100 protein-coding genes, 2 tRNA genes, 1 other RNA gene, 2 pseudogenes and 1 riboswitch (2 of these 106 cut by a window edge) are annotated in these 115,343 nt (G+C 46.3%); of the genes and pseudogenes, 50 read left to right on the top strand and 55 right to left on the bottom strand.

The window, feature by feature from the left end; translation table 11 throughout:
- The 3 genes in view from serS to FD967_RS03110 are tightly spaced (at most 31 nt apart) and all read right to left on the bottom strand, a layout consistent with a single transcriptional unit that may run on beyond the window.
- Positions 1 to 505, bottom strand: the 5' portion of a protein-coding gene (gene serS / locus FD967_RS03120) for a serine--tRNA ligase (protein ID WP_215326678.1). It extends 806 nt beyond the left edge of the window; only the first 505 of its 1,311 coding nucleotides appear in the window; it begins with the start codon at positions 503 to 505; its stop codon lies off the left edge, out of view.
- 31 nt (positions 506 to 536) lie between these two features.
- Complete coding sequence (locus tag FD967_RS03115) at positions 537 to 1,280, bottom strand: outer membrane lipoprotein carrier protein LolA (protein ID WP_215326677.1); 744 nt, start codon at positions 1,278 to 1,280, stop codon at positions 537 to 539.
- Entirely contained in the window at positions 1,240 to 3,552 is a 2,313-nt protein-coding gene (locus FD967_RS03110; RefSeq protein ID WP_215326675.1) for a DNA translocase FtsK, read from the bottom strand. The genes FD967_RS03115 and FD967_RS03110 overlap by 41 nt, the downstream gene beginning before the upstream one ends.
- A gap of 39 nt (positions 3,553 to 3,591) precedes the next feature.
- Here FD967_RS03110 and trxB point away from each other — a divergent pair, with 39 nt between their 5' ends.
- From trxB to glnK, 4 genes are all read left to right on the top strand, one after another.
- On the top strand, positions 3,592 to 4,548 hold the full coding sequence (trxB, locus tag FD967_RS03105; protein ID WP_215326674.1) for a thioredoxin-disulfide reductase: 957 nt from the start codon (positions 3,592 to 3,594) through the stop codon (positions 4,546 to 4,548).
- Between the two features lie 191 nt (positions 4,549 to 4,739).
- Positions 4,740 to 5,276 (top strand): inorganic diphosphatase, encoded by a 537-nt coding sequence (ppa, locus tag FD967_RS03100; RefSeq protein ID WP_046329807.1) that lies wholly within the window; start codon positions 4,740 to 4,742, stop codon positions 5,274 to 5,276.
- A 16-nt stretch (positions 5,277 to 5,292) separates the two neighbouring features.
- Entirely contained in the window at positions 5,293 to 6,912 is a 1,620-nt protein-coding gene (locus tag FD967_RS03095; RefSeq protein WP_215326673.1) for an NAD+ synthase, read from the top strand.
- A gap of 51 nt (positions 6,913 to 6,963) precedes the next feature.
- Positions 6,964 to 7,302: a P-II family nitrogen regulator gene (gene glnK, locus FD967_RS03090; protein WP_015420723.1), complete on the top strand. Its 339-nt coding sequence runs from the start codon at positions 6,964 to 6,966 to the stop codon at positions 7,300 to 7,302.
- A gap of 41 nt (positions 7,303 to 7,343) precedes the next feature.
- Here the strand turns inward: glnK and FD967_RS03085 are convergent, their stop codons facing one another.
- On the bottom strand, positions 7,344 to 8,381 hold the full coding sequence (locus FD967_RS03085; RefSeq protein ID WP_215326672.1) for a hypothetical protein: 1,038 nt from the start codon (positions 8,379 to 8,381) through the stop codon (positions 7,344 to 7,346).
- 74 nt (positions 8,382 to 8,455) lie between these two features.
- Positions 8,456 to 9,088 (bottom strand): response regulator transcription factor, encoded by a 633-nt coding sequence (locus tag FD967_RS03080; protein ID WP_215326671.1) that lies wholly within the window; start codon positions 9,086 to 9,088, stop codon positions 8,456 to 8,458.
- Between the two features lie 229 nt (positions 9,089 to 9,317).
- Between FD967_RS03080 and ilvD the strand changes: the two genes are divergently transcribed.
- A complete protein-coding gene (ilvD, locus tag FD967_RS03075; protein ID WP_215326670.1) occupies positions 9,318 to 11,006 on the top strand; it encodes a dihydroxy-acid dehydratase in 1,689 nt (562 codons plus the stop codon).
- A gap of 94 nt (positions 11,007 to 11,100) precedes the next feature.
- On the opposite strand, the gene FD967_RS03070 is transcribed toward ilvD, so the two are convergent.
- From FD967_RS03070 to FD967_RS03025, 10 genes are all read right to left on the bottom strand, one after another.
- Positions 11,101 to 11,565, bottom strand: coding sequence for a copper chaperone PCu(A)C (locus tag FD967_RS03070; protein WP_215326669.1), 465 nt, complete (start codon positions 11,563 to 11,565; stop codon positions 11,101 to 11,103).
- Positions 11,566 to 11,580: 15 nt separating this feature from the next.
- Positions 11,581 to 12,060, bottom strand: coding sequence for a TlpA disulfide reductase family protein (locus FD967_RS03065; protein ID WP_215326668.1), 480 nt, complete (start codon positions 12,058 to 12,060; stop codon positions 11,581 to 11,583).
- On the bottom strand, positions 12,060 to 13,316 hold the full coding sequence (locus tag FD967_RS03060; protein WP_215326667.1) for a sialidase family protein: 1,257 nt from the start codon (positions 13,314 to 13,316) through the stop codon (positions 12,060 to 12,062). Before FD967_RS03060 ends, FD967_RS03065 begins: the two co-directional genes overlap by 1 nt.
- Positions 13,316 to 15,553: a TonB-dependent receptor gene (locus tag FD967_RS03055; RefSeq protein WP_215326665.1), complete on the bottom strand. Its 2,238-nt coding sequence runs from the start codon at positions 15,551 to 15,553 to the stop codon at positions 13,316 to 13,318. Before FD967_RS03055 ends, FD967_RS03060 begins: the two co-directional genes overlap by 1 nt.
- 76 nt (positions 15,554 to 15,629) lie before the next feature.
- Entirely contained in the window at positions 15,630 to 16,004 is a 375-nt protein-coding gene (locus tag FD967_RS03050) for a DUF2946 family protein (RefSeq protein WP_215326663.1), read from the bottom strand.
- Positions 16,005 to 16,101: 97 nt separating this feature from the next.
- Complete coding sequence (locus FD967_RS03045) at positions 16,102 to 17,601, bottom strand: tripartite tricarboxylate transporter permease (RefSeq protein WP_215326661.1); 1,500 nt, start codon at positions 17,599 to 17,601, stop codon at positions 16,102 to 16,104.
- A 44-nt stretch (positions 17,602 to 17,645) separates the two neighbouring features.
- Positions 17,646 to 18,173 (bottom strand): tripartite tricarboxylate transporter TctB family protein, encoded by a 528-nt coding sequence (locus FD967_RS03040; RefSeq protein WP_215326660.1) that lies wholly within the window; start codon positions 18,171 to 18,173, stop codon positions 17,646 to 17,648.
- Positions 18,174 to 18,260: 87 nt separating this feature from the next.
- Positions 18,261 to 19,259 (bottom strand): tripartite tricarboxylate transporter substrate binding protein, encoded by a 999-nt coding sequence (locus tag FD967_RS03035; RefSeq protein WP_215327148.1) that lies wholly within the window; start codon positions 19,257 to 19,259, stop codon positions 18,261 to 18,263.
- A gap of 186 nt (positions 19,260 to 19,445) precedes the next feature.
- Positions 19,446 to 19,922, bottom strand: coding sequence for a DUF1854 domain-containing protein (locus tag FD967_RS03030; protein WP_215326659.1), 477 nt, complete (start codon positions 19,920 to 19,922; stop codon positions 19,446 to 19,448).
- Entirely contained in the window at positions 19,919 to 22,261 is a 2,343-nt protein-coding gene (locus tag FD967_RS03025; protein WP_215326658.1) for an ABC transporter ATP-binding protein, read from the bottom strand. Before FD967_RS03025 ends, FD967_RS03030 begins: the two co-directional genes overlap by 4 nt.
- A gap of 210 nt (positions 22,262 to 22,471) precedes the next feature.
- Here FD967_RS03025 and cphA (FD967_RS03020) point away from each other — a divergent pair, with 210 nt between their 5' ends.
- Positions 22,472 to 24,664, top strand: coding sequence for a cyanophycin synthetase (gene cphA, locus FD967_RS03020; RefSeq protein ID WP_215326657.1), 2,193 nt, complete (start codon positions 22,472 to 22,474; stop codon positions 24,662 to 24,664).
- Entirely contained in the window at positions 24,665 to 27,235 is a 2,571-nt protein-coding gene (gene cphA / locus FD967_RS03015) for a cyanophycin synthetase (protein WP_215326656.1), read from the top strand.
- Between the two features lie 100 nt (positions 27,236 to 27,335).
- On the opposite strand, the gene FD967_RS03010 is transcribed toward cphA (FD967_RS03015), so the two are convergent.
- The 6 genes from FD967_RS03010 to FD967_RS02985 all read right to left on the bottom strand — a co-directional run bounded on the left by FD967_RS03010 (position 27,336) and on the right by FD967_RS02985 (position 35,212).
- On the bottom strand, positions 27,336 to 28,346 hold the full coding sequence (locus tag FD967_RS03010; protein WP_215326655.1) for a class 1 fructose-bisphosphatase: 1,011 nt from the start codon (positions 28,344 to 28,346) through the stop codon (positions 27,336 to 27,338).
- 63 nt (positions 28,347 to 28,409) lie between these two features.
- Positions 28,410 to 31,019, bottom strand: coding sequence for an aminopeptidase N (pepN, locus tag FD967_RS03005; protein WP_215326653.1), 2,610 nt, complete (start codon positions 31,017 to 31,019; stop codon positions 28,410 to 28,412).
- A gap of 33 nt (positions 31,020 to 31,052) precedes the next feature.
- Positions 31,053 to 31,628 carry a TMEM165/GDT1 family protein gene (locus FD967_RS03000; protein WP_215326652.1) on the bottom strand — a complete coding sequence of 192 codons (576 nt, stop codon included), beginning with the start codon at positions 31,626 to 31,628 and terminating at the stop codon, positions 31,053 to 31,055.
- Positions 31,629 to 31,701: 73 nt separating this feature from the next.
- On the bottom strand, positions 31,702 to 32,820 hold the full coding sequence (ald, locus tag FD967_RS02995; protein WP_215326651.1) for an alanine dehydrogenase: 1,119 nt from the start codon (positions 32,818 to 32,820) through the stop codon (positions 31,702 to 31,704).
- A 10-nt stretch (positions 32,821 to 32,830) separates the two neighbouring features.
- Positions 32,831 to 34,156: an amino acid permease gene (locus FD967_RS02990; protein WP_305848867.1), complete on the bottom strand. Its 1,326-nt coding sequence runs from the start codon at positions 34,154 to 34,156 to the stop codon at positions 32,831 to 32,833.
- A gap of 306 nt (positions 34,157 to 34,462) precedes the next feature.
- Positions 34,463 to 35,212 (bottom strand): ThiF family adenylyltransferase, encoded by a 750-nt coding sequence (locus tag FD967_RS02985; protein ID WP_215326649.1) that lies wholly within the window; start codon positions 35,210 to 35,212, stop codon positions 34,463 to 34,465.
- A gap of 22 nt (positions 35,213 to 35,234) precedes the next feature.
- Between FD967_RS02985 and pdxH the strand changes: the two genes are divergently transcribed.
- Positions 35,235 to 35,870, top strand: a complete 636-nt coding sequence (gene pdxH / locus FD967_RS02980; RefSeq protein ID WP_215326648.1) for a pyridoxamine 5'-phosphate oxidase — start codon at positions 35,235 to 35,237, stop codon at positions 35,868 to 35,870.
- Between the two features lie 29 nt (positions 35,871 to 35,899).
- Here the strand turns inward: pdxH and msrA are convergent, their stop codons facing one another.
- Positions 35,900 to 36,472, bottom strand: a complete 573-nt coding sequence (gene msrA, locus FD967_RS02975) for a peptide-methionine (S)-S-oxide reductase MsrA (RefSeq protein WP_215326647.1) — start codon at positions 36,470 to 36,472, stop codon at positions 35,900 to 35,902.
- A 51-nt stretch (positions 36,473 to 36,523) separates the two neighbouring features.
- On the opposite strand from msrA, the gene FD967_RS02970 reads away from it, so the two are divergent.
- From FD967_RS02970 to FD967_RS02960, 3 genes are all read left to right on the top strand, one after another.
- Complete coding sequence (locus tag FD967_RS02970; protein ID WP_251369081.1) at positions 36,524 to 37,927, top strand: coniferyl aldehyde dehydrogenase; 1,404 nt, start codon at positions 36,524 to 36,526, stop codon at positions 37,925 to 37,927.
- A 497-nt stretch (positions 37,928 to 38,424) separates the two neighbouring features.
- Positions 38,425 to 40,002 carry a DEAD/DEAH box helicase gene (locus FD967_RS02965; RefSeq protein WP_215326646.1) on the top strand — a complete coding sequence of 526 codons (1,578 nt, stop codon included), beginning with the start codon at positions 38,425 to 38,427 and terminating at the stop codon, positions 40,000 to 40,002.
- 2 nt (positions 40,003 to 40,004) lie between these two features.
- Positions 40,005 to 40,577 (top strand): chorismate lyase, encoded by a 573-nt coding sequence (locus tag FD967_RS02960; protein WP_215326644.1) that lies wholly within the window; start codon positions 40,005 to 40,007, stop codon positions 40,575 to 40,577.
- On the opposite strand, the gene FD967_RS02955 is transcribed toward FD967_RS02960, so the two are convergent.
- The gene (locus FD967_RS02955; RefSeq protein WP_215326642.1) at positions 40,574 to 41,383 is read right to left on the bottom strand and encodes a uroporphyrinogen-III synthase; all 810 of its coding nucleotides are present in this window, start codon (positions 41,381 to 41,383) and stop codon (positions 40,574 to 40,576) included. The genes FD967_RS02960 and FD967_RS02955 overlap by 4 nt on opposite strands.
- A gap of 35 nt (positions 41,384 to 41,418) precedes the next feature.
- Positions 41,419 to 42,399, bottom strand: a complete 981-nt coding sequence (hemC, locus tag FD967_RS02950) for a hydroxymethylbilane synthase (protein WP_215326640.1) — start codon at positions 42,397 to 42,399, stop codon at positions 41,419 to 41,421.
- Positions 42,400 to 42,442: 43 nt separating this feature from the next.
- On the opposite strand from hemC, the gene argH reads away from it, so the two are divergent.
- Genes argH through FD967_RS02935 form a run of 3 tightly spaced genes read left to right on the top strand, consistent with a single transcriptional unit; the run spans position 42,443 to position 45,947 of the window.
- Positions 42,443 to 43,861, top strand: coding sequence for an argininosuccinate lyase (gene argH / locus FD967_RS02945; RefSeq protein ID WP_215326639.1), 1,419 nt, complete (start codon positions 42,443 to 42,445; stop codon positions 43,859 to 43,861).
- Positions 43,862 to 43,866: 5 nt separating this feature from the next.
- On the top strand, positions 43,867 to 44,418 hold the full coding sequence (locus FD967_RS02940) for a TRAP transporter small permease subunit (RefSeq protein WP_215326638.1): 552 nt from the start codon (positions 43,867 to 43,869) through the stop codon (positions 44,416 to 44,418).
- On the top strand, positions 44,415 to 45,947 hold the full coding sequence (locus tag FD967_RS02935) for a TRAP transporter large permease subunit (RefSeq protein ID WP_215326637.1): 1,533 nt from the start codon (positions 44,415 to 44,417) through the stop codon (positions 45,945 to 45,947). Before FD967_RS02940 ends, FD967_RS02935 begins: the two co-directional genes overlap by 4 nt.
- Positions 45,948 to 45,989: 42 nt before the next feature.
- Here FD967_RS02935 and FD967_RS02930 read toward each other — a convergent pair whose 3' ends face one another.
- The 3 genes from FD967_RS02930 to FD967_RS02920 are packed head-to-tail and all read right to left on the bottom strand — an operon-like array spanning position 45,990 to position 49,756.
- The gene (locus FD967_RS02930) at positions 45,990 to 48,257 is read right to left on the bottom strand and encodes an arginine/lysine/ornithine decarboxylase (protein WP_215326636.1); all 2,268 of its coding nucleotides are present in this window, start codon (positions 48,255 to 48,257) and stop codon (positions 45,990 to 45,992) included.
- Positions 48,258 to 48,305: 48 nt separating this feature from the next.
- Positions 48,306 to 48,872 carry a dCTP deaminase gene (dcd, locus tag FD967_RS02925; protein ID WP_173959774.1) on the bottom strand — a complete coding sequence of 189 codons (567 nt, stop codon included), beginning with the start codon at positions 48,870 to 48,872 and terminating at the stop codon, positions 48,306 to 48,308.
- A 41-nt stretch (positions 48,873 to 48,913) separates the two neighbouring features.
- On the bottom strand, positions 48,914 to 49,756 hold the full coding sequence (locus tag FD967_RS02920; RefSeq protein WP_215327145.1) for a formate dehydrogenase accessory sulfurtransferase FdhD: 843 nt from the start codon (positions 49,754 to 49,756) through the stop codon (positions 48,914 to 48,916).
- Positions 49,757 to 49,890: 134 nt separating this feature from the next.
- On the opposite strand from FD967_RS02920, the gene metG reads away from it, so the two are divergent.
- The 4 genes from metG (at position 49,891) to panC (ending at position 53,623) form a co-directional block, all read left to right on the top strand.
- Positions 49,891 to 51,561 (top strand): methionine--tRNA ligase, encoded by a 1,671-nt coding sequence (gene metG / locus FD967_RS02915; RefSeq protein ID WP_215326635.1) that lies wholly within the window; start codon positions 49,891 to 49,893, stop codon positions 51,559 to 51,561.
- Positions 51,562 to 51,712: 151 nt separating this feature from the next.
- Entirely contained in the window at positions 51,713 to 51,901 is a 189-nt protein-coding gene (locus FD967_RS02910) for a DUF3460 family protein (protein WP_215326634.1), read from the top strand.
- Positions 51,902 to 51,977: 76 nt separating this feature from the next.
- Entirely contained in the window at positions 51,978 to 52,775 is a 798-nt protein-coding gene (locus FD967_RS02905; protein ID WP_371819317.1) for a ScpA family protein, read from the top strand.
- Entirely contained in the window at positions 52,772 to 53,623 is an 852-nt protein-coding gene (gene panC / locus FD967_RS02900; protein ID WP_215326630.1) for a pantoate--beta-alanine ligase, read from the top strand. Before FD967_RS02905 ends, panC begins: the two co-directional genes overlap by 4 nt.
- Before the next feature lie 180 nt (positions 53,624 to 53,803).
- On the opposite strand, the gene FD967_RS02895 is transcribed toward panC, so the two are convergent.
- The 7 genes from FD967_RS02895 to FD967_RS02865 form a co-directional block, all read right to left on the bottom strand.
- Positions 53,804 to 54,049 carry a hypothetical protein gene (locus FD967_RS02895; RefSeq protein ID WP_215326628.1) on the bottom strand — a complete coding sequence of 82 codons (246 nt, stop codon included), beginning with the start codon at positions 54,047 to 54,049 and terminating at the stop codon, positions 53,804 to 53,806.
- A gap of 387 nt (positions 54,050 to 54,436) precedes the next feature.
- Complete coding sequence (locus FD967_RS02890; protein WP_215326626.1) at positions 54,437 to 54,925, bottom strand: pyridoxamine 5'-phosphate oxidase family protein; 489 nt, start codon at positions 54,923 to 54,925, stop codon at positions 54,437 to 54,439.
- 360 nt (positions 54,926 to 55,285) lie between these two features.
- Complete coding sequence (locus FD967_RS02885) at positions 55,286 to 56,218, bottom strand: methionyl-tRNA formyltransferase (RefSeq protein ID WP_215326625.1); 933 nt, start codon at positions 56,216 to 56,218, stop codon at positions 55,286 to 55,288.
- 1 nt (position 56,219) lies between these two features.
- Positions 56,220 to 57,467 carry a formyl-CoA transferase gene (gene frc, locus FD967_RS02880; RefSeq protein WP_215326624.1) on the bottom strand — a complete coding sequence of 416 codons (1,248 nt, stop codon included), beginning with the start codon at positions 57,465 to 57,467 and terminating at the stop codon, positions 56,220 to 56,222.
- Between the two features lie 242 nt (positions 57,468 to 57,709).
- Positions 57,710 to 58,960 (bottom strand): formyl-CoA transferase, encoded by a 1,251-nt coding sequence (gene frc / locus FD967_RS02875; protein ID WP_215326623.1) that lies wholly within the window; start codon positions 58,958 to 58,960, stop codon positions 57,710 to 57,712.
- A gap of 56 nt (positions 58,961 to 59,016) precedes the next feature.
- On the bottom strand, positions 59,017 to 60,726 hold the full coding sequence (gene oxc / locus FD967_RS02870) for an oxalyl-CoA decarboxylase (RefSeq protein ID WP_215326622.1): 1,710 nt from the start codon (positions 60,724 to 60,726) through the stop codon (positions 59,017 to 59,019).
- A gap of 210 nt (positions 60,727 to 60,936) precedes the next feature.
- A complete protein-coding gene (locus FD967_RS02865; RefSeq protein WP_215326620.1) occupies positions 60,937 to 61,554 on the bottom strand; it encodes a Crp/Fnr family transcriptional regulator in 618 nt (205 codons plus the stop codon).
- A gap of 71 nt (positions 61,555 to 61,625) precedes the next feature.
- Positions 61,626 to 61,841: riboswitch (cobalamin riboswitch) on the top strand.
- Between the two features lie 147 nt (positions 61,842 to 61,988).
- Here FD967_RS02865 and FD967_RS02860 point away from each other — a divergent pair.
- The 8 genes and pseudogenes from FD967_RS02860 to FD967_RS02825 all read left to right on the top strand — a co-directional run bounded on the left by FD967_RS02860 (position 61,989) and on the right by FD967_RS02825 (position 68,299).
- A complete protein-coding gene (locus FD967_RS02860) occupies positions 61,989 to 63,977 on the top strand; it encodes a TonB-dependent receptor domain-containing protein (RefSeq protein ID WP_215326618.1) in 1,989 nt (662 codons plus the stop codon).
- Positions 63,978 to 63,980: 3 nt separating this feature from the next.
- On the top strand, positions 63,981 to 64,886 hold the full coding sequence (locus FD967_RS02855; RefSeq protein WP_251369080.1) for an ABC transporter substrate-binding protein: 906 nt from the start codon (positions 63,981 to 63,983) through the stop codon (positions 64,884 to 64,886).
- Complete coding sequence (locus tag FD967_RS02850; protein WP_215326617.1) at positions 64,886 to 65,863, top strand: iron ABC transporter permease; 978 nt, start codon at positions 64,886 to 64,888, stop codon at positions 65,861 to 65,863. The genes FD967_RS02855 and FD967_RS02850 overlap by 1 nt, the downstream gene beginning before the upstream one ends.
- Entirely contained in the window at positions 65,860 to 66,621 is a 762-nt protein-coding gene (locus FD967_RS02845) for an ABC transporter ATP-binding protein (protein ID WP_215326616.1), read from the top strand. Before FD967_RS02850 ends, FD967_RS02845 begins: the two co-directional genes overlap by 4 nt.
- A 51-nt stretch (positions 66,622 to 66,672) precedes the next feature.
- Positions 66,673 to 66,957 (top strand): hypothetical protein, encoded by a 285-nt coding sequence (locus FD967_RS02840; RefSeq protein ID WP_215326615.1) that lies wholly within the window; start codon positions 66,673 to 66,675, stop codon positions 66,955 to 66,957.
- A pseudogene (locus FD967_RS10820) lies at positions 66,932 to 67,162 on the top strand (cell division protein ZapA); the annotation flags it as partial. The gene FD967_RS02840 and the pseudogene FD967_RS10820, both read left to right, overlap by 26 nt.
- A 99-nt stretch (positions 67,163 to 67,261) precedes the next feature.
- Positions 67,262 to 67,480: non-coding RNA, 6S RNA (ssrS, locus tag FD967_RS02830), on the top strand.
- Positions 67,481 to 68,299 carry a sulfite exporter TauE/SafE family protein gene (locus tag FD967_RS02825; RefSeq protein WP_215326613.1) on the top strand — a complete coding sequence of 273 codons (819 nt, stop codon included), beginning with the start codon at positions 67,481 to 67,483 and terminating at the stop codon, positions 68,297 to 68,299.
- Between the two features lie 18 nt (positions 68,300 to 68,317).
- Here FD967_RS02825 and FD967_RS02820 read toward each other — a convergent pair whose 3' ends face one another.
- The 6 genes from FD967_RS02820 to FD967_RS02795 form a co-directional block, all read right to left on the bottom strand.
- Positions 68,318 to 69,841 (bottom strand): malonyl-CoA synthase, encoded by a 1,524-nt coding sequence (locus FD967_RS02820; RefSeq protein ID WP_215326612.1) that lies wholly within the window; start codon positions 69,839 to 69,841, stop codon positions 68,318 to 68,320.
- 39 nt (positions 69,842 to 69,880) lie between these two features.
- Positions 69,881 to 70,876 carry a tripartite tricarboxylate transporter substrate binding protein gene (locus FD967_RS02815; protein WP_215326611.1) on the bottom strand — a complete coding sequence of 332 codons (996 nt, stop codon included), beginning with the start codon at positions 70,874 to 70,876 and terminating at the stop codon, positions 69,881 to 69,883.
- A 107-nt stretch (positions 70,877 to 70,983) separates the two neighbouring features.
- Complete coding sequence (locus FD967_RS02810; RefSeq protein ID WP_251369079.1) at positions 70,984 to 72,258, bottom strand: malonyl-CoA decarboxylase; 1,275 nt, start codon at positions 72,256 to 72,258, stop codon at positions 70,984 to 70,986.
- Positions 72,259 to 72,416: 158 nt separating this feature from the next.
- On the bottom strand, positions 72,417 to 73,214 hold the full coding sequence (gene lgt / locus FD967_RS02805; RefSeq protein WP_215326609.1) for a prolipoprotein diacylglyceryl transferase: 798 nt from the start codon (positions 73,212 to 73,214) through the stop codon (positions 72,417 to 72,419).
- A gap of 19 nt (positions 73,215 to 73,233) precedes the next feature.
- Positions 73,234 to 73,698, bottom strand: coding sequence for a DNA polymerase III subunit chi (locus FD967_RS02800; RefSeq protein ID WP_215326608.1), 465 nt, complete (start codon positions 73,696 to 73,698; stop codon positions 73,234 to 73,236).
- A 3-nt stretch (positions 73,699 to 73,701) separates the two neighbouring features.
- Positions 73,702 to 75,297, bottom strand: coding sequence for a leucyl aminopeptidase (locus tag FD967_RS02795; protein ID WP_371819316.1), 1,596 nt, complete (start codon positions 75,295 to 75,297; stop codon positions 73,702 to 73,704).
- Between the two features lie 124 nt (positions 75,298 to 75,421).
- Here FD967_RS02795 and lptF point away from each other — a divergent pair, with 124 nt between their 5' ends.
- From lptF to FD967_RS02775, 4 genes are all read left to right on the top strand, one after another.
- Entirely contained in the window at positions 75,422 to 76,537 is a 1,116-nt protein-coding gene (gene lptF, locus FD967_RS02790; RefSeq protein ID WP_215326604.1) for an LPS export ABC transporter permease LptF, read from the top strand.
- Positions 76,534 to 77,688: an LPS export ABC transporter permease LptG gene (gene lptG, locus FD967_RS02785; RefSeq protein WP_215326603.1), complete on the top strand. Its 1,155-nt coding sequence runs from the start codon at positions 76,534 to 76,536 to the stop codon at positions 77,686 to 77,688. The genes lptF and lptG overlap by 4 nt, the downstream gene beginning before the upstream one ends.
- 62 nt (positions 77,689 to 77,750) lie before the next feature.
- Positions 77,751 to 78,692, top strand: a complete 942-nt coding sequence (locus FD967_RS02780) for a CysB family HTH-type transcriptional regulator (protein WP_215309494.1) — start codon at positions 77,751 to 77,753, stop codon at positions 78,690 to 78,692.
- A gap of 30 nt (positions 78,693 to 78,722) precedes the next feature.
- Positions 78,723 to 80,132 (top strand): tetratricopeptide repeat protein, encoded by a 1,410-nt coding sequence (locus tag FD967_RS02775; RefSeq protein ID WP_215326602.1) that lies wholly within the window; start codon positions 78,723 to 78,725, stop codon positions 80,130 to 80,132.
- A 14-nt stretch (positions 80,133 to 80,146) separates the two neighbouring features.
- Here FD967_RS02775 and FD967_RS02770 read toward each other — a convergent pair.
- A tRNA-Leu gene (locus tag FD967_RS02770) sits at positions 80,147 to 80,231 on the bottom strand.
- A gap of 141 nt (positions 80,232 to 80,372) precedes the next feature.
- On the opposite strand from FD967_RS02770, the gene FD967_RS02765 reads away from it, so the two are divergent.
- The 9 genes and pseudogenes from FD967_RS02765 to galE all read left to right on the top strand — a co-directional run bounded on the left by FD967_RS02765 (position 80,373) and on the right by galE (position 88,099).
- On the top strand, positions 80,373 to 81,092 hold the full coding sequence (locus tag FD967_RS02765) for a YebC/PmpR family DNA-binding transcriptional regulator (protein WP_215326601.1): 720 nt from the start codon (positions 80,373 to 80,375) through the stop codon (positions 81,090 to 81,092).
- Positions 81,093 to 81,139: 47 nt separating this feature from the next.
- Positions 81,140 to 82,417 (top strand): phosphoribosylamine--glycine ligase, encoded by a 1,278-nt coding sequence (purD, locus tag FD967_RS02760; protein WP_215326600.1) that lies wholly within the window; start codon positions 81,140 to 81,142, stop codon positions 82,415 to 82,417.
- A gap of 50 nt (positions 82,418 to 82,467) precedes the next feature.
- A complete protein-coding gene (gene hemF, locus FD967_RS02755) occupies positions 82,468 to 83,379 on the top strand; it encodes an oxygen-dependent coproporphyrinogen oxidase (protein ID WP_215327143.1) in 912 nt (303 codons plus the stop codon).
- A gap of 1 nt (position 83,380) precedes the next feature.
- Positions 83,381 to 84,085, top strand: coding sequence for a nicotinate-nicotinamide nucleotide adenylyltransferase (locus FD967_RS02750; protein ID WP_215326599.1), 705 nt, complete (start codon positions 83,381 to 83,383; stop codon positions 84,083 to 84,085).
- Between the two features lie 55 nt (positions 84,086 to 84,140).
- Positions 84,141 to 84,527: pseudogene (gene rsfS, locus FD967_RS02745) on the top strand (ribosome silencing factor); the annotation flags it as partial.
- Between the two features lie 13 nt (positions 84,528 to 84,540).
- On the top strand, positions 84,541 to 84,984 hold the full coding sequence (gene rlmH / locus FD967_RS02740; RefSeq protein ID WP_215326598.1) for a 23S rRNA (pseudouridine(1915)-N(3))-methyltransferase RlmH: 444 nt from the start codon (positions 84,541 to 84,543) through the stop codon (positions 84,982 to 84,984).
- Between the two features lie 7 nt (positions 84,985 to 84,991).
- Entirely contained in the window at positions 84,992 to 85,615 is a 624-nt protein-coding gene (locus FD967_RS02735) for a nucleoside triphosphate pyrophosphatase (RefSeq protein WP_215326597.1), read from the top strand.
- Complete coding sequence (rng, locus tag FD967_RS02730) at positions 85,612 to 87,075, top strand: ribonuclease G (RefSeq protein ID WP_215326596.1); 1,464 nt, start codon at positions 85,612 to 85,614, stop codon at positions 87,073 to 87,075. Before FD967_RS02735 ends, rng begins: the two co-directional genes overlap by 4 nt.
- A 19-nt stretch (positions 87,076 to 87,094) precedes the next feature.
- Positions 87,095 to 88,099 (top strand): UDP-glucose 4-epimerase GalE, encoded by a 1,005-nt coding sequence (galE, locus tag FD967_RS02725; RefSeq protein WP_215326595.1) that lies wholly within the window; start codon positions 87,095 to 87,097, stop codon positions 88,097 to 88,099.
- On the opposite strand, the gene msbA is transcribed toward galE, so the two are convergent.
- Positions 88,096 to 89,859: a lipid A export permease/ATP-binding protein MsbA gene (gene msbA / locus FD967_RS02720; RefSeq protein WP_215326594.1), complete on the bottom strand. Its 1,764-nt coding sequence runs from the start codon at positions 89,857 to 89,859 to the stop codon at positions 88,096 to 88,098. The genes galE and msbA overlap by 4 nt on opposite strands.
- A 10-nt stretch (positions 89,860 to 89,869) precedes the next feature.
- Between msbA and FD967_RS02715 the strand changes: the two genes are divergently transcribed.
- Genes FD967_RS02715 through FD967_RS02705 form a run of 3 tightly spaced genes read left to right on the top strand, consistent with a single transcriptional unit; the run spans position 89,870 to position 92,588 of the window.
- Positions 89,870 to 90,631 carry a glycosyltransferase family 2 protein gene (locus FD967_RS02715; RefSeq protein ID WP_215326593.1) on the top strand — a complete coding sequence of 254 codons (762 nt, stop codon included), beginning with the start codon at positions 89,870 to 89,872 and terminating at the stop codon, positions 90,629 to 90,631.
- Positions 90,628 to 91,410: a glycosyltransferase family 2 protein gene (locus tag FD967_RS02710; protein WP_215326592.1), complete on the top strand. Its 783-nt coding sequence runs from the start codon at positions 90,628 to 90,630 to the stop codon at positions 91,408 to 91,410. Before FD967_RS02715 ends, FD967_RS02710 begins: the two co-directional genes overlap by 4 nt.
- A 20-nt stretch (positions 91,411 to 91,430) precedes the next feature.
- A complete protein-coding gene (locus FD967_RS02705) occupies positions 91,431 to 92,588 on the top strand; it encodes a glycosyltransferase family 9 protein (protein WP_215326591.1) in 1,158 nt (385 codons plus the stop codon).
- A 13-nt stretch (positions 92,589 to 92,601) separates the two neighbouring features.
- Here FD967_RS02705 and dnaE read toward each other — a convergent pair whose 3' ends face one another.
- Positions 92,602 to 96,228: a DNA polymerase III subunit alpha gene (gene dnaE, locus FD967_RS02700; protein WP_215326590.1), complete on the bottom strand. Its 3,627-nt coding sequence runs from the start codon at positions 96,226 to 96,228 to the stop codon at positions 92,602 to 92,604.
- 15 nt (positions 96,229 to 96,243) lie between these two features.
- On the opposite strand from dnaE, the gene gluQRS reads away from it, so the two are divergent.
- Positions 96,244 to 97,197, top strand: a complete 954-nt coding sequence (gene gluQRS / locus FD967_RS02695; protein ID WP_251369078.1) for a tRNA glutamyl-Q(34) synthetase GluQRS — start codon at positions 96,244 to 96,246, stop codon at positions 97,195 to 97,197.
- On the opposite strand, the gene FD967_RS02690 is transcribed toward gluQRS, so the two are convergent.
- The 3 genes from FD967_RS02690 to FD967_RS02680 all read right to left on the bottom strand — a co-directional run bounded on the left by FD967_RS02690 (position 97,184) and on the right by FD967_RS02680 (position 100,327).
- Positions 97,184 to 98,602, bottom strand: coding sequence for a DEAD/DEAH box helicase (locus tag FD967_RS02690; protein WP_215326588.1), 1,419 nt, complete (start codon positions 98,600 to 98,602; stop codon positions 97,184 to 97,186). The two genes, gluQRS and FD967_RS02690, sit on opposite strands and share 14 nt — an antisense overlap.
- Positions 98,603 to 98,608: 6 nt before the next feature.
- A complete protein-coding gene (locus FD967_RS02685) occupies positions 98,609 to 99,013 on the bottom strand; it encodes a heme-binding protein (protein ID WP_205621327.1) in 405 nt (134 codons plus the stop codon).
- A gap of 129 nt (positions 99,014 to 99,142) precedes the next feature.
- Complete coding sequence (locus tag FD967_RS02680) at positions 99,143 to 100,327, bottom strand: alanine--glyoxylate aminotransferase family protein (protein WP_215326586.1); 1,185 nt, start codon at positions 100,325 to 100,327, stop codon at positions 99,143 to 99,145.
- A gap of 180 nt (positions 100,328 to 100,507) precedes the next feature.
- Between FD967_RS02680 and FD967_RS02675 the strand changes: the two genes are divergently transcribed.
- Entirely contained in the window at positions 100,508 to 101,191 is a 684-nt protein-coding gene (locus FD967_RS02675) for a GntR family transcriptional regulator (protein WP_215326585.1), read from the top strand.
- Positions 101,188 to 104,265 (top strand): FAD-binding and (Fe-S)-binding domain-containing protein, encoded by a 3,078-nt coding sequence (locus FD967_RS02670; protein ID WP_215326584.1) that lies wholly within the window; start codon positions 101,188 to 101,190, stop codon positions 104,263 to 104,265. Before FD967_RS02675 ends, FD967_RS02670 begins: the two co-directional genes overlap by 4 nt.
- A gap of 19 nt (positions 104,266 to 104,284) precedes the next feature.
- On the opposite strand, the gene FD967_RS02665 is transcribed toward FD967_RS02670, so the two are convergent.
- The 3 genes from FD967_RS02665 to queG are packed head-to-tail and all read right to left on the bottom strand — an operon-like array spanning position 104,285 to position 106,563.
- Positions 104,285 to 104,626: an AzlD domain-containing protein gene (locus FD967_RS02665; protein ID WP_215326583.1), complete on the bottom strand. Its 342-nt coding sequence runs from the start codon at positions 104,624 to 104,626 to the stop codon at positions 104,285 to 104,287.
- Positions 104,626 to 105,411: an AzlC family ABC transporter permease gene (locus FD967_RS02660; RefSeq protein WP_215326582.1), complete on the bottom strand. Its 786-nt coding sequence runs from the start codon at positions 105,409 to 105,411 to the stop codon at positions 104,626 to 104,628. Before FD967_RS02660 ends, FD967_RS02665 begins: the two co-directional genes overlap by 1 nt.
- Before the next feature lie 42 nt (positions 105,412 to 105,453).
- A complete protein-coding gene (gene queG, locus FD967_RS02655; RefSeq protein WP_215326581.1) occupies positions 105,454 to 106,563 on the bottom strand; it encodes a tRNA epoxyqueuosine(34) reductase QueG in 1,110 nt (369 codons plus the stop codon).
- Between the two features lie 43 nt (positions 106,564 to 106,606).
- Between queG and tsaE the strand changes: the two genes are divergently transcribed.
- The 3 genes from tsaE (at position 106,607) to FD967_RS02640 (ending at position 108,621) form a co-directional block, all read left to right on the top strand.
- Entirely contained in the window at positions 106,607 to 107,119 is a 513-nt protein-coding gene (gene tsaE / locus FD967_RS02650; protein ID WP_215326580.1) for a tRNA (adenosine(37)-N6)-threonylcarbamoyltransferase complex ATPase subunit type 1 TsaE, read from the top strand.
- 2 nt (positions 107,120 to 107,121) lie between these two features.
- A complete protein-coding gene (locus tag FD967_RS02645; protein WP_215326579.1) occupies positions 107,122 to 108,459 on the top strand; it encodes an N-acetylmuramoyl-L-alanine amidase in 1,338 nt (445 codons plus the stop codon).
- An 86-nt stretch (positions 108,460 to 108,545) separates the two neighbouring features.
- A tRNA-Lys gene (locus FD967_RS02640) sits at positions 108,546 to 108,621 on the top strand.
- Positions 108,622 to 108,675: 54 nt separating this feature from the next.
- On the opposite strand, the gene FD967_RS02635 is transcribed toward FD967_RS02640, so the two are convergent.
- From FD967_RS02635 to FD967_RS02620, 4 genes are read right to left on the bottom strand one after another with little or no spacing between them, the layout of a single operon-like run.
- On the bottom strand, positions 108,676 to 109,635 hold the full coding sequence (locus tag FD967_RS02635; RefSeq protein WP_215326577.1) for a tripartite tricarboxylate transporter substrate binding protein: 960 nt from the start codon (positions 109,633 to 109,635) through the stop codon (positions 108,676 to 108,678).
- A 10-nt stretch (positions 109,636 to 109,645) separates the two neighbouring features.
- Positions 109,646 to 110,083 (bottom strand): PaaI family thioesterase, encoded by a 438-nt coding sequence (locus FD967_RS02630; protein ID WP_215326575.1) that lies wholly within the window; start codon positions 110,081 to 110,083, stop codon positions 109,646 to 109,648.
- Entirely contained in the window at positions 110,080 to 111,282 is a 1,203-nt protein-coding gene (locus FD967_RS02625) for a CaiB/BaiF CoA-transferase family protein (protein ID WP_215326573.1), read from the bottom strand. The genes FD967_RS02630 and FD967_RS02625 overlap by 4 nt, the downstream gene beginning before the upstream one ends.
- Before the next feature lies 1 nt (position 111,283).
- The gene (locus tag FD967_RS02620; protein WP_215326572.1) at positions 111,284 to 111,988 is read right to left on the bottom strand and encodes a haloacid dehalogenase type II; all 705 of its coding nucleotides are present in this window, start codon (positions 111,986 to 111,988) and stop codon (positions 111,284 to 111,286) included.
- Positions 111,989 to 112,097: 109 nt separating this feature from the next.
- Between FD967_RS02620 and FD967_RS02615 the strand changes: the two genes are divergently transcribed.
- Positions 112,098 to 113,027 carry a LysR family transcriptional regulator gene (locus tag FD967_RS02615; RefSeq protein ID WP_256441868.1) on the top strand — a complete coding sequence of 310 codons (930 nt, stop codon included), beginning with the start codon at positions 112,098 to 112,100 and terminating at the stop codon, positions 113,025 to 113,027.
- Between the two features lie 16 nt (positions 113,028 to 113,043).
- Here FD967_RS02615 and FD967_RS02610 read toward each other — a convergent pair whose 3' ends face one another.
- Entirely contained in the window at positions 113,044 to 113,904 is an 861-nt protein-coding gene (locus FD967_RS02610; RefSeq protein WP_215326571.1) for an alpha/beta fold hydrolase, read from the bottom strand.
- Between the two features lie 159 nt (positions 113,905 to 114,063).
- A complete protein-coding gene (locus FD967_RS02605) occupies positions 114,064 to 114,489 on the bottom strand; it encodes a PAS domain-containing protein (protein ID WP_215326570.1) in 426 nt (141 codons plus the stop codon).
- Positions 114,490 to 114,767: 278 nt separating this feature from the next.
- Between FD967_RS02605 and FD967_RS02600 the strand changes: the two genes are divergently transcribed.
- Positions 114,768 to 115,343, top strand: the 5' portion of a protein-coding gene (locus FD967_RS02600; RefSeq protein WP_251369076.1) for a glycine betaine ABC transporter substrate-binding protein. The gene runs 852 nt beyond the window's last position; only the first 576 of its 1,428 coding nucleotides appear in the window; the start codon lies at positions 114,768 to 114,770; its stop codon lies beyond the right edge, outside the window.

Below are 115,343 nucleotides of genomic sequence, written 5' to 3'. Positions count from 1 at the left end.
CGACAGGTCCCTTTAGAACAACAAAGCGTGAACCACTAATCTTTGCAGCAGATTCAAAATCCAGCCCTAGTGGCGCGCCTAAATCCACATGATCCTTCACAGGAAATGAAAACTCTGGAATCGCACCCCAACGCTTCACTTCTGTATTTTCGGCCTCGTCCTTACCTACCGGAACTGCTTCATCTGGCAAATTAGGAATACCCATTAAGAAATCCGCAATCTCCGCCTGCAAAACTGCTAAGCGCGCTGCACCTGATTCCATATCGACATTAATCTTCGTTGCTTCAGTCATCTCAGCAGCAGCGTCTTCCCCTTTGCTTTTTTTCATACCAATAGCTTTAGCCAACTGGTTACGCTTAGCTTGCAATTCTTCAGTGCGAGTTTGCAAGGATTTACGCTCGGACTCTAATGTATTGAATCTATCAACATCGAGTTGGAATTTACGAGTAGCTAAACGGGCAGCAACGGCTGCGATATCTTTACGGAGTAATTGCGGATCAATCATGTAATGCTCTATTAGTTAATGGGTATGTACGTTAGTTTAAGCGTAAGACTTCTGCGCCAGCAGGTGGCACAAAGGTAAAGCGATTAGCAGGGAGATCGACGTTGAGCTGGATCTTATCCAGCGTGACCAAAACCACACTGCCTAAGCCATCAATCAGCTCTAGCGCTTTGGGTAGGCCATTAGCCATCCCGACTGAGATCTTGGTGTACGGCAAGTCATTGCCATTTTTTGCATTGGGGATTTTCTTGGGCGCCAAAGCAACCCATTTCATACCCAGACGATCTTCAGCCTCAACCAAATCAAAATGCTGGTCTAAAGAAGTCTCCCCAAATAGGATTGCAGCAGGAGTGGTTGCTAAAGCCTGACCTGCAGGCCTGAAAGTAGCTTGATTTAAATCTTTGTCCCACATGATGAGTTGCTTGCCATCGGCAATCAATTTTTGCTCATACGGCTTTTGGGTATCCCAAATAAATCGACCTGGGCGCTGAAATACAAAACGTCCCTGGGTTTGGCGAACCACTTTTAAACCTTTGTCTTGGGGCTCATTAGCTTTGGGTGCGCGCAACTGCTGCTGTACAAACTCACCATCCGCAGTTTTTGAATTACGCACAAACTGACGCAATTGCTCCGCACCACTTTCGCCTTCAGCAAGTACGGGACTTGAAAGTGAAGAGGATGCAATGCTAATAAAGATTGCTGTTGCTACTGAGAAAAATCTGCGCAAGGGGATGGCCTTATTCGGAAGGACGATGGAGGATTTCGCGATTACCGCCATTACCCATCTTGGAAACTAAACCAGCTTTTTCCATATCCTCAAGTAAGCGAGCTGCGCGGTTATAACCAATGCGCAAGTGACGCTGTACTAAAGAGATCGATGGACGCTTGTTTTCCAAAACAATAGCTACTGCTTGGTCATACAAAGGATCAGCTTCGCCACCGCCTTCACCAGTCAGTGCATCGATAGTCGATTCGTCAGCACCCTCTAGAACACCGTCAATGTAATTAGCCTCACCCTTCTCCTTGAGCCACTCGACCACACGATGAACCTCGTCATCAGAAACAAAGGCGCCATGGACGCGAACCGGTAAGCCGGTACCTGGCGCCATATAGAGCATGTCACCCATACCCAGCAGAGCCTCAGCACCCTGTTGATCCAAAATCGTACGACTATCGATCTTGCTGCTCACCTGGAATGAAATACGAGTTGGTACGTTAGCCTTGATCAGGCCGGTAATCACATCCACACTAGGGCGTTGAGTTGCCAGGACCAAATGAATACCTGCGGCACGCGCTTTTTGAGCAATGCGAGCAATTAACTCCTCGATCTTCTTGCCAGAGACCATCATCAAGTCAGCCAACTCATCAATCACGATAACAATCACTGGTGCTTTATAAATTGGCTCCGGATCATCGGGAGTCAAACTAAATGGATTGGTGAGCTTCTCACCTTTTTCTTCAGCCTCTAAGATTTTTTTATTGAAGCCAGCAAGGTTACGTACGCCAAACTTACTCATCAGCTTGTAGCGACGCTCCATCTCATTTACAGCCCAATTGAGAGCGTTATACGCTTGCTTCATGTCAGTCACTACTGGACATAAGAGATGTGGAATCTTGTCGTACATTGCCATCTCGAGCATCTTCGGATCAATCATGATCAGACGCACTTCATCAGGCTTCGCCTTGAAGAGAATGGAGAGAATCATGGCGTTGATACCAACGGACTTACCGGCACCAGTGGTACCAGCAACTAAGCAATGCGGCATCTTCGCCAAGTCAGCAACGATTGGACTACCGGAAATGTCTTTACCTAAAGATAAAGTCAAGTTGGAGTGACTATCGTTATAAACCTGTGAACTCAAAATCTCAGAGAGGTAAACCGATTGACGCGTTGGATTCGGCAACTCCAAAGCCATGCATGTCTTGCCTGGGATCGTTTCCACTACTCGCATACTCACCACGCCTAGCGAGCGCGCTAAGTCACGTGAGAGATTGACAATCTGACTACCCTTTACACCAACAGCAGGATCAATTTCGTAACGAGTTACCACCGGACCTGGATAGGCTGCAATGACCTTCACTTCTACGTTGAACTCGGCCAACTTGCGCTCAATTAAGCGAGAAGTAAATTCCAAGACATCTGCTGAAATTGTTTCTTTTACTTCTGGTACGGGATCTAGTAGAGCCAAAGGCGGCAATTCTGAATCCGGAATATCCACAAATAGTGGCTGCTGTTTTTCACGCTCAACGCGGGCGCTCTTCGGAATTTCTATAGGGGCACGAACAATCTGTACCGGCTTAGCAATTTCCACCCGCCCACGAAACTCTTCAACAAACTCTTCGCGCTCTTCAGCAGCCACTTCGCCTAATTTACGATCTTCTTCGCTATCGCGACGCTCACGTAAACGGTTGTATGCAAGCTCAAGCGAGCGCCCTACTCTTTCAGCAACATCTAACCAAGAAAAGTGAAGAAATAAAGACAAGCCAGCACACAGAGTAAATAGCAACACTAGGGTGGATCCCGTAAAACCCAGAGTCATCTGCAAGGGATCACCCATTAGCTCACCCAAAATACCGCCAGGAGGCCTAGGAAGCTCCCAGGTAAGCGAATGCATGCGAATAGACTCAAGACCCATACTGCTCAATAAAGTCAGCCCAAAGCCCAACCAACGCACCAATAGGGAATCTGGCTTGGCATCTGGATCCGAAGGAAGAGGAATGCTCCAAAGTTCACGCCAACCAGTCAGAACACGGCGGCCAAAGAGTACGACCCACCAAAATGCAGAAATGCCGAAGATATAGAGCATTAAGTCGGCCAAATAGGCTCCAAAACGCCCACCCAGGTTCTTAGGAGCCTCAAAGCTGGCATGCGACCAAGCTGGATCCGCCTTGGAATAAGTCACCAAAATAGCTAATAAACCCAAACAAAGGCCAAGGGAGATAAACCAACGGACTTCTGAAAGGAGGCGGGGCATCCTACCCTGCCCTTGATTCTCAGGGGGCTGGAGGTTTAAAGGAGTTTTGGACTTCGGGTATGCGGTTCTAGCCATGTTCTACCGATTGTAATCAAGCAATCCTATAATTTGAATATGACTACAAATACCCTAAAACACTCCAAAGTCCTCATCCTCGGTTCAGGCCCTGCTGGCTACACAGCCGCAGTATATGCAGCTCGAGCCAATTTGAGCCCCACCCTCGTCACCGGCCTGGCACAAGGAGGCCAGTTAATGACCACTACGGATGTAGAAAACTGGCCGGCTGACCCAGATGGCGTCCAAGGCCCAGAGCTCATGGATCGCTTTTTAAAGCATGCTGAACGGTTTAACACCAACATCATCTTTGATCATATTCACACTGCCGCTCTGACTGAAAAGCCGATCCGCTTGGTTGGTGACTCGGGAACTTACACCTGTGATGCCTTGATTATTTCCACAGGCGCTTCTGCTCAATACATTGGCCTTCCAAGTGAGGAAGCATTTATGGGTCGTGGCGTTTCTGGATGCGCGACTTGTGATGGATTCTTTTATCGCAATCAAGATGTGTGCGTAGTCGGTGGTGGTAATACTGCTGTTGAAGAGGCGCTCTACCTTACAGGGATCGCTAAAAAAGTTACCGTGATTCATCGTCGCGATAAATTCCGCGCAGAGCCAATTCTCAATGACCGCCTTATGGCCAAAGTCGCTGAAGGCAAAGTTGAGCTCAAATTGAACTCCACACTCGACGAAGTCTTGGGCGATGAAAAAGGTGTCACTGGTGTACGCATTAAGAAAGCTGATGGCAGCACAGAAGATATCGCCGTAACTGGCGCCTTTATTGCAATTGGCCATAAACCCAATACCGAGTTATTTATTGGTCAGCTCGATATGAATAATGGCTACATCAAGACACACTCTGGGTTGGAAGGCAATGCTACTGCTACCAACATCCCTGGCGTATTTGCAGCAGGCGATGTGCAGGACCACATTTACCGTCAAGCGATTACTAGTGCAGGTACTGGATGCATGGCTGCATTAGATGCCCAGCGTTACTTGGAGACTTTGGATTAATGGCGACTTAACTAAGGCAAGATAGCGCCCGGCCTTGCTGGGCGTTTTCATTCCAACGCACTCCGCAGTGGTTTAACTCACTCAATTGAGTAATTACAGGTCTTTAGAGGGCCCCGGAAAGCTTTAAAATATGCGCAATGACACCTCTTTGCTAATATCTAGGTATCCATTAATCACCAACCGGAGTATTTATGAGTTACGACAAGGTCAGCCCAGGTAAGAAAATTCCAGAATCATTCAACGTCATTATTGAGATCCCAATGAATGCGGATCCGGTGAAGTATGAAGTAGATAAAGAAACTGGCTGCCTCTTCGTAGATCGCTTCATGGGTACCGCAATGCACTACCCATGTAACTACGGCTACATCCCTAAAACGGTTGCAGGTGACGGCGATCCGGTAGACGTCCTCGTCATTACTCCATTTGCATTGGTTCCAGGCTCAGTGGTGAGCTGCCGTGCTATCGGCATGCTAGAGATGGAGGATGAAGGCGGGCAAGACGCTAAGCTGTTAGCCGTCCCAGAAGACAAGATTTTGCCGATCTACAAGCATTTACAAAAACCTGAAGATGTAAACGAATTACTTCTCGCCCAAATCCAACACTTCTTCGAGCACTATAAGGATCTCGAAAAAGGTAAGTGGGTAAAAGTTAAAGGTTGGACTGGTGTTGCTGGTGCCCATAAAGAAATTTTGGACGGCATCGAAGGTTACGCCAAGTCACAGAAGTAATTAAGTAGTCATTGGAGTGAGCTCGCAAAAAATCGCCCTAGCGCAAATCAACCCTCTTTTGGGTGATTTGCCTGGCAACGCGCAGCTCATCTCTCAAGCCGCCGCAGATGCTTATGCACAAGGCGCCACAGTAGTTCTCACGCCAGAGCTCTCGCTCACTGGCTACCCTCCAGAAGATTTGCTATTACGCCCAGCCTTTATTGAGGCAGCAGATCGAGAGCTCAGTTGTTTAATGCTGGAGCTCCAGAAATTTCCGGGGCTGACTGTCATCGTTGGCCACCCTAAGAAAACTGCCGCTGGTTTACAAAACTATGCCTCCGTTATCCGTGATGGGGAGATCATCGCCGGCTATGCCAAACAAGAGCTGCCTAATCATGAAGTGTTTGATGAGGTACGTTATTTCACGCCAGGTCAAGACGCCTGCGTCTTTGAAAATGCAGGCATTCAGTACGGGGTTATTCTTTGTGAAGATGCATGGCATGCAGGTCCAGCAAAACAGGCTCATGCAGCTGGCGCCCAAGTGCTCCTAGTTTTAAACGCCTCGCCTTATCACCTTCAAAAAGAAGCTTTACGCATTGAGGTGCTGCGTCAACAAATCGCCCTAAGCAAGATGCCATTGGTTTATGTAAACGCAGTCGGCGGCCAAGATGAGCTGGTTTTTGATGGTGGTTCATTTGCCTTAAATAGTGCAGGCAAAGTAGTGATGACCATGCCGCAGTTTGAGACTGCTCTTGGCTATGTATATGTCAGTGCATCTGCTGATTTAGAGCCAGGAACAATGGTTACTCCATCCAGTGTGGAAGCTCAGGCTTACCAGGCACTTGTTCTAGGTGTGCGTGACTATGTTCAAAAGAATCGTTTTCCGGGAGTCATTATTGGCCTCTCGGGTGGAGTTGATTCTGCATTGGTGTTGGCAATAGCAGTAGATGCATTGGGTGCAGATAAAGTGCGCACCGTCATGATGGCTTCACGCTATACCGCCGACATCTCCTGGATTGATGCCAGAAAAATGGCCCAGAATCTAGGCGTTCAATATGATGAGATCCCAATTAGTGAACCTGTTGATGCTTTGGAGCATGCCTTGGCTGAACAATTTAAAGGTCTCAAACTCGATGCTACTGAAGAAAATATTCAGGCGCGAGTGCGAGGCACTCTCTTAATGGCGCTCTCCAATAAAACAGGTCGACTAGTTTTAACAACCGGTAACAAGAGTGAAATGGCTGTTGGTTATTGCACCCTATACGGAGATATGGCTGGTGGCTTTGCGGTCATTAAAGATATTGCTAAAACTTTGGTCTATCGCTTGTGCGCTTATCGCAATAGTATTACCCTAATTATTCCAGAGCGGATCTTGACTCGCGCCCCTTCTGCAGAATTGCGCCCCGATCAGACCGATCAAGACAGCCTGCCATCATATGAAGTATTGGATGGCATCGTCGAGCGCTACATGGAGCAAAACCAATCCATCGCCCAAATCATTGCTGCCGGGTTTGATCCTGAAAGCGTAGAAAAAGTAACCCGCCTCATTAAGCTCAATGAGTACAAACGTCGCCAAGCACCTCCTGGCGTGCGAGTCACCACTCGAGCCTTTGGGCGTGATTGGCGCTACCCCATTACTTCCCAATTTAGGGCGTAACCGGGCATTGGTTTTCAGTTCTAGGTATGATTACTGTATTAAGGGGAATATATGAAGCTAATCACATCCATTATTAAGCCGTTCAAACTTGACGAAGTTCGTGAAGCCTTAGCTGAAGTAGGTGTTACTGGACTGACTGTTACCGAAGTTAAAGGCTTTGGTCGCCAAAAAGGTCACACTGAGCTCTATCGTGGCGCAGAGTATGTAGTCGACTTTTTGCCCAAAGTAAAAGTAGAAGTGGTTGTTGCCGATGACCGCGTAGATTCAGCAATCGAAGCCATTACTAAAGCGGCACGTACAGGCAAGATTGGTGATGGCAAGATTTTTGTTAGCCCAATCGAACAGGCCATTCGTATTCGCACTGGCGAAACTAACGATTCAGCTGTTTAAGCACCAAATTTGATGCGCTAACTCGCTAACTCTTCCGAGAGTTAGCGCAGCTGAGGATCTATCCGATCTACAGACGGAACGGCTACTTCAGAGGCTTCTAATATTAAAGTTTTGTAATTCAGGTTTGTCAGGCGCACTTTTGCGCCCTGAAAAAACACGTCAGCCTGAGCAAGACCATTAGTGAGAATTTTGAACGGAGGTTTGCCATAAAAAGATGCCCCCGTGCTAGGCTCAATAATCTTGTTTTGCATCTTCCCAGAAGCATCGCTCACACAAACCACTTGCTTTGATTTCACCTGTACATAAACCATATCGGCTGCTTTGCGTGGTGTATCTGTTTTGTAGCTAATAATCCCCTCTTCAGCAGGGCAGGCTACCGCGGCTTCAGTACTGGCAATGGAAGTTGGCGGCACCACTACTGCTACAGAGGATGCTTGAGCTGCTGGTACTGGCTCTGCTGGCGCCGCCGCTGGAACAGGCTCAACGATTTCTTCTTTTACAAGGACGATTTCTGCTGGTTTTTCTGAGAAAAATAAAGGCTTTAAATTGACCACTGCAAATGCTGCAGCAGCAGCCACGCTCAACCAAAGAAAAAGCTTCTTTTGTGAAGTCGATTTTGGCTTTGAGATGACTTGATTCAAGGGCACTTCTTTTGCCTGATCGTTTTCCTCTTCTACAGGCAGCTGTCTCTCTTGCAGCTGCTCTTGAGTTTGGACGGCATCTATTTTTGCTTCCACCTTTTTAGAAGACTCTTTTTGGGCCCCCTCAATCTTTGGAGCATCTGCTAATTTAACTTCTGCAATTGGTAACTGGACTGCGCTTGATGTCTCAGGTGCAGTTGCGCCGAAATCAAACGCCTCTTCATCACTTAACTGAAGCAACTTGGCTACCTTCTTGGCAGCAGTTGCTTTAATTTGGGCGCTGTAGAAGGAGCTGGTTCCACCGTTTTCAATCTGCTCAATTTGGCGAGTAGATAGACATGCCATTCCACCGAGATCTTTAGTAGTTAAGCTCAGCTTTTCGCGAGCCTTGATAAAAGCCTCTTGTCGAATGTCAGGAAGGTTAGAGTTGGTATTCACAAAAATGATTTAAGTGTTTTATATATCAAAATATTGCCCCATTTTAGTGCTAATTTAGCTACAGGGAAATTAGCTCAAGAGCTAGCATTCTGGAGGTTTTCTAAATCGGATTCAAGGTACTTTGCAACTAATAATTGCACTGAATCCACGCTCATCTTGTCCATTACTCTAGCCTTATGAACCTTGATTGTGGCATCAGTTGTACCCAACTTAACAGCAATATCCTTATTGAGCAACCCTTTCACCAACCAAAAGCAGACTTCCTTCTCTCTAGGAGTAAGGGTTGCGAAGTCCTTCTTAGTTTCCACCTCCTTAGAAACCCGCTTGAGCTGACGTCTATCAAACTCAAGGGCATCTGCAACTGCCTTTAATAAATCCTCCAAATTAAAGGGCTTAAAGAGGAAATCTACAGCGCCACGTTTGAGACTTGTAACAATTTGATGGGGATGACTCTGACCGCTGACAAACACAATGGGGGTTTTACGACCTAGTTGGACTAATTTTTCCTGTAAATCTAACCCAGTCAAATCTGGCATTTGCATATCGAGCAAGATGACAGCAGGCGCTACTGGCACTGAATGCTCTAAAAATGAGACTGCGGAGGAGAACTCTTCCACGATATAACCGACATCCTTGAGCATTCTGCCTAAGGAGGTACGTATCGACTCATCATCGTCAATTAGGTAGATATGGCCAACTTTAGTCATTGAATTTATAAGAAAAAGTAATTGATGAAGCAATGTACCGCAGCTTTTTTACCAAGGATATTAGCTTTTAAGCTAATAATAAGACTGGATCAAGAAATACAATAGACCAATCTCTTTGTTGCAATGCAGAACAAGGGCATGGGAATGACTGCATAAACCCCTGCGTTCCGCCTTGTATCACGGCACAATAGAGCTTTTCGACAAATTCTTTTCTGGAGTCAATATCAGTATGAAACGCCTCAATGAACGCTCGCGCAATGTCACCGAAGGGGTTGCTCGCGCACCCAATCGCTCAATGTATTACGCGATGGGCTATGAAGAGAAGGATTTTGTTAAGCCAATGGTTGGCGTGGCTAATGGCCATTCCACCATTACCCCATGTAATAGTGGTTTACAGAAACTAGCCGATGCAGCAGTAAGCGCACTAGAGGAAGCAGGTGCGAAGGCGCAAATGTTTGGTACTCCGACCGTCTCAGATGGCATCGGCATGGGCACTGAGGGTATGAAATATTCTCTCGTCTCTCGTGAAGTGATTGCCGATAGCATTGAAGTTTGTGTAAATGGTTTATGGCAGGATGGCGTTCTAGTCATTGGTGGCTGCGATAAAAACATGCCAGGCGGAATGATGGCGATTGCACGCACCAACGTACCAGCAATTTACGTTTATGGCGGGACAATTAAGCCTGGTCATTACAAAGGCAAAGAGCTCAATATTGTTTCTGCATTTGAAGCGGTTGGTGAATTTACCTCAGGGCGCCTTAACGAAGAAGATCTGAAGGGTGTTGAGCAAAATGCTTGCCCAGGTAGCGGCTCCTGCGGAGGTATGTATACCGCCAACACTATGAGCTCCTCATTCGAAGCTTTGGGTATGAGCCTGCCTTACTCATCTACGATGGCAAACGTCGATGCTGAGAAAGTCACTAGCGCTCATGAATCAGCCATTGTGTTGGTCGAAGCAATTAAAAATAATTTACGTCCACGCGACATCATTACCAAGAAATCCATTGAGAACGCAGTGAGTGTCATCATGGCAGTTGGTGGCTCGACTAATGCAGTTCTACATTTTCTAGCGATCACTAGTGCCGCTGAAATTGATTGGACGATTGATGACTTTGAGCGCATTCGTAAGCGCGTTCCCGTTATCGTGGATATGAAACCATCTGGCCAGTATTTAGCAACTGACCTGCACCAAGCCGGCGGCATTCCGCAAGTGATGAAGATCTTGTTAGATGGCGGACTCTTGCATGGCGACTGCATGACCATCACTGGTAAAACGATTACAGAAACATTAAAAGATGTTCCATCCGTACCGCGTGCCGATCAAAAAGTGATTCGCACTCTAGACACTCCGCTTTATAAACAGGGTCACTTGGCAATCCTCAAGGGCAATATCTCTCCTGAAGGTTGCGTTGCCAAAATTACTGGCCTGAAGAATCCATCTATTACTGGCCCTGCTCGTGTATTTGATTCTGAAGATGATGCAATGGCCGCCATCATGGCGCAGAAAATCAAGGATGGCGATGTTGTGATTATTCGTTATGAAGGCCCTAAAGGAGGTCCCGGCATGCGTGAGATGCTTGCTCCTACCTCTGCCCTCGTTGGTCAGGGCTTAGGCGAGACAGTCGGCCTCATCACCGATGGCCGCTTCTCTGGCGGCACTTGGGGCATGGTTGTAGGTCATGTGGCTCCTGAAGCTTTTGTGGGTGGCGTGATTGCACTGATTCATGAAGGTGACTCTGTAACGATCGATGCCCACAAGTTACTCATTCAACTCAATGTGAGCGATGAAGAGATTGCGAAGCGCCGTGCTACTTGGGTACAGCCCAAGCCACGCTACACCCGTGGCTTACTTGCTAAGTATGCTCACCTTGCGAGCACTGCAAGTAAAGGCGCAGTAACCGATCTCAATTTGGATTAACTATAAGCAATAAATCCAAAGCATCAAAACAAAAGCCCCTAAGTAAAACTAGGGGCTTTTTTAATGCCGAAGCTGAATGCAAAAAACTATGTACTTAGTGCTTCATAGCTCCAGAATTACCCATAGCATTCACAGGCATCTTCACTTCCACCTCACCCGCTTTAGCAAACTTGAGCTTAACTGGAACAGTTTCGCCTGCAGTCAATGGCGCCTTGATGTTCATGAACATCAAATGCATACCACCCGGCTTTAATTCAACGGCACCACCTGCTGGCACAGGGATATCTTTTACCTGACGCATTTTCATGACATTGCCTTCCATCGCCATTTCATGCAATTGGACCTCGCCAGCTACTGGAGAGCTAGCTGATACCAATAAATCCACGCCGCCTTTGTTTTCGATCTTCATAAAACCACCAGCAGCCATTTGGCCCGGCACAGTTGAACGTGTATAAGCATTCTCAATTTGCAGAGAGCCCACTTTTGCGTTTTGAGCATAGGCTCCAGCAGTAAATGCTGCCGCAGACAAAGAAATTAAACCAATCACAATATTTTTCAAATTACTCTCCTTAAATTAATAAACACCTTTAGCGAACCACTTCTTTAACTCAACAAAATTTATCGGCCCTGTTTTCCGGACTATCCTTCCATTTTTATCAATCAACAAAGTCATTGGAGTTTCACCACGCCACTGCGGATCAATTTCATGGCGAAAATAATCATCGAAGGGAGTATTTATGTAATAGCTGGAAGCCTTATCTAAGCCGGCCTTAGCTAACATTTTTTTAGTCGCTTCGAGGGGTACTTCATCAACCTGAATGAATATCACCTTAGCACTTTTATCAGCGGAGAGAAACTTACCCCATTGAGGCATTTCCTTTGCGCAAGGCCCACAAGTGACGCCCCAAAAATGAACGGCCACTGCTTGGCCAGCATTTTTCTTTAACAAAGAGCTCCACTCACCCTTTTGATACGCCTGAATATTTGCTACATCTGCAAAGACATAATTCATCGTCAGCAACAATAGAGAAAGGGTCAGAAGTAGTTTTTTCATTATTTGCCGTTTAGTTTAATGACTTGATAGCCATCGGCTCGGGTTAGCCAAGATAAAAAGACATCGCCCCCGTTGCTGATTAACAAAGGATGATCTGAATAAGCACTTGTCTGCGCAATCAAGGTTGCCTGAGACCATGTAACACCATCATCCGGTGATTGCTTAAGGTACACAGATGTCTTTACCCCATCAAACCCCTTCCAAACCAACCAAATGGACTTATCCTGAGCGAGGAGATAAGGGCGCGAAACATTCTCATACTCACCTCCAATTCTAATTGGAGGTGAGTAGGTTTCGCTCTGATTACTAGAGTTGGCATAGAACACTCCAGATCGAGCAGCTCCCTGGGTAAACCAAGCCACATGCATTTTTCCAGCACTAGAAACTGCAATCGCAGGGCCATGGTGAGGGCAAGCATCAGTCTTCCATTCGTCTTTAGAGACTCTGCGAATTTTTCCGAACGAGGATTCATTAATTAACTGCGTTGCGTGATCACGTATACCGCCAGGGAAAATAGCTCGATAAACAATGGCTACCCCACCCTTTGGATCAATACTAGAACCTATACGACAGCATTCACAACTCTGTTCATTAGCTATTTTCTCAGGCTGAAACGTTTTCCCAGCATCATTTGAAAATGAGTAAGCGATGGATCCACCAAGACGCGGATTACCCGTCTTCTTCGCATGAGCAACCAAACGTTTATCAATCCAAGCCAAGAATATGGAGTCATCTTTACCAATCACCATCGAAGGAAAGCGCTCGCTAGAACCATTTTTGATCAGCGGCATGGGGGTCGTAAAACTGAGACCGCCGTCAGAAGAGCGGGTCGTATTGATCTGTGCATTCCAATTACCATCTTTGAAAAATGCATAAGCCAGAAATATATTACCTTTGGAATCAGAAACGATTTGTGGGCGAGCATCGCTACCAGCGTCCAGAGATTTTCCATGCTCCGCAATAACTATAGGGGATGTAAACGTCTTTCCTAAATCATCAGATTTAGCAACTGAAACAAATCCGCCACCAGTCCATGCCAGAAGCAACTTACCATCCTTACCTAAAAATGGCGTTGCAGAATTCGCGCAATCTAAACCCGACCCCTTGCATGATGAAGAAGGCTTAGCAGGCGCACTCATCCCAGAGTGGGAAGAGTGATCCATTTGAGCCCATGCATATCCACAATACATCGAGACACCCGCAAAAAAAATCTTGGCGAGAGTTGTATGCAATAAAATTTTATGTGCAGATCTCATTAGAAGATGATACGCGCGCCAACGGTAATAGCCTGTGGCATCCCCATCGTATAACTGGTCTGAGAAGTACCGGAGCCGAATGTAATGTATTGTCGATTGAGTAAATTGACTACGGAGGCATTGATTGATACTTGCGGGGTTATCTCATAGTTTGCTCGCATACCAATAATTGCATAGGCTGGCACGGGCAGGGAGTGCGCCGGATCCATCCAAGAATTTCCAATATATCGAACATTGGCCGTTAGACTCGCTCTTGGAACTGGGTAGTAAGTCAAGGCAGCATTACCCATATTCTGAGGAACACCACCGAGCTGTGTATTCAATGGATTAAGGGCGGCTGCAACACTTGCTGCATTCCAAATAACATAGGCCCGAGTATAGGTATACCCAGCATCAGCAGACCATTTCTCATTGATATCATGATGAGCCTGAAATTCCAGACCTTGGCTTTGGGTATTTTGGTTATTGGAATACGAGGACGCGGATGTTCCATTACATGCAGAACCTACTGGGCAAAATGCCAAATAAGCAGCTGAATTTTGATCAAGCGTTGCTGCATAAACGGCATTTTTAATGGTGTTGTTAAATCCAGTCACTTGAATAAATCCAGAATTCCACCTGTAGTCGCTACCAACTTCATATCCTGTCATGTTTTCAGGGGTCAAATTAGGGTTTGCAAAACTATAAGACTTACCAGGAGAGCCGTAGCTACGCAACATATTGTTCATGCCAGGGGCATGAAAAGCTTGGTATGCGGAAGCGCGGAAGTTTAAATTATTCGTAGCTTTATAGAGCAGGCCTAAGTTTGGGCTAAATTTAGTTACTGCAATATTTGGTGTATTCACAAAACTTGGGTTGGAACCATTTGCCCCTGCAGTATAGTAAGTCGGCACGCTACTTTGATACTGATCAACACGCGCTGATAGGGTAGCTTGAACTGGAATGTCTGATGTTGTCTTGACCTGCCCCATTAAGCCATAAAAATTTTGAGTTCCTTTGGCAAAACTAACACCAATATTCGACTGTCCGATTTGTGTGGTGCTGGTATTCGAGGTTGCCAATGTATTGGCTAAATTTGATGCGGAAATAGTTCTGGCATCCACCGCCAAAATATATTGCTCCACTAAAGCCTGCTTAATATCATGGGTAAACTGAACCGAACCACCTCCAGTTGTCGAGGGATCCTGATAATTAGAGGATATATAAGGGGTGCCAATTGCCGGATTGGATCCACTTGAGGTAGTGGCGCCGTTATTTTTATTAAATACTTCGTTTTGATAAAAACCAGTAACTGTAATTTTTTTGTCAATGTCCAGTCTTGTAGTTGTTCCTGCTGCCAAATTGGTTTGTTGAATTAAATTTGTTGCAAACGCATAGTTTGAACTTAAGTCAGCCATAGTGCTATAGCCAGCCCTAAAAAAACCATCTGTATTTTGGCTGAACTTCATCTCACCCTGCATTCGCACATTGGAATTTTGTGCACTTGCATTTGACATGCCGGGCTGCAGAGGAGCCTGCTGCGCACTTGCCACGTTGGGCAACCTTTTTGTATTTGGCCAAAGGGTAGCTGGTGAAATAGTGGCTGGATTTCTATATCCATCAGTACTGAAATAGTCAGCAGAAAATCTAAGCTTAAATGAGTCAGAAAGTGCAACATCTTTTGAAACTGCTACATTACCTGTCCCATACGATCCATAACTAACCGAAGCCTCATTTCTACTGTTCGATATTTTCTTTGTATTAACGTTGATCACGCCACCCATACCATAATTACCCCAAAGACTCGAGACCCCGCCACGAACTAATTCAATACTTTCAACCGAAGACATAGGGATTTGATTCCACTGCACGGTTCCATAGAATGGATCTAATGCGGGAGCACCATCAATCAAAACCAATGTTCTGGCATTTCCTAAGCCACGAACATTAATACTTTGACCTGTTGGATCTTTCTCATAGTAAGGCTGATCATTTAAAAATACACTTGGTACATTCTTTAGAATCTGATCTGGCGTCTGATCAGGAGAGAGTTCTAACGCCTCTGGAGTTAGAACTGTTGTATTCAAAGTCATGCGATCTAAGGGGGTATCCGATCTACTTGCATTCACAACCAAATCCTTCAATTTCTGATCGTAATCAGGTGGTGGTGCAATTTGAGCCTGAGCACCACTAGATATCAATACCGATCCACATAGCATGTAAATGCATGCGCTAATTTTCTTTTGTTTGAACAACATTTATCACTCCATACAATACGACGACAACACAATATTTGGTTGCCAACTACATAGCTAGGCTATGCCCTAAAAAGATTTAGGCTTTTGTTGGAGGTGCTGCTGAAGGGGGTGTTATCCAAACAGCGAGAGGCTTGGGTGATTGATAGAAAAGCTGTGGCAGCAAAGCAAGTGTTTGCGGCGCTCGAAACGTGAGGTTCGTATTGAACGATGGAGTAATGCTTGTGTGGGCTACGCAGTATGGGCAAGGCTGCATAGATTCAGATTCATTCGCCTGATCATCGCCCTGCACCTGAATTTGCATCTTAGCGCCATCAGCAGAACAGATTTCCATTGCAAAACTCTGACCATGCTTCGCTAGCGATACCGCTTGAGAAACTGCTGGCGCAAGTGCACTCATTGCAATGGCTGCGGCAGCAATCCAGTGAATGAGGCGGTTTTTGCGGAAATTCATGATTTCAGAATTTTATCGGACTTTTAGGTTTTCCATGAAAAAAGGGGCTGACGCCCCTTTTTCCTATGAATTCGCTATTTCTAGCGTGTTTCATTACTTATGCTGCAGCCACCTTTTTCTTGCCAATGAACTTACCAATCAATGGCCAGAACAACAATACCAAAGCCAATGTAGTGATCGCACCTACCAAGTAGTTAGAGAAGAAAATATCTAAGCTACCTTGTGAGAACAACATGGATTGACGGAATGAGTCTTCTGCACGATCACCCAACACCAAAGCCAACACCATTGGCGCCATTGGATAATCAAGTTTTTTGAATACATAACCAATAACACCAAAGCCCAACATCAACCAAACATCAAACATGGCATTGTGAACGGTGTAGGCACCTACCGCGCAAATCACAATAATGACTGGCGCAATAATTGAGAATGGAATTCTCAAAATAGAGGCAAACAATGGCACGCAGGTTAATACAACAAACAAGCCTGCCAAGTTACCCAAATACATACTGGCAATCAAGCCCCAAACAAAGTCTGGCTTCTCAACGAAAAGCAATGGACCAGGTTGCAGACCCCAAATCAACAGGCCACCTAGCAATACGGCCGCAGTTGGCGATCCAGGGATACCCAAAGACAGCATTGGGAGAAGTGCCGCTGTACCTGCAGCGTGAGCTGCTGTCTCTGGAGCAACGATACCTTCCATCTTGCCGGTACCAAACTTGTCGCCATCCTTAGATACGCGCTTCGCTACACCGTAAGCCATGAAAGACGCAGGAGTTGCACCACCTGGGGTGATACCCATCCAGCAACCGATTAGGCAACTACGCAATGAAGTAGCCCAATATTTTGGCAACTGCTTCCAAGTTTCCCAAACAACCTTACCGCGAATCTTTGCTGCGGCACCTTGGAAAGCCAAGCCCTCTTCCATCGAAAGCAGAATCTCACCGATACCAAACAAACCGATCACAGCGATCAAGAAGTCAAATCCACGCATTAACTCTGGATTTCCAAAAGTTAAGCGCAACTGACCTGTCACGGTATCCATACCAACGGTAGCCAAGGCAAAGCCCAACATCATGGCGGAGATGGTTTTGAATGGCGAACCTTTATTCATACCCACAAAACTACAGAAGGTGAGAAGGTAAACCGAGAAAAACTCTGGCGGACCGAATTGGAGTGCAAATTTCGCAACCAATGGTGCCAAGAAGGTAATCATCACAATTGCGAAGAAAGCGCCGACAAATGAAGATGTGAACGCTGCAGTTAATGCCTCGCCAGCTTTTCCATTACGTGCCATTGGATAACCATCAAAGGTTGTCGCAACAGACCAAGGCTCGCCCGGGATATTGAAGAGTACAGATGTAATTGCACCACCAAACAATGCGCCCCAGTAAATACAGGAGAGCATGATGATCGCGGAGGTTGGCGGCATTGTGAAAGTCAATGGCAACAGAATCGCAATTCCGTTAGCACCACCCAAACCAGGCAATACACCAATAATCACACCGAGTGTTACGCCAACAAGCATCAGCAATAAGTTAAAGGGCGTCATTGCAACGGCAAAGCCGCTGAATAGAGCGTTAATTTCTTCCAACTTGGACTCCTTCTTTTCTAATCTCTTTTAATAGTTATTGTTTTTTATTGCACGCCAATGAACTCGAGCGGATTGAACCATGAGCCATGTGGCAATGGAACCTGAAACCAGAATTCAAACATGAGGTAGAGGGCAGCACTCACTCCAACAGACACAGCGACTGCTTTCCAGATTGGATATTTTCCCAACCAAACCATGAATATCGCGATGTAAACGGCTGAAGCAACGTAAATACCAATTAATTGCACGCCCAACACAAAAACAATTGCTGGTAAAAGCACAGCCATAACTTGCTTTAGGGGCTCAATGTCTACAAATGACTCTGTTTTCTTTTTCTTATTGACGATTGCAGCTTGATAGAGGGTTACCGTGCTTGAAAGCAAAATAATCAAACTAATATAGAAAGGAAAATATCCGGCTTCGGGACCATCAGCACCCCAACTGGCGCCTAACTTCAGGCTGCCAACCATCACCACTAGACCTACCGCGATAAACAGGAGGGCAGTAATCACATCCATCGCTCTTACGCTAATTGCTGATTCTTGATTTGAGTTATTAACTTGTTCAGACATTTTTTTATTCACTAATTAAAGTTGATTCATACGGGTACTTAAAAAATAGGACCCCCAATCGGAGGTTCTACTCTATAGGCCTTTAAATTATTTAGCCAAAAAGCCAGCTTCAGTCATTAACTGCTTATGTAAAGCTTCGTTTAATGTGAGCCAATTTCTAAACTCTTTACCAGTCATAAATGTCTGGTTGAATGCGCCATCAGCCATAAACTTTTTCCACTCTGGTGTAGCACGCACTTTTTTGAACAAGTCGATATAAAAATCAACCTGCTCTTGAGTTACGCCTGGAGCCATGAAAATACCGCGCAACATCACGTAGTCAGTTTTTACGCCTGCCTCTTTACAAGTTGGAACGTCATACCAAGATTGTGTAGCAGTGATTTTCTCTTTATAAGGCATACGAGTGTCATCAAATACACACAAGGCACGTAATTTGTTAGCACGCCATTGAGCAACCGCTTCAATTGGGTTATTCACAGAAGAATCAATATGATTACCTACAAGCTGAACAGCAACGTCGCCACCCCCTTTGAATGGGATGTAAGTGAACTTAGCACCAGTTGCTTTTTCAAGGGCAACGGTAATAATTTGGTCTTCTTGCTTAGAGCCAGTACCACCCATTTTGAATTTACCTGGGCCAGCTGCTTTAGCGGCATCAATATATTCTTTGGCTGTTTTGTAAGGCTTGTCAGCGTTATCCCACAAAACGAATTGGTCAAGAGCCAACATCGCTACAGGAGTGATGTCCTGCCAATTAAATGGAACACCAGTTGCTAATGGAGTTGTAAACAAATTCGAGAGAGTAATCACGATCTTGTTTGGATCGCCTTTAGCCTCTTTCATTGCTAAGAATCCTTCAGCTCCTGCACCTGCACCCTTGTTCACGGGAATTACTGCCTGCTTCATCAAATTATTTTTGGTAATGATGCCTTGGATCATGCGGGCCATTTGGTCAGCACCACCGCCAGGACCGGCAGGAATGATGAACTCAACTGGCTTGGTTGGTTCCCAGGCAGCGAAAGCAGGTGAAACACTAGTAGCACCGAGGGCTAATGCGGTGGAAATCAATGCCCCTTTTAACTTCATTTTCATGAACGCTCCTCCAAAAAATTTGAATACCAATATTACTTTGGCTTCTATTTGTTATGTGAGGATTTTTACTTAAACCAAGGGGCGAGTACTTGACACCTATCAACAATTATTAAATGAATAGCTAGGGATAACACTAACTCCTAAGTAATAACCCTAGTAAGGCCTTTGCGGGATCAATACCTAGCGGAATCGATCTAAAAGCTTCTTACTGACCTTGTCTAGCTGGGTGGAATCTTTAATCAAAAATTGCAGACCATTGGAATCAGCAATGAGGAGCGTATTACCAGCAATGCGACGAATATCTTCCTCGCCCTTGAGGCGAATTCTGGTGGGGCCGCGATCAGTTTCGATATCCCAAATACTGGGGGTAGCAAAAGTAGATACCTTGGTGATTTTTTCAATTACAGGCATGAACTCACGAGCAGCCAGCTCTTCCTTAATCAGATCTAACTCGGCTTCAGGTATGTTGGTGACATTATCAAACCAACACAACTCTTTGCCCGACTGATCCATGATCGAGATTCCGGCACCTGGTGCAGTAATCGGAAATGCTCTTACCGGATAGACGCCAATATGATGATTTCCAGCAGCATCAATCAATACCAAACGACCTAGTGCATCACGCTCTAGCGTGTATGTCTTTTGATGCTGACTCATACCCCGCCCCCAGTTGCTTTAGCAATGACTTGCAGGTCTACTTCTTTGCGCTCATTTTCGTCAATACTTTCGCCAATGGCACCACCCTCAACCAACTCTACAGCATGGCGCAATTGAGCTTGGTACAAGGTGTAGTACGCGCCCTGTGCATCCATCAAGTCATCATGCGAACCAATCTCCACGATCTCACCCTTATCAAGCACGACCAAGCGATCTGCTTTTCTTAAAGTAGAGAGGCGATGGGCAATCGCAATCGTAGTGCGGCCTTTGACCAGATTGTCTAAAGCACGCTGAATTTCTTTTTCAGTGGTGGTGTCTACCGATGAGGTAGCTTCATCCAAAATCAGAATGCTTGGGTTAATCAACAGTGCACGTGCAATTGAAATACGTTGACGCTCCCCGCCTGAGAGGGATTGACCGCGCTCACCTACTAATGAGTCATAACCGAGTGGTAAGCGAAGAATAAATTCATGTGCATGTGCAGCGCGCGCTGCCTCAATAATTTCTTCTCGAGTAGCCTCTGGCTTTCCATACGCAATATTTTCTGCAATCGTGCCAAAGAATAGAAATGGCTCTTGCAAAACCAAACCAATACGCTTGCGATAGTCAGCAATTCTGATGCTACGAATATCGCGCCCATCTAAGGTAATCGAACCAGTACTTACATCATAGAAGCGGCAAATCAAGTTCACTAGAGTGCTCTTACCGGAGCCGCTATGACCGACTAAGCCAATCATTTCTCCAGGAGCAATATCGAGATCAATCCCTTTAGAAACCGCACGGTTGCCATAGCGGAAACCCACGCCCCGTAAGGAGATTCGGCCCTTCACTTCACCCAAAGGTGCTGGATTAATTGGCTCAGGAACACTCGAGACATGATCCAAAATATCAAAAATACGCTTTGCTCCAGCCGCTGCTTTTTGCGTATGCGAAACGATGCGACTCATTGAATCGAGTCGAATGTAGAATCGTCCAATATAAGCAAGGAATGCAATCAACACGCCAACAGTGACCTTTTGGTGCGCAACCTGCCAAATACCAAAACCCCACACTACTAATAGACCCGTTTCAGTTAATAGCGTTACTGTTGGGGAAAACAAGCCCCATACGCGATTGACGCGATCATTGATTTGCAAATTGTGTTTGTTGGAATCAACAAAACGTTTGAGTTCACGATCTTCTTGAGCGAAGGCTTTGACTACCCGAATTCCTGGAATCGTATCAGCCAAGATGTTGGTTACTTCAGACCAAACGCGATCAATCTTTTCAAAACCAAATCGCAACTTATCTCGCACCACATGAATCATCCACACGATAAATGGCAATGGCGCCAAAGTGACCAATGCTAGCAAAGGATCAATTGATACCAAAATTGCTGCCGTCATCGTAATCATGATGACATCGGTTGCAAAATCTAAAGCGTATAAGGATAAGAATACGCAGATGCGATCTGTCTCAGCGCCAATACGTGCAATCAAGTCGCCGGTTCTTTTGCCACCGAAGTACTCCAAAGACAGTTTGAGCAAATGCTCAAAAGTTGTATTACGTAGATCTGCGCCGATACGCTCACTCACCAATGCAAGTAAGTAGGTTTTCCACCAACCAAGACCCCAAGCAACAATTGCTGCAGCAAATAAAGCGAAGAGGTACTTACTAGCTAAATCAAAATCGATCGGATTACCTTTCTCATATGGAATCAATACATGGTCCATCAATGGCATCGTCAAATAGGGCGGAATCAGTGTGGCGCCGGTTGATAGTAAGGTCAGGACAAAGCCTAGTAAGAGCTCTTTTTTATAGGGACGAGCAAAGCGCCACAATTTAAATAAAGTCCAAGTCGATGGAGGGGCATCCTCCTCTGGATCGCAAGTTGGGCAAGTATCTGAGTTGGCAGGCTTAGGGCTTAAGCACACTGGACAAACCTGCTTATCGTATTCAGAAGCCTCGGGCTCGCTACTAGGCTGATCACCCCTGATCAACTGCCTAAAACTGCTCTGTAGGCGCAATACTTGCGGATTGACAGCCAGAGTGAAGTACCACAGTCGCAGCAGACTAGCCTCAGACTCCAGCTTGAGATGCCCTACTCCGGCATGATCACCATGCAAAAGATGGGCTCCAGAGCTAATCGGCCAAAATTCCGTGCGAATACCGTCACTCCAAAATAGACCCGTAGGAACCAAGCAAAGCAGGCTTTTCTCAAAGCGCATTTCACCATCGAGATCAAGCTCGACCCATGCCAGTATGGAGTTGAGGTCTTTTACTGGGGATTGAGGAGCCTCTAAAACACTAGCCCAATGACTTGGTGAAGGGGGGGCGGATGGAGAAATTTCTGGCTTCATTAGTCTTAAAAGTATAGTGGAGCTAGATTTTTTAGATTTAGTAATACTGTCAACTTTAGTGGGTAGAAATCCGTTAAATTGACGAAGCAGGCTTTTTTACGCATTTTTGCTAATTTTGTGGATTTTGAATAATTATTAGAACTAGAGAGACAGTCTGAGACATCTCCGCCCTCATTTTCTATTTTGGCGCTGAGATCCCCCACTCCACATATGCCCCAATTACTAGATAAAACCATTGAGATCTTGAGTGTCAAGCATCTTCGCGGCCCTAATATGTGGACTTACCATCCCGTTATTGAAGTTTGGCTCGACATTGGTGAATTAGAAGATTTTCCATCTAACCTCATTCCCGGGTTTTATGACCGCCTTGTTCGAGCGCTCCCCAGTCTTCAAGAACACCGCTGCAGTTATGGTGAGGCTGGTGGATTTCTCAAAAGAGTCGAGGAAGGCACTTGGCCAGCTCACATCCTTGAGCACCTCACCCTAGAATTACAAAATTTAGCCGGCATCCCCGGCGGCTTTGGTAAAGCGCGTGATGGTGATCGTCGCGGTGTTTACAAAGTCATGGTGAGTGCGATTAATGAAGAAGTAACACTCACTGCACTCAAATATGCGCGCGATTTATATCTTGCTCTAGCGCAAGACACCAAAGATCCAGTCGCACTAGTTGCCAGTATTCTTCAGGAACTGCGTGAGCTCGGCGATGATCTATTGCTCGGTCCCAGCACCGCCTGCATCGTTAATGCGGCTGAGGAGCGAGGCATCCCCTCCATCCGACTATCTGAGGGTAACTTAGTACAACTGGGTTATGGCGCTAAGCAGCGTCGTATCTGGACAGCAGAAACCGATCAAACTAGCGCCATCGCTGAAACAATTTCTCGAGACAAAGATCTCACGAAGAGTCTTCTGTCTAGCGCAGGGGTTCCAACCCCCGAGGGTCGCACCGTTACTAGTCCTGACGATGCATGGGAAGCGGCTCAAGATATCGGCCTACCAGTTGTTGTCAAACCGATCGACGGCAACCACGGCCGCGGTGTCTTTATCAATTTGTATACCCAACAAGAAATTGAAGCGGCCTATGCTGTCGCAATCGATGAAGGCAGCGAAGTTTTAGTAGAGCGGCACATCCTTGGTGATGAACATCGCCTACTCGTAGTTGGCAATAAAGTAGTCGCAGCGGCCAAAGGTGAGACTGTTTGGGTTACTGGTGATAACCAACATACCGTTCTTGAGTTGATTCAAATTCAAATTAACTCTGATCCACGTCGCGGCAAAAGTGAAGAATGTCCACTCAACCCAGTTCGTATTGACTCTGCGGTCGAATTAGAGCTTGCACGCCAAAAGTTAACCGGCAGCAGCATTCCAAGCTTAGATCAAAAAGTACTGATTCAAAGCAATGGTAATGTCGCCTTTGATGTCACCGACTTAGTTCATCCAGATGTAGCTAGTCAAGTTGCTCTTGCTGCCCGCGTAGTGGGATTAGAAATTGCTGGGGTTGACCTGGTTGCGCAAGATATTAGTAAGCCACTAGATGAGCAGAATGGGGCTATTGTTGAAGTGAATGCTGGCCCCGGTTTATTGATGCACTTAAAACCTGCCAGTGGTAAACCTCAACCGGTCGGCAAAGAGATCGCGAACCACCTCTTCCCACCAGGAGCTGATTTCCGCATTCCCGTGGTCGGAGTCTGTGGTGCTCGCGGCAAAACCCCTGTAGCTGAAATGATTGCCCACTTTTTGCGACTTACGAATTTGTATGTCGGCCTGTCTTGTAGCAAGGGTTTATTTTTTGGTCATCGCTCAATTCAAAAGAGCAATGCTGCTAACTGGGAAAATGCCCGCCGTACTTTATTGAATCGTGCAGTGGAAGCAGCCGTGATCGAGAATAATAATCTGTCTATGCTGATAGAAGGATTGGCCTACGACCGCTGCCAAGTTGGTGTTGTATTAAACGTAGATCCGAAAGCCAATTTTCCTCAATACGCTATTTATGATGAAGACCAGGTTTTTAGCATCGTTAGGACCCAAGTAGATGTGGTGCTACCCACGGGAGTTGCCGTTCTCAATGCTGATGATCCAATGGTTGCCAGCATGGCGGAACTCTGTGACGGCGAAGTTATTTTCTTTACTCAAGATTCCTCATCCCCGATTGCGCAAGAGCACCTTAAGAATGGTGGTCGCGTCGTGATGATCGGCAATCAACAGATTACTTTGAAGTCCGCTAAGCATGATCAAAAGAGTATTCCAGTACCACCTAACTCTGAGCCTAACGCCAGCGAGCCATGGAAACCATTAAATCTTGGCGCCGCGATTGCTGCAGCCTGGGCCTTAGACATTCCGTTCAACGTTATCGAAGCTGGTGCTGAAACTTTTGTTTCTGACGCTAGTATTCCAGTAGGGGCTTAATTGGAAATCACCCGTATTCGCATGTTGCGTGGCCCAAATTTATGGAGCCGTCATACCGCTTTAGAGGCGATTGTGTCTTGCGAGGAATCAGAGCGTTCAATTGATCTGATTCCCGAATTTGAAATCAAGATTCGCGAGCGCTTTCCGCAATTAGGTAGTATGCGTCGCGGTGGACAAAATGAAACTCTCTCCTTAGCACACGCGCTAGAACATGCTGCTTTAGGTCTTCAATCTCAAGCAGGTTGCCCTGTCACTTTTAGTCGTACTGTACAAACCATTGACTTAGGCGTGTATCAAGTTGTAGTGGAGTACACCGAAGAAGTTGTTGGGCGCATGGCTTTTGACTTTGCCTTTGCTTTAATTCAGGCAACACTCAATGATGTGCCATTTGATTTAGCAGCCGCCCTATCCGAGCTAGAGGCCCTCTATGAAGATGTGCGCCTAGGGCCGAGCACTGGTTCTATTGTTGATGCTGCAGTTCAGAGAAACATCCCTTATCGCCGCATGACCGAGGGCAGCATGGTGCAGTTTGGCTGGGGTAGCAAACAAAAACGTATCCAGGCTGCTGAGACCAGTGACACTAGTGCGATTGCCGAGGCGATTGCGCAAGACAAGGAGCTCACTAAAAACCTTCTAGCAGCTGCAGGAGTATCAGTTCCAACTGGTGAAGTAGTCACTACCGCAGACGATGCATGGCGTGCTGCCCAAAATATTGGCGGCCCTATTGTTCTCAAGCCCAAGGATGGCAATCAAGGCAAGGGTGTTGTTGCCAATATTCAAACGGAAGCAGAAGTGCGCGCTGGCTTTGTGGTAACCCAAGCTTTTGGTCGTGAAACCATAGTCGAACGCTATTTACCTGGCGCTGACTATCGCCTGCTGGTAGTGGGTAACCGCCTATCCGCTGCAGCGCGGCGTGAGCCTGCGCAAGTAGTAGGTGATGGTAAGCATAGTGTTGCTGAACTGGTTGAGTTGGAAAATAAAAATCCATTACGTGGCGATGGTCATGCAACTGCATTAACAAAGATTCGTTTTGATGACATTGCGCTTGCACATTTAGCTAGCAACGGTCTGAGCCCCCAACATATCCCCAATACAGGCGAACGCGTTCTCTTGCGCAATAATGCCAATCTGAGTACTGGTGGCACTGCTACCGATGTGACTGATGATGTCCATCCCGATGTTGCAGCCAGCGCTATCGCTGCTGCACAAATGATTGGGTTAGACATCGCTGGCGTCGACATTCTGTGCGAAGCAATTTACAAACCTTTAGAGAGTCAAGGTGGTGGCATCGTTGAAGTCAATGCCGCTCCAGGCTTGCGCATGCATCTCAAGCCTTCCTATGGCAAGAGCCGCCCTGTAGGCGAAGACATCATCAATACGATGTACCCGCTTGGCGAGGATGGCAGAATTCCAGTTGTAGCAGTCACAGGAACCAATGGTAAAACTACTACCGTGCGCCTGATTTCTCATTTACTGAATGAGACTGGCTTACGTGTTGGCATGACAACCACTGATGGCGTGTATGTCAACCATCGCTTAATTGATTCCGGAGACTGTAGTGGGCCTAAGAGTGCTCGTAACGTCCTCATGCATCCCGATGTGGATGCCGCTGTTTTAGAAACAGCACGTGGTGGAATGCTGCGCGAAGGCTTAGGTTTTGACCGCTGTGAAGTTGCAGTAGTTACCAATATTGGTGAAGGAGATCATCTTGGTCTCAACTACATCACCAGCGTTGAAGACTTAGCGATTCTGAAACGGGTGGTTGTTCAAAATGTGGCGCCATCTGGCGCTGCAGTCCTCAACGCCACTGACCCCATAGTTGTAAAAATGGGGGATGTTTGCACAGGTCGAGTGATTTTCTTTGCACAAAATCAACACCACCCCGTGATTGCCGCACATCGAGCCAAAAACAAAAAAGTGATTTACTTTGATGGCGCCTTTATCGTCTGCTCAAAAGGATCTCGTGTACTCTTCCGCTTCCCAGTTAGCGAAATTCCGTTAACTCAGAATGGTGTTTTAGGATTCCAAATTGAAAATGCTATGGCCTCTATTGGCGCGGCCTGGGCATTAGGTTTGGATGCTGAAAAGATTGCGCGTGGCCTCCACTCCTTTGAAAGCTCTGCCAATGCAGTGCCGGGACGCTTTAATCAATTCCAGCACAAAGGCGCTACTGTTATTGCTGACTATGGCCACAATCCAGATGCCATGCGTGCTTTAGCTAGCGCAATTGAGGCTATGAAACCTCAGAAGAGTCATGTAGTAATTAGCGGCGCTGGCGATCGTCGTGATGAAGATATTCGTGATCTGACCCGTATTCTTGGCAATAGCTTTGACAATGTCATCCTTTATCAAGATCAATGTCAGCGTGGCCGAAAAGATGGTGAAGTGCTCAAGCTTCTTCAAGAGGGTCTAGTGGGCACTAAGAAAGCCAAACACGTCAAAGAGATTACTGGTGAATTTCTGGCTATTGACACCGCCCTCAATGATTTATCTGCTGGCGATATCTGCCTGATACTCATTGACCAAGTCGAAGAATCTCTTGCCTATCTCAAAAAGCAGGTTCGGCCATAATGATTGAATTCATTTTCCATGTGAACGCCTGAAGTTAAAACGCCCAATCAGTGATTGGGCGTTTTTCTTGGATCTTGGTGACTCAGGTAGCGGCAAATAATTACGCCTGCGAATGGTAATGCTGCAAGCGCTCAATCTCTTCTTTGGACCCTAACATCACAGAGACGCGCTCATGCAATTCCGTAGGAATCATATCCATGATTAATTGATCACCATTGGTTGAAGCGCCACCAGCCTGCTCTACTAAAAAGCTCATGGGATTAGCTTCATACATCAGGCGCAGCTTGCCTGGCTTATGTGGTTCTCGCTGGTCCCATGGATACATAAAGATGCCACCACGCGATAAAACACGATGAACATCAGCAACCATGGATGCAATCCAGCGCATATTGAAATCTTTATCACGTTCGCCACTCACACCTGCTAAGCACTCATCTACATAGCGACGGACAGGTTCAGCCCAATGACGCATATTAGACATATTGATGGCAAATTCTTTGGTTGAGTGAGCAATCTCCACTGCATGCTTAATTAAGATGAATTCGCCGGTGACTTTATTCAAGGTAAACATCACTACGCCATCGCCTAGTGTTAATGCCATGGTTGTTTGCGGGCCGTAAACAACATAACCTGCAGCTACTTGGTGACGGCCAGATAGTAAAAAATCAGCAGTTTGTAATGGCGCTAAAGGATCTTGCTTCTTGAGTACAGAGAAAATGGTACCGATAGATACATTCACATCGATATTAGATGAGCCATCCAATGGATCAAACAGTAGCAAGTAGTCGCCAGTGCCCTGAACTGGGAGCGGTAACTCCATCTCCTCAGAGGCTAGACCAGCCAATGATTTACATCCCTGTACGCCGTCAATTAATAAGTCATTGGCAATCACATCTAGTTTTTGCTGGACCTCGCCTTGGACATTACCAGTGCCAGCAGAGCCTAATAAGCCAATCAAGGCTCCTTGCGCAACCTCATGACTCAAGCTTGAGCACGTACCTGCAACTGCCAATAACAGCTCTTGTAGACCTGCGGGAATATCTGCACCCTTCACCCTAGCGGATGTCAGGTACTGCTTGAAATTGGTATTAAAAGTACTTGAGGCGCTCAAAAGGAATTTCTCCGTAATGGGGTTAGTTCTGCTGTGGCTCTATTTTGCCTTGTTCTGAATCTATTAATTACCCAAAGCCTTAGAAATCACCTCTTTCACATCTGGAGAGAGGGTTTCGCAAGCCGCAACCTGCTTTAGGGCCGCCAGCATATGGTCTTGGTAAGGCTTGGCAAATTGACGCCAGCGATCTAATCCCCTAGCTAAACGAGCGGCAACTTGTGGATTAATTGGGTTTAAAGTCAGAACGGATTCTGCCCAAAATGCATAACCACTGCCATCCACTTGATGAAAGCTAGCGGGGTTATTCATACAAAAAGCATGAATGACGCTGCGAACTCGGTTGGGGTTATTCATTTTGAAGGCCTCGTGCTCACGCAAGCGCTTGACTTCATTCAAGGTGGGTTCAGCGTTTCCAACTGGCGGTCTACTCGATTGCAATGCAAACCATTTATCAATGACTAAAGCATCATCAGCAAACCGAGTATAAAAATCATCCAAACAGGCTACTGCTGATTTTGATCCCTGAATTACTAAGCCGGCTAAAGCAGCATATCGGTCGGTCATATTGTCGGCATTCTGATATTGATTGACCGCCATTGGCGCCCAGATCAGCGGATCCGCTTCGAGCAACATACTTAATGCAAGATTCTTTAATCCGCGTTTACCAGCACTAACTGCATCAGGATTAAATGGTCCTGGCGTTTGCATCTGCTGATAAAGAGCAGCCCACTCGATGCGCAACTCACTGGCGATGACGTGGCGGAAAGTGCGACGTGCGTTATAAATCTGTTGAGGGTCAACACTTGCGCACTGTTCATACAGATAAGTATCAGCAGGTAAAGTCAGCGCCAACTCTTTGAATGCAGGATCTAAGTCCGGATCAGTTAACAAAGTGCGGTAAGCCTCAATCAGAGCTTTATCAGGCAAGCGATTATCCAGAATCATTTGCATTGCCAGTTTCTGAGCAGCTTCCCAACGATTAAAGGCGTCATCATCACTCGAGAACATGGTGAGCAGATCAGCCTCACTTTGATCAAAATCTAAATTAATCGGGGCCGAGAAATGACGATTAATTGATAGTACTGGGCGGCTTGTCACCTGATCAAAAGTCCAAGTTTGCTGATCTTGAGTTAACTCCAACAAAGTCTCAACTTGATCATCCGCAGGGGTTAGTAAGCGCATCTTCAGTGGAATATGAAAGAGCTTGCTATCTTTGCGCACTGTATCTACTGAAGGATTTTGTGTCAAAGTCACTTGATATTGCTTTTTATCCGCATCATAGAACTCCTCTACCTTAACCTGAGGAGTGCCAGCCTGGCTATACCAGCTCTTAAACTGGGAAAGATCACGGCCATTAGCATCAGCCATAGCAGTCAAGAAGTCATCGCAAGTAACCGCTTGGCCATCATGACGCTGGAAGTACAGATCCATACCTTTACGGAAGCCCTCAACACCCAATAGCGTTTGATACATCCGCACAACTTCAGCACCCTTCTCATATACCGTCACGGTGTAGAAATTATTAATCTCTTGATATTCGTCTGGACGAATTGGATGCGCCATTGGACCCGCATCTTCAGGAAACTGTAGTTGACGCAATAAACGGACATCCTCAATGCGCTTTACCGCCCTGCCGGACTCGCTACCCATTTGATCAGCAGAGAATTCTTGATCGCGAAATACAGTCAAACCTTCTTTCAGGGAAAGCTGAAACCAATCACGACAAGTAACGCGATTACCAGTCCAGTTGTGGAAGTACTCATGGGCCACTACACTTTCGATATTAGCAAAGTCAGCATCGGTTGCAGTCTCGGGTTGAGCCAGGACATACTTGGTATTGAAAATATTTAGACCTTTGTTCTCCATCGCGCCCATATTGAAATCACCCACTGCCACAATCATGAAGCGCTCGAGATCCAACTCCAGGCCATAGCGTTTCTCATCCCAATGAATTGAGGCAATCAAAGAATCCATCGCATGACGGGTCTTTTTTAAATCATGAGGTTCAACCCAAATCTGTAGTAACTTTTTTGCACCACTGCCTGTAGTAATTGTTTCTTCCGTACATTCCAGTTTTCCAGCAACCAAGGCAAATAAGTAAGACGGTTTTGGAAACGGATCTTCCCAGATGGCGCTATGCCAACCATTCGGTAGTTTTTCAGTGCTAATAAGGTTGCCGTTCGATAACAGTACTGGGCACTCCGCCTCACGAGCACGAAGAGTCACGCGATAACGCGCCATCACATCCGGCCTATCGAGGAAGTATGTAATCTTTCTGAACCCCTCAGCCTCGCACTGCGTAAAGAAATTCCCATTGGAAACATATAAGCCCATGAGCGAGGTATTTTTCTCAGGCACACAGACGCAGATAATCTCAATAATGAAAGTCTGCTTCCCTTCATTCGGTAAAGCATGAATAGTTAGCGTTTCTGGGCTCAGTTCAAACTGACGATGAGCTACACCATTAACGCGTAAGCTCACAAACTCCAGTTCATGACCCTGCAGTACTAAAGGTGCGCCAAGCTCATGACCAGCACCAGGCAGAACCTCTAGGCGACTCTTCACAATTGTTCTAGCCGGATCTAAGGCAATATCCAACTCAACCTGTGAGAATGTGTAATTAGGAGCGCGGTATTCGAGCCTACGAAAGCTCTGTGGCAGATCAGTTTTCATAGGGTAATTTTAAGCCCCATAGGAAAATTCGACCTAACTCCAAATCAGGGTAGCAATACCAATAGCGATGAAGGTGACGGCGGCTACTGCATGCACCCACTTAATGGGCATGCGTTTAGTGAATTTCTGACCAATCCAAACAGCCGGGGCATTAGCCAACATCATTCCCAAAGTGGTGCCAACTGTCACAGAAAAGACATCGGAATATTTTGCGCCTAAGGCGATCGTGGCAATCTGGGTCTTATCCCCCATCTCAGCCAAGAAAAAGAGCCCAACCGTCAGCATCAATACCTGAAAGGCTCTATCTGCCACCTTTGATTCGGCTGCATCATCAATATGATCAGGCACCAAAAGCCAGAGGCCTATCCCTAAAAAGCTTAAGCCCAAGATCCACTTGAGAAGATCTGGACTCATAAAAGTAGTGAGCCAATGTCCTAGTAAAGCTGCACAAGCATGATTAGCAATCGTCGCAATGAATATCCCGCCAATAATGGCCAGCGCCTGTTTTGGATAACGCGCAGCCAACATCAAAGAGAGTAATTGGGTTTTATCACCCATCTCAGCTAGAGCGACTACACCGGTAGAAATTGCTAATGCAGATAAGTCCATTCTTACAATGATAGAGGAAAGCTTGGGAGCCTAGACTCCCAAGACATTCAAACGTAGAGCTACGGGCAAACTGTTAGGCAGCTAACAACTCTTCCGCTAATACAAAATCTACTTTCTGCGCTTTAGCAACTGGTTCGGATGTGAGCTTACCCCGATGAACACTCAAACCATTCCGTAGATGATGGTCATGTAACAGCGCCTTCACCATGCCACGATTTGCCAAGGCTTCAATGAATGGATAAGTTGCATTCGTTAAAGCAAAGGTAGATGTTCTGGCGACTGCACCAGGCATATTTGCAACGCAGTAGTGCAACACTCCATCTACGATAAAGGTGGGATCAGTATGTGTAGTGGCTTTAGATGTCTCAAAACAACCACCTTGGTCAATTGCCACATCCACCACTACTGCACCCACCTTCATTTTGCGCACCATCTCGCGTGTCACTAGCTTTGGTGCTGCGGCACCAGGCAACAATACGGCACCAATGACTACGTCTGCTTCACAAACCTCGAGCTCCACCAAAAGTGGATCGGCATAAAAGGTTCTCACTCGATTGCCGTAAAGTATGTCAATCTGCCTTAAGCAGTCGATATTACGATCGAAGATACAGACATCTGCACCCATACCAACGGCTATCTGAAGCGCATTACGACCTACTACCCCCGCACCCAATATGACGACCTTTGCCGGCGCTACGCCAGGGACACCTGCCATCAAAATTCCCAACCCTCCATGTGTTTTTTCTAGATGCGTAGCAGCCGCTTGTATAGACATCCGGCCTGCAACTTCACTCATCGGAGCCAGAAGCGGTAAAGCGCCATTAAACGAAGTTACTGTTTCATAGGCGATACAACTTGCACCTGATGCGAGTAATGCTTTGGTCTGCTGTGGATCAGGTGCTAGATGTAAGTAGGTAAAGAGCAGTTGGTCTTCACGTAACATCGCACATTCTTGAGGCTGAGGCTCCTTCACTTTCACGACCATCTCCGCCTTAGCAAAAACTTCAGCAGCGTTATTAATTAATCTAGCACCAGCGAGGCGATAGGATTCATCGCTCAAGCCAATTTGCTCTCCCGCTCCACGTTGCACCAAGACAGAATGGCCCTGCTTACATAAACCCCTGACATTACCCGGGGTCAAGCCAACACGAAATTCATTATTTTTTACTTCTTGAGGTACGCCAACAATCATTTATGTCTCCTTATTTGAATTCACGACTCAGTTTTGTTTTGTGATGCAATCCAACGATGTAGAACATGGCGAGATACACACCTAATAAGCACGGACCTAAGACCAAGGCAATCCGCGCATCCTCATGAAAGCCCATCAACACCACTACCAAGGCGATAAATGCCAATGCGAACCACGAGGAATAGGGCCACCAAGGCGTGCGATATGCCAACTCGGCAACCTGAACTTTTGTCAGTGAGCGACGAAACTGAATTTGTGTGATCAAAATAGCAATCCACACCATTAAACCGACAAAGGTCACTGCGGCCATGATGTATTGAAATGCCTTGTCTGGAACAAAGTAGTTCAGTACCACGCCAGTCATACAAACCGCCACAGTAGCCATCACCGCACGATGTGGAACGCCATACTTCGATAACTTGGCAAATGGCGAAGGTGCATAGCCATTGACTGAGAGTGCATATAGGAGTCGCCCACCACTAAAGATGCCAGCATTGCAAGATGACAAGGCAGCAGTAATCACTACGAAGTTGATGATTCCAGCAGCTTCACGTAAACCAATGCGCTCAAACATCACCACGAATGGACTGCCTTGTTGGCCAATCTCATTCCAAGGAAAGATCGCTAGGATGACAAAAATTGCGCCCATATAAAAAATGAGGATGCGCCATGCCAATGAATCGATCGCCATCGGAATAGTTTTGCGTGGATTTTCCGCTTCGCCAGCAGATAAGCCAATCATCTCAATGCCAACATACGCAAACAGGACCATCTGCAAAGAGAGCAGCATCCCGCTAATACCATTAGGGAAGAAACCGCCGTGTTGCCATAAGTTAGCAAGGCCAACGGGATTCCAGTCATTAGTAAAGCCAAAGAAAATAACTGAGCCGCCCAAGGCAATCATGGCAACAATGGCAACCACTTTAATGAGAGCAAACCAAAATTCAAACTCACCAAATACTTTGACAGCAATAAGATTAATCAGACCCATCATCAAAATGGAAGATAAGGCCCAGATCCACTGCGGCGTCTCAGGAAACCAAATCCCCATATAAATACCGACCGCAGTGACTTCAGCTATTCCAACGACGATCCAGTAAGTCCAGTAACCCCACCCGACCATATAACCAGCAAGCGGTCCTACGTAGGTATTGGCATAAGCCGCAAATGAACCTGCGACTGGTTCAAGAACTGCCATCTCACCCAAGGTGCGAAGCACGATGAAGGCGACGATGCCAGCCAGAAGATATCCCAATAAGATTGAAGGTCCTGCGATTTGAATCGCGCTTGCCGAGCCTAGAAATAATCCAACGCCAATAGTGGATCCCAAAGCCATAAGGCGAATATGCCGCACTTTGAGGTGGCGCTGTAAACCAGTTTGTTCAGTCTGCAAAAGAGACCTCCTTTCGATTTGTTGTTGGTAAATCACCAACGGGGCAAAGTCTAGGGAGGACTGCGCATCTACACTAGGGGATAAAAATGCGCAAAGTACTTAAACGAATAAATGTGATTTGTAATAAATGAGTTCTCCCTCGTGAGAGCGGGCTCAATGGGAAATTAATAAATTTGGGATGACAGCAGAATCCGTAATTTCCTACAGGGATTCCCCTTAAGGATTTATGGATGGATTTGAAAGAATTGCTTACTGAGCAGCAATAAGATTTAAAACTTCAGCGGCGGCGGCTAAACCAGAAGCTGCCGTGACCATCACGGTAGAACCATAACCAGAGCAGGCAAGACCACCACTAGCAGTCCCCGCGCGTGGCTCATGAGAATAAATTGCGCGAATACCCATTTTTCTTTTCAAATTTCTAGAAAAGCCATGATCCTGTCTGAGACCTTGGCGCACCTTCGCTAGCAAAGCATCTTGCTCAGTTCGCGAAAGATCATCGCAGCGTACAGAAGTGGGATCTGACTTTCCACCAGCTGCACCACACATGACTAAAGCACGCTCATTTTTGTTTGCCCACACTGCTAAAGCGATTTTGGTTTGCACTGAATCGGTCGCATCTAAAACAATCGCATTTTCCGGAATCAAGGTATCCAGATTTTCTGGCTCCAAAAACGCATCATGGGTGGTGAGCATAATCTCCGGATTAATTTGGCGAATGCGATCAGTCATCGCTCGCACTTTTGCCTTGCCGTACTCACCCTCTAAGGCATGTAGCTGTCGATTAGTATTGCTTTCAGCGATGTGATCAAAATCGATGAGGACGAGGTGTCCGATAGCAGTACGAGCCAATGCTTCCGCCGCCCACGAGCCTACCCCACCCAGTCCAGCCACCACCACTATCGCATGGCGAAAACGCTCACGCAGCTCTGGGCCATATAGACGAGCTACACCCCCAAAACGACGATCCCCCAAACTGTCTTCCATCTTGTCTTCTGCCATAGACTCTCTTTATACTGAAAAAATGGACTCCATTGCTCAACTCCGCAAAAACTACACCTTCGGCCAGCTTTCAGAGACTGAGGTTTCACCAAACCCACTGGACTTATTTCAGGTTTGGTTTGATCAGGCTGTAAAAGCCGAGTGTCCTGAACCCAACTCTATGACTTTGGCAACTGCAGATTTAGCGGGTAATCCATCAGCCCGTATTGTCTTACTAAAAGGTGCGGATAGCACTGGCTTCACCTTCTTTACCAATTACGCAAGCCAAAAAGGTAAAGAGCTGGCTGCTCGCCCACACGCTGCCTTGTTATTTCATTGGCACGAATTGGAGCGCCAGGTTCGGATCAAAGGGGTCGTTGAGCGTGTTAGCCCTGCCGAGAGTGATGAATACTTTCACTCCCGCCCAGCAGCATCTCGAATTGGCGCGTGGGCTTCACCACAAAGCTCCGAGATTCCCAATCGCGAATTTCTTGAGGATGCTGAAAAACGTTTCGCAGCAGACTTTGGAGATAAGCCACCGCGCCCAGAACATTGGGGCGGGTATCGTCTACTCCCCACTGAGATTGAGTTCTGGCAAGGCCGTCCTTCACGCTTGCATGACCGCATTCACTATCAACTTAATGGCGCTCAATGGCGTATTACTCGATTGGCTCCATAAAAGACTGGGCTACGCTTGACCCAGTTGCTTTAGCGAAACTCTGGCGCAATCAGCGATTGAAACTTTGCTCTGAATTTCGCTAATTTAGGAGCAACGACTGCCATGCAGTAGCCCTGTCCTGGATGCTGACGAAAATAATTCTGGTGATATTCCTCAGCTGGATAAATAACGGGTGCTGCATCAATTTGAGTCACTATTGGATTGGAGTAAATTTTCGCATCTTCTAACTCTTTGACTACTTCATGGGCAGTTGTGGCTTGACTATCGCCATGAGTAAAAATCACTGAACGGTATTGGGTTCCACGGTCATGACCTTGGTAATTCAAGGTGGTTGGGTCATGAATAACAAAAAAGATTTCCAATAAATCACGATAAGACACTACCGCCGGATCAAAGTAAATATCAACGATTTCAGCATGTCCTGTTTGGCCGGAGCAAATAGATTCATAATCTGGGTTTGGCAACACCCCTCCTGCATAGCCTGAAACCACGGCGCTTACGCCGGAGATTTGCTGGTAAACCGCTTCCAGACACCAGAAGCAGCCGCCGCCCAAAGTGGCGCGTTCAAGGGATAGGTAGTTTTTTGGGGTAGTTTCGTTCATGGCTTTATCCTAATACCTTATTCAATCGTTTGCTTGCCCCCAGATAACCCTATGTCGATCAATCGCTTCACACTCCAATTAGATGAAATCAAGGCAGCTTATGCCTCAGAACCCAACCCCACGCTACAGGTTCGCCTTGAGCGGATTGGACGTATTGAGCGGATGATTGCCGCCAATGAAGAAAAAATCTGCAAAGTATTGGCTGCGGATTTCGGCAATCGCCACCCCATTGAGAGCCGTCTACTGGAGTTTCAGATGGTTTATCAGGCTTGCAAACATGTTCGCAAGCACCTCAAGGAATGGATGAAACCGCAGTTAGTAGCAACACCAGGATTTTTAGGCTCCTCTCAAGCCTGGACTCAAATGCAATCTATGGGTGTTGTGGGCATCATGAGTCCTTGGAATTACCCAGTACAACTAGCACTTGTTCCAGCCATCGCTGCTTTCGCAGCAGGTAACCGCGTTTGGCTCAAGCCGTCAGAAAGAAGTTCTCGCACCTCTGGATTCTTGGCTACTTTAATTCAAGAATATTTTCACCCTATTGAATTTTGCGTAACTGTTGGCGGTAATGAAGTTGCAGAATCTTTTGCAGCGCTACCTTTTGATCACCTATTTTTTACGGGCTCAGGAGACGTTGGTAAAAAGGTCATGCGTGCGGCAGCGGATCACCTAACTCCAATTACTTTAGAGTTGGGTGGCAAATCTCCAGCGATTGTCGACTCCTCAGCCAAGCTCAAAGAGGCGGCCGCTAGCATTATTTATGGCAAGCTGGTGAATGGCGGACAAACTTGCATTGCTCCTGATTACGCCGTAATTCACGCAAGTGATTGCAATGTATTTATTCAAGAGCTGCAGAATGCAGCGCAAAACCAATTCTCCAATCCAGAAGAATGTACTGGCGCGATTGATGAGCATCAGCTAGCACGCTGGCAAAAACTAGTTCAAGACGCAGTAGATCATGGTGCGCAAGCAATTCCACTGATTTCACCTACCGACAATACTAGGCTGCCATTTATTCCGGTAGCGCTCTTGAACGTTTCTGAAGATGCGCTGATCATGCAAGAAGAAGTATTCGGCCCCATTCTGCCAATCGTGACAATCAACGATATAGATTCAATCATCCGCTATATCAATGAGCGCCCAATGCCATTAGCCATGTACTGGTTTGGTAAAAATAAGGATGTAATGAAGCGCATTCTGAATGAAACCCGCTCTGGTGGCGTAACAATTAATGACACCCTTCTGCATGCAGCTGTGGAAGATTTACCTTTTGGGGGTATCGGCGCAAGCGGTATGGGCGCTTATCACGGCAAAGCAGGTTTTGAGGCATTTAGTCATCGCAAATCTGTTTTAGAGGTTCGAGGTTTATTTGGTCTCAATTTCTTGCGTGGCACTCAATTAGCGCGACCACCCTACAGTAAAGGTGTTGAGCGTCTATTGCGTTGGCTCAAATAATGACCAATCGAAATTGATTAATAGAGTAGTAGCTTGCCAGCAAAGCCAATTAGTAGAGTCCCCACTAGAAACCAAAGAGCTGCAGCGTAATGTCGGTGCTTATTTAAAGAAGCTAAGAAAAAATTGCCCAGCACAGATTAGGTTGATTAAGTAGGTCATGCTCACTACTTGCAATAAATGACGCCCACAAAGTATGTGGGGAAATCAACAATGCCCACGTTTGAGGGCCAAATAAACCAATTCATCACCTGATCATAATTAAATTCGGGAAAACCCTTGTAATAAGCTTCTTGAAATGCCATAATGGGAAGCTTTTTAAAGCAATTTGATTCATCGCCCCCCAGCTATATTTCAGCGCATCGTTTAGAAGTCATAAACACCGAATTTACAAAAACGCGCTGCCGCCTGTCTGATGGTCGATGCCTTTGACCATCACACTCAATAAAAAACAGAGAGTGTATACACGGAGACATCCCATTAATGGGATGTGCAATAGCATGACTTTTTCTAAAGAAACCAATCCCGCTGGAACTGAATTCCAGAATTTCGCCCTCGCGGCGCCACTCCTTAAAAACGTTGCTGAACTGGGTTATACCCAAGCCACTGAAGTGCAAGCTCAGGTTATTCCTGCCGCTCTTGCTGGCGGTGACTTATTAGTCAGCAGCCAAACTGGTAGCGGCAAAACTGCAGCCTTCTTATTGCCTTTGATTAATCAACTCATCGAAGACAATCCAAATGGTTCACCTGTACCAGGCCGTGCACAGCCTAAGGTCTTAGTACTCTGCCCTACTCGTGAATTAGCTCAACAAGTTGCCGCTGATGCAGTGAACTTGGTTCGCGGCATGAAAGGCATTCGCATTGCAACCGTCATGGGTGGTATGCCTTACGGCAAGCAAATCCAAGCGCTTAAAGGTGCATTGTTAGTTGTTGCAACTCCTGGTCGTTTACTCGACCTGACCGACAGTAAAGCAATTCGCTTAGATGATGTAAAGCAACTCGTTATTGATGAAGCAGACCGTATGCTCGACATGGGATTTGCCGATGATCTCGAGGCAATTGACAAGCGTTGCGCTAGTCGTACCCAAACTTTGATGTTCTCTGCAACTTTTGCGCCAAAGATTATGTCTTTAGCCAATGAGTTGACTACTAATGCCAAGCGCATTGAGCTTGCTCATGCTGGCGAGAAGCACGCGAACATTGAACAGAAGCTGCACTGGGCTGACAGTATGTCACACAAGCACAAATTGCTAGAGCATATTTTGGCTGATGCCTCTTTGGATCAAGCGGTGGTGTTTGCAAGCACTCAAATTGAAAGTGAAAAAATTGCTGACACCTTACGTGCTAACGGCTACGAAGCTAGCGCCCTTCATGGTGCCATGCCTCAGGCTGTACGCATGCGTCGTCTTGAGTCACTACGTAAAGGTCATACTAAGATTTTGGTTGCGACTGACGTAGCAGCCCGCGGTATCGATGTGCCACGTATTAGCCACGTGATTAACTTTGGCTTGCCAATGAAACCTGAAGACTATACGCACCGCATCGGTCGTACAGGTCGCGCAGGTCGCAATGGTGTTGCTATCACTTTAGTTGAACATCGTGATCGCGCCAAAATTCGTAATATCGAACGCTTTACACAGCAAGACATCGTTGCCTCAGTTATTGCTGGCCTTGAGCCACAAGCCAAGCCTAGCTTTGGCGGTGGCGGTGGTGGCAATCGCTCAGGTGGCGGCCGTTCTGGTGGTGGCTTTGGCGGCGGTAATCGCTCTGGTGGCGGTGGCGGTCGCTATGGCTCTGGCGCCCGCTCAGAGTCTCGTTCTGGCGGCGGAGGCGGTGGTAATCGCTCAGGCAATCATTTCGAATCTCGCTCTAGCGATTCACGTCCAGCTAGTGACTCCCGTCCATCCGGTGACTCACGCCCTGCTGGTGCTAATCGATTTGCTGATTCACGCCCTGCGCGTTCTGGCGACTCACGTCCTGCTGGTGGTAATCGCTCTGGTGACTCACGTCCGTCCGCTGGTCCGCGTTTTGGTAAACCCAAAACTGGCGGTCAACGCAGAAGCTTTAGCGGCAACTAAAAATGGTTCACCGTCGTCGCCTCCGTTCTGCATGGAATCGAGTCGGTTCCGGTGAATTACATCAAGCACCACGCCAGTGGCAGCCTTGGCTTAGCGATACCGGTTCTTTAACCCAAAAAATTGAGCGTGCAATCGGACAAAAACTAGAGGTAGTAGTTTTGCGTGATTGCCGCCAAAACCTGAATAGCGACGAGAGTCGCTATTTTCATTTCAAGCTCAAGCGTTGTCGCATCAGAGAGGTACTGCTTTGCGCTAATGATATTCCGCTGGTGATGGCACACAGCATCATCCCCAGTACCAGCTCAAACGGCAGTAATCATCAGGTTCTGCGTTTAGGAAAGAAACCATTGGGTGCAGTGCTATTTGCCAAAACGCGGATGCGCTCCCAAAAGAAACCAACCCGAGAGATTGCTCGCCTTGATAAACAAAGTGCCCTATGGAAAAAATGTTTTCAGCAATATTCAGGGTTGCCACAGGTCAGCTGGGCAAGACGTACGCTATATCAACTGAAAGGACGCCCACTTTTAGTGAGCGAAGTTTTTCTGCCGGCTCTTCTCAATTATCCTGCTAATTAAATTGATAGCCAAGCTTGCGATGCAGCAATCAAAGCCTCATCTCCAGGTTCACAATTCAACACCTCACCAAAGCCAATTTGCTCAGCTGCACCGGCAATATTGTGATGCGGGCAAACCGCTGTAGCGAGATCAAGCGGTAGTTTCGCTTGACCTAAATACCTTACCGCCTCTGATGAAGTGAGAAGCCAAAGTGATTTAGCAAAATCCATCTCATGAATTTCGTTCCAGGCCGAACTATTCAAATCTAAAGGAACGCGAGCATAGACTGAAAATGCTTCAACTTGCGCACCAGCATTTTTTAGAGTGTCAGCGAGCCAATCGCGCCCGCCCTCACCTTTAAAGATGATCACTTTTTTAGTAGGCCAATTCCAGTGCAGATTCTGTAATTCGGTCCATAAGCCCTCAGAATCCCACCGCGTATTACTCAGAGGAAGAATGACTTGCGCGGGGTCACCCTCAAGACCAATGCCATGATTTTTGAGGGCTGCCATGCTGCTACCACCCATAACCCCAATTGGCACAGGATTGTTAGATAGCTCTTGCCAGGAACACTCCAATAAACGCATTGTGCATTCAATGGCATTTGGACTAACAAAGATGGCTAAGTCTGCAGTCTTTAGCGCTTTAGTAATCAGTCCCACCAAAACACCATCGCCCTTTGGGGCAATAGTCAGCAAGGGTAGAGAAATGATCTTGGGGGTAGATTCGGGGGTAAAGCCACTATTGCGTAAGCTCACCTGAAGCGCTTCTGACAACTGACGCGCCTGTCCACTGGGGCGGGTAATGACAATGGTCTTATTGCTCATCCGCAGCTTACCCAATAAATCTTACTTATAAATTCTTATTTAGGTAAACCGTTGGGCAATAAACGCTCAGCACCTTGAGCAATGAGATCTTGTGCTACTAATAACCCTAGAGCCTCTGCATCATCAAGACTCTTTACGGTGCCTTGAGCGCTGGCCAAGCAACTTGCAGTGCCATCCACGCTAGCAACAAAAGAGCGGATATTCATATGATCTTGATCCCAAGTAGCATATGCAGCCAAAGGTACTTCACAAGATCCGCCTAATTGGCGCGACACCATACGTTCAGCAGTCACTGCATAGAGTGTTGGCAAATCGTTGAGAGGCGCAAGCCACTCTTTAATTCTGGGATGCTTAATCAGGGTTTCGATACCAAGAGCACCTTGCCCAGCAGCCGGCGTGTAGGGATCAATAGGTAGCAAAGCCCGAATACGGCTTCCTAGACCCAATCGCTTGAGACCTGCAGCAGCCAAAATAATGGCTTGATATTCACCGCGATCTAATTTAGCCATACGGGTATCTAAATTGCCCCTCAAGGGCTGGATCACCAAATGCGGAAATCTGGATCTGAGAACAGACTCTCTTCGCAAACTAGAAGTGCCCACTACTGCACCCTTTGGCAAATCCTCTAGGCTGGCATAGTCATTAGAGACAAATGCATCATGAGCATCTTCCCGCACCATCACACATGACAAATCAAAGCCCTCAGGCATGACCATAGGAACATCTTTCAGGGAGTGCACCGCCAAATCTGCCCGACCATCTTCTAGGGCAGTTTCTAGCTCTTTTACAAATAAACCCTTTCCACCCACTTTAGAGAGGGCTTTATCCAGTATTTGATCTCCTCTGGTAGTCATACCCAGGATCTGTACATCGCATGCTGGATAGAGCTTTTTAAGACAATCCCGGAGGTATTCAGCCTGCCACATAGCGAGCCGACTCTCACGGGAGGCGATTACTAGGCGCTCAGGAGTGCCAGAGTTAGAGGATGTAGGGCTAGAAATAGGGGTTTGGGACATAGCATTTAAAATAATTAAAGATTTACATCAATATACTGCGTTTATGAGCTCATCCAAAAATTCCCTTTCCAACAAAGCCCAAGCTTGGTCGGCCCGATTTAACGAACCTGTCGACGAACTAGTTCAACGTTATACCGCCTCCATTGGTTTTGATCAACGATTTGCCTTAGTGGATATCGCAGGATCTTTAGCTCACGCAGAAATGCTAGCCACTCAAAAGATAATCGGCGCCCAAGATTTGGCGGATATTCAAAAGGGTATGGCTCAGATCAAACGCGAAATCGAAGCCGGTGAATTTAATTGGCAACTCGCATTGGAGGATGTACATCTGAATATCGAGGCTCGCCTGACTGAGTTAGTTGGCGATGCTGGAAAGCGTCTTCATACTGGTCGTTCGCGCAATGACCAGGTAGCGACTGATTTGCGCCTGTGGTTGCGTGGCAGCGTTGATGAAATCGCAGCCACCCTCAAAACCCTACGCATTGCCTTGCTCAATCTTGCTGAGAATCACGCTGCGACGATCATGCCTGGTCATACTCATTTACAAGTAGCTCAGCCAATTACTTTTGGTCATCACTTGATGGCCTATTACGAAATGTTTAGTCGTGATGCGAGCCGCTTGGCTGATCTGCGCGCCCGCTTTAATCGTTTACCGCTCGGTGCAGCTGCTTTAGCCGGAACAACTTACCCCATCGATCGTGAGCAGGTTGCCAAGATTTTGGGGTTTGATGGCATCTGCAACAACTCTCTTGATGCGGTGTCTGATCGTGACTTTGCGATTGAGTTCTGTGCCTTTGCATCCATCTTGATGATGCATGTGTCCCGCTTATCTGAAGAGCTGGTACTGTGGCTAAGTCCACGCTTTGGCTTTATTGATTTGCCAGATCGCTTCTGTACTGGCAGCTCGATCATGCCGCAGAAAAAGAACCCGGATGTACCGGAATTAGCACGTGGCAAAACTGGTCGCGTCTACGGTGATTTGATTTCTTTATTAACCTTAATGAAGAGCCAGCCATTAGCGTACAACAAAGATAACCAAGAAGACAAAGAGCCTTTGTTTGATGCGGTAGATACCGTACAAGATACCTTGCGCATCTTCGCTGATATGGTTCCCCATATTCAGGTTAAAGCCGATGTGATGAGGGCCGCTGCCGAAGAAGGCTTCGCAACTGCCACCGACCTGGCTGATTACTTAGTTAAAAAAGGTTTGGCTTTCCGTGATGCTCACGAAGCAGTAGCTCATGCAGTGAAAGCCTGTGTAGGCCGCAACTGTATGCTCACCGATTTATCACTCTCTGAATTGCGTTTTGCTTGTGGCTTAGATAACCGTCCTGAGCTGATGGGTGATGATGTCTTTGCTTTACTGACTGTGGATGGCTCTGTAAATTCTCGTCAACATGCTGGTGGTACCGCCCCAGCGCAAGTACTGGCCGCAATTAAACGGGGTCGTGCAGATCTCTAAACTGCATGGGCTTTTGGGGAACATTCTCAACAGGAATTGACCGCCTAAATCAATTCCTGGGCAAGGCAGCCAGCATCATGATTTTGCTATCTTGCGTAGTGTCAGCTGCTAACGCGCTGGTTCGCTACAGTCTAGACATCAGCAATAACTGGCCACTGGAATTACAGTGGTATCTCTTTGCCGGTGCCGTCATGCTAGGTGCTTCGTACACCCTGAAACGCAATGAACATGTTCGGGTAGATTTAATTTACTCGCAGCTTTCTGATCGCGGACGTCTTTATGTAGACCTCTTTGGTTTGATTGTTTTTTTATTGCCCGCTTGCTTATTGTTTGCCTGGCTGTCTTGGACTACTTTGTTTTATCCCTCATGGCTAGTCTTAGAACATTCGCTCAACGCTGGCGGTTTGTCACGCTACCCTATTAAGTTTGTTGTGCCTTTTGGTTTCTTCATGCTGAGTCTTCAGGGGCTATCAGAAATTATTAAACGCATTGGCGCACTGAAAGGTAAAGCAACATTACCCGCTGCCGATCTCCATTATGAAAAGCCCATGCAATGATTCCACTTGAATGGATGCCACCGCTGATGTTTGGCGGGCTCATTGTGTTCATGGTGATCGGCTTTCCGGTAGCCTTTTCTTTAATGGCTGCAGGACTATTCTTTGCTGGCATTGCCATTAGTGAAAACTTCTTTGGTATGCCGTTTTTACAGGCCATACCCCAGCGCATCTTTGGTGGTGTTCTTGCTAACGACCTACTTCTAGCAATCCCCTTCTTCACATTCATGGGCGCCATCTTGGAGCGCTGCGGTCTTGCAGAAGAAATGTTGGACTCTATGGGTCAGCTTTTTGGACGTATTCGGGGTGGACTTGGCTACTCAGTGATTATTGTGGGATTTATTCTGGGGGCTATTACCGGTACCGTAGCCGCTCAGGTGATCGCCATGGCGATGATTTCCCTCCCAGTGATGATGCGTTATGGCTACAACATGCGCTACGCTACAGGCGTTTTAGCGGCTTCTGGGACTATTACCCAGCTTGTACCACCCTCTCTAGTGCTGATTGTTTTGGCCGATCAGCTAAAAACCCAAAGTGGCAGCGCCGATGTTGGCAGCATGTACCTTGGCGCTTGGGGGCCTTCCCTGCTGCAAATCGGCCTATTTGCTCTCTACACCTTTTTCCTATCCCGCTTCAGACCTGATTACCTTCCCGCGGCCCCAGAAAATGAACTCACCCTCAAAGGCTGGGAACTGTGGAAAAAATGTCTACTAGGAATTATTCCCTCGGCGGCGCTGATTTTCTTGGTACTGGGAACCATCATGACTGGAATCGCAACCCCAACCGAATCTGGCGCCATGGGAGCGATGGGTGCTTTACTTTTGGCATGGATTCGTAGAGCAAGCATTCCGAATCTCAAGGGCTTGATACAGCAGGCCTATCAAAACACCATGCGGATTACGGCGATGGTGGTATTCATCTTAATTGGTTCGACTTGCTTCTCAGTTGTCTTCCAAGGTGTTGATGGCGGTCACTGGGTAGAAACATTGTTTTCCAATCTGCCAGGAGGCTGGATTGGATTCTTAGTGGTTGTGAATCTGTTTGTTTTCTTCTTAGCATTCTTCTTGGACTTCTTTGAAATCGCTTTCATCGTTGTGCCTCTGCTTGCACCAGTCGCAGTCAAACTACTGGCACCAGTATTACTTGCCTCCATGAATGGCAACTCCCAAGCAGCAGCCAGCGCAGCTCTAGTGTGGTTCGGCGTCATGCTGTGCGTCAATATGCAAACCTCATTTATGCATCCCCCATTTGGGTTTGCACTGTTCTATCTGCGTGGCGTTGCACCTAAAGAAGTCAAGAGTAGCGATATCTACTGGGGTGCATTACCTTGGGTTGTTCTGCAACTCATCATGGTTGTGGTAGTTGCAGCATTCCCAGCGTTAGTCACCACATTGCTAGATAAGCCTGCTGCAGTGATTCAGAGCCAAGACTTTAATTTCACCGGGGGTGATGAAGTCAAGCCAGATGACCCATCAAGCAAGACTAATGAAGATGCTCCGGTAGTCTTTCAGCTAGATAAGCCAGGTAAATAAAAAAACCACCCGTAGGTGGTTTTTTTATTAAGTAGATCTCAATTACAAAGTGATATCTGGCTCCTGCCTTACGCAATCAACGTAGTACTCACTACTTCCATTGACATCACCCTTTACCAGTCCATGAATATCAGTCTCAAAGCCCGGGAATTGCGCATTGAAGTCACGGGCAAAGTAGAGGTAGTCAATGATGCGTTTATTGAAACGCTCGCCCGGAATCAGCAATGGAATACCTGGAGGATATGGAGTGACTAGCATTGCAGTAATGCGATCTTCAAGTTGATCCAAGGGAACGCGATCCACTTTTTTGTGTGCCATCTTTGCCCAAGCTTCTGAAGGCATCATCGCTGGCACCATATCCGAGGTGTACATCTCCGTAGTCATACGAGCTACATTACGACCCTTATAGAACTCATGGATCTGCTGACAGATATCTTTGAGGCCGACGCGCTCATAGCGAGGGTGTTTAGCAACGAACTCTGGCAATACTTTCCACAAGGGAGCATTCTTATCAAAGTGGTCTTTAAATTGCTGTAGCTCAGTTACCAACGTATTCCAACGACCCTTAGTGATACCGATGGTGAACATGATGAAGAAAGAGTACAAACCGCACTTCTCTACGATCACGCCGTGCTCAGCCAAGTACTTGGTCACAATGCTCGCCGGTATACCCATAGAACCGAAGTTACCCTCAACATCTAAACCAGGCGTAACTACTGTCGCCTTGATGGGGTCGAGCATGTTGAAGTCTTGTGCAATATTGCCAAAGTCATGCCAGCTATCATTGGGCGCCAGTATCCAATCTGAACGCTCACCAATACCCTCTTCAGTTAGGTGATCTGGACCCCAAACCTTAAACCACCAGTCTGCGCCAAACTTATCATCCACTTCACGCATTGCGCGGCGGAAGTCCATTGCCTCAGCGATAGATTCTTCAACGAGCGTAGTGCCGCCAGGAGACTCCATCATGGCAGCAGACACATCGCAAGAAGCGATGATGGCGTACTGGGGGCTAGTAGAGGTGTGCATCAAATAGGCTTCATTGAAACAGTCGCGATCAAGCTTATGTTCTTCTGCGTCCTGCACCAATACCTGCGAAGCTTGTGAGAGACCAGCCAATAACTTATGGGTTGATTGAGTAGCAAACATCAAACTCTTTTTAGTGCGCTTGCGATCCGATCCGATGGCATGCATATCTTTATAGAAAGGATGGAATGCAGCATGTGGCAACCAAGCTTCATCGAAATGTAATGAATCGACTTTGCCATCGAGCATGTCTTTAATCATCTCGACGTTGTAGACGATACCGTCATAAGTACTTTGCGTGAGCGTCATGACGCGTGGCACCACGTTCTTATCTTTAATGAAGGGGTTAGCATCAATTTTCTTCTTGATGTTTTTCCACTCAAACTCTTCTTTAGGAATCGGGCCAATAATGCCGAGGTGATTACGCGTTGGCATCAAGAAGATCGGAATCGCGCCCATCATCGTGATCGAATGAATTACGGACTTATGGCAGTTGCGGTCTACCAGCACTACATCACCAGGGGCAACGGTAGAGTGCCAAACAATCTTGTTGGAAGTTGATGTACCGTTTGTCACAAAGAACAAATGATCAGCGTTAAAGATACGTGCAGCATTGCGCTCGCTTTGCAATACAGGCCCAGTGTGATCTAACAGCTGACCTAATTCTTCCACTGCATTACAGACGTCAGCACGCAGCATATTCTCACCAAAGAATTGATGAAACATACGCCCTACCGGGCTCTTCAAGAAAGCCACGCCACCAGAGTGCCCAGGACAATGCCAAGAGTAAGAACCTTCAGAGGCGTAATTTGTTAAGGCGCGAAAGAATGGGGGCGCCAATGAATCGAGGTACACCTTGGCCTCACGAATGATGTGGCGCGCTACAAACTCTGGCGTATCTTCATTCATATGAATAAAGCCATGCAACTCGCGCAAGATGTCATTCGGCATATGGCGTGAAGTACGGGTCTCGCCATACAAGAAGATTGGAATATCTTCGTTGCGTTTACGTACTTCAGTAATAAAAGCACGTAAATTATTTAATGCAGGTAAGTCATGGTCTTCAGAATCAGAGACGAACTCCTCATCATCGATCGACACAATAAAACTAGAAGCACGGGAGGCCTGCTGGGCAAAGGATGTGAGATCTCCATAACTAGTTAAGCCAATCACCTCCATGCCCTCGTTTTCAATCGCCTCCGCTAAATCGCGAATACCCGAACCTGAAATATTTTCAGAGCGAAAGTCCTCATCAATAATGATGATTGGAAAACGAAATTTCATGTGTACCCTTTAAAGTCGCCAATACGGCGATTAAGCAGATTAAGCAGATTAAGTCTTTGGCAGAGTAACGCCGACTTGGCCTTGATACTTACCGCCACGATCTTTGTACGATGTGCCACACACTTCATCGCTTTCAAAGAACAGAACTTGTGCACATCCTTCGCCAGCATAAATCTTTGCGGGCAATGGGGTCGTATTAGAAAACTCGAGTGTGACGTAACCCTCCCATTCAGGCTCGAATGGAGTGACGTTCACAATAATTCCGCAACGTGCATACGTACTTTTACCGACGCACACCGTTAAGACACTGCGTGGTATCTTGAAGTACTCAACTGTTCTTGCCAAAGCGAAAGAGTTTGGCGGAATAATACAAACCGGACCCTTGAAATCAACAAACGATTGTTCATCGAAATTCTTGGGATCAACGATAGTGCTGTTGATATTCGTGAAAATCTTGAATTCATCAGCACAACGAATGTCATAGCCATAGCTTGAAGTGCCATAGCTCACAATTTTTTGCCCGGCAGCATCATGGCGGACCTGCCCAGGTTCAAATGGGCTGATCATGCCTTGCTCGCCCATACGGCGGATCCAGTGGTCAGATTTAATAGTCATGGCCGAATTGTAAAACCATCACGGGCCATATGCCCACGAATTTACGAGGCAACAGGCGGAGAGCTAAAAATCACCCTCTCTGGGGCGTTAAAGATCTCAAAATGCTTCCCAGAACAACGGGATAGCAGGGTGAGATTGGTTTTGCGGGCAAGCTCCAAGCCCATTAAGGTCATGCCAGAGCGAGTCATTAGGAAGGGGATGCCCATCTGAGCGCCTTTAATGACCATCTCGGAGGTGAGGCGTCCGGTAGTAAAGAAGATCAGGTCTTTGCCTGGCTTGTCTGCGAGCCACATCAGCCCAGAGATTGAGTCAACGGCATTGTGACGCCCAACATCCTCAATAAAATGCAAGAGGCGGACGTTGTTGTTGCCGTCCCGCTCAAACACGGCGCAAGCGTGAACTGAGCCAGATTTTTTATAGATGGTGTCATGAACTCGAATGCTATCAATCAGATCAACGATGGCCTCTTGGGTTAACTGAGGGCCATCCGGTAATCTGATCCCTGCCATCTCCTCAATCAAGCCACCAAACATGGTGCCTTGGCCACAGCCCGTCGTTACAACGCGCTTGCTGGTGAGGGCATCGATATCGACCGTGCTGCGATGAGTCTTGACTGCCGCTGAATCCGTTTCCCAATCCACCTGAATACTCGCAATATCATCTGGCGACTCTACTAGGCGTTGATTACGCAAATAGCCCAGAACGAGAGCTTCAGGAGCACTCCCCAAGGTCATCAGTGTGACCACCTCCCGCTTATCTAAGTAAATGGTTAAAGGGCGCTCACCGGGGATATGGGTGGTCTTGATGCGCCCTGCCTCATCCATGACCTGCACCTCGTGCACCAAGGGCACGGAGGCGTGAGACATCTGAATGTTGTGGGGCAAAGCCATAAAACGCCTCTTTAATAGGTTCAAATCGGTGTTAACTTTAACCGCAGACTAAAATTGGTGCTTAAGCGGGGCTCCAAGCCCCATAATCTTGTATTCCCATTTGTTGAAACTTTTATATTTAAGTCCGCATGAGTAGCCCCAAACGTCGTCTGCTAGTTACCTCCGCCTTACCTTATGCCAATGGCCAGATTCATATTGGGCATTTAGTGGAGTATGTCCAGACAGATATTTGGGTTCGCTTTCAGAGGATGCGTGGTCACGAAGTGCACTATGTTGGCGCTGATGATACCCACGGCACTCCGATTATGTTGCGTGCCGAAAAAGAGGGGCTCACTCCTAAAGAACTCATCGCGAATGTTTGGAAAGAGCACAAGCGCGACTTTGATGATTTCTTAATCTCGTTTGATAACTATTACACCACTGATAGCCCTGAGAATGAAAAGCTGTCTCACAGCATCTACCTCAAATTACGTGATGCCGGCTTAATTGAAATGCGCTCCATTGAACAAGCATACGATCCCGTTAAAGAAATGTTCTTGCCAGATCGCTTTATCAAAGGCGAGTGCCCTAAGTGTGGCGCCAAAGATCAGTACGGTGACTCTTGCGAAAAGTGTGGGGCAACCTATTCCCCAACCGATTTGAAAAACCCGTTCTCAGTAGTGAGCGGTGCAACACCCATTAAAAAAGTTTCCGATCATTATTTCTTTAAGTTATCCGATCCCCGCTGCGAAACCTTCTTACGTGACTGGACTCAGGTAAGAACCCCACTGCAACCTGAAGCTCGCAACAAAATGAAGGAATGGGTTGGACAACCTGGAGACAGTAAGTTAGGTGACTGGGATATCTCCCGTGATGCGCCCTACTTCGGCTTCGAAATTCCGGATGCACCAGGCAAATATTTCTATGTTTGGCTTGATGCTCCGATCGGCTACTATGCGAGCTTCCTCAATTACTGCCAAGCTAAAGGCATGAACTTTGAGGAATGGGTCAGGCCCGATACGACTACAGAGCAGTACCATTTCATCGGTAAAGATATTCTGTATTTCCACACACTCTTTTGGCCAGCAACTCTGCACTTTGCAGGTTACCGCACGCCAACCAATGTGTTTGCTCATGGCTTCCTCACGGTCGATGGTGAGAAGATGAGTAAATCACGTGGCACTTTAATTTCCGCACATAGCGTGATTGAGTCCGGCTTTAATCCAGAGTGGTTCCGTTATTACTTTGCAACTAAACTCAATGACAGTATGGAAGATTTAGATTTGAATCTCCAAGACTTTGTTGCTCGAGTAAACAGCGATCTTTTGGGTAAGTACATCAACATTGCGAGTCGTAGTGCCGGTTTCTTGGTTAAGCGTTTTGGTGGAGTGGTTTCTGATGCAGCGATGACTAATCCACTGCTGACTGACCTTGCATCTGCTGGTGAAAAAATTGCTGACCTGTATGAAGCTCGTGAATATGCCAAGGCATTGCGGACCATCATGGAATTGGCCGACAAGGTTAATGCTTTTGTGGATGAAAATAAACCTTGGGAAATCGCCAAAGATCCTCAGCGCGAGTCTGACTTACAACGAGTCTGCAGCGTCACCTTAGAGGCATTCCGTTTATTGAGTCTTTATCTAAAGCCAGTACTGCCACAAGTCACGGCTGGGGTTGAGGACTTCCTCTCTGTGCCAGCTATGTCTTGGAATGACGTTAAAACACCGCTCTCCAGCCAAAATCTGATCAAACCCTATAAACATCTCATGACGCGTGTTGAAGCGCCTCAAATCGAGGCTTTATTGGCTGCAAATCTCTAAAAATAGGGTCAAAAGAGCAAATTTCTAGGAATTAGCCAAAAAGTCGGCGGGTTTGTAGGAAAAATCGTTAATAATGATGGCCTAGGCAATACATTGCTTCGCAGTAATTTTTTGTAAGTTATTGAATTTAATAAGAATTTTAGGAAATATGATGGCTAGGTATACATCCGAATTCACCCAGTTCTTAAATGAGCTCAAATCCGAGAAACCAGATCTCGAAGCAGGTCAGCAAGCTGGTCGTGCACTCCTCTGGGATAGAGAGCCCTTGACTACCGAAGATCAACATCGCGCAAAGGCAGCTAAATTAAAACAACGCGCTTACGTGTATTCGAATGACTAACTCAGGCAATACCTTGGGATCTGAGCCAAGCGTTCAAACAGAGTTGCTTGACAGCACGCCATCGGTTACTGATGGGATGTCATCGGCATTCGCCAAACTATATGGTGAGCCGCTATTTAAGCTTCCCACAGATCTCTATATTCCGCCTGATGCTCTAGAAGTTTTTCTAGAGGCATTTGAAGGTCCGCTTGATCTTTTGCTTTACCTGATTCGTAAACAGAATTTCAATGTACTTGATATTCCAATGGCACAGGTGACTCAGCAGTATCTAAGTTACATCGATCAAATCCGCCATCACAACTTAGAGCTTGCCGCCGAGTATCTTTTAATGGCGGCCATGTTGATTGAGATTAAATCTCGCATGCTGTTGCCAATGAAGAAGGCTGATAGCGATGAAGATGTTGAAGATCCACGTGCAGAACTGGTTCGCCGCCTCTTAGAGTACGAGCGCATGAAGTTGGCTGCACAAGAGCTTGACCAAATTCCGCAACATGGGCGTGATTTCCAAATAGCTCATGGTTATGTTGATACCACCGTTGCAGTGACTTGGCCTGAGGTCAATCAAGATGATCTGCAAATGGCTTGGCGTGATGTGCTGCACCGTGCAAAACTGAACCAACACCATACGATTACCCGTGAGGAATTATCTGTTCGCGATTTCATGACACGCATCTTGCGTCGCCTACAAAACACACGCTTTGTCGAGTTTGGTGAGTTATTTGAAGAGGCCATCAAATCCGGCAAAGGTATTCCGATAGTCATCGTGAACTTCATTGCAATGCTAGAGCTCTCACGTGAGGCTTTAGTTGAAATTACTCAAGCAGAGCCATACGCTCCAATCTACGTTCGCCTTGCCTATACCCCTGTTGCATGAAAATTATTAGCGATATACAAGAGTTGCGCGACCACTTGCGCGGACAAAATCGCGCCTCCTTTGTGCCAACTATGGGCAATCTCCATGAAGGTCATTTATCACTGATGCGTCTTGCTAGGCAACATGGTGATCCGGTCGTCGCGAGCATCTTTGTTAACCGCCTACAATTTGGACCAAACGAAGATTTTGATAGCTACCCGCGTACCATGCAGGCGGATATCGATAAGCTCGAAAAAGAAGGCGTGTACATTTTGTTTGCACCAACCGAGCGCGACTTGTATCCACAGCCCCAAGAGTACCGAGTCGACCCACCACAGCAACTAGGTGACATCCTTGAGGGCGAATTCCGCCCCGGCTTCTTTAAAGGTGTTTGCACTGTTGTACTCAAGCTGCTGTCCTGCGTACAACCCAAAGTAGCAGTCTTCGGCAAAAAAGATTACCAGCAACTGATGATTATTCGCCAGATGGCAAAACAGTTTGCCCTCCCAGTTGATATCATCCCAGGGGAAACGATTCGCGCTGAAGATGGTCTTGCCCTCTCCTCTCGTAATTGCTATCTCTCCGTTGAAGAGCGTCTAGAGGCGCCTGAACTTCAAAAAGTCTTGAAGGAGGTACGGGAGCAAGTATTGCAATTAAATGTCCGTAACATCGATGTATTGTCGGAAATTGAAAAAGCCGCAGCTACGCAATTAGCTGGTCGTGGTTGGAATCCAGACTACATCGCCATACGCCAACAAAGCGATTTAGCACCTTCCTCAAATGACAGACTACAGGCTGGCGAACCATTAGTCATTCTGACGGCCGCCAAGCTGGGCAAAACACGTCTGATTGATAATTTAGAAATTTAATTTACAAATTTCAATTTTCAGATGTTGTTAAGAACATCTCAGTCAGCAAGAATAAGCCTAACTTCTTACCCTCTCAACTGATAATGCACTCTTATCAATGATAAGGACTTGTTCACTGGGCAAGGGCTAATGCGGATATCGATAGCAGTCCCAATAAGATCCATGCTCTATATAAAAAAATCATTTTTTATGGGCTGAAGTCAGCGCTTCTGAGCATTCATTGAGCCAAGAGATCCCCAACTTAGTTGGTGACACGTATTTGCGCCGTGCATCTTCCTTACATATATCAGTCTTAATCAGTTTTGAGTCAATTAATAGCTTTGCGATTGAATGCAGGGTTGCTTGGGAGGCGATTTCCTTCATCAGTATGAGATCCAAGACTGAGAGGGTCACACCTTCCATATAGGCAGTAAGAACAGCCTCCAAGACTATGACCCGCTTATATTCAGTTAACTTATAACGCTTATTTATTCTCCTAATGGAGTCGGAGAAATGCAGGTACTTAAAACAGGGTTTGGACATACTCGAATCGTATTCCCCTAAGGGGTATTCACCTAGAAGAATCGAGAATAACTTTTATATTTAAAAAGTAAAATTTTTATTATTAATAATAATATTTATATCATAAATAGTAGTTACTTTTGTTCGTTATCGAACATAGAAATGGCGCATTAGAGTACTAAGGTAGGATGTAATTATTCGATCGCAATCAATCTATAAAGAGAAAACCTGGCTAACTCCAAGCTGAGCAAAACACGCTTGATTGATAGCCAGAAGATTTAATCACTGGGTTAGCGTCGGCCCAAGGTCCCCTTAGGTTATATTCACTTTGGAATGCTGCTCAGCATCTGTTTTTGGCCTCTCCCCAGATACATAAGCCTTGGCAGCGGCATAAACGTATTTAAACCCCTGCATTCCTGCGTTGTTCCAAAACTCCCCTTCGCTTGGAGTAAATTTCAGCAATGCAATGTTTGGGTCAGATTTTCCAATTGGAAACCATACCTTCCAGATTTCTTTCCACAGCGTCTCAATTAAGGTGCGATCACCATCTATGGTTAATTCACCACTCACCGTGGCAAATTTTCTAGCACTTTGAAAGGTGAGCAAAGCATTTGGGTTGGCGCGAATCTCTTCAACCTTAATAGAGTTCATATCAGTTAAGAGGTAAGCCATCATACTTTCATCAAGTCGCGCTATTGCCATGGGCCTTGCATGAATTCCGCGAGCGCTATGTGTGACTAACATAGCGTCATCAAAATCCTTAACCACATCATATAAATTATTTTCTTTGATCTTGTCCATTCAAACCGACTCCTTAGTGTTTACAGTAGATAAGTGAATCCACCGATCACTCTAAAGAATCGCCCAGAAAAAACAGTGCGTTAACCAACATATCCAATAAAAATGATCTTATGCGGTAATTAGGACAGAGAGCTAAAAGTTCAAGTGGTAAGGTGATGAACCTTACCTAAAGTATCGGCCCACTAAAGTACTTTATTTATTTTTAATCTTTAAACACCCTGAAGATCAGAATGGTCAAGCAGACATTAGAGGATGCGATAAGTGAGAGGTTTTTCTGCTTTCCTACTCACAGCTAATAATCGCCAAATCTTCATTCCTTATAGGGCTGGGATTCCATTGATTTGGTGAATGGCAAGAAAATTACAGTGTAAAGAACTGACCTAGCTCTAAGTTCAACTCTTTAGCCAATTGGGCGCCCGTAACTTTCCCTGCAGCGCCTTTTGCCTTGAGGACCTCAATCTGCCCTCCATGACAAGCTACGAAGAATGCGTCCGAAGTAATTTGGGTGATTTCGCCAGGCTTACCTTTAACAGCACCGAAGGTAGCCACTACATGCTTATGGCAATCATAGATCTGCACTTTTTGCTCACCAAATTTAGTCCAGGCACCTGGTGCCGGATTAGATGCGCGAATCAAGTTGTAGATCTGATTAATATGGGTAGCCCAATGAATTTGAGCGGCATCAACACCAAACCAACCTTCATAATTTGCCTTAGATTCATCTTGAACAACTTCTTGATGCTGATTGGCAACCACTAGATCTGCAGCTTCAAGCAATGCTTTAATACCAACCGGGAAAAGATGATCAAAGTACACCTTACCTAAAGTGTCATTAGGTCCAATCACAACCTCTTTTTGCAAGATCACCTCGCCTTCGTCCAAACCATCAGATGGACGGAAAATAGTTAGACCTGTTTTATCTTCACCCAAAGCAATCGCCCAGTTAATGGCGCTAGGACCGCGATATTTCGGCAGTAGTGATGGGTGATATTGAATCGTGCCGTGTTTTGGTATCTTACAAAGCTCTTGCGGAACAAACTGCAGTACATAAGCCATGACGCAGATATCAGCCTTGCTTTCAATCATCGCTTGCGCTGCCTCCGGGCCTTTGAGAGAAGCAAATTGCAAAGGCGCTAAACCCTTTGCAATTGCGGCCTCTTTCAGCACTTCAGGCTTAGTCGATTTTGGATTATCAGGCGGACAAAAGACGGCAACGACTTCATCGCCACGATCCAAAAAAGCCTCTAAGGCTGCCTTACCAAAATCAGCACTACCAATCAGCGCAACTCGCATATTAAATCACCTTATCGTGGCGTAGAGCGATCAACTCATCGGTTGAGTAACCCAGTTCACTCAGAATTTCATCAGTATGTTCACCTAATAATGGTGAACGCGTCACATCAGTTGGGCTGTCAGACATCTTGATTGGATTGCCTACAGTGAGGTACTTGCCACGAATTGGATGATCTACTTCAACCACAGTTCCAGTTGCACGCAATGCTGGCTCTTCTGCGATCTCTTTCATAGACAAAATTGGGCCGCAAGGGATATCGTATTTATTCAGAATATCCATGACTTCAAACTTGGTCTTAGTCATCGTCCATTTTTCAATTTCACCGAAAATTTCCATCAAATGTGGCAAGCGAGCCATTGGTGATGCAAAACGCACATCGGTAATCCAATCTTCGCGACCAATCACTTTGCAGACTGCCTCCCAAACTGGGGCTTGTACGATTACGTACATATAGGAGTTTGGATCTGTTTCCCAACCTTTGCATTTCACAATCCAGCCTGGTTGACCGCCACCAGAAGCATTGCCAGCACGGGGCACGGATTCACCAAACTCTCCGTTTGGAAACTGTGGGTACTCTTGCATCAAACCGTTACGCTCCAAGCGCTGTTGGTCGCGTAGCTTCACACGACATAAATTCAATACAGCATCTTGCATCGCTGCCAATACTTTTTGACCACGGCCAGAGTGTGTTCGCTGATATAGAGCTGTAACGATACCCAAAGCTAAATGTAATCCAGTGCCGCTATCACCAATCTGCGCGCCAGTCACCATCGGAGGACCATCATCAAAACCTGTGGTCGATGCTGAGCCGCCAGCACACTGTGCTACGTTCTCATAAACTTTACAGTCCTGATAAGGGCCAGGACCAAAACCTTTTACTGAGGCCATGATCATCATTGGATTAAGTTCCTGAATTCGCTCCCAAGAAAAACCCATGCGATCTAATGCGCCAGGAGCAAAGTTCTCAACTAAAACATCACACTCTTTAATCAGGCGCTCTAGAATTTCTTTACCTTTTGGGGTTTTAGTATTCACTGTAATTGAGCGCTTGTTATGGTTCAACATTGTGAAATACAAACTATCCGCATCCGGGATGTCGCGCAATTGGCCACGAGTAGCATCACCCTCACCAGATTTTTCTACTTTGATTACATCGGCACCAAACCAAGCGAGCAGCTGAGTACAAGTAGGGCCAGATTGAACGTGTGTGAAGTCAAGAACCTTGACCCCTTCTAATGCTTTTGCCATGATTTAAGTCCCAAATAAAGATAAAATTTTGAATTGGGGCAATTTTACCAGCGCCGGATTATGGTGCAATACGGGATGTCTATTTATTGGACATCTTAGTGATTAATGCCCAAGAATAGCCATTTGACTAAAGACTTAGGGTTTTTTCAAGAGCAGGCAAGGGTTCTTTGTTACTAACAAAGCATAAAAAAGGCGCCCACAAGGGGCGCCTTTGAAGCCAATACAAATACTACTAATCGTTATTAAACTGCTTTTGCTGCATGCAACTTAGCGATGTCATCAGCGCTATAGCCGAGGTCAGCCAATACTTCATTCGTGTGCTCACCCAAGACTGGTGATGGACCCACTTCGATTTCCAAATCAGAGAACTTGATTGGGCTACCGATAGTCAAGTACTTACCACGTACCTTGTGATCCACTTCAACGATAGAGCCACTCTTACGCAAGTCAGGTGAATTAGCCAATTCTTTCATTGACAGAACTGGTGCGCAAGGAATATCGAACTTGCGGAGGATGTCCACAGCTTCGTACTTAGTCTTGTCCTTGAGCCACTCTTCGATTGTTGCGAAGATGTCAAAAATCTTGTCCTGGCGAGCTTCCGCTGTCATGTACGCTGGATCAGTTGCCCACTCTGGCTTACCGATCGCACGAGTGATAGGTTCCCAAGCATGACCTTGAATTGTGAAATAGATATAAGCGTTTGGATCTGTTTCCCAACCCTTACACTTCAACACCCAACCTGGCTGACCGCCACCACCTGCGTTACCGCCACGTGGAACTACGTCAGAGAATGTACCGTGTGGGTACTGTGGGTACTCTTCGAGGTAACCAATCTTGTCCAAACGTTGCTGGTCGCGCAACTTCACGCGGCACAAGTTCAATACAGCGTCTTGCATTGAGCAAGATACTTTTTGACCCTTGCCAGTTTTTTGACGCTGCATCAATGCAGTCAAAATACCAATGGCTAAGTGCATACCAGTATTGCTGTCGCCTAAAGCAGCAGCAGAAACTGTTGGAGGACCATCCCAGAAACCAGTTGTAGAAGCGGCGCCGCCAGCACACTGAGCAACGTTCTCGTAAACTTTTAAGTCTTCGTATGAGTGACCATCGCTAAAGCCTTTTACAGAAGCCATGATCATCTTTGGATTCAATTCCTGAATACGCGCCCAGCTAAAACCCATGCGATCCAAAGCGCCTGGGCCAAAGTTCTCCACCATGACGTCAGAAGTCTTGATCATCTTCTCTAAAACTTCTTTACCTTCTTGAGTCTTAGTATCCAAAGTCAATGAGCGCTTATTACCGTTCAACATAGTGAAGTACAAAGCATCTGCACCTGGAATATCGCGCAACTGGCTTCGAGTTACGTCGCCAGAGCCTGGGCGCTCAACTTTAATTACGTCAGCACCGTACCAAGCCAACAACTGAGTACATGCAGGACCAGCTTGTACGTGTGTGAAATCGATGATACGAATACCGTCTAATGGTTTAGTCATGTTTGATTCTCCTTAAAGTATTGCTTATTTATTACTCAATTTAGTTCAAAAAAATATTACTTCTTACCAGCAGCAGTCGATGGATTCAAGTTAGTTAAGCGTCCACTTTCGGTACCAGCAGTTTCATCAATCACAGCATTAATCAAAGCAGGCTTGCCTTCAGCAATCGCTTTAGTCAATGCAGCCTCTAACTCCGCCGGGGTAGTTACGTAGTAACCAACGCCGCCAAACGCCTCAATCATTTTGTCGTAACGGGCATTTTTCACGAATACTGTTGGGGCCACATCTGCACCGCCAGTAGGATTCACGTCAGTACCACGGTAAACACCGTTGTTGTTAAACACAACTGTAGTAATTGGCAGGTTGTAACGGCAAATAGTTTCTAACTCCATACCGCTAAAACCAAATGCGCTATCGCCTTCAACTGCAACTGTAGGTAAGCCGCTCGTTACGGCTGCGCCAATGGCGTAGCCCATACCAATACCCATAATGCCCCAAGTGCCAGAGTCAAAACGCTTACGTGGTTTGTACATATCAACAATTGCGCGGCAATAGTCGAGCGTGTTTGCACCTTCGTTCACCAAGTTCACATCTGGGTTCTTTTTGATCACATCGCGAATGGCACGCAAAGCGCCATGGAAGTTCATTGGCGAGGCTTCCTTAGCTAATGTCTCAGCCATCTTCGCCAAGTTCTTATCTTTTTTCTCGTTAATCGCGCCGATCCACTCAGCAGAAGGCTTTGGAACTGAAGCAATGCCTTTCAAGAGCTCACCAACAACAGAGCCGATATCGCCAATCAATGGGGCATCGATTTGTACGTTGCTATCCACTTCATTTGATTGAATATCGATCTGAATAAATTTCTTAGGATCTTTGCCCCATGTCTTACCCTTACCGTGCGCAAGCAACCAGTTCAAGCGCGCACCAACCAACATCACCGCATCAGCCTCAGCCAATACAAACGAACGCGCTGTAGAAGCAGATTGTGGGTGGTTGTCTGGCAACAAACCTTTAGCCATCGACATTGGTAAATATGGAATGCCGGACTTTTCAATCAATGTACGAATATCCGCATCGGCTTGAGCATAAGCAGCTCCCTTGCCCAACAAAATCAATGGACGCTTGGCACCCTTTAGGACATTCAATGCACGCTCTACAGCATCGGCCGCAGGAATTTGACGTGGAACTGGATCGATTACTTTGAAGATCGATTTCTTAGCTTCTTCAACAGGCATTGTTTGAGCTAACAGCTGTGCTGGCAAGTCTAGGTAGACGCCGCCTGGACGACCAGAAACAGCTGCGCGAATTGCGCGCGCAAAACCGATGCCGATATCTTCAATGTGATTAATACGGTATGCCGCTTTGCAATATGGCTTGGCTGCATTGAGCTGATCCATCTCTTCGTAGTCACCTTGCTGCAAGTCAACAATCTCGCGCTCGCTTGAGCCAGAAATCAAAATCATTGGGAAGCAGTTCACAGTGGCATTTGCCAATGCTGTTAATCCGTTCAAGAAACCTGGCGCTGATACAGTCATGCAAATACCAGGCTTTTGAGTCATGTAACCTGCAATCGCTGCAGCATTGCCAGCATGCTGCTCATGACGGAAACCAATGAAGCGCAAACCTTCAGCTTGAGCCAAACGGCATAAGTCGGTAATTGGAATACCAACGAGACCAAAAATGGTGTCTAAGTCATTTGCTTTTAAAGCATCGATGACGAGATGAAAACCATCAGTGACTTGGGTATTTTGATTATCTGTTGTCATAGAAATTTATAGTTCATTACACCGCCCGAACGTAAAGCACGCTCAGTGCAATTTAGCTTTCGCCAACTGTCTCCAATTAAGTTATTAGTAGTGCCATGGGGAATAAAAGCTCTCCCGTTAAGGCTAATATGAATCTTAGGCTCTGGGATCGGGTTCATCATTGACTTCGGTCAATTTCCCCTGAAATCTAGAAACATCTAGACCTGCTCTCTAGACAAAGAGCTCTTTATGCTTTGTTTTAAGGCGACTCAATGTCTCTGGAGAGAGGTTCAGGTAGGCAGCCAACTCTTTTTTTGGGAGTAACTCAAACAAGTCTTCGTATTTACGTAAAAAACGCTCTACCCGGCCCGGAGCATCCAGCATATGCAGGGTGATCGTGTGCGCCATGATCTCACTCATTAAGCGCATCACTTCAAACTCAAAACTCTCTTTAAGGGGCTTATGGGCATCCAGAAATTCAGCCCACTTTTTAAGGGGCATACGGGCGACCCGCGCTTTGGTTACCGAAGCAATGCTGTATGGGGCCGCAGTCTTGAGGCGCCAAGCCGCATAGCTTGTTTCAATATCTTTTTCGATGGCGAAACGCAAAATCATTTCTTTTGCGTCCGCACTAGAGACAATTCGCTTCAAAATCCCATCTAAAACGAAATATTGCTCCATCTGATGGTCACCTTGATGGAGCAGGATTTCTGATTTTTTGAGGTCTGAAATCACTAAATGACGCTCTAAATCAACCATCGCTTCAGGATCTAAGGTTTTTAACACCGAGTTTTGGCTCAACTGCAAACGAATCAGGTTTTTTTCGGGGTGCTTGTCTAATGCTGTCATGAATCCTTGTTCCTAGAGGGCACATTGTAGACTTTTTTGGTATTCAAAACGGTTTAACCCTTATTGATAGGATAGAATTGAAACGTCGTGGTGCTTTGTTGCAATGCAATGAAGTTAAACGGGAAACACTAAACGTGTGCTGCCCCCGCAACGGTAAGTAAATGCACCCTAACCTCAAAGTTAAGGTGTCAGGAGTCTGAAGAAGCCACTGTGCGCGTCAATTGCATGGGAAGGCCAGATTCTGATGTTTACTAGCCCGGATACCGGCCAAGACAGGTGGAATTTTGCGGACGGGGACCTTCGCGCGCCAATGAAGCATCCCCTGCCAAGCTAGCATGGTGCCCAATTGACGCCTGAACTCTCACAATGTGAAATTCTGTTCGACCCAGCTTACGGGGAAGTGAGCTAGGTGATTCGAAGGCAGAAGGTTCATCATGAAACAGCAGTTCAGCAGCAAAATACTTGTCGCTCTTCTTTGCGGCTCAGTAATAACATTCCACACAGCAGTGGTTGCTCAAAGTAATCCAACAGTTTCGGTAGCAAACTCGCCAAATCCAATGAATCCAATCATTGTGACGGCTACAAGAACGCCCACACCAGCTAAAGATGTACTTGCTGACAACGTATATATTGGGCCGGAAGAAATTCAACAGGCAGCACAAACTACTCTGGTTGAACTTCTTCAACAACAAAGAGGGATTCAAATAACTGCCTCGGGGGGCGGGAACGCTGCCTCATCTGTTTTTCTGAGAGGTAACAGCAATAGTCAAAGTATCGTTTTAATCGATGGCATTCGATCAGAGCAGTCATATATGGGAGGACCCACTTGGGGAAACATTCCGCTATCTTTAATCGATCACATTGAAATTATTTATGGGCCACAAAGTAGCATTTATGGTGCCGATGCTATTGGCGGAGTAATTCAAATTTTCACCAAAAAGGGTGAAGGCCCTCTTAAGCTAAGTGCATCCACAGGATACGGAAGTTATGGAACATCGATTAGTGATGCCAGTCTTTATGGGGCTACGGAAGGGGAAAAGCCTATTCGATATTCATTAAGTGTGAGTCAAGAACTCTCAATGGGATATCCAAGTGTTGCTGGAGCGGGAAATAATCATGGTCCATCTTATTCATTATTTAATGGTTACCCAGGGGAGCGAACTGGGTACAGCAAGGTTGGCGCTACAGGACAACTTAGCCAACAATGGGAGGCTGGGCATGAGATCGGCATTCAATTTTTCCAAAGCAAACTAAATAATCAGTTACCAGGAAAAGACTATTTTGCCGATGGGATAAATGGAACTGCTTTGATAGGTCAACAAATCGGTCAAATAGGTCAATATTCCTTGTACTCGAATGACAAGATTACTGAAACATGGAATAGCAGAATGCAGTTGAGCACTTCATTTCAAAATGATCAAACAGTTCAACTAGTTTCAAGCCCAAACAATACGAAGCAAAATATTTATACGTGGCAAAACGATTTCAAATTAGGTGAGGATGCCCTGCAATTTCTACTTGAGCGAAGAACGCAAAGTATTTATGCGCTCTCTTATTACGACCCCACTGGGTTGGGTGGGCCCAATAGCACGCCAACTACGATGAGTCAGGACCGCAATATTAATTCTGGTGCCTTAGCATACTCATTAAAAAGAGATTCCAACTTAATAAATCTTTCTGCTCGCAGAGATTACTTTACTGGTTGGGGCGCCCAGAATACCGGCAACATTTCATACGGCTACTTTCTTACTAATAACTTAAGAGCAAATGTTAATTATGGAACGGGATTTCGAGCACCTGATTTCAGCAGTCTTTACTTAGCAAACTACGGAAATTCAAGTCTATTGCCAGAAAAAAGTAAAAATACCGAAGGCGGTATATATTATGAATCTAGAAAGATGGATGCAAATGTAGTCGTGTATAACAACACTGTACAAAATCTGATTACTTACGCATCCACGCCCCCTCTTTGTACTGATACCCAAATTAATTCTCCGCCAAATTATGGTTGCGCAGCAAATGTGGGTTTATCTAAAATTAGCGGACTTTCACTTGGGAGCACCGCTCGTCTGAATGACTTTTCGGTAAAAGGCTCTTTTGATCAAATGAATCCAATTAATCAATTAACCGGAAATACTTTGGCACTACGCGCTCGCCAGGCCGGAAACCTAGAGTTTGGCTATCAAAATAGTAAATGGCAAGCAACCATTAATGGTACGGCTGTAGGTAGACGTTACGATAGCGGACAGCATGGACTTGGGGGATACGCGCTATTTAATAGCTATGCAAGTTATGCCGTGACTAAAGACTGGACTTTTTTTGGCAGAGTGAACAATATTTTTAATAAATACTATCAACTTAACTATGGCTGGAATCCCCCAGGAGTTAGCATCTTTGCGGGTATTCGCTACACAATGAAGTAACTCATGGAAATATTTATGCAGATCTCGACCCGCACACGCTATTTAGCGGTCGGATTTGCTGTATTTTGTTTTGGATTTTCCTTAGCCACTTTTGCTGTGCCAGTTTCAGTGATTGATGATCGAGAGGTTGCGGTGGTTTTTGATAAGACGCCACAGCGCATTGTGAGTCTTCTACCATCACTCACTGAGTCTGTTTGCGCTTTAGGAAAATGCAGCACCTTGGTTGGTGTTGATCGATTTTCTAATTGGCCTCAATCAATTCAGGGCTTGCCTAAGCTTGGCGGAATGGGTGACATTAATATCGAGCGTATCGTGCAACTCAAGCCAGATGTCGTACTGCTGGAAAAAGCCTCTCCAGTGGTCGCTAGACTAAATGAGTTGGGAATTAAGACTTTTTCATTGGATGTGAAATCCATGCACGACGAGGAACGCGCCCTTCAGAAACTAGATCTCTTGCTAGGCACATCTGAGAGCCCTCGCGTGTGGAATCAAGTTCAAAAAGAAATCACGCGTGCTGGTAAACAGCTATCTTCAGGTAATAAAAATATTCGCGTGTACTTTGAAGTCAATCCAGCGCCGTTTGCCGCTGGAAGCACTTCTTTTATTGGAGAAATTCTGACCGAATTGAATTTAGTCAACATCATTCCAAAAGGTCTCGGACCGTTTCCCAAAATCAATCCTGAATTTGTGGTTAAGGCAAAACCTGATGTCATCCTCCTCACCGAATCTACTATTGCTGATATTCAGAAGCGTCCTGGATGGAGTTCGATTCCAGCAGTTTCTAAGAATCGAATTTGCGTGTTTAAGGATGATCAAAAAGATATCCTAGTTCGCCCTGGGCCCCGAATGGGAGAGGCTGCCCTCATCATCTCCGCCTGCATACAAGAGAAGATGTCATCATCTCCATAATGCAAAAAAATTATTTTCTTGGAAAGCTATCCGGTCTGCTTATTTTCAGTGCCGTCTTAGTGCTGCTTGGCACCCTACTTGGTAGTACTGGTGCCAGCTGGAATTTCATTGAAACTGACCAAGCCCTTGTTTTGGATATTCGACTGCCACGGTCATTGGGGGCTTACCTTGCAGGTGCCTTACTTGGGCTTGCTGGCGGTATTGCTCAAAGCCTCTTTCGCAATCCTTTGGCTGACCCTTATTTATTGGGTAGTGCATCAGGAGCATTACTTGGGGTTGCTAGCATCCTTTGCTTTGGCTATCTTGGAAACACTTGGCTAGAACTGATTGGTCTTAATGGTGGTGCATTTCTTGGAGCGTTAATTGGTGTGCTGGCCTCGTTACTTTTGGCGGGCGGCTACCGTAGTTCCTTGCGCCTCTTATTGTCGGGAGTGGTCATCAGCGTGATCTTGGGAGCAGCGAACTCTTTATTCACATTCATTCGCCCCGATCTCTTTCAAAGTATTCAGTCATTCATGTTGGGTAATACAACTCTTCTTAATTGGTCTGGCGTAGAGATGATGGCGATCGCACTAGCACTTTGCTTGCTTGTCACACTCATCATTAGCCCTGTACTGGATGCTCTGTCGCTGGGTGAAAATACGGCCCGCACTTTAGGCCTACCTTTAGATCAACTACGTCTGGCATTGATTGGCATCCTCGCTCTTGCGACAGGTTGCGCTGTTGCTCAAACTGGCTTAGTAGCTTTTGTTGGGCTAGCTGCACCACACTTAGTTAGAAAGCTGGCTGGTGGAAGACAACGAGTGCAACTATTATTTTCCTGCCTAGGTGGCGGAATCTTACTGCTGAGTTCAGATCTAATTGCACGCATCCTCTTCGCTCCAATTGAAATCCCTGTTGGGCTTGTCTCTGCAGTCTTAGGTGGCCTCTATTTGCTGGTGCTGCTAAGGCGAACATCCCTTGAGGCGCGCACATGAAAACCCACCAGCTCAATATATATCGAGGTCCATGTGCGATTCTCTCTAATTTAAATTTAGATATTCCTCAGGGAAAATGGACTAGTGTTATTGGCCCTAATGGCGTGGGTAAATCATCCCTTCTACAAGCGATAGCTGGCTTACTCAAGTGGGATGGCTCAATCACAATTGACGGGGTGGATCTATCTACATTTGCCAATAAAGATCTTGCCAAGAAAATTGCCTGGCTTGATCAAGGCTCGAGTGCGCCGGATGAGCTTGGAGACTCCCTCAGCGTTTACGAGACTGTGATGTTGGGACGCATACCTCATCAAGGATGGCTGCATCTACCCTCAGAATCTGATCACTCATTTGTTGAGAAATCTCTCCAACATGCGGATGCCTGGCATTTACGTGATCGCCCATTGCAGCAACTATCCGGAGGAGAGCGTCAGCGGGCTTTATTGGCACGCCTTCTCGCTGTGGATTCCGATGTTCTTCTAATGGATGAACCCCTCGCCAATTTAGACCCACCTCATCAAGCTGATTTTTTGCAATGGCAAGGCAATTTACTGCGGCAAGGCAAAACCCTGGTGACCGTTTTGCATGAGATTCATTTTGCGCTCCGGGCTGACCATGTGATCATGCTCAATAAAGGCAAACTGCATTTTCAAGGGTCCAGCCAAGATCCCGCAACCCATCAAGCCCTGATTGCACTATTTGATGGCCGTATTCGATTAGAAAAGCTTGGTAGTGATTGGGTGACTCTACCGAACTAAGCCCAAAATCGGGGGTTTCACAAAGCATTTCCCTAAGGCTACAATGCCTATATGACCGAGCACATCCCTCATGTCCCAGGCGACTCTACTGAATCTGACCCGATAGCCGCGTCTTTGGAGAGGCTGGCTGGAAAAATTCAGCTGATTTCTGATGCTGTAAAAGCACTGCATCAGGATCGCGTCCAACTTGAGAATAAGATTGAGGATGCACAAAAACGGGTTCAGCATATTTTAAGTCGTCTGCCAGAGCAGAGTGATGGGCGTCAATTGAACTTACTCAGTGAGCCTGTGACACCAACCAATCCAGAGGATGGCAATGAGCCAACAACGCATTGAAGTAACCCTCGCCGGTCAAAAAATTACTTTAGCCACGAGTACTGAGCATGAGCCATTGCTTCGTGCAGCATGCACATTAGTTGATGAGCAAATTCAACTGGCAATTAATGGTGGCAATCGTAGCATTGAGCGTGCAAGCATGATGGCTGCACTAAAAATTGCAGGTGACCTCATTAAATTACAAACTGCATCTCAACTTGCTTCCGAACAGAGGGGTTCATCTAACCCCCATTCAGAAGAAATTACTCGACTCCAGAATGAAATTTATGCTCTGGAAGATCAAGTAGATGCCCTGATGCAAACCCTTTCCCTGCCTGGTTCGCCAAGGCCAATAGTTCCTTGAACCGATGCGCAAGCATCAGGAACGATCTTTACACTGTGGGCGTGAGCGTTTCGAATTTTCACAGTGGCAGCCTCGCGCTGTTCACTCCCTGAATTTCTTAATGCACCCAAAGCAGAGTAGCCGTTCCACCTTGAACCTTAGGGTTCAGGATGACGGCCTAGCGGCTAAGGCGGGGAATTCATGTCAATAGCCGATATCGCCATGCTGATGTTGTGTGGGAGCATATCGGGCTTCCTAGCAGGCCTCTTAGGTATTGGAGGTGGCATGATTTTGGTGCCATTCATGATTGTGGTATTCAATCATTTAGGGTTTGGCCAAAACGTCATCGTACATATGGCTATCGCAACTGGCATGGCAACCATACTCTTTACCACCACCTCAGCCATCTGGGCGCATCACAAACACAACGCTATTGATTGGAAGTTAGTCGCAGCACTCAGTCCCGGCCTAGTCATTGGAAGCCTTATAGGTGGTAGTGAGATTTTTGAGGCAATCAACACCTCCTGGCTATCCCTATTCTTCGCCATGTTTATTGTCTATACCTCCATTCAAATGATCATCAATAAAAAGCCTGCAGCCGGGCGAGAATTGCCCGGTGCTGCTGGTCTTTTCTCATTTGGAGCGCTAACGGGTGTAATTGCAAGCTTAGTAGGTGCAGGCGGGGCATTTATTACTGTGCCATTTATGCTTTGGTGCAACGTCAAGCCACATACAGCGATGGCTAGTTCTTCAGGTCTAGGATTTCCGATTGCAGCTGCAGCAACGATCGGCTACATGTACGGAAGTTGGGGTAATCCAAACCTTCCCGAAGGTTCACTTGGGTTTGTTTATGTTCCAGCGGTACTCTGTATTGTGGCGGTGAGTATATTTACCGCTCCACTAGGCGCAAAGATGGCCAGGAAACTCAATGTCGCTCAACTCAAACGCATTTTTGGTGCAATGCTCTTTATGCTTGCAGCCTTCATGTTTAATGAAAGCCGCAAGGCATTTGGTTTTTAAGAGATTCTCTTACTGCTCTTAACTAGTGTATTGCTGACGCAGAATATTCTTCTGAACCTTGCCCATTGCGTTTCGAGGTAAGTCAGCAACAATCTCTAAACGCTTAGGAATCTTAAAATTTGCGATTTGTGTTTTTAGTGTTGCGATCATAGTCTGCGCATCCAGCTTGACGCCAGCTTTTGGCACCACTACCGCCATTACCGCTTCACCAAAATCAGGATGTGGAATACCGATTACAGCACTCTCATCTACTCCATCCATATCATCGATGAAACTTTCGATCTCTTTTGGATAAACGTTGTAGCCACCAGAAATAATTAAATCCTTGCTACGACCAACGATACAGAGGTAATCCTGAGGCGCTTTACCGCCATTAGCATCACCACCCCAGCGACCAACGTCACCCGTCTTAAACCAGCCGTCTTTAGTAAATTCTTCTGCAGTTTTTTCTGGCATGCGCCAGTAGCCCTTAAATATATTCGGGCCCTTCACTTGAATGCTGCCAATTTCATCAAGACCGCAAGGCTTATTGCTTTCATTCACGACACGCACTTTGACGCCGGGTAGAGGCAAGCCGACCGACCCACCTACGCGATTGCCTTTATATGGATTTGAAACGAGCATCACGGTTTCACTCATGCCATAGCGCTCAAGAATTGGCTGGCCAATCACCTCTTTGAAAGAATTAAATGTTTCTGTGAGCAATGGCGCAGAGCCTGACACAAACAGACGCATGTTACGCGTAACGCTCTTATTAAAGTTTTTATCTGCCAATAGGCGCACGTAGAAAGTGGGCACACCCATCATCACAGTCGAATTTGGCATGTGATGAATGAGTTGCGCAGTGTCTAGGCGTGGCAACCAAATCATTTTGCTGCCATTAATTAATGCTCCATGCGCTGCCACAAACAATCCGTGTACATGGAAGATTGGGAGCGCATGTAACAAGACATCGCCTTTTTTCCAGCCCCAAAACTTCTGCAACACTTGTGCATTACTTCCCAAGTTCTTGTGGGTTAGCATTGCACCCTTGCTGCGACCGGTCGTACCGGAGGTATACAAGATAGCTGCTAGATCATCATCCTTCACTGCAACGGTTTTGAACTGATCGCTTTGACCAGCAGCACGCTGCAGCAAAGTGCCCTTACGATCTTCATCCAAAGTAAAGACGTGCTTAGTGCCCGCCTTGAAAGCAACCTTAGAGACCCAAGAGAAATTTTTGCTGCTGCAAACCACCACTGCAGGCTCCGCATTCTCCAAAAAGTATTGAATCTCCGCCGCTTGATAGGCGGTATTCAGGGGCAAATAAACATAACCCGCTTTTACAGTAGCCAGATACAGAAAGAGCGCCTCAGGTGACTTTTCAACCTGAACAGCAATACGAGATCCAGCGGGTAATTTGAGGCTCTTAAGGAGGTTTGCCATCTTGGAAGTCGCACGCTCCAGATCACTCCAGGAGTAGTACAAACCATCATGCGTTTCTAATGCACATGCCTGCTTATCTTTTGGAAAACCTGTTTCCAATAAAGAATATAAATTCATTCGAGCCTCAAAAAACCAAACAATTAAACCGGTTACAAATTAATCTAACGTAGCGCCAGATTTCTTAACCACTGAAGACCAACGTGTTACGTCGGCACGAACCTGCTTACCGAACGCTTCACCATACAAATTAGGGGTGTCAGAACCATTCTTTTCCCAGATCGATTTGAGCTTCGGTGTATTTAGGGCCTTTTGTACTTCAACGATCATTTTGTCTACGATCGGTTTAGGGGTACCGGCTGGAGCAAAAATGGAGTACCAGGTAGACACTTCGTAGTCGGGTAAGCCAGCCTCTTTGAAAGTAGGCACATTCGGAATCGCAGGGGAACGCTTATTTGAAGCCAAAGCAATTGCCACTAACTTTCCAGCATTGATTTGTGGGGCAGAAGTAGCAAGGCCATCAAACTCCAAGTCAATCTGTCCAGCCAATAAATCATTCATTGCTGGGCCAGCACCACGATATGGAATATGAGTAATGAAGGTGCCTGTCTGAATCTTAAATAATTCACCTGCTAGGTGATGGACTGTGCCACTACCCGCGCTAGCGAAATTGTATTTACCTGGATTCTTCTTCATGAGCTCAATGAACTCTTTAGCATTGCGTGCGCTCACACGCTGTGGATTAACCACTAAGACCTGAGGCACGTTAGCAATCATCGCAACCGGAATAAAACTCTTCTCGATGTCGTAATCTAAGTTTTTATACATCGAAGGCGCAATAGTGTGGTGGGTAGCGCCGATGAACCAGGTGTAACCATCTGGAGCAGCCTTGGCAGCAACTGAGGCACCAACGGTACCACCTGCACCACCGCGGTTATCGATAATGACTTGCTTGCCCATTTGCTCTGTTAATTGAGCTGCTAATGGTCTAGCGAAAGCATCTGTTCCACCACCAGCTGGGAACGGATTTAAAAAAGTGATGGGTTTAGCTGGCCACTCTTGAGCAAATACAGCGAGAGGGGCAGCGCAGACTAAAAAAGCTGCTTTCTTAAGCATGCTCAAAGAAAATACTGACTTGTTTTTTTGACTAAACATTTCGTCTCCTTTTGTATCAATCTCATGATTGACTTCATATTTATAATTACAGCGCCCATTTTAAGGGCACTTAAGGCTTGCTGCAAAAGTCCGCACAAGGGAAAACACTAGGGAGTCATTAGGCGGCCTACAGCCCTGGAATAGACGATTTCACCATTGGCAAAGCGCTCATGGTTGTCCTCCACACTTCCAAGGTCGTAAAGGTAGTTGACCATCAAGCCAGCGGATTGACGCAGCCCTTTGCGTGATAGATCGCCTGCCCAGTTCACCAGATGCAATTTGGCACCATTACCCAAATGAAACTTCGCCACTGGGTTGCCATCGCGCCCAGTAGAGGCCAGCCCCAAATACATGCTCGCCAAGCTCAATAAAGCCGTTTTTTCTTTCTCGGAGGCTAGATCGGGGTGCCACCCGCCCGCCAATCGCTCAGTCCAAGATTGGCTCTCGAGTCCCAGCACCTCCAAAGCAGCATCGCGCGCCACCTTCAGGTTCGGCTTCAATCTATCGGCCGGCACGCCGTCACCTAAATTCGCACCAGCAGCTACCCAATCCATCAACCCTGGGATAGGCGACAAAGTCACAAAGGTTTTTATCCCCGGGAACTCTGCATGTAATTGCTCGGCCACCCGCTTAATTAAAAAGTTACCCATCGATACACCACGCAGTCCAGACTCGCAATTACTAATCGAATAAAAAACGGCAACTTTATATTGGGATGCCTGATCAACTGTTTCTGCTTTTTTATCAACCAATGGTGTGATCACGGTTGGAATCTCAGGTAGGAGCGCCACCTCCACAAAAATGAGGGGCTCACTGGGAAGCTGTGGATGAAAGAAGGCAAAGCAACGACGGTCAGGCTGCAGGCGGCGACGCAAATCATCCCAACCATCAATGGCGTGAACGGCCTCATGTTGAATCAATTTCTCAAGTACCTCGGCAGGGGACTTCCAGTCAACCTGATGCATTTTCAGAAACCCTGGATTAAACCAAGAAGAAAGTAAGTGGCGCATATCGAAATCCACGGCAGCCAACTCAGGTTTTTTATCTAAGAGCTGCAGTAAATCACGGCGCATTTGTACTACAGCCGCAGTACCCTGGCTGGCGCGATTTAAGCGGCGGAAGAATTCTTGACGAGGAGATTCAGAAACTTTTTGCAACTGGATGTAATTACGTGCACTAGAGTCAGCTACAAAATTTTGCGCCGCTTTCAGTACTGCATCGGCTTGAGGGTTGAGCTTCTCAAACAAAAAAGTAAAAAATGAAACGTATTGATCTTTTGACAACTTACGGTAGTTGTTAACTACATCATCGGCCATGCTAAGCGCATTCGATTCTCCTCGCTCCGATATCAGGCGCTTAATAGCGTTATTTGCCTTAGACAAATTTCGAGCTTTAGTGAGCTTCTCCAGCATGGATTTCTTTCGATTAGGGTAGAAATGGTCTGAAATTAGGCAGAATCAGTGAAAATTCAATGCTTTTTCGAGGGATCTAGTTAATTTGGGGAAATTAACTACAAAAGACCCAAAAAAATGATTTTTAACTACTGATAAGCGCCTGTTTTCGTATTTACTCTCACTATAAGGTAAATTCCGAAAACGATCATGGGCACAGAAAGCCACTGACCCATGGAAAGCCCCAAACCCAAGAGCCCCAAGAAGGCGTCAGGCTCTCGAGCAAATTCTGCCAAGAAACGACAAACACCATAACCTAACAAAAACAAGCCTGAAATCTGCCCTACTCTGCGCGGCTTACTGGAATAAATCCAGAGAATGATGCCCAGGCAAATACCCTCACCAAGAAACTGGTAAATCTGAGAGGGATGACGAGGAATAGAGTCCACCATTGGGAAAACCATAGCCCAAGGTAAATCTGTCGGCCTTCCCCACAGCTCGCCATTAATGAAATTACCCAAGCGACCAAATGCCAAACCAAATGGAACTAATGGCGCGACTAAGTCGCTCACCACAAAGAATGAAACCTTCCGACGATAGCCGAACCAGAGCAAAGCAAGCAACACACCCAAGAGCCCACCATGAAAAGACATCCCGCCTTCCCAAATCTTGAAGATACTCAAAGGATTGGCGAAGTAGTAGCCTGGCATATAAAACAGGGTGTAACCCAAACGTCCACCAAGCACTACGCCTAGGACGCCAGCAAATAGAAGATCCTCGAGGTCTTTATATGACCATCCCAGAGACTGGTATTGCGGAGCGCGTATACGCAAACGACCCAGTAATAAAAATTGAGCAAATGCCAAGAGATACATCAAGCCATACCAATGGATGGCAAATGAGCCAATGCGAATGACGGCAGGATCAAATTCGGGATGAATCAACATGCTGAGAGGCGAATAATCATCACACTTTAGATTGATCGAAGTTATGCAACTCGTGACCTAAGTCACGATAGGCTTTATAACGCTCACGACCAGCAAGGCGTTCTGCTTCATCAATGGTCACAACCTCAACGATGCGAGGGAAGCGGGCAAGCAAACCTGGAACGTCAGAAGGCATACGCATTCCCAAATGAATCAGAACATCTGCATGAGGAAGGTGGGGCAAAGCAGGCGACAGAAAATCATCTGTCAGCAAAATAGGCGTATCCATTGCTGACTCATCTTCAATAAAACAATGTGGCAAGAAGTCCGTTGCACTAAATGCCCAGAGCAGTTCATCCAACTTGTTGAGATCCGCTTTCTCGCCCACCATCACGATATTGCGTACAGGCTCGCCAACGGAAGTGGCACTCCAGATCTTGCGCGTTAAGCGGCAAGCGTATTCCAGCTTATCGCTCACGTTGCTATGAAAATCGATCCGAGCCATGAATTACTTTTGCTCTAGCAAGTAATTCACGAGCAAAGGGACTGGGCGTCCAGTTGAGCCTTTGGCAGCGCCACTCTTCCAAGCAGTACCGGCGATATCTAAGTGAGCCCATTTATATTTTTCGGTAAAGCGCGATAAGAAACAGGCTGCAGTCACGCTACCTGCTGGACGTCCACCAATATTGGCCACATCGGCAAAATTCGATTTCAACTGCTCGTGGTAGGCTGCATCCAAAGGCAAGCGCCATACAGTATCTAAAGAGGCATGACCTGCCTTCGTGAGTGAATTGATTAAACCCTCGTCATCAGAGAACATGCCGCTGTGGACATGGCCTAATGCAATGATGCAGGCACCAGTCAAAGTGGCTACATCAATCACCGCTTTAGGCTTGAAGCGTTCAACATAAGTTAAGGCATCACATAGGATCAAGCGACCTTCAGCATCGGTATTCAGAATCTCAATTGTTTGCCCCGACATACTCTTCACAATGTCACCTGGACGGGTAGCTTGGCCAGACGGCATATTTTCACAAGTAGGAATCACGCCAATCACATTCTTTTTCAACTTCATCAAAGCGCTTGCATACATTGTGCCAATCACAGATGCAGCTCCACACATGTCGTACTTCATCTCATCCATCGCCTCACCAGGCTTCAGAGAAATGCCGCCAGTATCAAAGGTAATGCCCTTGCCCACCAACACAATCGGAGCCTCACCTACTTTGCCACCGAGGTGACGCATCACAATAAATTGTGGCGGCGTATCCGAACCTTGGGCTACAGATAAAAATGAACCCATACCTAGGGCTTCAATTTGCTTACGACCTAAAACCTCAACCTTTAATCCAGTCTTTTTACTTAAGCCTTGCGCTGCCTTACCTAAATAAGTTGGCGTACAAATATTGGGAGGCAAATTACCTAGGTCTTTAGCTAAGTTCATACCCTCAACCATTGCAGCACCCTCTGGAACTGCAGCCTTGAGCTCCTTAGCGCAAGCATCATTTCCTGCAAAAATGAGATGGTTAAAAGTATCTGCTTTATCTTTGGCCTTGAACTTCATCGCCGGTTGGCGAACCCCAAAGCGATATGCCTGGTCACCAGCATACTGAATGGTCAAGCGCACTTCTTCAGCTATGAACTCTGCGCGATGACCCAAAGCGAAACTCGGAATAAACCACAAAGCATTTTGAATGGAGCCACCGCTGAGCTGCTTTAATGCGGCGCGCGCAATTTTTGAGTATGAGCTCAGACTGCGTGCACTAGCCGGAGCAATGTCGCTCAAAGATACCAAGAGAATGCGTTTTACCTTCACTCCAGATGAGGCCCAAGACTTTTCGGCACGAATCACACAGGTAGAGGCCTGCTGAATATCAAGGTCACCAACAAGATGAGCATGGGTGACAGAACCACCGAGCAGACGATCCAATTCGACTAAAAATCCAGATTTGGATTTGGTGCTCGCTAGAGCATCTAAGTCCGCCTTTGAATAAGCTAAAACTAAGCAGTCGGAGCTCTGTGCCAATAAAGTGGCTAGGCTTGCTTTTAATTGCTTAGGGTTATTCAGATCGGCTTGCGCGAAAATTTTGGTACTAAATTGGATAGTCATGATGTCTTGAGGTATTTTTAAGTCAATTCAAGGGAAAAAATGGGTGTTTATCCATTATCCTCCGAGATGAAGGTTCACATCTTGAGTGAGCCAATAACAGTGAACTTCCCACTTATTCATGATTTTTCACCAAGCCCTTCGCCGCGAACTCAGTTTTACGACTGGTGGCGTTTTTTTGGTCCTAGTTACCATCATGATTACCACTCTGGTTATCCGCATTCTGGGCTTTGCAGCCAATGGTGCCGTTAATCCAGAGGATGCTCTCGTCCTGATTGCGCTGGCCACTCTTGGCTATATGGCCGTTCTTTTGACTGTTTCCCTCTTTGTGGCTGTTCTCATGGTGCTAGTGCGCTGGTACAAAGACTCAGAAATGATTGTTTGGTTTGCTAGCGGTCTCAGTATTGCCAGCCTCATTCGACCCATCCTGCGCTTTGCAGCGCCGCTAATCGTTATCATTGCCCTTTTAGCCCTCTTTGTTTGGCCTTGGGCTAACCGTGAATCCACCATCATCAGCCAGCGCTTTCAGCAACGAAGTGATGTCTCTATGGTTGCTGCAGGTCAGTTTAGAGAGTCGGCCAAAGCCGAGCGCGTATTTTTCATTGAAGAGTTAGATGTTGATAAAAGCGAAGTGAAAAATATCTTTGCCGCAGAAACCAAAAATGGTCGCCTGAGTGTCGCCGTTGCCTCTACAGGATTTATTGAGAATGCAGAGGGGGGCGGCAAATCTATCGTACTCAATAATGGCCGGCGCTACGAAGGAGTGCCAACGCAGCCTGATTTTAGGATTCTAGAGTTCGTCCAATACAGCACCAACATCCAAAACAAGAGCGCGCTCGATCCCGCCCCACGCGATCGCGAAAAATCCGTATCTGAGTTGTTAAATGATCCCAATGCAGCCACCGTTAATCCCAATCATGCTGAATTACTGTGGAGGATCGGATTACCACTAATGGCGCTTGGGCTTGTGTTAATTGCAATCCCGCTTGCCTATGTCAATCCAAGGCTGGGCAATTACACGGCAATGTTTTATGCGGTGTTGATTTACCTTATTTACAGTAACCTCTTAAACCTCACGCAAAACTTTGTGTCGCAAGGCAAGGTGAATGTTTTAGTGGCGGCTTGGCCTATACACGCCCTCGCTTTTGGCATCGCTTTTTTACTCATTCGTAATCGTATTAATCCATCCCTGAAGTGGTGGCGTCGTCAACTACCTTCGTTCTTGGCTAATAGATGAAATACCTATTTCCCTATATCTTTGAACGCTATCTAGCTAGGCAAATTTATGCTGCCTTTGGCTTCATTCTCTTTGCCTTAGTCACACTGTTCTTATTTTTTGACATCCTCAGTGAGCTTGGCTCAGTTAGGGGTCAATACACCTTGCCACTAGCATTGCTGCATGTTTTATTGAAAGCGCCAAGCCGCATTTCTGAAATTATTCCCATCGCTGGTTTGATTGGAAGCATCTATGTATTTGCGATGCTGGCAAGTCAATCTGAGTTCACTATCTTACGTATTGCTGGATTGGATATGCGTAGGGGCTTAACTACCCTAGCGAAGATTTCACTACCCTTAATTATTGTTACGCTCATGATGAGTGAATGGCTTGGACCTTACACCGAAAACCTGTCTGATCAAATTCGTATGAAGGCTTTGGGCTCATCCTATAGCTCTCAATTTAAAACTGGGGTGTGGGTAAAAGATCGCTTACGTGATGAGGACGGTGGTGGACCAATTAGGCCAGGAGTTCGCTATGTCAACGTTGGCAAAATTGAGCAGGATAACGAAATCAAAAATATCCGCATGTATGAGTTTGATGATGCCTATCGCCTACTCTCCATTCGGAACGCCGCATCTGGACGCTTTGATCAAACTGGAACTTGGATTCTGGATGACGTCACCGAAACTCGCTTTAAGGAAAGTAAGCAAGCGGATCCACTCAACCCAGTCTATTCAGCGCAAACTTTTGTGCATCCGATTATCAGCCTGAGTTCTGAAGTCACCCCACAAATTTTGAGCGTACTTTTAGTCAGCCCAGAAAAAATGTCGATCTTGAGTTTGGGTCGCTTCATTTCACATTTGAGAGATAACAAACAAGATGCACAAAGGCACTCCATTGCCTTTTGGAAAAAAGTAATTTATCCATTTACGATTTTTGTCATGCTGGCACTGGCGTTGCCATTTGCTTACCTAAAAGTTCGGGCTGGCAGCGTTGGCATTAAGGTCTTTGGCGGCATCATGCTGGGTATGAGTTTCCAACTCTTCAACTCGCTTTTCTCAAATGTAGGGCTTTTGGGGTCATGGCCGACATTGCTTACTGCTCTGACACCTCCATTGCTGTATTTCATTTTGGCGATGGTGGGTTTACGTTGGGTATCTAGAGCTTAATACCTCAACATCATATAGAATCTGATTCCTATATCGCAGTTGATATAAAGAATGGAATTCATATGAATCTACATCAATTTCGATTTGTTCGTGAAGCTGTTAGGCAAAACTTTAATCTCACCTCGGCTGCCAAGGCACTCTTTACCTCTCAGCCTGGTGTATCAAAGGCCATTATTGAGTTGGAAGATGAGCTTGGCGTAGAAATATTCCGACGCCACGGCAAGCGCATTCGTTCACTCACTGAACCAGGCAAGCGCATCCTCATCTCCATTGAGCGCATTCTGGATGAAGTGGAAACCTTAAGAAGAGTGGGTAAAGACTTTGCCAGTCAAGACCAGGGCAACTTTGTGATTGCCACTACCCACACTCAGGCCCGTTATGCCTTGCCTAAGGTGCTAACTGAATTTACAAAACGCTTTCCAAAGGTACGGGTAAGTATTCAACAAGGTAGCCCAGGTCAAATTGCAGAGCTGCTCATTCATGATCGTGCTGACATCGCCATAGCAACTGAAGGTATTGCTAATACCCCTGGAGTACTAGCACTACCAGGCTATCAGTGGCACCACGTCATCATGGTGCCACTGAGCCACCCACTTCTCAATCAATCAACCATCACACTAGAAGAAATCGCAAAGTATCCACTAATCACCTACGACAAAGCATTTGCAGGTCGCAGCAAGATTGATGCCGCTTTTGCACAGCGTAATCTCAGTCCCGATATTATTTTGGAGGCGATTGATGCGGACGTCATTAAGACATACGTAGAAACAGGAATGGGTGTGGGTATCGTGGCGGGATTAGCCTATGACGCAGATCGAGATCGCAATCTCCGAGTCATTCCAGTTGGGCACTTATTTGGTAACAACGTGACGCATTTAGGTGTTAAGCAAGGAGCTTACTTACGCTCTTTTGTGTATACCTTCATCGAACTATTCTCGCCCACGCTCACGAAGAAAATCGTTGAGCAAGCCATGAATAGCGAGTCAGAAACCTACGAAATTTAAAACTAGATGCTACTGAAAAAGAGTTAAATAATGGTGGATCCAATCAAACTTGCTAATGCAATTACCCTTCACCAGAATGGTGAACTAGAAAAAGCAGATGCAATCTACTCCTCCCTTCTAACAACAGCTCCGAACCACCTCCAGTCCCTTTGTTTGAGTGGGTCTATAGCACAGCAATATGGTGACCATAGTAGAGCAATCGAACTATTTACAAGGGCTAACCTCGTCAATCCGAATCTATCGAGCATTTATCTTCAGCTTGGCATCTCCCATTCAGCCATCAATGAAATAGAGGCAGCTAATCTAAATTATCTACAAGCATTGCGGTTGTTCCCAGATCAAGTCGAGCCACTAGTTAATCTGGCGAATAACCTTACCAAATTGAATCGCTTTCAAGATGCATTTGAGCTCTACAAAAAAGCGCTTTTGCTATCACCGAATTCAGCAACAATTCATTACAACATCGGCACAATGTTCCTGAAATCAATGAAGCCTGAAGATGCCCAATTTTGGTTGGAAAAAACTGTGGCACTTCAAGAAAACCATGCAAATGCATGGAACAGCCTCGGTGTTGCTTTAACTGAATTTGGCAATCTCGAGGGCGCAATGGAGGCCTACAACATGGCAATACAGCATGAGCCTAGCCTTGCAGAGCCATACTTTAATAGTCATGCGGCCTTGATTGACCTTGGAAAGCCCCAAGAGGCGATCACAAACCTAGAGCAAGCATTAAAACTCGATCCTCTTCATAATGGCTATCGCTTTTTTCTGGGGGTAATGAAAGAGCATTTTTCAGATGAATCCTCGGGATCTGAAATACTCAGATCACTGGCTCAAGAGGAAGATGTCAAGGCTGAATTAGATTCTTGGGAACACCTGAAATCGCTCAATATCAAATCAGCCAGCTTAGTCGGAACAGACACCAGAACTATTGAATTGGCGCTCAGAGAGGCGAAGCTTGAAGGGGTAGTTTTAGAGTTTGGAGTCTACAACGGGAAATCGATTAGAAATATTGCCTCCCTAGTTGATTCAGTAGTTTATGGCTTTGATAGCTTTCAAGGTATCCCCGAAAATTGGAATGATGAACCAGCAGGAAGTTACAGCGCAAATGGAAATCTGCCGGAGGTACCTGGTAACGTAACGCTATTTCCGGGCTGGTTCGAGGAAACCATTCCCCAATTTATGCAAAGTCATGGCGGCCCAATTCGATTTATGAACATTGACTGCGATCTTTACAGCTCTACAAAAACAATATTTAACGCGCTGGGAGATCATATTGTCCCTGGGACAGTCATCGTATTTGATGAATATATTGGATACAAATCCTGGAGAGATGATGAATTCAAAGCCTTTCAGGAGGCTATAGCTCAATACGGGTGGAAATATGAAATTCTGACCTTCAGCTTTGCAAGTAAACAAGTTGCAGTGAAGATCATTTAAAGGCCATGCAGAGGTGGTGCCCCGGGGCGGACTTGAACCGCCACGCCTTGCGGCACCGGATTTTGAGTCCGGCACGTCTACCAATTCCATCACCGGGGCAGGTGTTTGCAGTGGAAATACTGCATTGATGCTTACTAAGAGGTGAGAGTGTAACAAAAAAGTTGTAGGACCCTCATTCTTAGCCTCATAAGACCTTAAAATAAGGACTTCAAGCCACATTAATCAAAAGGACTCACCCGTATGGCCGGCCATTCGAAATGGGCCAACATTCAGCACCGCAAAGGACGTCAAGACGAAAAGCGCGGCAAGATTTGGACCAAACTCATCAAAGAAATCACGGTTGCAGCTAAATTGGGTGGCGGCGATATCGCTACAAACCCCCGTTTACGCCTTGCGATCGATAAGGCTAAGGATGCCAATATGCCGAATGACAACGTACAGCGGGCAATTCAGCGCGGTACAGGTTCTTTGGAAGGCGTTAACTACGAAGAAATTCGTTACGAAGGTTATGGCCACAATGGTGCCGCCATCATTGTCGATTGCTTGACGGATAACCGTACCCGAACTGTTGCTGAAGTACGCCATGCATTTGCAAAAAATGGTGGCAATATGGGCGCCGAAGGTTCGGTTGCCTTTATGTTTAAACACTGCGGTCAGATGTTATTTGCCCCAGGCACCAATGAAGATCAGCTCATGGAGATCGCACTAGATGCTGGCGCAGAAGATGTCATCACCCATGATGATGGTTCACTTGAGGTACTCACGCCAGTACCTGAATTTCCTAAGGTACAAGACGCACTCAATCAAGCAGGCTTTAAAGCAGAACTAGCAACGGTGACGATGCGCCCTGAAACTGAAACCGAACTCGAAGGTGATCAAGCAGAAAGCATGCAAAAACTATTAGACGCGCTTGAGAACTTAGATGACGTTCAAGAAGTATTCACGAACGCTTCTTTGTAATCGGCCAACTTTTTAACGCTACTTATTAATATCTCTATTAGCCCTTTATGAAAATTCTTTTAATTGGTTCCGGTGGTCGTGAACATGCATTAGCATGGAAGCTAGCACAATCTCCACAAGTTCAAACTGTATATGTGGCCCCGGGTAATGGTGGCACAGCCACTGCAAAACAAACCGCAGCCGGTATTCAAAACCTCCCAATCTCTGATCTTCAAGAATTGGCAGACTTTGCCAAGCGTGAAAATATTCACCTCACCGTAGTGGGTCCTGAGGCACCATTGGCGGCCGGTATCGTGGATGTATTTCGTAACAATGGCTTGCGCATCTTTGGACCCACTCAGTTAGCAGCCCAATTAGAGTCTTCCAAAGATTTCTCTAAAGCGTTTATGAAACGTCACGGTATCCCGACAGCGGAGTACCAGACTTTTTCAAATGCATTAGAAGCCCATGCTTACATTGATGCTAAAGGCGCACCGATCGTGATTAAGGCGGATGGTCTGGCTGCAGGCAAAGGTGTAGTTGTGGCAATGGATTTGGAAGAAGCTCATGGAGCTGTCGACATGATGCTGGCCGATAACAAACTGGGGAATGCCGGTGCACGCGTTGTTATTGAAGAATTTCTGACTGGTGAAGAAGCTAGCTTTATCGTTCTTGTAGATGGCAAACATGTTTTAGCTTTAGCAACTAGTCAAGATCACAAACGCTTGCTCGATGATGATCAAGGTCCCAATACCGGCGGCATGGGCGCTTACTCCCCTGCTCCAGTAGTTACCCCAGAAATTCATGCGCGCGCTTTACGCGAAGTCATCATGCCTACAGTTAAAGGCATGGCAGCGGATGGTATTCCATACACTGGCTTCCTTTATGCGGGGCTCATGATTTCTCCTGATGGGAAGATCAAGACTTTAGAATTTAACTGCCGCATGGGCGATCCAGAAACACAACCAATCATGGCACGCCTGCGTAGTGATCTTGTAAAGGCACTAGATCATGCTGTTAATGGCACACTCAATGAAGTGGAGCTGGAGTGGGATCGCCGCACTGCCTTAGGTGTAGTGCTTGCAGCTCACAACTATCCCGATACTCCGCGTAATGGCGATGTCATTACGGGTATCACCACTGATACTGAAGATCAATTGACGTTTCATGCTGGCACTAAATTACAAGACGGGAAGATGGTTACCTCTGGCGGTCGCGTCATGTGCGTCGTAGGTCTATCGGATACCGTTCGCGGTGCACAACAAAAGGCATACGAAGCAATTGCTCAGATCCAATTCGATGGCATGCAATATCGGAAAGATATTGGCTATCGGGCAGTGAAATAACTCTAACTACGAAGGACTTTTCATCCTTGTCATCCACTGAACAGACTCAAATTAATATTGCAGAATTGGAAGCTTACTTTTTAGGCCTGCAAGAGCGCATCACTACTGCCATGAGCGCACTCGATGGCAAAGCCTTTATGGTGGATGCTTGGGAGAAACCAGAAGATAGCAAGCTGCGGGGTTATGGGCGCACCTGTACTTTAGATAGCGGCAATATATTGGAAAAAGGTGGCGTAGGCTTTTCTCATGTTCGCGGTGATCAAATGCCCCCTTCAGCCTCACACCATCGCCCAGAAGTTGCTGGACGTAGCTTTGAAGCGATGGGCGTTTCCTTGGTGTTTCACCCAAATAATCCCAAGGTGCCAACCACTCACATGAATGTGCGCTGCTTTATCGCCCAAGCTCCCAATAAAGAGCCAGTTTGGTGGTTTGGAGGTGGCTTTGATCTTACTCCCTACTATGGCGTTGATGAGGACTGCAAACATTTCCATCAAACCGCTAAAGATGCTTTAGACCCGTTTGGTAAAGAGCTACATCCACGATTCAAAAAATGGTGTGATGAATATTTTTATCTCAAGCATCGTGAAGAGCCTCGCGGTATCGGCGGCGTGTTCTTTGACGACTTCAATGACCTAGGTTTTGAGCAAAGCTTTGCCATGACGCGTGCTGTTGGCGATGCGTTTATTGATGCTTACTTACCGATTGTGGAACGTCGTTATAAAGATAGTTTTACGCCCGAAGAAAAAGCGTTTCAAGAATACCGTCGTGGTCGTTATGTGGAGTACAACTTGCTGTTCGACCGAGGCACCATTTTTGGCCTGCACTCTGGCGGACGGACAGAATCTATTTTGATGTCTATGCCACCCGTAGTGCAGTGGTGGTACAACTGGCAACCAAAACCAGGTACGCCAGAGGCAAAGCTATACGACTACTATCTTAAGCCCCGCGACTGGCTTGCATAACTTGATCTCAGTACATTTGGACACTCCAAAAAAAATTGGCATTCTGGGTGGTACGTTTGACCCGCCACATCTTGGTCACCTTAAACTGGCCATCCATTTTGCAAAGGTTCTGCACCTTGACACACTGCTCCTCATCCCCAGTGGCGAGCCTTGGCAAAAAAGCCCTGTCATCACACCTGCGGAAATACGCCTTGAACTCACTGAAGCGGCGTGCGCTGATTTAGCTAGGGCATTTCTGTATCTAAAAATACCGACTCAACTTGGAGTTGATCGCATCGAAATTGATCGGGTAGGCCCAAGCTATGCAATCGATACAGCCAAAGCTCTGAGAGAACGTTTTGGGCCTCAGGTTAACTTAACTTGGTTAATGGGAGCCGACTCTCTTATCAATCTGCCCTCCTGGAAGTCCTGGGATCAATTACTAGGACTCGTGAATTTCGCAGTGGCCAGCAGGCCTCATCATGAACTCCCCGCCCAAATCAGCCCTGAAATTAAGACTTTATTAGAAAAGTATCAATGTATTGATACAAACACCCTTGAAAAAAGTCTCTTTGGCCGCATCTACTTAGATAACAGTCTTGCAGTAGACCTTTCATCCACAGTGCTTCGAAATCAGCTGAAAAGCGCTTCTCGCAGTGATATTGCTTCCGAGCACATTCCATCCCATGCTTTAGAAATCATTACAAATTTAGGTCTGTACAAGTAATCAGGCTAAGATCACCCTTATATTCAAAATATCCGAGAACAATACTAGAGAAACTATGGACTTAACAAAATTACAACGCGTCGTGATTGATGCCCTCGAGGATGTCAAGGCACAGGATATTCGTGTGTATGACACTACTAAGCTCAGTGAGCTATTTGATCGCGTCATCATCGCCACCGGCACCTCCAATCGTCAGACTAGATCACTAGCCATGTCGGTTAAGGAGGCCGTCAACACTAAAGGTGGTGAAGTGATCTCCGTAGAAGGTCTAGAGACTGGCGAGTGGGTACTAGTGGATTGTGGCGATATCGTAGTTCATATTTTGCAACCTGCACTGCGCGCTTACTATCAGCTTGAAGGCATGTGGGGAGCTAAACCTGTACGAGTGAAGCTGGCAGCGGATAAGGGGCTTGTGAAGGCAAGCGACCCAGACGACGAAGAGTAATACCCTAGCAATGCGTTTAACGATTGTTTCTGTTGGTCACAAAATGCCAGAATGGGTTGCAACTGCAACCCATGATTACATTAAGCGCATGCCCTCAGATTGCAGCATTGAAATTAAAGAGATCAAACCTGATCTCAGTCCAGCCAAAGAAGCTGTCAAAATTGCAACAGCCATTCCGAAAGGGTCTCGGGTGATTGCACTTGATGAGCGCGGCAAAGATCAAACTACACAAAATCTAGCTACCCAGTTGGCAGGCTGGCGACAAGAAGGTTTTGATATCACTTTTTTGATTGGCGGTGCCGATGGGCTCGATCCCAGTCTCAAAGAGAATGCTCAAGCGATGTGGCGCCTTTCGAGTCTGACCCTGCCACATGCCATGGCAAGAGTCTTATTAGTTGAGCAACTCTATCGAGCTTGGACTATTTTACAAGGCCACCCCTATCACCGCGAGTAAGCCATTCATGTTTTCTTATATTTACCTTGCCTCACAGAGTCCCAGACGCCAGGAACTGCTCAAACAAATTGGCGTCCAGTTTGAAATGTTAATTGCAGCACCTGGCGAGGATACGGAAACTCTTGAAACCCCCCTCCCCCATGAAAAGGCGCGTGCTTACGTTGAGCGAGTTACCTTTGCCAAAAGTGCTATTGCCTTAGCTAGGTGGCAAAACAGCGGTAAACCTTGGGCACCCATCTTGTGTGCAGACACTACTGTTAGTCTACCTGGCAATCTGGCTGGTGAAATCCTTGGAAAACCTAATGATGCTTTCGATGCTGCGCGTATTCTAAAAATGCTGAGCGGCAAAGTACATGAGGTTTTAACTGCAGTTGTACTCACAACTGATCCCAAAACAAATCCCCTTTGCCTGGTACAAGTTTCTGAGGTGGAATTTGCCCATTTAACTCAAGCTCAAATTGACGCTTATATTCAGAGTGGCGAGCCCTTTGGCAAGGCTGGGGCGTATGGCATTCAAGGTCTTGGTGGATCTTTTATTCCCTCAATTAAAGGCAGCTATAGCGGTATCATGGGGTTACCTATATTCGAAGTTAACCAATTATTAGATTTCGCTAAAGTCGCCCGCATATGAACGAAGAAATTCTGATCAACATCACCCCCCAAGAAACACGGGTGGCACTAATTCAGCAAGGTGCTGTTCAAGAGCTTCAGATCGAGCGTACCCGTCAACGCGGCATTGTCGGGAATATCTATTTAGCTAAAGTGGTACGCGTACTACCTGGCATGCAATCCGCCTTCATTGAAATCGGCTTGGAACGCACTGCATTTATGCACGTCGCCGACATCACTCAAAATAACCCTCAAGCTCAAATCGAAAAATTACTCTTCGAGGGTCAAAATATTCTCGTGCAGGTTCTTAAGGATCCATTAGGAACAAAAGGTGCACGACTCACAACTCAACTCAGTATTGCTGGCCGTAATTTAGTTTACCTACCACCAGCCGGGACAGATATAGCCACTGAAAAATATATTGGAGTCTCCCAAAGAATTGATCAACCTGAAGAGCGTGAGGCCATTAAGGTAAGGCTTGCAGGACTCATGCCTACCGATGAAAAAGGTGGGATTATCGTTCGCACTAGTGCACAAGAAGCCAGCGATACCGAGCTCGAGCACGACATGCATTACCTGCGCACCACTTGGGAAAAGATTCGTGAGGCTGTAAATCACAAGGCCGCGCCTAGCTTGCTTTATCAGGATCTGAATCTAGCTGAACGTGTATTGCGTGACCTTGCTAGTGAAGAAACTATAAAAATTCGGGTGGACTCAGCAGAGAACTTTGAAAAACTCAAAGGGTTCGCTATGCTGTATATGCCAAACCTTTTGGACAAACTCACGCTACATCGTGGCGAGCGCGCCCTATTTGATTTATTTGATGTGGATGCTGAAATCAATAAAGCGCTTGGCAGAAGAGTTGATCTTAAATCAGGTGGCTACCTGATGATTGATCAAACAGAATCCATGACTACGATTGATGTCAACACCGGTAGTTATGTCGGCGCACGCAATCTAGATGACACCGTATTTAAAACTAATCTTGAAGCTGCTCAGGCAATCGCTCGTCAATTACGTTTACGTAATCTTGGCGGCATCATCATCATCGACTTTATTGATATGTTGAGCAAAGAACATCAGGAATCAGTTTTACATGAACTCAATCGTAATTTAGAACGTGATCATGCTCGCACCTCGGTGAATGACTTCTCTTCGCTAGGTCTAGTGGAGATGACACGTAAACGCACTCGAGAATCTCTGGCCCATATCACCTGTGAGCCATGTGCTACGTGCCAAGGCAAAGGTGAAATTAAAACTGCGCAAACGGTTTGCTACGAGATTTTGCGAGAGATTGTGCGCGAGCATCGCCAATTTAACCCCCGGGAATTTAGAATCGTTGCCGCCCCTGATGTCATTGACCTTTTCCTTGAGGAGGAGAATCAGTTCTTGGCACAGTTAGGTGACTTTATTGCTAAGCCGATCAAACTCCAGGCAGAAGGCAGCTTCCGCCAAGAGCAGTACGATATCGTACTAAGCTAATTATCCTTACGAGGCTCTCTTGAATATTTTACTTACTGGTGGCATGGGTTATATCGGTAGCCATACAGCCCTACTCTTGGCGAATGCTGGCCATCAGGTTCATATTTACGATAATCTCTGCAATAGCAATATTGGCACTTTAGAGCGAGTGCAGAAGATTTGCTCTAAGAACATTGGATTTACTGAAGGGGATGTCCGGGATACCGAAAAACTAAGCAAAGTATTGCGCGACGCAAAAATTCAAGCAGTAATTCATCTGGCAGGGTTAAAGGCTGTCGGAGAATCCTCTCAAAAGCCAATTGAATACTATGCCAATAATGTTCAGGGCAGCATTAGCCTGATACAAGCAATGCAAGCGGTTCATATTAATACTCTAGTATTTAGTAGCAGTGCTACCGTTTATGGCGACCCAGTTTATCTACCCTATGATGAAGATCATCCAACTAGCCCAACGAATCCTTATGGCCGCAATAAGCTCCAAGTAGAGGAGATACTAAGAGACCTTAGTAAAAGCGATAAGGAATGGAAGATAGCCTGTCTTAGATACTTTAATCCAGTAGGCGCTCATGAATCAGGACTCATTGGTGAGGATCCCAATGGGATCCCAAATAATTTGATGCCAGTCATTGGGCAAGTTGTAAACGGGAAGCTACCCTTACTCAATATTTTTGGGGATGACTACGACACCCCAGACGGCACGGGTAAGCGTGACTATATCCATGTCATGGATTTGGCCGAAGGCCACTTAGCAGCGCTCATCTGGCTTCAGGGCAATACTGGCTGCCACACCTTCAACCTAGGTAGCGGCGATAGCTATAGTGTTCTCGATCTCCTACGCCACTTCGAAGAAGCCAGCGGTCATAAAATCCCATATGAAATAGTTGGCCGCCGTCCGGGAGATCTTCCGGAGTACTACGCCAAGGCCGATAAAGCAGAGAAAATACTGAGCTGGAAAACCAAGCAGAAGCTATCCGATATTTGTAATAGCTCTTGGCTCTGGATCAAAAACTCCAGAAAGAATTAAGCATTCGAAAACTGAATGCGATGCAAGTTGGCATATAAGCCATCCTTAGCAATCAATTCTTCGTGTGAGCCATTCTCAATCACATGGCCATGCTCTAGCACCACAATCCGATCAGCATGCTCTATGGTTGACAAGCGATGTGCGATAACTAAAGTAGTTCTACCGGCCATTAATCGCTCTAAAGCATCTTGCACTTGACGCTCGGATTCAGAATCGAGTGCCGAGGTTGCTTCATCCAAAATCAGAATAGGAGCGTCTTTGTAGATAGCCCTCGCGATAGCCAAGCGCTGACGTTGACCGCCTGATAGACGATTGCCGTTATCACCAATTTGAGTATCAATTCCATCGGGCATTTCTTTCATGAGCGCAGATAAGTTTGCCGCTTCAAGTGCCTCTATGACACGTCCACGATCGATGCCATCTGCACCGGTAGCGCCATAGGCTACGTTTGCCGCAATACTGTCATTGAATAAAATCACATCCTGACTCACAAAAGCGAGCTGTTTACGCACATCAGCCAGCACAATATCCTCAAGGGGAATGTCGTCCAAGAAAATTTGTCCACTGGTCGGCCTAAAGAAACGCGGCAATAAATTGACCAGCGTAGATTTACCACCACCAGACGGTCCAACAAAGGCTACCACTTCACCAGGCTTAATATTCAAACTCACGCCAGTAAGAGCATCTTTTCGTCCAGCCTCTTGCTGATATGAGAAACCAACATCTTCAAACCGAATTGCGCCCTTGGCTTTGCCTAGAGGCTTCATATTCTCTTTGCGAGATTCATCTTCCTCAAAAGGCTGGTCCATGAGGGAGAAAATCATTTCTGCAGCAGTTAAGCCCCGCTGCAGAGGCTGATTAATATCAGCGAGATGTTTAATCGGCGATATGACTAACAACATAGCAGTAATAAAAGAGGCAAAGCCACCAACCGTAGTTCCCTCGGTTGCTGACTGCATTAAAGCGATGACCAAGACGATCGACAGAGCCATAGAAGCAATGAGCTGGGTGATTGGCTGATTTAAGCCGCCAGCAACCGCTGATTTCAAGGCAAATTGACGAAGACGATCCGCTTTTTCCATAAAGCGGCCCATCTCGTACTCTTCAGCACCATGCACCTTCACGATCTTGTACCCGGCTGCAGATTCTTCAACAATGTAGGCGAGCTCGCTTGTCATAGCCTGCTGCTCACGATTCAGTGAGCGCAAGCGTTTATTAATCTTTCCAATGATGAAGGCAATAATTGGGAAAATCATCAGCACTACTAAAGTCAGCTGCCAATTTAGGTAAATCAAGTAACCAATCAATCCAATTACGGTGAGAGAGTCACGTACCAAACTAATCAACATGCCACCCATAATGGAGAGGGCATTATTTACCTCAAAAACTACCGCATTAATTAAGCTGGATGCAGAGTTCTTTTGAAAGAACGCAGTGCTTGAATGCAGCAATGCCTTAAACATCTGCATACGCATCTTCAGCAACACAGCATTGATAACGCGATTTAAAAGATAGCTAGACAAAAATTGCGCCATCCCTCGCACGAAAGCCAGCCCAACCAAGAAAACTGGCACCAGCCAGAGTTTTTGATCCATCTGACCAGTGAAACCACGATCTAGCAAAGGCTTCATGAGGGCCGGAATAGAGGTTTCTGCACCAGCAACCAGCGCCATGGCCAATATGGAGCCAATAATTAGGCCTATATGGGGCTTGAGGTACTGAATTAAGCGATTTAGGGCGGTACGGTCTTGAGCATTCATATAATGAATTATGCCCACCTTATCCGTCATACTCATTACTCGCAATGAAGAGGCCAATTTGGCCGATTGTTTGGCTTCCCTAGAAGGGATTGCCCAGCAAATCGTAGTTGTCGACACCAATAGCACCGATAGCACCCTAGAAATCGCCAAAAACCATGGGGCTGTGATCAGCCAGCCGGCGGACTGGCCTGGATTTGGGCCTCAAAAGAACCGCGCCCTAGACTTGGCAACAGGGGAGTGGGTACTCTCCCTAGATGCCGATGAGCGCCTCACCCCAGCCCTCAGAACTGAGATTCTGACCGCTATTCATCATTCAGCCCATGTTGACTGTTTTGCAATTCCGCGTCTATCTTGGTATTGCGGTCGCTTCATTCGTCATTCTGGCTGGACCCCTGATTATGTCGATCGACTATTTAAACGCGGCACTGCCCGCTTCTCGGATGATCTTGTTCATGAGCGACTGACTCCCCATGGGCAAGTAGCAAAGCTAGAGAATCCAATGCTGCATTACAGCTTCATGAACTTCTCACAGGTTTTACAAAAAATTGATCGTTATTCAACAGCATCAGCTGAACAAGCATTTGCCAAAGGCAGGCGAAGTAATCCCCTTAAAGCAATTCTGCATGGTTTATGGGCATTCTTCAGAACCTACTTTATTAGAGCGGGATTCCTAGATGGCTACCAAGGTCTTGCATTAGCACTCTCAAATGCTGAAGGTAGTTACTATCGGTACATGAAAATTTGGCTTATTCAAAACCAAACAGAAGAATGAAGATCAGCGTAATTGTTGCAACGTACAACAGAATCGATGCTCTCGATTTTGTTTTGCAATCTCTCGAAACTCAAACAGACTCGAACTTTGAAATCCTCATTGCTGATGATGGCTCAAAGTCAGATACCCAAGATTTTATTAATGCCCTTAAGCTTAAATCCAAACTTCAGATTAAGCATGTCTGGCATGAAGATTTAGGTTTTCGCTTGGCCCTTATTCGCAACCTTGCAAGCGCAGAGGCTTCTGGCGAATACTTCATATTCTTAGATGGGGACTGCGTTGTTCAGCCAGACTTTGTCGCACAACATCGGAGCTTGGCGAAAAAAGGTTGTTTCACTACTGGCAGCAGAGCCTTACTCAATGAAGCCTTAACAAAAGATATCCTCTCTTGGCCTCATTGGGACTTCACGAAATTCAGAAAAAATCTATTAAGCTATCGACTTTCCGGTGGCATCAACAAGTACTGGCCCCTCAAAATCAAGCTAGGCGATGGCGCCTGGCGCAACTATAAAAAATTTGTCTGGCGCCGTATTAAAGGCTGCAACCTGGCGTGCTGGAAAGCTGACGCCCTGGCCATAGGTGGCTTTGATGAAACCATGACAGGCTGGGGGCATGAAGATGCAGATTTTGTTTTCCGATTGCAAAATCGTGGATTGATCAGAAAATCTGGATCCTGGGCAACTGAAGTACTGCACCTCTACCACCGCATCAATGATCAATCCAATGCTGCAGAAAATGAGCGTCGCGTCCGTGAAAAAATTCTCGCTAAAGCTCAGTAGGATTAAGTTACATTAGCCCCATGACTGCATTCTCAGCGCTGAAGCCGAAAAAAGTTTTGTTTATTGCGACTCGCCAAATTGGGGATGTCCTTGTCACTACGCCACTAATTTCACAGGCGCGTGAACTATGGCCTGATGCGGAGTTTCACTTTTTAGGCTACCGCGGTAAGCTTGAGATGCTCAAAGGCAATCCCGATATTTCCCAGATCATTGAAACTTCAGACCGCCCAAATCTCAAAGAGTATTTCTCTTTATTTATCAAACTCTTTCAACGATATGATCTAGCTGTTGTCACACAACCCAGTGATCGCGCCTATTTTTATGGCCTAGCAGCAGCTCATCACCGCGTGGGTGTACTAGGCGGTCATCCTCAAGGACTCACTGAGCAAGATCAAGCTAAGAAAAGTAAGAGCGCTAAACAAAATGCCTGGAAAAAGGCCATCAGCTTACATACAGTTGATGTAGATTATTTTGCACAACATGTCATTACGGAAAAGCTTCGACTACTTGAGATCTTTTTTAAAAATCCACTGGAATTATTTAAGAAACCAGTTTCGGTAACAGCTCCCGCTGGTGATCCGATCGCCCCAAGCATTGCCGCTCAACTGCACTTGTCTTATGTCGTAGTGCATCCCGGACCTTTAACCGCATATAAGCGTTGGCCACTGGCGTATTGGCAAACATTGCTGACATGGATTACAAAACAAGGCTGGCAAGTAGTGCTGAGCGCATCCCCAGCTAAGCAAGATCTACAACTCAATCAAGATATTCTTTCATTGCTTGATGAAGCAACCCGTAAGCATATCGTTGATACCGCGGGCCAGCTCACTATCCCACAGGCGGGAACACTGATTCGTGGAGCGATAGCTTATGTTGGGGTAGATACCTCAATCACACACCTAGCAGCTGCATGCAATACACCCACCATTACTCTATTTGGTCCAACACCACCCACCAACTTTGGGCCGTGGCCTAATGGTTTTGTTGGTGAACAACCCTATCAATTAAGAGCTCGCACGCAGACGATTGGAAATGTCACAATCCTACAAGGACCTGGTGAATGCGTTCCCTGCCGCAAAGCGGGTTGCGAGGATCGCGCAAGTAGTAATAGCGAGTGCTTAGACCAGCTAGACCCAATTCAAGTGATCGCAGCACTGCAAAGCGCAACTAAGAAATAAAAATAATGCGCGCTTAGTGGTACTGAACCTGAACGACATTGGATTGCTTAGCTGCCAAAATTTGATTCAAACCATGCAAGCAAGCATCATCTGGATAAATCCGCAGCTCTTCTGGGAACTGCATCAGACAGGCTCCACCACTGGTGGTTACTGCTGCAGTAAGCATTAAACCCTTCATGCCCTCACTAGCGCTTGGCATAGAGGCTACTGCAGGACCCAACTTGGGATCTCGCATGCGGTTGCTCATCAAGTAAGGTCCAATTTGGCTTCGTAAGGATTTGAGATCAATGGCTGAATCGATAGATAGATGAAGGTTGCGAGCAAAACGCATGCGGGCTCCCGTAATATCCATCACCGCCTCAGAAACTATTCGCACCCCGCCAGAAAATTTATCGGGAGTAATATTCACCTTGGCTACCAGCAACTCATCTTCTTTGAGCCAAGAACGATTTGGTTCATAGACTTCGCTATAGAGCGTCACTTCAATCGCAGCAGTACCGTCATCAATGGTTGCAATCATCATGCGGCCACGCTGACCAGTCAGCATCCGAGCAGAGGTAATAATGCCGGCGATCAACTGATCCTTACCCTCGGTCACGTTGACTAATGGCTGGCGAATAAAATGCGCCGTCTCGTCGCGATAGGCATCAAACATATGACCGGTCAAACAAAGCCCAAGAGCGCTTTTCTCATCCTGGAGACGTTTCTTTTCAGACCATGGTAATTCGCGGACTAGCTCTGGCAAATGACGATCATCTTCTCCTGCCACCTCAAACAAACTCACTTGATTAATTGAGGCTTCCGCTTGTTCAGCGGCCTCAATTGCGCGCGCCAGAGAAGCCAATAGGGTAGATCGAATATCGTAAGGATTGCCACCAGCAGGAATGGAGCCCTTATACAAGCTATCAAAGGCGCCAGCACGCATCAAAGCCTCAATCGCTCGACGGTTCACCTGTCTACGATCAACGCGCGCACAGAAATCAAATAGATCCTTAAATGGACCACCAGCCTCACGTGCCTTCACAATCACTTCGATTGCCGCTTCACCAGTTCCCCTAACCGCACCTAAACCATAACGAATATGGCTAATAGGAGAGTCCGGTGCCGCATCTGGTGCACGCAATGGAGTGAACACATACACGCCAGTATTAATGTCGGGCGAGAACACCCGAATCCCATTTGCCAAACAATCGTCGTACAGAATCTTTACCTTATCGGTGTCATCCATTGCGAGCGATAAGTTGGCTGCCATAAATTCAGCGGGGTAATAGGCTTTTAGCCAAGCAGTTTGATATGCCAAGAGCGCATAAGCAGCAGCATGGGATTTATTAAATCCATAGCCTGCAAAACGCTCCATCAAGTCATAAATCTCGTTGGCTTTACCTTCAGTAATACCGCCTGCTTTTGCACCGTCACTAAAAATCTTGCGATGCTGCGCCATCTCTTCAGGCTTCTTTTTGCCCATTGCTCGACGCAACATATCTGCGCCACCCAGTGAGTAACCGCCAATCATCTGCGCCATCTGCATCACCTGCTCTTGATAGACCATGATGCCGTAGGTTTCTTGCAGAACCGGCTCAATACGGGGATCCGGATACTCTACTTTTTGACGTCCGTGCTTACGTTCAATAAAGTCTGGGATCAAATCCATTGGGCCGGGACGGTAAAGTGCAACGAGCGCAATAATATCTTCGAAGCGGTCAGGCTTAGCTTCACGAAGCATGCCTTGCATGCCGCGACTTTCTAGCTGGAAGACAGCAACCGTATTGGCGTTCTTTAAGACTTCAAAAGCTTTCTCATCATCGAGCAGAATTTCACCGATATTCCAATCTTTACGGTCGGCATGTAACGCCTTAATCCATTTCTCAGCAGCTGCCAAAATCGTTAAGGTGGTTAAACCCAGGAAATCGAACTTGACTAAGCCGATTGCCTCCACATCATCTTTATCAAACTGACTAATGACTGAACCGCTCTCTTGGTCTTTGGAATCTTTCGCCTCTTGCGTATACAGCGGACAAAAATCAGTTAAGCGGCCCGGAGCAATTAATACACCGCCCGCATGCATGCCCACGTTACGGGTCATACCTTCCAACTGCTGTGCGAGAGAAAGCAGTTGACGCACTTCATCTTCATTTTTTTCACGCTCGCCTAATTGCTTCTCTTCCTTCTTAGCCATTTCAATAGTCATGTACTGACCTGGCTTGTTCGGAATCAATTTCGCAATACCGTCAACAAAGTTATAACCTTGCTCGAGTACGCGACCAACATCACGAATCGCTGCTCTTGCAGCCATCGTTCCAAAGGTAGCAATTTGACTGACCGCATCTTTTCCGTATTTATCTTTTACGTACTGAATGACGCGATCGCGCCCATGTTGGCAAAAGTCAATATCGAAGTCGGGCATCGATACCCGTTCAGGATTTAAGAAGCGCTCAAAGAGGAGGTTGTAACGCAGCGGGTCAAGATCGGTAATACCCAGTGAGTAAGCAACCAAAGAGCCAGCACCAGATCCACGGCCTGGACCTACTGGCACGCCATTATTTTTCGCCCAGTTTATGAAGTCCGCAACAATTAAGAAATAACCAGGGAAACCCATTTGAGCAATCGTCTTCACCTCAAATACCAGGCGCTCGTGATAGCGCGACTCTTCCTTGGCACGCTCTTCTGCGTCAGGAAAATTGCGCTCCAGATGGCGCTTCAAACCCATTTCCGATTGCTGCAATAAGTAATCGTCGAGCGTAATACCCGGTGGCGTTGGGAAATCCGGCAAACGCGGCTGACCTAGAGTCAAAGAAAGATTACAGCGCTTGGCAATTTCCACTGAGTTTGCAAGCGCAACCGGTAAATCTACAAAGCGCTTTTCCATCTCTTCTTGAGATAGGAAATACTGCTCTTCATTGAATTTTTTAGTACGACGAGGATTACCTAAAAGCTCGCCTTCAGCGATACAGACTCGTGCTTCATGGGCTATGAAATCACTGCGCTGCATAAACTGCACTGGATGCGTAGCAACAATCGGTAAATCCATTTCACTAGCAAGGTGGCAAGCCAATTGAAGTTGCTGCTCATCCTGAGGATGGCCACCACGCTGCACTTCAATATAAAAAGCATTTGGAAATAAGTTAGCCCAACTTTTAGCAGCATCTTTAGCTAAATCTTCTTGACCAGCTAGGAGCGCAGAACCCACATCACCCCAGCGCCCGCCTGAAAGTGCGATTAATCCATAAGACAGGGTTCTTTTTACAGCTTTATCTTCCGCTTTTGAGGCTGGTTCGCTAAACCATTTGAGATCGACCTCAGCTCGACCGCGAGATTGATTCTCAAGGGAGGCCTTACTCAAAAGCTGGCATAAATTGAGATAACCGGAGTGATTTTGTACTAGGAGCAATAAACGATGGGGTTGATCTGGATCTTGAGGATTGCTAACCCAAACATCTGCGCCTGCAATTGGCTTAATTCCGCTAGAGCGTGCAGCAGTATAAAAACGGACTAGGCCAAACAAATTACTTAAGTCGGTGAGAGCCAAGGCACCCATGCCATCTTTTTCAGCAGCAGCTACCGCATCGTCAATGCGAACGACACCATCCGTAATCGAAAACTCGGAATGGACGCGCAGATGAACAAAACGGGGTGAAGCCATGAGATCATTTTAGCTGTGCCGAACCTTAAAAACCCTTCACCCCCAGCCGACGGCTATCGCGGGCGATTTGCCCCCTCGCCCACTGGCCCGCTTCATGCGGGATCGCTCGTTGCCGCTCTAGGAAGCTGGTTAGATGCCCGTAAAAATCACGGGAAATGGCTACTCAGAATGGAGGATTTAGACGCTCCCCGCTGTATTTCTGGGGCGGATCAAGAAATCCTGCGCCAATTGCTTGCTTGCGGCCTCACTTGGGACGAAGAGCCAACTTGGCAATCACAGCATCAAGGGCGCTATAAAAAGGCTCTGGAGCGCTTAAATCAGCTCCAAATCATCTATCCCTGCACCTGCTCTCGACAAGACATTGCAAACACTCTAGAAACTCGTGGCGTAATGACCCCCCGCAATCAAGAGATGGTCTACCCGGGAACCTGTCGCCCCCATCCAATTAGCGCCTTCGATGAAGTAGAAAGATTAGCAACCGAAGTGGCTTGGCGACTTGCCCTGCCACCAGGACTCACCATCCATTTTGAAGATCTGGCCCTGGGTCAACAGACTCAAGATCTCAATCGAGAAGTGGGGGATTTTGTCCTGCATCGCCGGGATGGCATATTCACCTATCAATTGGCCGTCGTCGTGGATGATGCCGAGCAAAAGATTACACACATTGTGCGTGGGGCGGATTTACTGAACAACACAGCACGACAAATTTATCTGCAAAAGACCTTGGGATATGAAACCCCGAGCTATCTGCATCTACCTCTGGTGCTCGATGAGCATGGCGAGAAACTCAGCAAGCAAACTTTGGCAAGTGCTATTCGTACTGAGAATGCGCAGCAGGCATTACAAGAGTTACGTAAAGCCGCAAGACACTTAGGACTGCGAGATTTACCAGATGGAAAAGAAACTTCGATTGCACAGTGGCTTTTGGCAGCCACTCAGGCTTGGGACAGAAAAATTACTTCTTCTTAAAGCCACCAAGTAAAGCGCCAACCGCTGGTTTTGAAGGAGTAATGCCGACTTTTTTCTCTGTAGGATTTACCACCTCTGATGCTGGCTTCACTGCAGCGCTGGGCTCATAAGGCTTGTAGAAAAATGGGTCTGACATTTTTGGTGGCGCATCTGATCTCGAGGAATTCCTGCTGGGTGCAGGGCGTGAGCTGCCCTCCGGCAATGGCTGAACGTCCAACTTGCGCTTCATCAACTTTTCAATATCATCAAGCAAACGCTTTTCACTAGTATCGACCAATGCAATCGCATCACCCTTACTGCCAGCGCGACCTGTACGGCCAATACGGTGAATAAAATCTTCCGCATTAAATGGCAACTCGTGATTAATGACGCAAGGCATCGACGGAATATCCAGACCGCGAGCAGCTACATCGGTTGCAACCAAGGCTTCGATCGCTCCAGACTTAAATGCATCTAAAGTAAGGGTGCGCTCACCCTGACTCTTGTCACCATGAATCGCGCCAGCCTTGATGCCATCCCGCTCCAAAGAGCGAGCTAGTCGAGCGCAACCCAAACGGCTGTTGGTAAAGATGATGCACTGACGAGATAAGCCCAGGCGAGTACGCGCTTCCAGCACTTTCACAATCGCCTGCTGCTTATCAGCACTAGCCACCATATGAACTACTTGCTTAACGGTGTCTGCCGCAGCATTTTGACGCGCCACTTCAACAGTGACCGGCGTGCGCAAATAACTTTGTGCCAACTTCTTAATCTCTGGTGAGAACGTAGCTGAGAACAAAAGAGTTTGGCGCTGAGCTGGAATCAAATCAATGATGCGCTGCAAGTCAGGCAAGAAGCCCATATCGAGCATGCGGTCCGCCTCATCCAGCACCAGAATTTCTACTTGAGACAGGTTGGCTACTTTAGAACCAAGGTGATCAAGCAAGCGCCCCGGGGTCGCAATCAAAATCTCGACACCACCTCGAAGTGTGGCCACCTGCTCTTTCATATCCACGCCACCGTAAACCACAGCAGCACGTAAATCAGTGTGCTTGGAATAGCTCGCTGCGTTCTCAGCAACCTGAACAGCCAACTCCCGTGTCGGCGTTAATACCAAAGCACGGATCGGATGGCGAGCAGGTGAGGCGCTACTACTAGCGTGTCGCAGAATCTTTTGAATAATCGGCAATACAAAGGCAGCCGTCTTACCAGTGCCCGTTTGGGCCGCACCCATCAAATCGCTTCCCGCCAACACGTGCGGGATCGATTGCGCTTGAATCGGAGTTGGAATGCTATAGCCCTGCTCAGAAACCGCTTTTTGAATTTTTGGATCTAAGCCAAAGTCAGCAAAGGTAATTGTTGCTGGGGTGGCGCCACTCTCAGTGGCGCCGGTAGGAGAATTTATTTCAGGAACAGTATTTGTCAAGGTAACTTACAGAATGGCTGCAATGCCGGCCTTTGCGGTTTCGGCATCCTCAGTCGATTTAACGCCGGAAACGCCGACTGCGCCGATGGTAAACCCGTTTACCTCGATATTGACGCCACCTTCCAACATGCCCGAAATATGCGGAGCAGATAAAAAAGAAGTGCGACCATTATTAATAATCTCTTCGTATACACGGCTCTCGCGCTTACCCATTGCAGCAGTACGCGCTTTTTCTTGAGCGATGTAAGCAGAGACAGGAGCGCATGTATCGCGACGGATCAAACCTAACAGATGACCACCGTCGTCACAGACAGCAATCGTCACAGCCCAGTTATTGGCTGCAGCGTGCTTGTCAGCTGCATCCAAAATCTTTTGAACATCAGCCTGGGTTAAATACGGTTTAGTTGCCAACATGTGAAGTCTCTCTATCTCGAATATGTTTTATTTGATTAAACTGCCATCTTTATAAGTACTTGAATTATAAGGGGTGTAAGCCAGTTCGTTTACTAGCCGACACCCCATTTACACCCAACTTACTGATTATTTTAGAAATTCTTGGGCGGCAACAACACCGCTTGCCTTAGGCTTGTAGCCCATCGCACCCAAACTCATCTCTACCCCGCTGAGCGCGGCCATCAGGCTGAGCTCATTGCAATCCCCTAAATGTCCAATACGGAATGCCTTGCCTTTGATTTTTCCAAGACCTGTACCTAGGGATAAATTGAACTTCTCCAGAGCATGCTTACGCAGAACATCTGCGTTCATACCTTCTGGTGTGGCAATACAAGTAAGTACTGGTGAGTAGCAATCTTGATCTTGGCACTGGATTTCTAAGCCCCATGCATTGACAGCTTCACGACAAGCTGCCGCCAAACGTTGATGTCGCGCAAAGATAGTGTCAAGTCCTTCAGCCATCATCATGTCGAGCGCTTCATGCAAGCCATACATTAAATTCGTGCTGGGGGTAGTTGGCCAATAACCTGTTTTATTGGACTCCAAGATTTCATCCCAAGCCCAATAGGCCTTAGACATCTTGTTTGTTTTGCTGACTTCAATCGCTCTTGCAGACAACGCATTAAAACCAATGCCTGGAGGTAACATTAAACCTTTTTGTGAGCCAGACACAGTAACGTCAGCACCCCATTTGTCATGCTCATAGTCTGCAGAGCCTAAGCCAGAAACGGTATCGACCAATAACAAAGCCGGATGCTTCAGTGAGTCAATCGCCTTGCGAACTGCTGCGATATTCGAGGTAACACCAGTTGAGGTTTCGTTGTGGACTACACAAACTGCCTTGATTTCATGTCCAGTGTCTTTACGTAAACGCTCTTCAATCACTGACGCATCAACACCCCAGCGCCAAGTATCTTGGCCAGGTTTGGCAACCACCTCAACGTCTAAACCCAAGCGCTGACCCAGAGCACGCCACAAATTGGCAAATTGACCAGTTTCATAAAAGAGCACCTTGTCGCCGGGATTGAGAACATTAACCAAAGCCCCTTCCCATGAGCCTGTTCCAGAGGCAGAGTAAACAATGACAGGTTGCTCGGTCTTAAAAATCTTCTTGATGCCATCTAAAACCTTGAGGCCAAATTCCCCGAATTCAGGACCACGGTGATCGATGGTTTGATAGCTAATCGCCCTCAGAATGCGGGAAGGCACTGGGCTTGGACCGGGGATATGTAAGAAATGACGTCCCGAGAGGTGGTTATCTAGTTTTAGCATGCTGAGTCTCGCTTGGTTTTTGTAGTTAATCTTGGGGCTCAGTGTAAGTCACTTTTTGGCAATTTACAATTTTGTATGCAAAATAATTTCTAAATAATCAAAAAAATAAGCTATTTATAGCGTTATTTATGCTTATAGATGGGTTATAGTAATTATGTATACAAATTTAAGGCATTTCAGATGATGCTCAAAACACCAGCAAATACACAAAACTTGCATGAGGCCATTTTCCTTAAGCTCAGAGCTTTATTGGTAGAGGGCACCATTGCGCCGGGAAGCAAGCTGAATGAACGCGAGCTAGCAGAGCAGCTCAATGTCTCACGCACCCCTGTCCGCGAGGCAATTCGACGTCTAGCTGCTGATGGTCTGGTTGAATTGATTGCTAACCGTGGCGCCATTGCCGTTCAATTGAGCAGAGATGACATCATTCATACCTTTGATGTGATCGCCAATTTAGAGGGTTTCTCTGGAGAGCTCGCAGCACAAAATATTAGCGATCAAACACTGATTGAACTTGAAGCGCTCCAATACGAAATGATGGCCTCGTATGCCCGCAGGGATTTATCTAGCTACTACCGACTCAATCTTCAAATTCACCAAGCTATTAATCACGCAGCGAACAATCCCGTCCTCAGCCAACTATTTAGCCAAGTCAACGCTCGCATTGAAGCGCTCCGCTTTCGCTCTAACCAGAATGGTGTTAAGTGGGAAAAAGCCGTCGAGGAGCATCAAGAGATGTTGGATGCATTAAAGGCCCGCGATAGCTTGCGGATGCGTAAAGTCATGATGCAGCACGTGATGAATAAGCGTGATGTTGTTATTCAATTAATTGACTCAGAATCTAAAGAGAAGGTTGCAGCATGAACAAGCCGGTTGATTTGCCATTGCCAGAATTCGTTGCCAATAAGGCAGAGCTTGCTAAACGTCTGAAACAAGAAACCTCTGGCGAGGTCATGACGGATGTAGCCAGTCGCGGACGTTATGCAACCGATGCATCGATCTACCAAGCCATGCCAGTTGCTGTCTTTATTCCTAAAACAGCTGAGGATATTGCGACGGCGATTCAGATTGCAGCTGACTTAGGTATTCCAGTTCTACCGCGTGGTGGAGGCACTAGTCAGTGCGGGCAGACCACTGGCACGTCACTCGTCATCGATAACAGCAAATACTTTCGCAAACTCTTACATGCAGATCCAGCCCAAGCCACAGCAATTGTTGAGCCGGGCATTGTGCTCGATCACCTTAATGCTGCACTCAAGCCACACGGCCTTTGGTACCCAGTAGATGTTTCGACTGCTGGACAGGCAACTATTGGTGGCATGGCAGGCAATAACTCTTGCGGTAGTCGATCAATCGCTTATGGCAACATGGTCCACAACGTTTTAGGCATTGATGCCTGGTTAGCAAACGGACAGGTAGCAAGCTTTGGTAATTACGCCCACAGTTCTGGTGCTGCAAAACAATTAGGCGACTTTGTTAAAGGTCTTGCTAATACATTACAGCCCGAGATCGAGGCACACTTCCCCAAAGTCTTGCGTCGTGTAGCGGGATACAACCTAGATGTATTCCATCCACAAAGCGAGCTTCCCTATACCCAAGACGGTAGTGTCAACTTGGCGCACCTTTTAGTAGGTAGCGAGGGCACATTAGCTTATTTCAAATCTCTTGAGCTGAAGTTGGCTCCATTGCCCCAACATAAAGTGCTTGGAGTAGTGAACTTTGCCAGCTTCTTCAAAGCAATGGATAGCGCGCAACACATCGTCAAGCTTGGGCCTACCGCTGTTGAGTTAGTCGATCGCACCATGATTGACTTGGCGCGCCATAACCCTAGCTTTAAGAAAACCATTGAGACTGCGCTGATTGACTCTAGCGCGCAAACACCCGAAGCCATCCTATTGGTAGAGTTTTCAGGGGAAGCACATGCCTCCTTAGTTGAGAAATTAAAGTCTTTGCAAGATCTGATGGGTGACTTGGGGCTTCCGGGCTCGGTAGTTGCGATGCCTGATGCCGGCTTGCAAAAGAATTTATGGGAAGTGCGTAAAGCCGGTCTGAATATCATGATGAGCCTCAAGGGCGATGGCAAACCAGTAAGCTTTATTGAGGATTGCGCAGTTCCACTAGAGAGTCTTGCTGAATACACTCAAGCACTCACAGATGTATTTTCTAAATACGGTTCACGTGGTACTTGGTATGCACATGCTTCTGTTGGTACTCTCCACGTCCGCCCTATTCTAGATATGCGTCGTGATGGCGCACAGAAGATGCGCGCAGTTGCCGAAGAAGCCTCCGCTCTCGTTCGTAAATATAAAGGAGCTTACAGCGGTGAGCACGGCGATGGACTCTGCCGCGGCGAATGGATCTCCTGGCAATTTGGCCCGAAGATTACGCAAGCCCTCGCTGAGATCAAGCAGGCTTTTGATCCCAAGGGATTATTTAATCCCGGTAAGATTGTTAACCCACCAAAGATGGATGATGCGAGTAATTTCCGCTTTCCACCAAGCTATAAAGTAATTCCGCTGCAGCCAGCCTTAGATTGGTCCGCCTGGAATGTACAGAACAATCCCGTTACTGAAGAGACTAGCGCACCAGGCACCGGAGGCGATCCAGCGATGGGCTTAGCCAAAGCTGTGGAGATGTGTAACAACAATGGTCATTGCCGCAAGTTTGATGCGGAAGTGATGTGTCCAAGCTATCGTGTTACTCGTGATGAAAAACACCTCACCCGTGGTCGCGCCAATACCTTGCGCCTAGCTCTCTCCAATCAATTGGATATTAAAGATGAGAGTTCACCCCTCGGTAGCGACGCTATTAAAGAAGTGATGGAACTTTGCGTCAGCTGTAAAGCCTGTCGCCGTGAATGCCCTACTGGCGTTGATATGGCGAAGATGAAGATCGAATTTTTATCTGCTTACAAGAAGCGGACTGGTCATACGATGCGCGATCTTGCTGTTGCCTACTTACCGAAATACGCTCCCATCATCAGTAGTATTCCAGGGCTCCCCGCCTTACTCAATCTTCGTAACCACATTGCTCCTCTTGCTAAATTACAAGAATGGATCATGGGTATTTCTGCACAAAGAAGTCTGCCAATCTGGAAAGCAAAAAACTTCTGGAGTAATCCAAATGCAACTACACCCTATCAATTTACGCCCGCAGAACTGAGCAAAGTAGATGCAAATGGTAATAAGGGAGTGGTGTTATTAGCCGATACCTTCAATGCCTATTTTGAGGATGAGAACTTACGTGCAGCGCTACAAGTTTTAAAGGCAGCTGGCTATCGAGTTCATATTCCCCAAAAGACCAAAACTTTAAGTGGCAGCACAAATACCTGCTCTAAAGAATTTTGCTGTGGTCGCACTTACCTAGCTGCAGGCATGGTGGATAAAGCGAAAGCCAGCTTAGATGAATTAGTAAACCATCTAGCCCCCTTTGCAGAGAACAATATTCCGATCATTGGTCTTGAGCCTTCTTGTTTGTTCACCTTAAAGGATGAAGCATTGGTGATGGGATTTGGTGAGCGGGCACTTACTGTAAGTCAGCATGCACAACTCTTAGAAGAATTTTTAGCAAGTGAGGCTAGGGCAGGCAAACTCAAGTTGTTACTAAAAACTGCAACGCGCCCAGTATTGTTTCACGGTCATTGTCATCAAAAATCATTTGCTGCCGTTACGCCAGCAATGGAACTGCTGAAACTCATTCCGAATGCAGAGCCTCAGCTGATTGAGTCTTCCTGTTGCGGTATGGCTGGTAGCTTTGGTTACGAGGCTGAACACATTGAAGTGTCTAAGCAAATGGCAGAAGCTAGCCTCTTACCTGCGATTCGTAAAGCACCAGATAGTTGGGTAGTTGCGGATGGCACCAGCTGTCGCCACCAGATTACCGATGGCACCCAAAGAGACGCTGTGCATATCGCCAAGATCTTGGCAGCTCATCTCTAAAACAAGATGTCAATACTAGTTAACGAATAACACCGTAAGCAAGTATCAGCAAGGTTCCAGTCAATAGGGCTGGAACGAGACGGTGTGTTGGTTTTGAAACCATCACACCAATACTTAAGGCGCAAATCAGCAATCGAATCCATACGGGCACAGTTGATAGGGGACCAATTGGCATTAGGACCATTCTGACTACAAGGGCCGCCACCATCGCATAAGTGACGGCAGAAAGATAGCGAAAGATTTCGCTCTCCTGATTAATTCTTTTGGCGAGCAAAACACCAATGGCACGACAAATATAGGTTCCGATGGTGGCGCCTGCTAAGGCAATCCACAAACCCCAACCCTGGAGGCTAGCGTTCATTAACTCATCACCCCCGCTCTTTTGCGTAGCACTTTGCGATCAAATACATAGGCGATCGTTCCCCCTACTAAACCAGTGGTCAGCAAGCTAGTATCGCGATCCAAGAGAAAGAAAAAGGGGCCCAATACAAAACCTAAGCCAATGGCGATTCGGTTAACCCAAGGTTTCACCTCGGCAAACGTCAGCAAAAAGAATAGTGGGTTAATGAAAACGAGACCAAGCGTAATGTACGGTGGCACTGCACCTGCTAATAAATATCCTAGAGCGGTGCCGGGAATAGAAATAACCCAACACAGTAAACCAAGACCAATGAAGTAACTCAAGCGATGTTTCGCTTCTATCGTCTGAAACTCACGCATGGAAATAGCCCATGGAGTCATTGCTAGAAGATGGACCGAAGCATAAAGACCATGATTGCGATCTTTTTCATGAAACTGCGGAAAGAGCGTTGCTGTCATAGTGATGAAACGCGAAGACGTTAAAGTCACTGCGAGGGCAATGGCAAGCACTGATGATCCGGTAATTGCCATCTCGAGCAAAACTACTTGTCCAGGTAATGCGAACATGAAAAAGCTACTGGCAGTAGTAAACCAAGCATCCATACCATTGGATTTACCCATCGCACCAAAACCCACCATGCCAGCAAAAAGCACCATTGCAGGTGCACCAGACGCATCGCGAATGCCAGCCCAAAAAGCCTCACTGCGATTTTTATAGCGCTGCGCCACAGAAGCTTCTAGATTGATTTCGCTGGGGTCTATAAAGGGTTGATTAGCTGATGACATGCCTTGATTGTAAGAGTTACTAAGTACTTTTCGAAAAAATACTTAGGAACTCAGCGCCCACTCAATATGCTCGGCTACCAAGGCGTCTGCCAAAGGCAATGCATCCTGCAAAGCCTGCCGCAGGAGCTCTTTATCTAATGCGGACACATTATCAGCAGCCAAAGCATTCCCCATGGCTACCGCTAAGTTTCTGCGCCACCTAGAGAAACCAATCCGACGAATAGCACTACCCTCATGGCGTTTTACAAATTCATCTTCAGTCCAAGACCAGAGTTGCAAGAGACTTGCGTTCCCAAGCCCATGGCGTTCAGCAAAATCTGGTAAGGTTGTACGTTGTGCAAATTTGTTCCAAGGGCAAATCAATTGGCAGTCATCACATCCGTAAACACGATTGCCCATCGCCCTACGAAACTCCACCGGAATAGCATCTGGATTCTCAATCGTCAAATACGAGATACAGCGTCGCGCATCTAATTGGTAAGGCGCAGTAATGGCTTGCGTAGGACAAATGTCTATACAAGACTGACAAGTTCCACAATGCGACTCCTGCTCTTGATCTACAGGCAATGGAACATCAATTAGGATTTCACCTAAAAAGAATGTCGATCCAGATTCACGATTCAACAACACAGTATGTTTGCCTCGCCAACCCAAACCTGCTTTACGTGCCAACTCCACTTCCATTAATGGAGCTGAATCAGTAAATACGCGATAACCAAATAATCCAATCCGCTGTTCAATCAGCTGTGCAAATTCTTGCAAACGATTGCGCATCACCCTGTGATAGTCACGCCCACGGGCATACATCGATACCACCGCTTGAGCAGGATCGCTCAATCTGCCCCACTCATGGTCAAAGTCTATTGTGGGGGACAGGTAATTCATGGTGACGCAAATGACCCTGACCGCACCCGGAACTAAGAGGGCTGGGTCAGAGCGTAATTGAGCATGCCTTGCCATATATTCCATCTGACCATGCCGCCCTTCTGCGAGCCAGTCATTCAGACGTTCAGTTGCAACACCAAGATGGGTATCGGTAATCCGTAAGTCATCAAAACCCAATTTTCGAGACTGTTCACCCAGCCATTCACGCAGATTAGCCTGATCAACGGAGGCATAGTCAACAATCTTGGGTATTTGAGAAGAAGTCATTAGGAATACAGAATGTAACTGAATAATTGAATAAACTAGGTAAATGGCTCAGAATTCATTTACTCAACATTGTAGGCAAGAAGCGGATACCACTGCATTAGCTCAAAAGCTCGCCTCCAGTCTTAGTCATCTTTTTCAGGCGGATCAAAGCACTCACCTCAATATCTCCCTAGAGGGTGATCTTGGAGCCGGCAAGACTACCTTTGCCCGCCATCTCATACAAGGCCTGGGATATGAGGGCCGAGTGAAGAGTCCAACCTATACCTTGTGTGAACCCTACCCACTAATTATTGATAGCAATACTCTGGCGATGAACCACTTTGACCTCTATCGCATGCGAGATCCTTTGGAATGGCAGGGTGCAGGTTTTGCAGAGCATTTTGATGAGCCTGGATTCTGTTTAGTGGAGTGGCCAGAAAAAGCTGAAGGCACGCTCCCTGCTTTTGATATTGAAATTCATCTGATTGCTGGTGTAGATGAAAATGAAAGAAATATCATCTTCCAAGCAAGCTCAAGTCAGGGAATAGCCGTTCTCGAGAAGATGCGTATTCAATAGCAATGAGTAAGGCCCTCATTAATTCCTCTAGAAGAAAGCATCTCAAAACTTCAGCAAAGATGCTGGGCTTTATCCTCTTCTTCAGTGAGGCAGAGATTGCTTGGGGAGCTAAGATCTTGGGTGTACGCATTTGGCCCGCAGAAGATTACACACGCATCACGCTTGAGTCTGATAAAGCATTGCCTATTACCCAACAACTACTTACCAACCCTGATCGCTTGGTGGTTGATGTTCAAGGCATGGAACTCAATTCCACCCTGAAAGATTTAGTAGCTAAAGTCAAACCCAATGACCCTTACGTTTCACAAATCCGTGTGGGGCAATTTCAACCGGGCACGGTCCGCCTAGTATTTGACCTCAAAGAGCCCGTTAAGCCTCAACTATTCACGCTTGATCCCATTGCAGAATACCAATATCGCATGGTGCTAGATCTCTACCCAACTATCCCACCAGATCCGTTAATGGAGTTAGTCAAAAGCAGCGCCCGCAAAGAAAGCGCCCTAGAAAAAGCCAATGAAGAAATCGACTTGATTGCACAGTTCGCAAGCAAGAAAGAGAAAGAGGCTCCTCGGGCGCCAGTGGCTCAAGCAATTCCAGACGTAAAAGAGTCTGCCGTAAAAACCAAACATAAGCGCCTTATCACTATTGCAATTGATGCGGGCCATGGTGGAGAGGATCCAGGTGCGATTGGCGCCATGGGCTCTAAAGAAAAACATGTAGTGCTCTCGATTGCCAAACGCTTACGCGACAAAATCGAGAATGATCCCTATATGCGTCCGTTTCTCACACGAGATGGGGATTACTTTGTGCCACTGCATACACGAGTACAAAAGGCGCGCCGCGTTGAAGCTGATTTATTTGTCTCGATTCATGCGGATGCTTTTATAGAGCCTAGGGCCAAAGGTGCCTCTGTTTTTGCGCTCTCACAAATGGGCGCCAGTAGCACCACTGCACGCTGGATGGCCAATAAAGAAAATTCTTCAGATTTAATCGGTGGCATCAATATCAAGACGCAAGATAAGCAGGTGGCTAACCTATTGCTTGATATGTCGACAACTGCCCAAATCAAAGACTCACTTCAAGTGGGTACTTCCATCCTCAAGCAAATCAGTGGATTTGCCCCCTTACATAAACCAAAAGTTGAGCAAGCCAGCTTTGCTGTTCTGAGGGCTCCAGATATTCCATCTATCTTGGTGGAGACCGCCTTTATTAGCAATCCACAAGAAGAAGCGCGCCTCAATGACGATGCTTACCAAGACCGAATTGCTGAAGCGATTATGAGAGGAATTAAGGACTATTTCTCAAAAAATCCACCGGTTGCCAGACGCGCAAACGCATAACGCTCTTGTAAGTACAAGGGCTTGAAGGCAGAGGCCTACTGACCCGGGAGCACCCATAAACTTCTTGCTATAATCTTCTTTTTACTGGGTCGGTAGCTCAGTCGGTAGAGCAGCGGACTTTTAATCCGTTGGTCGCGAGTTCGAATCTCGCCCGACCCACCAGCAATACAAAAGCCACCTTCAGGTGGCTTTTGACTTCCAATATACCAAAACACACTAATCGATGGTCACACCAACTTGCTTATTAACTTGAGTCCAGCGATTAATTTCCGAACGAACAAAATCTTTTTGCTTATCTAAAGGTATGTTTGGAACTTCAGCACCTTGTGCTTTCCAAACTTCTTTAATATCAGGGCTTTGCAATGCTATCGCCAACTCCTTGTTCATTCTGAGAATAATATCCTTTGGTGTTCCTGCAGGAGCAAACCAACCATACCAGGTACCCACATCCATCTCAGGACCGCCAGACTCCTTCATGGTTGGAATATTCGGAAAATAAGGTGATCTTTTAGCTGTAGTCACAGCCAGAGCGCGCATATTGCCAGCATTGATTTGAGAGGCTGAAGTACCCATACCATCAAACATCAGATCGCAGTTACCAGACAAGAATGTGGTCATAGCAGCTGCTGTACCCTTGTGAGGAATATGCAGCATCTTTACCTTAACAAGGCTCTTAAATAGCTCAGCGATAACATGTTGGGAAGTACCATTACCAGATGAGCAATAAGTTAGCTTCTCTGGATTTTCCTTTGCGTAAGAGATTAATTCACCAGCTGTCTTAAAGGGTAATTTAGGGTTAATTACCAAGACATTAGGAACAACTGCAGTTAAGCCAACCGGAACGAAATCTTTTTCAAAGTCATACCCTCTATTGGGATACAAACTTTCCGACATTGCTTGATGAATAGCGCCCACTACAAAGGTATAGCCATCAGGAGCAGATTTGGCGACAAACTGAACACCAATCGTGCCACCAGCTCCAGCCTTATTATCAATCACAAATGGAGCACCCAACTGCTCGCTTAACCTTGCTGCCAAAGGACGCGCGAAAGTATCTGCCCCACCACCAGGTCCGTAAGGGACAACAATCTTTACCGATCTATCAGGCCATGCACCATACGATGTAGATGCCAGGAGAATACCGGCAATTCCAATCCATTTTGAAAAAACTTTCATTTTGTCTCCTTTATTTTTCAATAATTTTCCACGTTGAAGTTGCCACAGCACACAATTCACCATCTGCATCAAATAATTCTGATGCCATAAACGCAACACTTTTTCCGCGTCTCAGAAATCTACCAATACACTTACATTGACCACTTTTCAGGGCTTTCATAAATTGAACTTTAATTTCTAAAGTCACTCCAGCACCTTGAGTTTTCTTAAGAAGATGCCCCATAGAGATATCCATAATCGTAGTAATCACTCCACCATGAAGCGAACCTTGAGGATTAAAAGAAAATTCTTTGGGCTCAAAAGTAATTTCACAGGTTTTATCAGTATAGAAATAATGAAGTCCATAAAACTTGGAAAGAAAGAACAGCTCAAACTCTTGACTGTGTTCACTTGCCGCAGACTCAAATGCCTGTCTTGCCGCATCTAAATTTATTTTCTTTTCGCTCATATATCAGTGCACTTAATTGCACCCTTTTTCTCTAACGACATAATTTCAGCTGGACTGATTTTTAAAATATCTCTCAAAATTTCACGCGTATGTTGACCCAATATTGGAGGCGCAATATGGACTTCGTCATTTCGATCGTCAAACCTAAGCGGAGAATCGATGTTTTTAACTATGCCCGCTGTTGGGTGTGGCATATTTAAAACCATGCCTCTACTGACAAGCTGCTCTGAATCACATACCTCTCCAACATTTTTAATCATTCCACTTGGAATACCGGCCTTCTCTAAAAGCTCAATCCAATACGATTTTTTATTTTTCTTAATGATCTCTCTTATGATGGGTAAAAGCTCTAAGCGATTCTTGACCCGATCTGATGCGATTGCAAATTTTGGATCGTGTTGCAAATCCAATCGATCAATCACTTTGCAAAATGAATTCCAGAACTTGTCATTTGCAACACCAATGTTGATCCAGCCATCCAATGTCTCAAAGGTTTCATAAGGCACAATCGAGGGATGAGAATTTCCCTTTCTTTTGGGGAGATTACCAGTGGAAAAATAACTGCCTGCATTAAACGTTAACAAGGATGCTAAACAATCGTACATTGCGACCTCAACACGTCTTCCTACTCCAGTTCTAGATCTCTCAACTAGAGCAGCCAAGACACCTTGACTGGCATATTGCCCCGTTATTAAATCGGCTATTGAAGTTCCAACCTTAGTAGGCGGACCATCTGGATCGCCAGTAATATCCATCACACCAGACTCACCTTGAATAATTAAGTCGTAACCAGGTCTATGTGAATCGGGGCCTGTTTGACCAAACCCAGTGATTGCACAATAGATTAATCCTGGATTTTGTTTCGTAAGCTCCTCATAACTGAGGCCAAATTTTTTCAAGGTTCCTGGTCTAAAATTTTCTATTAACACATCGCTTTTAAGCGCTAAATCGCGAATCAACGCAATTCCTTCGGGCGTTTTCAAGTTGACCGCACAACTTTTTTTATTGCGATTTACAGAAAGGAAATAAGCGCTCTCACCATGAATAAATGGGGGCCCATATGTTCTGCTCTCGTCTCCAGATGCAGGTTCTTCAATCTTAATAATCTCCGCCCCTAGATCGCCTAAAAGCATAGTTGCAAAAGGACCAGACACGATCCGTGTCAGGTCCAGTACTTTAATGCCACTCAGCGGTTTCATCTCACACCATTGCGTCAGCCAGTGACTTCATATCATCAACCCAAATATCAGGCTGATGAGGAGTGCCACCAAATGGACGTTTCCGACGATCAATAAAAGCTGTATGCATTCCAGCAGATTTAGCGCCAATACAATCAAATGCATGGTTGGCCACAAACAAGATCTCATCAGTTTGCACACCCATAATTTCCGCTGCTTTTTTATAGGTATTAACGTGGGGCTTGAAAGAATTCGCTTCTGCTACGGAAATTACGTTATCAAACGGTACCTGATGATATTGCTTGGCAGTCTCCAGCATGTCCTTATCACCATTGGATAAAACAACAATCTGATATTTTGTCTGTAATCTCTGAAGTGCCTCAGGAACATCAGGAAAGCATCTCAATTTTTCAATACAAGCTACAAGGTACTTGACTTCGTCTTGCGTAAAAGGAATTTCAGCACGCTCGAGAGTTTTAGTAACCGCTCGATGACCAATTTCTCGGTAGGGAGTATGTTCGCGGTGTAAAAGCGCATCAATCATTGAATCCTCAAAATGCGTTCTCCTCCACCAAGTCACAAAAGAATTTGGGTTCCCCTTCCAACCTTTAGCTGCTAAAAATGGGGTTGCAATCTCCACTAAGCCGCCCTGCATGTCCACCACAGTGCCGTATTGGTCAAACATCACCACCTTGATATTCTTTTTTAACTCCTCAACGCTAGCCATTTACCACTCCTTAACTAATAAATAAATTAAAAGCATGGCTTGTATTTTGTCTTTCAGAATATAATCAGTCAAATGAATAATTAAGATAATAGTATTGATTTAGATAATAGTGGTACAGATCATCAAAGCCCCCATCAACCTCAGATCAATAGATCTCAATTTGCTCGTTTTCTTTGACGCCCTAATGTCTGAGCGCCACGTTTCCCGTGCCGCCAATAAGGTGTCGATTAGCCAGTCTGCAATGAGCAATGCACTATCGCGGCTAAGGCATGTTTTCAAAGATGATTTATTTATTAGAACCTCCAAAGGTATGGAGCCAACCCTAAGAGCTCTAGAACTTGGCCAAGCTATTGGGCAAATCCTGCAACAGACCACGCGCTTAATGTCTAGCGATATTCACTTTGATCCAGCAACTTCCAATAGAAGTTACTCAATCAGAATGTCTGATCTTATTGGAGCGCTAGTTCTACCAAGCTTAGTCAATAATCTTGAGAGTTTGGCACCTCACATCTCTTTAGATGTTTTGCATGTGTCACCTGAAAAAACAGTGGAATTACTAGAATCAGATGAATTAGATCTTGCACTCAGTACCGATCTTCAGCACAACAATAGCATTCGATCGAAAATATTAATCTCTGATCGAATGGTATGCGTGCTAAGAAAGGGGCACCCACTATCAAGCGGCAAGCTAACCTTAAAGAGATTTTTGGAAGGGAAGCATTTGCGTGTCTCGATGAGCCCTACTGACATTCGCTTTGTAGATAACGTTCTCGCCGACCAAGGGCATAAACGGGATGTAGCTCTTAATATTCCGCACTGGCTTCTGGTCCCTGAGATACTGAAAAAAACTGATTTAATCGCTGTAATTTCAGAGCGCCTTGCGTCTAATTTTAATAATGATGACCTGGTGTTGCGACCCCTCCCTTTTATGGCAAAACAATTTAATTGGACTATGTATTGGCATAAGCGCTACGAACACAGTCAGTCGCATCAATGGCTTCGAGGATTGCTTTCAACTACCGCTTTAATCTATCAATAGATTGATTGCAGATTTTCTAAACTAGGATGCGCTTTAAAATCTCATTAAATTGAGTAGACTTTTCAAACTGGACCCAGTGCCCTGCATCCTCAATCAAATCTAAAGATTGGTTCATCTCAATGGCAACTAGAGCCGACTTAACCATCTCTAAATTACCTCGGTACAGTGCGTCCTGAGAACCCAAAATACAATAAAACGGGACTTCTAGTTTTTTTAGGATATCCATTAAAAAATCGGTCTTATAAATTTTGCGTTTACGCATTCTATCTTTCAGTAAATTTTCTCTGTGGATATCTAAGGATAAATCGGTAATTGCTGCCTCACTCCAAAGCATTAGAGATGAAAGATTATTTCGAATCCTTTGATCCCTTGATTGCGTATCTGATGCTGTGGTCCAATCTTCAATCACAATCGACTCTAGAGGGCTAATTCCCAGCGCTGGAGGAGCCACTAATAGCAACTGATTGATGCGCTCTGGGAGTTTTTTAGCTATATAACCAGCCCCCATACTGCCCATTGAAAAGCCAATTAAATCAATCTTTTTCTCTGGAAAAAATTTGTCAAAAGCATTTAATAGGACTTCGGATGCCTGATCTATATCTACAACTCCATCTGGAGCATCTGAATCACCAAAACATGGAATATCAGGAATCCACACTTGTCTCTGCAGTCCAATTAAGGTTTTGATATTCCTACACCAATGATTCCAACTTCCAGAGCCTCCATGTAAGAGAACAAGCGGTGACCCTTGCCCCCAAACTCTCCAGATTATTTGATTGCCTTCAAAGTCCTGCTTATGTATACAACTCAAAGACTCTAGCTTTACTAGATCAGAGCTTGAATCAATTACATTAGGATAAAATTGGACCAAAGACATTGGGATGCCAAAAAAGTAGTTAGTGAATAACTGTATGCCCAGAATTCATTAATTTCAACGAAATTTTAAATTCTGCCTTTAGCTAAGAAAAAAATTACTCCGCCAGCTCCCACGTAGATGTCGACGTTGCTAAGAAATATACAAGTTATGACTGGCAACTTAATCACTACTCTCATAAGCTGCTAACTTTGCCTTTAATTGCCGCTCCTCCTGAAACCGCTCCGTTTCATCTCGAATGATTGCGGCTATTGCAATCGCTTGCTGTTGCTCATCAAACAACATACTTACCGAGAATGCAATTGAAATAGAGCGTCCATCCTTATGAACTGCGGGAACTCTCAATAAAGTATGTCCATACTTAGTTTGTCCAGTCTGAATGGTATGGAAGTAACCTTTCGAGTGACGCTCTCTAAAGCGCTCAGGCGTGATGATGCTGAGCGTTTTACCCAGGGCTTCATCTGGGGTGAATCCAAAAATACGCTCGGCAGATGCATTCCAAAACAAGATATTTTCTTCTCGGTCAGAAATAATGACTGCCTCACCAAGCTGTGTGACGAGTGTTTTGAAATCTAAAGTGACTGACATATAAATAGCCTTTGCTATTAAGTTGCATCAATACTAATGTAACAGTAAATGACACCCTAAGGTAGCATAACTGAACACTAGATCACGATTACCGCGTAAAAGTCGAAGACTGAAGTCTAGCTAGCTAGGCAAAATTAGCCAAAGGCTTTTATGATGGGATCTTGCGTAATGAACGAGGTTAACCTCACTTGTATTTCAGCAAAGATATTTTTCTTTTGTGGATGAAGCTCTGCTTATGTATGGGGGTAGCTATCAGCTGCTCCGTACTGGCGCAGCCTATGAAAAAAAATAACGTGGTTGGCTCAAAGCGTTTTACAGAAAGCTACGTACTGGGGGAGCTAGTCAATCAAACATTACTCAATGCTGGCGTCCAAGCTATTCATCGGCAAGGCCTTGGCAACACTGCGATTGTCATTCAAGCACTCACCACAGGTCAGATTGATGTTTACCCAGAATATACCGGCACCATACTTCGAGAAATACTAAAACGTCCAGAAACCCAAGCATCACTGAGTGAGCTCAATGCCTGGCTTAAGCCTAAGGGCTTAAAAGTAGCGATACCACTTGGGTTTAATAACACCTATGCACTTGCCATGAGGGCAGAGCAAGCAAGAGCCTTAGGCCTGAAGCGTATTAGCGATATTGCAAACCTCAATACTGAGCAGCAATCTACCCTGCGGATTGCCTTATCTCCAGAATTTAAGACTCGGGCTGATGGCTGGTCTGCACTGGTTAAAAATTATGGTTTAACCATGAATCCAGGGAAAGTGCTAGAGCATGGTTTGGCCTACGATGCTCTGACACGAGGCGATGTCGATATTATGGATGCCTACTCCACTGATGCAGCGATTGCG

The sequence above is a fragment of the Polynucleobacter sp. JS-Mosq-20-D10 genome (genome assembly GCF_018687755.1).
Taxonomy (GTDB): domain Bacteria; phylum Pseudomonadota; class Gammaproteobacteria; order Burkholderiales; family Burkholderiaceae; genus Polynucleobacter.
Note: the sequence above shows the minus strand (reverse complement) of the source record. Positions and strands in the feature narration are given on the sequence as shown.

Coding starts and splice junctions, on each gene's coding strand:
- FD967_RS03115 (WP_215326677.1), bottom strand. CDS start 1,280: ATGGCGGTAATCGCGAAATCCTCCATCGTCCTTCCGAATAAGGCCATC.
- FD967_RS03110 (WP_215326675.1), bottom strand. CDS start 3,552: ATGGCTAGAACCGCATACCCGAAGTCCAAAACTCCTTTAAACCTCCAG.
- trxB (WP_215326674.1), top strand. CDS start 3,592: ATGACTACAAATACCCTAAAACACTCCAAAGTCCTCATCCTCGGTTCA.
- ppa (WP_046329807.1), top strand. CDS start 4,740: ATGAGTTACGACAAGGTCAGCCCAGGTAAGAAAATTCCAGAATCATTC.
- glnK (WP_015420723.1), top strand. CDS start 6,964: ATGAAGCTAATCACATCCATTATTAAGCCGTTCAAACTTGACGAAGTT.
- FD967_RS03080 (WP_215326671.1), bottom strand. CDS start 9,088: ATGACTAAAGTTGGCCATATCTACCTAATTGACGATGATGAGTCGATA.
- ilvD (WP_215326670.1), top strand. CDS start 9,318: ATGAAACGCCTCAATGAACGCTCGCGCAATGTCACCGAAGGGGTTGCT.
- FD967_RS03065 (WP_215326668.1), bottom strand. CDS start 12,060: ATGAAAAAACTACTTCTGACCCTTTCTCTATTGTTGCTGACGATGAAT.
- FD967_RS03060 (WP_215326667.1), bottom strand. CDS start 13,316: ATGAGATCTGCACATAAAATTTTATTGCATACAACTCTCGCCAAGATT.
- FD967_RS03055 (WP_215326665.1), bottom strand. CDS start 15,553: ATGTTGTTCAAACAAAAGAAAATTAGCGCATGCATTTACATGCTATGT.
- FD967_RS03050 (WP_215326663.1), bottom strand. CDS start 16,004: ATGAATTTCCGCAAAAACCGCCTCATTCACTGGATTGCTGCCGCAGCC.
- FD967_RS03040 (WP_215326660.1), bottom strand. CDS start 18,173: ATGTCTGAACAAGTTAATAACTCAAATCAAGAATCAGCAATTAGCGTA.
- FD967_RS03035 (WP_215327148.1), bottom strand. CDS start 19,259: ATGAAGTTAAAAGGGGCATTGATTTCCACCGCATTAGCCCTCGGTGCT.
- FD967_RS03030 (WP_215326659.1), bottom strand. CDS start 19,922: ATGAGTCAGCATCAAAAGACATACACGCTAGAGCGTGATGCACTAGGT.
- FD967_RS03025 (WP_215326658.1), bottom strand. CDS start 22,261: ATGAAGCCAGAAATTTCTCCATCCGCCCCCCCTTCACCAAGTCATTGG.
- cphA (WP_215326657.1), top strand. CDS start 22,472: ATGCCCCAATTACTAGATAAAACCATTGAGATCTTGAGTGTCAAGCAT.
- pepN (WP_215326653.1), bottom strand. CDS start 31,019: ATGAAAACTGATCTGCCACAGAGCTTTCGTAGGCTCGAATACCGCGCT.
- FD967_RS03000 (WP_215326652.1), bottom strand. CDS start 31,628: ATGGACTTATCTGCATTAGCAATTTCTACCGGTGTAGTCGCTCTAGCT.
- ald (WP_215326651.1), bottom strand. CDS start 32,820: ATGATTGTTGGCGTACCTCAAGAAGTAAAAAATAATGAATTTCGTGTT.
- FD967_RS02990 (WP_305848867.1), bottom strand. CDS start 34,156: ATGGCTTTGGGATCCACTATTGGCGTTGGATTATTTCTAGGCTCGGCA.
- FD967_RS02985 (WP_215326649.1), bottom strand. CDS start 35,212: ATGGCAGAAGACAAGATGGAAGACAGTTTGGGGGATCGTCGTTTTGGG.
- pdxH (WP_215326648.1), top strand. CDS start 35,235: ATGGACTCCATTGCTCAACTCCGCAAAAACTACACCTTCGGCCAGCTT.
- msrA (WP_215326647.1), bottom strand. CDS start 36,472: ATGAACGAAACTACCCCAAAAAACTACCTATCCCTTGAACGCGCCACT.
- FD967_RS02970 (WP_251369081.1), top strand. CDS start 36,524: ATGTCGATCAATCGCTTCACACTCCAATTAGATGAAATCAAGGCAGCT.
- FD967_RS02965 (WP_215326646.1), top strand. CDS start 38,425: ATGACTTTTTCTAAAGAAACCAATCCCGCTGGAACTGAATTCCAGAAT.
- FD967_RS02960 (WP_215326644.1), top strand. CDS start 40,005: ATGGTTCACCGTCGTCGCCTCCGTTCTGCATGGAATCGAGTCGGTTCC.
- FD967_RS02955 (WP_215326642.1), bottom strand. CDS start 41,383: ATGAGCAATAAGACCATTGTCATTACCCGCCCCAGTGGACAGGCGCGT.
- hemC (WP_215326640.1), bottom strand. CDS start 42,399: ATGTCCCAAACCCCTATTTCTAGCCCTACATCCTCTAACTCTGGCACT.
- argH (WP_215326639.1), top strand. CDS start 42,443: ATGAGCTCATCCAAAAATTCCCTTTCCAACAAAGCCCAAGCTTGGTCG.
- FD967_RS02940 (WP_215326638.1), top strand. CDS start 43,867: ATGGGCTTTTGGGGAACATTCTCAACAGGAATTGACCGCCTAAATCAA.
- FD967_RS02935 (WP_215326637.1), top strand. CDS start 44,415: ATGATTCCACTTGAATGGATGCCACCGCTGATGTTTGGCGGGCTCATT.
- FD967_RS02930 (WP_215326636.1), bottom strand. CDS start 48,257: ATGAAATTTCGTTTTCCAATCATCATTATTGATGAGGACTTTCGCTCT.
- dcd (WP_173959774.1), bottom strand. CDS start 48,872: ATGACTATTAAATCTGACCACTGGATCCGCCGTATGGGCGAGCAAGGC.
- metG (WP_215326635.1), top strand. CDS start 49,891: ATGAGTAGCCCCAAACGTCGTCTGCTAGTTACCTCCGCCTTACCTTAT.
- FD967_RS02910 (WP_215326634.1), top strand. CDS start 51,713: ATGGCTAGGTATACATCCGAATTCACCCAGTTCTTAAATGAGCTCAAA.
- FD967_RS02905 (WP_371819317.1), top strand. CDS start 51,978: ATGTCATCGGCATTCGCCAAACTATATGGTGAGCCGCTATTTAAGCTT.
- panC (WP_215326630.1), top strand. CDS start 52,772: ATGAAAATTATTAGCGATATACAAGAGTTGCGCGACCACTTGCGCGGA.
- FD967_RS02890 (WP_215326626.1), bottom strand. CDS start 54,925: ATGGACAAGATCAAAGAAAATAATTTATATGATGTGGTTAAGGATTTT.
- FD967_RS02885 (WP_215326625.1), bottom strand. CDS start 56,218: ATGCGAGTTGCGCTGATTGGTAGTGCTGATTTTGGTAAGGCAGCCTTA.
- frc (WP_215326624.1), bottom strand. CDS start 57,467: ATGGCAAAAGCATTAGAAGGGGTCAAGGTTCTTGACTTCACACACGTT.
- frc (WP_215326623.1), bottom strand. CDS start 58,960: ATGACTAAACCATTAGACGGTATTCGTATCATCGATTTCACACACGTA.
- oxc (WP_215326622.1), bottom strand. CDS start 60,726: ATGACAACAGATAATCAAAATACCCAAGTCACTGATGGTTTTCATCTC.
- FD967_RS02865 (WP_215326620.1), bottom strand. CDS start 61,554: ATGACAGCATTAGACAAGCACCCCGAAAAAAACCTGATTCGTTTGCAG.
- FD967_RS02860 (WP_215326618.1), top strand. CDS start 61,989: ATGAAACAGCAGTTCAGCAGCAAAATACTTGTCGCTCTTCTTTGCGGC.
- FD967_RS02855 (WP_251369080.1), top strand. CDS start 63,981: ATGGAAATATTTATGCAGATCTCGACCCGCACACGCTATTTAGCGGTC.
- FD967_RS02850 (WP_215326617.1), top strand. CDS start 64,886: ATGCAAAAAAATTATTTTCTTGGAAAGCTATCCGGTCTGCTTATTTTC.
- FD967_RS02845 (WP_215326616.1), top strand. CDS start 65,860: ATGAAAACCCACCAGCTCAATATATATCGAGGTCCATGTGCGATTCTC.
- FD967_RS02840 (WP_215326615.1), top strand. CDS start 66,673: ATGACCGAGCACATCCCTCATGTCCCAGGCGACTCTACTGAATCTGAC.
- FD967_RS02825 (WP_215326613.1), top strand. CDS start 67,481: ATGTCAATAGCCGATATCGCCATGCTGATGTTGTGTGGGAGCATATCG.
- FD967_RS02820 (WP_215326612.1), bottom strand. CDS start 69,841: ATGAATTTATATTCTTTATTGGAAACAGGTTTTCCAAAAGATAAGCAG.
- FD967_RS02815 (WP_215326611.1), bottom strand. CDS start 70,876: ATGTTTAGTCAAAAAAACAAGTCAGTATTTTCTTTGAGCATGCTTAAG.
- lgt (WP_215326609.1), bottom strand. CDS start 73,214: ATGTTGATTCATCCCGAATTTGATCCTGCCGTCATTCGCATTGGCTCA.
- FD967_RS02800 (WP_215326608.1), bottom strand. CDS start 73,698: ATGGCTCGGATCGATTTTCATAGCAACGTGAGCGATAAGCTGGAATAC.
- lptF (WP_215326604.1), top strand. CDS start 75,422: ATGATTTTTCACCAAGCCCTTCGCCGCGAACTCAGTTTTACGACTGGT.
- lptG (WP_215326603.1), top strand. CDS start 76,534: ATGAAATACCTATTTCCCTATATCTTTGAACGCTATCTAGCTAGGCAA.
- FD967_RS02780 (WP_215309494.1), top strand. CDS start 77,751: ATGAATCTACATCAATTTCGATTTGTTCGTGAAGCTGTTAGGCAAAAC.
- FD967_RS02775 (WP_215326602.1), top strand. CDS start 78,723: ATGGTGGATCCAATCAAACTTGCTAATGCAATTACCCTTCACCAGAAT.
- FD967_RS02765 (WP_215326601.1), top strand. CDS start 80,373: ATGGCCGGCCATTCGAAATGGGCCAACATTCAGCACCGCAAAGGACGT.
- purD (WP_215326600.1), top strand. CDS start 81,140: ATGAAAATTCTTTTAATTGGTTCCGGTGGTCGTGAACATGCATTAGCA.
- rlmH (WP_215326598.1), top strand. CDS start 84,541: ATGCGTTTAACGATTGTTTCTGTTGGTCACAAAATGCCAGAATGGGTT.
- FD967_RS02735 (WP_215326597.1), top strand. CDS start 84,992: ATGTTTTCTTATATTTACCTTGCCTCACAGAGTCCCAGACGCCAGGAA.
- rng (WP_215326596.1), top strand. CDS start 85,612: ATGAACGAAGAAATTCTGATCAACATCACCCCCCAAGAAACACGGGTG.
- msbA (WP_215326594.1), bottom strand. CDS start 89,859: ATGAATGCTCAAGACCGTACCGCCCTAAATCGCTTAATTCAGTACCTC.
- FD967_RS02715 (WP_215326593.1), top strand. CDS start 89,870: ATGCCCACCTTATCCGTCATACTCATTACTCGCAATGAAGAGGCCAAT.
- FD967_RS02710 (WP_215326592.1), top strand. CDS start 90,628: ATGAAGATCAGCGTAATTGTTGCAACGTACAACAGAATCGATGCTCTC.
- FD967_RS02705 (WP_215326591.1), top strand. CDS start 91,431: ATGACTGCATTCTCAGCGCTGAAGCCGAAAAAAGTTTTGTTTATTGCG.
- dnaE (WP_215326590.1), bottom strand. CDS start 96,228: ATGGCTTCACCCCGTTTTGTTCATCTGCGCGTCCATTCCGAGTTTTCG.
- FD967_RS02680 (WP_215326586.1), bottom strand. CDS start 100,327: ATGCTAAAACTAGATAACCACCTCTCGGGACGTCATTTCTTACATATC.
- FD967_RS02675 (WP_215326585.1), top strand. CDS start 100,508: ATGATGCTCAAAACACCAGCAAATACACAAAACTTGCATGAGGCCATT.
- FD967_RS02670 (WP_215326584.1), top strand. CDS start 101,188: ATGAACAAGCCGGTTGATTTGCCATTGCCAGAATTCGTTGCCAATAAG.
- FD967_RS02665 (WP_215326583.1), bottom strand. CDS start 104,626: ATGAACGCTAGCCTCCAGGGTTGGGGTTTGTGGATTGCCTTAGCAGGC.
- FD967_RS02660 (WP_215326582.1), bottom strand. CDS start 105,411: ATGTCATCAGCTAATCAACCCTTTATAGACCCCAGCGAAATCAATCTA.
- queG (WP_215326581.1), bottom strand. CDS start 106,563: ATGACTTCTTCTCAAATACCCAAGATTGTTGACTATGCCTCCGTTGAT.
- tsaE (WP_215326580.1), top strand. CDS start 106,607: ATGGCTCAGAATTCATTTACTCAACATTGTAGGCAAGAAGCGGATACC.
- FD967_RS02645 (WP_215326579.1), top strand. CDS start 107,122: ATGAGTAAGGCCCTCATTAATTCCTCTAGAAGAAAGCATCTCAAAACT.
- FD967_RS02635 (WP_215326577.1), bottom strand. CDS start 109,635: ATGAAAGTTTTTTCAAAATGGATTGGAATTGCCGGTATTCTCCTGGCA.
- FD967_RS02630 (WP_215326575.1), bottom strand. CDS start 110,083: ATGAGCGAAAAGAAAATAAATTTAGATGCGGCAAGACAGGCATTTGAG.
- FD967_RS02625 (WP_215326573.1), bottom strand. CDS start 111,282: ATGAAACCGCTGAGTGGCATTAAAGTACTGGACCTGACACGGATCGTG.
- FD967_RS02620 (WP_215326572.1), bottom strand. CDS start 111,988: ATGGCTAGCGTTGAGGAGTTAAAAAAGAATATCAAGGTGGTGATGTTT.
- FD967_RS02610 (WP_215326571.1), bottom strand. CDS start 113,904: ATGTCTTTGGTCCAATTTTATCCTAATGTAATTGATTCAAGCTCTGAT.
- FD967_RS02605 (WP_215326570.1), bottom strand. CDS start 114,489: ATGTCAGTCACTTTAGATTTCAAAACACTCGTCACACAGCTTGGTGAG.